Genomic DNA, 86,165 nt, shown 5'->3' on the forward strand with positions numbered 1-86,165 from the left:
AATCTTTGGTGCAGTCTGGTTCAAAACAACAGTGTTACCCGTTGTTGATGTTGTTGCAGGAGCAACTTGTGTTGTTGCTGGTGTTGATACCTTAACATCATCAGCGTGTGCATCAGTTGTACCTTCAGTTGCAACAACTGCAGCAAGTGCAGCTGAGGCAAACAATAATTGCTTTTTAGTCATGATTTTCTCCTAAACCGAATAAATAAATCCATTGCATTAATACTTAAGGTAATTTTAACAAATTGATTGAATAAGTCAATCGTATATGTCAAATTTTACAAACAAAACACAGTCACTTATATAATATTAGTATCCATTAAATCATTAATTTGCATTCATATTCGCAATATAATCAGATTAGCATCGCTTTTGTTACAAAATGTCACAAAATATAGCTATTAAACTTTAATCTATTTTTCATTCATATTCAATGCTTTGCATAAGTCTGACAAGCTTAACTGTCCTGCCGCTGAGGCTTTAGTTAAACTAGCAAACGTTAATTGCGAGCCATATTGGTAACCAATTGTACGAGAGCGTTGACCAGCCGCGCCCATGCCCATAGTAATTAACGGTTTGTCAGTTCCCAATGAAATCGCTCGCGTTGCAGTTAATAAAGCGTCTGTTTCAGTGCTAGTCTGCACATCTTCCGCAAACTTAACTACATCCACTGGTAGCTTTACAAGCTCTGCCAAAATATTTTGAACATCAGCTTGAGCCGGGCCTAAACAATGTTTTGACCCAATCACGGTCACCTGATTTTGATACGCCAATGTGCGAAGGTCATGCATCACACCCAAATGCGCCACCTCAATATCAATCGCACTAGCACCGTTGGTGATCGCTAATTGGTTCAATTGGCGATACAGGTTTTGATCAAACGCCGTTAAACCACCTTCATCTTGTGTGCGATAGGTTACTAGAACCGGCTTATTAAATTGTCCTAAAAGTTGAGGCATTAATTTAATTAAGTCTGCAAAAAAATGCCAAGCATCGATACGCCATTCTATAACGTCGGCTTGGCATTGGTTAAATTGTGTAATTTGCGCCTGAAACATAGTGGCATCTTCCACTAGTAATGGCACCACAATCAAAGGTCGACGTGCTTTTGCCTGAGCAGAACCAATTTGTAACGATTTAGACATGGGTCAACTCCTGTTGAATTGCTGTGACAATCGCTTTTGGTGTGCGATTATCAACCGGCTGCACGAGGCTTGCCACCTCTTGATACTTGGCCAACCGTGCTTGATAAAGTTCCACCACATCACGGAAAGATTTCTCGGCTAGAATAGGCCGGGTAACATCCCCCATCAACCGTTCTGCCACAGTACCAAAGTGGGCATCTAAATAAATGACCGGAACTTGCGTTGCTTTTAACAGCTTTAAATTTTCTGGTTGCTCAACGATGCCACCTCCAGTCGCTAAAATGCCCTGCGGTTCAGCTAGCGCTTGTTCTAACACGGCGTGTTCTTGCAAACGAAACGCCATCTCGCCTGCTTGTGCAAAAATTGCACCAGGTGTTTGTTGTGTCTGTTGCTGGATGAGGACATCTGTATCATAAAATGGTATATCCAAAGTTTCTGCTAGTGCTTGACCCACCGTCGTTTTACCAGCACCCATGAATCCGATTAATATTGCTGTTAACATCACATGCCCTCTCAATCATAATTGTGCCAAGTCGTTGAAGAAAGTTGGATAAGAAATCGCAACTGACTCTGCCCCATCAAGCGTTAATGCGCCATCTGTCAACAATGCGGCAATTGCTAACATCATCCCAATCCGATGATCGCCGTGACTCCGAACGACTGTTGGTTCCGCAACGTGTAATGGTGTTGGCCCAGTAATACTGAAACCATCTGGCAAGGCCGTCACTTGCGCCCCAAGTCGATTCAATTCTGTCGTCACCGCATCAATGCGGTCCGTCTCTTTAACGCGCAACTCTTCTGCCCCTGTAATTGTGGTGACCCCTTCTGCTTGCGTTGCTGCTAGAACTAGCAAGGGGAGTTCATCAATCACCGCCGGAATATCGTTTTTCGTCACGTCGATACCTCGCAATGATTGCGTCTGCACTAATACATCTCCGATTGGTTCGCCACTTGTTTGGTGCATTTGGACTGGTATATCAGCCCCCATGCGCTTTAGTAACTGAATCAGACCTGTGCGGGTTGGATTTAGACCTATTTCTGATAATGCTAATTGACTGTCAGGAACCAACACCCCAGCAACTAGCCAGAAAGCTGCTGAAGAAAAGTCACCTGGGACCGTCACATCAGCTGGAGATAGGCTTTGCGCCGCTGGCACAAGCAATGTGCTGTCCTGTCGTTTTAAAGTCACCCCAAAAGTGGTTAACATGCGTTCAGTGTGGTCTCTGGTCGCAATCGGTTCGGTAATCCGCGTCATTTGATCGGCTTGTAGGCCTGCCAAAATTAACGCACTTTTTACTTGAGCCGATGCGACCGGCAAGGTGTATGTAATGCCGTGTAGTGTCTGATTTGGTGCTAACTGAATCGGTAAGCCTGTGGCAGGTGTCACAGGACGTAAGCCCATTTTTTCGAGTGGTTTTAAAACCCGTCCCATAGGCCGTTTTTGCAGACTCACATCGCCAATCATATCAATGTGAAATGGCTGTTTTGCAAGAACGCCTAAACTCAATCTTAGCGTGGTACCAGAATTACCAAAGTCAAGTGGTTGGTCAGGGGCTCTTAAATGCGCAACGCCTGGACTCACAATGACCGTGTCTTCACCGCTTGTTTCAATCGTCACGCCTAGTTGTCGGTACACTTGCATTGTCGATTGCACATCGTCAGCCATCAACAAATGGCGAACCTTTGATGTCCCTCTAGCCATGCTTCCCAACATAATCGCACGATGTGAAATACTCTTATCACCAGGAACTTGGATCATTCCTTTTAAATGGCTACGCTTACTTGGTAATTGTTGTTGTGTCATTCTAAAATTCTTTCAATTCGGTACGATACTGGTCTACCTGCGCTTTAAAACGCACCAATTGATCAGCATCAAATTTATCTAGCATTGCTTGTGCTAACGTAATTGCCACCATTGCTTCAGCAATAACAGCTGCTGTAGGTACTGCCGTTGTGTCAGACCGTTCAATTGAAGCACGATCCGTTTCGTGTGTGGCAATGTTAACACTTTCCATTGGCCGATAAAGCGTTGGAATTGGTTTAACAACCCCTTTCACGACAATTGGCTCCCCAGTCGTCATCCCCCCTTCAAAACCACCTAAATGATTTGAAGTTCGGAAAAAGCCTCGATCAGCTTGCCAGCCAATTTCATCCATCACCTCACTACCAAATGCCTCAGCATTCGCAAAACCACCACCAAATTCAACCCCTTTGAAAGCATTGATGCTGACAATGGCTTGCGCAATGCGACTGTCTAGTTTGGTGTTAGCTGCTACATACGACCCCAATCCAGCTGGTACGCCAGTTGCAATCACTTCGACCGTACCACCCACAGTATTGCGATCACGTTTCGTTTGATCAATCAACTCGCGCATAGCTTGATCAGTTTCAGCATCCAGTGTACGTGTTTCAAATTGTTCGCTTTGTGCTCGCAAAGCAGTTAGGTCCGCGAAATCAGTGAGTTGTTCAAGCGGTGTCCGCACCGGGCCAATATTAACAACAAAGCCATGTACATCAATCCCAACTTCCGCTAATAATGTCTTTGCAACAGCACCCACGGCGACACGCATGACCGTTTCACGTGCGGAGGAACGTTCCAACACATTACGTAAATCATTCGCATGCCCATACTTCATACCACCCACTAAATCGGCATGACCAGGACGTGGTCGCAATACTTTACGTGTACTGTTTTCCGGTGTCTCTGCAATATTAGGGTCCATAATATCTGCCCAATTATTGTGATCTCGATTATGCACGTTTAGCGTAATTGGTGAACCTAATGTTTGTTGATGCCGCACCCCACCTAAAATAGCCACAGTATCGTGCTCAATTTGCTGGCGAGCACCACGTCCATATCCCTTTTGGCGTCGTTGCAACTGTTGATTAATCATGTCCGCTGTCAAAGTTAGTCCAGCTGGGATGCCTTCAATTATTGCCATTTCTTCTGGACCATGGCTTTCACCAGCCGTCATATAGCGCATGTATTAATATCCTTTCACAAATGCTTCTAATTTTCGAACATCTTTTTTCACGATAATCGGTTCACCCACTTGGGCTAACCCAATGAAATTAATCCGATCATCTGTTCTTTTTTTATCACGTTTCACTAAATCAAAGAATTCGTCTTGTCCAATGTATTCGGAAAAAACGGGTAGGCCAACGGCCAAAAGGCGGCTAGTAATTTGATCACTCACCCCAGCCTTGGTATACCCATCACGTTCCAAACGATCGGTAATTGCAACCATTCCAATTGAAATCGCTTCCCCATGTCGCAAATCACCATGCGCCATCAACTCAATCGCATGACCAAATGTATGCCCAAAATTAAGGATTTGACGCTGATTGTGATCAAATTCATCTTGGACGACAATATCACGCTTATAGTTTAGTGACGCTTCAATCACCGGTACTAATTTACTCTTCAAATCAGCCACCGATTGAATTGAACCAGTTAATTCAGCAAAGTCGCCCCCCGCTAATAAACTCATCTTAACAGATTCAGCGTAGCCTTCAACAAGATCACGATCAGATAAGGTCGTTAAAAATGCAGGGTCAACTAAGACAAAGTCAGGTTGATAGAACGTCCCCATTACATTCTTCACTTCACCTAAATTAACAGCCGTCTTGCCACCAATACTAGCGTCAACTTGCGCTGTCATTGAGGTTGGTACTTGAATGAGCCCTATTCCCCGCATATAAAGTGAAGCAACCATACCAGCTAGGTCCGTAATAACACCACCACCCAGCGCAATAACGCCATCTGAGCGAGTGAAATGGTCATGACTCATTTGCTTCACAATAGTCTGGACGAGTTCAATACTCTTTGATGCTTCACCTGGTGCCACAACGGCAGTACTAACTGTAAAACCAGCATCGCGTAATTTTTTGACAACGGCTTTCAAATAGATATCCGCCACGTTCATATCGGAAATAACAATCACTTTACGTGGTGACCAAAGCTGACTCACCTTTGTCCCAATCGCATTACTTCCACCATTTTCTAAATCAATTTGATAAGGGTGCTCTTTTACATTCACATCAATCATCTGCATGTGTCTCCTTTACTATCGTTTTAATGGCCTTGGCTTTTTGCATGATGTCTTTTAATTCGTTTGGCGTTAAAGCTTGAGCACCATCTACGAGCGCCTTTCCCGGCTGATCATGAATTTCAATCATTAATCCTTGCGCTCCTGCTGCGACACCTGCCAAAGCTAGCGGCTGAACGAGGCTTCGTTTACCAGCAGCGTGTGATGGATCAACTAATACAGGTAAATGTGTGAGTTGTTGCAGAACCGGTACCGCCGCAACATCAAACGTATTACGCGTATATTTATTATCAAAAGTTCGAATCCCACGTTCAATCAGGAAAACATTAGGATTGCCAGCGGCTAAAATATACTCAGCTGCGTTGAGTAAGTCATCAATGGTTGCTGACATCCCACGCTTTAAACCTACTGGCTTTACCTGCTGTCCCAATTGCTTCAATAAGCTGAAGTTTTGCATGTTACGCGCGCCAACTTGAAAAATATCTGTATAGTGATCAATTAAATCAAAATCACGCGTATCCATAATTTCAGTCATCATATCTAAGCCAAATTGATCTGCTGCCTGACGGTGTTCTTTCAGACCACTTTCACCATATCCTTGAAAACTATATGGATTTGTTCGAGGCTTAAATGACCCCCCACGTAAAATGGTTGCTCCAGTTGCTTTGACCGCTTGAGCCATGGCATCAATATGTGTTTGGCTTTCGACTGAATCAGGGCCAGCAATTAGCGTGAAATTTTCTCCACCAATTTGACTATGCGCTGTTTGAATTACCGTATCCTCTGGATGCCATTGACGCGAAGCACGTAAGGCCGTTGGCGCATCTGTCATCACTTGTGCTGTTTTGGGTAAAGTGAGTGTTTGTAATACCGCTGAACTCGTTAAACCAAGTTGCGTTTGGTGGTCATAAATAATGTATTCATTTGGAGATTGCGTCTTAAGTTGTGTATAGAGCGCTTCCGCGCTATCGTTATCAGGCATTTTTATGATTATCATTTTGCGCTACTCCCATTTCTTTCATCAGTGTTAACAAATCCGGCTGATATCCGGTCCAACTTTTCTGGCTTAGGCAGCCTTGTCCAACCAACATGGCTAATCCATTGAAATTTTCGCGATGACACTCCTGTGCCAAGCGCATTAACGGTGTCACCATATGATTATATTTTAAATCGATAATATTAACTTGAGTTTGCGTTGCTCGCATTTGTTTCTCCGACAAAATTGTTTGATCATCGTGCATACCAACCGTTGTTGCATCAACAATAACACTCATTTGATTTAATAGCGCATCAATTTGCGTTAAATCGTCGAGTGGTTGTTCTAATAATGTTTGCGTAACTTTAGCATACTCATCAAAATGATCACTAGGTCGATTTGCCACCGTTAACGTAACATCACTGGGTTTAGCAGCCATAATCGCTCTTGCAGCACCACCACAACCAATTAATAAAACATGCTGTCCGGTCAACACCCCAATTTGATATTGGAGGGCTAACCAAAAACCCTTTCCATCGGTGGTATCGCCGATTAAACGCCCGTGCTTATCCCGGTAAACAGTATTCACCGCCTGGGTCTTTTGCGCTAATGGCGTTACTTCGTCTAGTTTTGCCATAATGGCTTGTTTATATGGCGTTGTGACATTCGCACCATTTAAATCAGCTAATATGGGCTGAATCGCAACGTCAAAATCAGTCGGATTAATATCATATAAGGCATAGTTAGCCGCCACATGCGCCTTTGCAAATGCTAAATTTTGCAATCTTGGTGATAAAGAATGCGCAATTTGCGACCCAATTAAACCGTATTGTTGCATGACGCTCTATGCCTACTCTCTTCTTTAGTGTAAGTACTATTATAACAAATTCACCGACAATAATAAAAAAGCATTCAACGGTTTACCGCTGAATGCTTTTTTAAAAGAACGTCCCAATCCCAAAATGAATCGCAATAGTGATTAACCCCAACACGATATTGCGAATAATTGCTCGCCCAGGTAAACCGTGTCCTAAACGTGCACTTAACCAACCCGTCAATCCAACTGCAACAACAGTTGCCAAAATAGTCATCGGATATTTTAGAGGTAACGGACTCAACCACATCGCCACAAGTGGAAAAACGCCACCTGCGGCTGCACTAAATAGTGACGAAAACGCCGCTTCTACAGGGCTAACGTAGTGTCCCAACTTAATATTGTATTTACATTGGAGAATAGTTTCTAATGGTGCTTTCTGCATTAAATCGGTAGCGATGGCGGCCGCAGTCTGCTTCGTGACACCACGATTAACAAAAAATTGGCTAATATCGTTGGCGACTGCGTCAGGATTTTGCGCCAAACGGTCTTTTTCGCGAGCCACAACCACTTTTTCTGAATCAGACTGCGCACTCACTGATGCGTATTCACCTGAAGCCATAGATAGCGCACAGGCAAACAAGTCAGCCACCGCCGCAACCATAATTGTAAATTGATTAGTCGTCGCAGCACCCACAGAAAAAATGACACCAACCACGGTTAAAATACCATCATTTGACCCCAAAACACCTGCGCGAACTGCATTCAATTTCTCTTCCATTGTCATCTGCGTATTCTTTTTCATTGTTGTTCACCCCTATCGTCCCATCAAACGACCAATTAAAAACGTTACTAGCATTGTAAACATCCCCGCAACAACATTGCGTAACGTCCCTTTCCAACGGTCCACGCCAGAAAACTGTGCCGCTGTATATCCCGTGATTGCCAGTGCCATCACAACAGCGATCGCCGTGCCCTGAATACGCCATTTAGGAAGTAGCAACCAGATTGAAAGCATTGGTAAAACAGACCCCAATGGAAATGAAAGCATTGATGCCACAGCCGCTCCCATTGCCGAAACTTCATGGTGCAACGTAAAGCCGTGTCGTTCACGAACGGTGGTCCCCAACGCATCTTGATCCATCATTTCTTGTGTTGCTTGGTTTGCTAACGCTGGTTCAATACCTAATTTTTCATACCTATCAGCGACAAAATCAAATTCCTGCTGATACCGCGTTGCTAGGGCGTGTGCTTGTTCTTGTTCAGCTCGAATTTGTGCATCATTTTGTGAATGTACCGAGACATACTCACCCATCGCCATTGACACAGTTCCAGCTAGAGCTCCGCCAAAACCAGCAATTAAAATGGCAAAAGTATTTGCAGTTGCCCCCGCAACCCCAATCACAATCCCGGAAATCGATAAAATGCCGTCGTTTGCCCCCATTACAGCAGCCCGCATGATATTGTTACGTTGTGCTAAATCTAGTTTTCCCATCACAATTCCCTCCCGTCTAACTTAGAATCATTATAATTTAGAATGATTCTAAAGTCAAATGCGTACAAAAAAAGAACCAGCAAAACTGATTCTTTTTAACTACATTAAATTATTTTTTGCGGCAATTTTAAGGACCGGAATACCAATCAACGGCACAATAATCGCGCCAGCAATAATTTCAAAAATACCATTCGTTCCAGCAATTGTGGTTATCAACCAATTAGCCAATCCCGTGTGTGGAATCCCTGTAAATGAGGTGTTCATCACTTTAAAACTAATCCAAGTAATTGTAAGCACCAACGCTGTATTGACGAAAGAAGACATGGCACCTAACCCCACCAAATACCAACGTTGTTGGTGCCATTTTTTATTTTTAACATAGTGCCAATACAGAAATCCGATAATTAATCCAACTGTCATCCGTGGAATAAAAGCCGTGAATGGATTTCGAAACATTAATGCTCCGATACTTGGGACAGAAGTCCAAGCGTGCCAGCAAGAATAAGCGGCCCATACCGCACCCAATAGTGCACCCGTTTTCGGCCCTAATACCATAGCCCCAATCGCAACAGTAAAGGTAATAATGGTGACTGAAGCTCCTAGAAAGAACGCACCAATAGGTAGCGTTCCCAACCAAGGAACTAAAGATTGCACCAAAATAATCGCGATGAATAATGCCGTCAGTACTAACCGGCGACTTTTTTGTGAATGTGCATTCATAGTCGTCTAACGCTCCATTGTTTCATTTCTTCTAGTTGTTAAGTAAGCTTGCATACGCTCAATTGCAGTATGCAAGGTTTCATCAGAAGCCGCATACGAAATGCGGATATAGTCTTTAGTAGCTGATGAGAAGGATTCACCTGGAATAACTGCGACCTTACCATTGAAAGCAAGATTCTTGGCAAATGCATAGCCATCATCCCCCATATCCAAAGGAATCTTGGCAAAGATATAAAATGCGCCAGTTGGCTTATCAAGGATGAATCCCATCTTCTCCAATTCTGGAACTAACCAATCACGGCGACGCTTATAGATGGCTTTCATTTCATTTGGCGCATCCTTGGCATCAGTCAAGGCAGTGGCAGCCCCATCCTGAATAACCTTTGGCAAGGCAAAAGTAAGGGTCTCGTGTACTTTCTGCGCTTCTTCAATCAACGTCTTTTCACCAAAAATAAAGCCAATTCGGTATCCTGTCATGGCATGTGATTTAGACAAACCATTTAGTACAATTGTTTGTTCCGGAATTAAGGTTGCCAATGAAATATGTGCTTGATCATAAGTTAATTCTGAATAAATTTCGTCGGAAATCACCCACAACTTATGCTTTTTAAAGACAGCCGCCAATGCCTCCAATTCTTCGAGGGAATAGGTGACCCCCGTTGGATTGTTCGGGTAATTTAACAAAATTGCCTTAACTGGCACGTCAGCATTAGCAATAGCTGTCTCCACACTCTCAGGTGTCACCTTGAAATCATCTGGACGTGTGTTAATTGAGACCAATTTACCATGCGCCAAATCTAGTGCAGGATAATAAGCTGAATATACTGGCTCTGGCATAATTAAACCATCCCCTGGATTTAGCAACGTCATGAAGACGGCATTAATCCCTTCAGAAACCCCTTGCGTAACAATGACATTATCGATATCAGTATAAGGTAAGTCGTATTTTTCTTTGAAATAGTCAAGCGCAGCTTGCCGTAGTTCTGGTTCACCCTGTGAAATCGCATAGTGTGAGTTATTTTCATTAATAGATTGGATCATGCGATCCTTAATCCGTTGATCGACATTAAATCCTGGCTCTCCAAAAGTCAGGCGAATTAAATCTGGAATCCCGCTAACTAATTTCTGAAAATCAGTTAACTTATCTTCTGTCATATTCATGACCGTATCACTTAATGGTTGTACAAATTCTGCATTACTCATTTCAAGCCCCTTAATGTTAAAATTTCATGTGATTATTATTTCACGTCCGGTGCTGCCCTCGGTCTGTTTCCATGATTATTACTCGAATTTAAAGCATTTTTAAATTGCGCATATTTTCACATGCTATTGTCTAAAAAAACCCAGCACAGCTGGGCTTCTCGATTATGCTTGTAATTTTTTAGCCATGTAAGCTTGAATGCGACGCATTGACTCTTCTAAGTCTTCTGTTGAAGCAGCGTATGATAAACGAATGTTACCTTCACCACCCTCACCAAAGATTAAACCAGGTGCAACGCCAACCAAAGCCTCCTTCGCCAAATCTCGAACAAAGGCCATATCATCCATACCAATTGCTTCAGGAATCTTGGCAAAAATGTAGAACGCTCCACTTGGGCGAGCAACTGTAAAGCCAGCTGCCTCGAGCCCACTTTGAACGATGTCCCGACGTGCTTGGTAAGCATCACGCATTTCTTCAGCATCCTGCAAACCATTGTTCAAGGCCTCATCTGCCGCCGCCATCATTGGTCCTGGTGCAGTAGTTACCAAGAATTGGTGCATCTTAGTAACGTGTTGCATCAAGGCCTGTGGTCCAGCCACGTACCCAACACGATAACCTGTCATCGCGTGTGACTTTGAAAGGCCACTGACCAAAATTGTTTGTTCAGGTAGGAGCTTTGACATTGTTGTGTGCGGTCCATCAAAGCAAAGCTCTGCATAAATTTCATCCGAAATCACAACCATATCACGTTGACCCAAAAGTTCTGCCAAGGCAGAAACTTCTGCTTCATCGTAAGTTACACCAGTTGGATTAGAAGGATAGTTGATTAAGATTCCCTTAGCATCCGGGTTAGCCTCTAAAACAGGCGCCAACTTTTCAGGGGTTAAGCGATAGTCTGGAGCTGTACTCAAACCAACAATTTCAAGTCCCAAAATTTTAGCAATCGCATCATACATTGGGAATGATGGTGTTGGAATAATAATTTTTTCACCAGGATTGAACAATCCACTCATTGTGGCAAACAAAGCTTCAGAAGCGCCAACCGTTACGGCAATTTCATTGTTTGGATCATAGCGTGGTGCTTGAAAGCGATTGACCAAGTAATTGCTAATTGCTTCACGTAATTCAAGATGACCAGCAGGTTGTGCATAGTGTGAATCATCATTATCGATATCACGCTTAGCTGCTTGTTTGATATGTTCAGGAACGGCAAAATCAGGTTCCCCTAAAGTTAACTTAATCAACCCAGCAATTTCTGAAAATTCTGCATCAATCACACGAATGGGTGAAGGCAGTACATTTGCAAGTTGTTGGTTATGTTGATTGGCTAAACTTGGTTTTACTTCTGGCATGTTTTAACTCCTTTTGACTCACAGGTCATATGGCATATCTCACCGGATATTGGACAACAACACATAGGAAAATCCCTATCTATTTTTTTCTGATTAACTAATAGTATACACATTTTCAGGTAATTTGGCGCAATTTTTATTAAAATCAATTACACTTTATACCATTTTATTAAAATAAGGTTTTGGCATAGTCACGAATTGCTGGTTCATAGCCAGCTCCTCGGACGGATGGGTCTCCATCCAGTAAGTCATGGATCTTACCACCATGATTGGCGTAATTCAATGATTCTGTGTTTGCAATCTGCTGAAGCTCATCAATCGTATACGATCCCCGCTGCATATTAAAACGGACTGATCCGTCATCTTGCAAAACTTGATGCGCTTCAAGTGCATTCCACATTGAAACGAGTTGATCATGCTTATCTAAAATAAATTCCGCATGATAATCATGGGTAACAATTTTCAAATTTGAAGCATCCTCAACCCCACGGTTATGGTAACGTGCATCTGGATAACGAACTTGTCGATGCAAGAACTTTTGCGACGACAGCTTCAATCCTACACGCGTTACATTTTGTGTCCGAACGAAATCAATCATTGGCTTACCTAAATAATAACGTAATTGGTGATCAACAATATCGTTGAGCATCGTCATTGATGGTTGGCCAAAGAAACGCTTAGTCCGTGTTTGGTATTTAGCATACATTAGACGTGACACCCGATTAGTAAATTCAATGTAAGTCCGTAACTGCTGCATCTCACCAATATACAAATAGTATAAAGTTGGCGTGGCACCGTGTTCTGACCAAAAACCAAGTCGTTTCATTTGGACAAAATTTTCTGCACTTGGTTCGAGTCCCATCACTTTTTCAAGCATCGCGATACGCGCTTGGGCATTTTCTTGACTTGGTCGGAAATCAGCCATTAGCATTTCAGTGAATAATTCAGAACCAACGCGATGCGCATCAAACCAAAGTCGCATTTGCGTGGCATTTTGATCGAATGAGTGCGTTGCAAGGAGGCGCTCAACATGTGCTTGGTACTGCTTTATCGCCGCAGCTGACCAACCATCTCGTGCTAACTGATTGACTTGTTCTTCCAGTGTCAAAAGCGGAAACCGTTGGTCTGCTTGGCGAAAAGTTGATCCAGTTTTCATTAATCCTAACCTCCTTGATATTTTTATACCTGCAAGGGCCGCGTTGAGTCACGCTCAACGAGTGACACATCAACCGCTATTTTTTGACGATCCAAACGATGATCTGCAATTCGAGCCATTAACACATCCAACGCTGTTTTGGCAACGATATCAACCGGTTGGTGAATCGTTGTTAAACTTGGCTGGTAAAAAGCCGCATAATCAGTATCATCATAGCCAATGACTGACATATCATCTGGTACATGCCACCCTAATTTTGACAAACCTGAAATCACACCAATGGCTAATTCATCATTTAGCGCAAAAGTAGCCGTAGCATGTGAAATTGACACAGCCATGGCTGCCGCTTGCCCTGATTGTTTTGACATATTATGGGTCGTTATCTCGCTCACCTTTACGCCTGCTTCCTCCATGGTTGCTTTAAATGACCCGGCGCGATAGAACAAATTGTCTGTAAAGACTTGATTACCTAATAAGGCAACCCGCTTGTGGCCCTCTGCAATCAAGTGTTCCGCTGCTAAGCGCCCTCCCGCTTGGTCTTTGGTATAAACAACGTCAGCTAATTCCAAATCATCATGATTTTCGGTCACAACCATAGCAATCCCACACTGCTTTAATAAATCAGCAATTCGATTGGGATCAGCCAATTGACTTACGACAATAACGCCACTCACACCAGCTTCAATCATGCGTTCAACAGCAGCATCAGCTTGCTTTTGTTCCCCTGACATAATTGATAACGACATGTTCTCTGGTAATAAGTTTTGCAAATGTTGAACAAAGGCTCCGAAATACGGTAAAGCCAACGTCGGCACAACCACGCCAATCAACATGTAGTGACTCTTTTTTAAACTACGTGCGCTAATATTTGGCACATACCCGACTTCATCACGGGCTGCAAAAACCTTTTCACGTGTCGCCTCTGAAAAGCGGTCCCCTTTATTGTTTAGAATTTGTGATACCGTCGCAATCGAAACATCTGCAAGTCGTGCGACATCTTTAATGGATGCTTTTTTCATTCTGTTCTCCTAGTCTACAACTGTAATACCCGTCGCTCCAATCGGCAATTGTATAAATTGACCGGGTAAGTCCACATAATCTAATACATCGATAAGATCTTGCACTTTTTCGGGCGCAACCAATGTTGCAATTGCTGGTCCTTGCTCAAGCAAAACGGTGCCATAGATATCTAAGGCGTGTGAAGCCTGTCGAATTGCAGTTAGCGCCGCATTATCTGTAGCAGCTGGCTGTTGCAAAAGGTCGGTTTCCATAAGTTGTCCGGCCAATTCACGTTGTTGATTTTGCCATGCGGCCATTAACATATTTCCACTTGCATTCACTGCAACTGCATCTGCATAAGCAACTGCCGCATCGTTTTGTGGTGCCATTGTGGCTTCTGGTAAATAAAGCAAAACGGTGTATGACGGACAAATAAAGCCACTCGCATACACATCCCCATGCTGTAAATAACTGACAGTTGGTTGTCCTAACAAAGCAGCTGCCACATGTGCTGGTTGTTGAGCAGTTCGAGCTGCTAACGTTAACTTTGTGAAATCATCTAGACCTAATTGGCCAAGTTGATTGGCTAATTCAATACCGGCTAAAATTAAGGCATCTTGAACCCCAAGATATTGCTTAGTAGGAATCGTACTCGTAATTGTCACAGCATGTGGTGTTAGCTGGGGGGCTAAGTTGGTCGCAATTTGCACAACATAGTTCCGTTCGTCAGTAGCTACCGTAGCCGCAAAGGGATGCTGCACCTGCCATTGCTCAGTTGGTGCACCAACTTCAATCGTTAGGCCTACTTCAAGTGGAAATCCGATGGATTGCATCCCTGGGCCAAAGTTGGCTAAGGTTGCTGGAATAAAAATTTTCATCACGTACCCCAATCTTTTGCTTAACCCCATTTTCATGCGGTTAGTTCGCGTAATATTTAAATTTTACCACGTTTTACTAAAATGTTTTACTAATTCACGTAAAAAATTTAAACATTAACTTCTTTTTAAGGTGTGCTATACTTTAAGAGTTGTTTAGTCGTACAGGGTAGGTTTTAATGCGTCAAGTGTTGGGGAAACGGAATGTGATCCCCAAACGAAGGTTTAACCGCGATATTATTACCACATTCACTGTTACCAGTGAAACCCTCCATCATAAAGGAGGTGTTTTCAAAATGAAAACATTAAAGAACTATTTTCCCCGCTTGGATACCAAGCAAGTCGCTTTGTTGGGTCTTTTAGCAGCATTATTGCTGATTCTAAGCCGCTTTACTTTTGGACCAGATTGGCTTAAGTTTGGCTTCTCTTTCATTGCGTCAGGTCTTATCGCTAAATGGTACGGTCCGATTTGGGGCGCTTTTGTCGCTTTCATTTGCGACTTCATTGGGGCGACGATTTTGACCAGTGGCCAGCCATATTTTCCTGGTTTCGCCTTATCAGCGATTGTTGGTGCCTTAATTTATGGATTCTCATTCTATAATCGGGACCACTTAAGTTGGACCCGCGTGATTGTGACAACTGCGATTGTCCTTGTCGTTGTCAACTTATGCTTAAACACGATTTGGGTCATTACCTTGCAAAATGCTTGGCATAACTCTGGCATGCTTAAGACAATGGTTTCTACACGAGCATTGAAGCAACTTGTTTTCTGGCCAATTCAATCAATTTTGCTATACGTCATCTTAAATAATAAGCAATTAGATCGTTTACGCGCCGATATCTTCGCCCGTTAATAAAAATTAAAAAATCCCGTTCCTGGTTTTAATCAGGTGCGGGATTTTTTTCGTTTAAAACTTAACTTTTGTTTTTAGACCGCAGGCCAAGACTGCGCATCAATCAGTTGTAGATGGTTATCCAACAGGCCGCTTTGCCCTGATAAGACGAGATTATAGTTTACATCACGCGTTAATGTCATCGCAGGATCAAGTTGCTCTATGGCGTAGCCTTTAATCGCAACAGTTCCAAGATTACTCGTCAGTGATGCATCGAATTCATTCGTAATTTGATCTGGCCGTGCCAATACCAATTGAAAAGCTGTGTTCAATGAACAAATACTCTGCTTAGAAAAAGGACCAACTCCATCATCAAAATCAAGAACAAGTCTTGTGTCCTCGCGCATTTTTTCATGAATCATTTCAACAACCGTTTCACTAATCGTCAACTGCATGTTATCCCCTCCACTGTTCACTTACCACAAGTAAGTATACCGTATTTTTGAATACAAAAAAAGACATTCTCGTACAACAAGAATGCCCTCCATTTAATTACTTATCTTGAACATCGACCAAAACAACGTGATCATCCAAAGTACCACCGTCACCCTTAAGTGAAAGGTTCAAGTACTTATCAACATCAAGCGTCATATTTGGATCCATTTGATCTTCTGAGTAACCCTTAACATAGACATCGCCTAAGTTACTCTCAATTGTATCGTTGAAATCTTTTGTAATTTGGTCAGGACGTGCCAGAACAAGGTGGAAAGCCAAATCTAATGTACATGTGGCTTCATCTGAAAAAGGACCAACCCCATCATCAAAATCTAGTACAATCTTTGTATCATCCTTCAAGTGCTTTTGCACCATTGTCTTTGCTGCATCTGTAAATGTTAACTTCATTATTCCTACCTCCTATTACCTTAACGTTTCTTCATGTACTTACTATATACAAGAAACCATAAAATTGTATTAAACAAATTTTTTCACGTACCAGTTTCCACAAAAGTTACTTTTCTTCCTGATAACGCTTCAGGTTTGATTGGGCTTTGGATTCAATTTCTGGACTATATTTCATCCCTCCCTGCGGATTCAAGACACCAGCTTCGACATATGCTCGCGTTTGGTCGTCTACTTCGCGTGGCGTTTCATTTGGTCCCCCAATAACAGCCACGGCTGTGCCAGAACCACCACTTTGTCGGCGTTCCTTTGATGTTGCTGAAAGACTTGCGGGCTGCGCGTCGGTTGTGGCAGAAACTTCAGGCTCAACAACACTTGTTGCCACAGCGTTCGCGGGCTCAACATTCACTTGATTACTCTGTGCTGATTCAGCTTGCTCGGATTCCTTGCGTTTCAGGACAGATTCCTTACGCTTTAGGTCAGCCTCTTTCTTTCGGGCACTAGCTGCCACTTGACGACTACTTGCACGCGTCGCTTCTTCCATTTTCTGGTTAAGCGCGTGCTGGTGTGCCAGAAGAAAAATCGCAATTCCAATCGTAATAGCGGTCAATACACCAACGCCAACCAGTATGTAATTTTTCATCTTTCTTCCCATTCTCCATCTTAACTTATTCCCATTTAATGTACGCTAACGCACATCCTGACTGATTATACCATGCCACCCCACTTAAAATGCTCAATAACTTAGAAGTCATCATAAAAAACACCTTGTTGCGCCAGTGAAGAAAATCGACTTTAGCCAATGAAGAAAATCGACATTAGCCAATGAAAAAAGCCCTTCAAAACTGAAGGGCCTTCTTTTTAACACTAGTGTTGCGAATCCTTAAAAAATATACCAACAATAGATTGTTATGCATTTTAAGAATTGTCACTGCGGTGTTTAAAATGATTTGATGACATTGCGACCAGCGCTTTCACAAGCTCGTTCAAATGCCATCATGAATCGATCACGTTCCGTTGGGGTTCGAAAACGCAAGATGAACTGTTCTGCAACATCACCGACAGCAATTCGATTAATACAACTACCCGTCACCCGACCGACGTAGATGTCAGCATGTTCGCGATCATGGATCGCCGTAAGCAAAGCGTTGAATACCTGGGGGGGAATACTTGCTTGAATTTGTATCAAGTCGTCTAACGTGGTGTTCTGATTCGGTGTTGTGACTATATTCATAGCGGTCCTCCTCATTCATAAATCATATCGTGGGCTGATTTAAATTTAACATATCATCATTTTAGTTTCAACACTTAATTATTTTTTATAAAGTGTAAAATTTTAACGGTCAAAACATGTTATAATATAAAAACAGAATTTAAATTTATTTAAGGAAGAACATTTTATGAGTGATTCAGTTTCGAAAACCCAATATCTACAAACAATTTTAGAATTAAGTGGCGGCGATGAGTCAACCAAAATTTCCAACAACCAGATTGCCGATCACTTACACGTGACGCCATCTTCTGTTTCAAATATGCTAACTAAATTGCAAGAGACAGGTGAAGTGAATGTTGTCCCTTATTATGGGGTTACCCTAACAAAAACTGGACGAGAAACAGCCATTCGCTTGATTCGTTCGCACCGCCTTTTTGAAACCTTTATCGCTGAGGACTTGGACCTTCCTGTCTCAGTTGCCCACGACAATGCGGATCATCTCGATCACGATGCAACAGGTCAATTAATGGACGCCCTTGATAGTTTCCTTAAGCATCCTAAATACAGCCCACAGGGGCTTCCTATCCCCGATGCAGAATATCACTACTCCCCTGAAAAGTTAACCAGTCTTTATGATGCTAAAGATGGTGAAACCATTACCATCCATGCCTTCACTGAAGATTTAGAGCTATTGCGTTATGTTGAAACAATTGGCTTGCCCCTTAATTCAACATGGACCATTAAAGAACGTCTCCCCTTTGATGGCCCATTGATTCTAAACAATGATGAGCGTGAATTACAAATTACGCGACATGCAGCTGAATTCATTTATATTGAACAATAAAAAAACGAAGGTCCAATTACCTGGACCTTCGTTTTTTGTTTACTTTTTACGATAATCTTTTAAAGCTTGCAATAGATTAAATGCAGCCATACCTAGTCCAACAAGGGCAAAAAAGCGACCTGCACCTGATTGTCCATTTTTGTTTTTGTTCTTAGCCATATTTATACACTCCTTTACTTAATCCAGCGGTTATCCTTTTCAAACGAATCCAAGACTGACTGAGGCGCCTGATTAAATGGCATTTCCTTAGTTAAGTCCCCTTGCATGATAACACGTCCACGCTCAGCTGTATAATCACATGTAATTAACGTGACCATTTTACGACCAGGGATTGGGTCAGCAACCTGCACATCAGTCGGCTTCACCACGCGATAACTGGTTGTCTTATACTCGTACACTTTCTTCATATCCGTTAAGTAGATTTTTTGTCCAACTTTTCCGTGATAGTAGATTGGTGAGAAAAGAACTTTTTTACCAGAATCGCCCTGGATAAAGTGACTAGCTAACGCGTAATTTCCTTGTCCCATTTGTTGGTTTTCATTTAAGGTCCCGGCACCCAATGACAAAATTGTATCGCTAACACCATTAGCAATCGGTACTGACAAACCAATTTCTGGTACAGAAACAAAACCAATAAAATCAACTTTTCCAGCATTGACGCGTGCTTTTAGAATCTGCTGTGCTGATAAGGTATTCACCTTACTCCAGTCGTAGTTTGCATCTTTTTTCGTTTGATCTGCTTTATTAATGGTTTTTTGGGTCACTTTTGGTTCAAACGTATTGATGGCAAAAGTTGCAATTTGATTATGAAAAATCAATCCCAGTGCGATAATAATCAGCACAACATATATTAAGGTCGACCACCAGTGATGCTTCCGACTTGTTGTCTTTTTCTTATCTGCCATTTTTAGTTAGTCCTGCTCTGCATCAAAATTGTTGATAAAGTACAACAAAATTTGTAATTCGTTCGTTAGGTCAACGTTTTGAACCCGCACATCCTTGGGTACATCCAAACGCAATGGTGTAAAGTTTAAAATGCCTCGCACCCCTGCATCGGCTAAACGTTTAGCCGTCTTTTGTGCTTCTTCAGCGGGCACTGTTAGAATAGCCACTTCAATCCGTTGATCTTGAATTTGCTTTTCCAAATCATCAATACTATAAATTGGCACACCAGCTTGAATGGTGTTTACAATCTTTGGATTGACATCAAATGCCGCAGAAATGCGCGCATTTGAACTTTGGTGGAAATTGAAGTTCAACAAGGCTTGACCCAAGTTACCAACCCCAACTAAGGCAACTGAAGCCAAATTGTCTTGGTTCAAAATATCACCAAAGAATTCCATCAATTCTTTAACATCATATCCATACCCACGCTTACCAAGCGCCCCAAAGTATGAAAAATCACGTCGGATCGTTGCTGCATCAAATTTAACAGCTTTAGAAAGTTCATTTGATGAGATTCGTGTTACGCCAGAATCTAGTAAAATTTTCAAATAACGGTAATAGATGGGTAATCTACGTGCGGTTGCACGTGGAATATCCTTTTCAGTTGTATGGACGTGTTCTTTGTCTTCAGTCATGCTTTCACCCCTCACCATTTCAACAAAAATATAATACACTAACTATAACATAGTTAGTGTATTATGTGAATATATTAACAACTATTTTTCACAAGCAAAAATCTTGCCTGAAGCGCATCGATTAAGCTTTCTTAGGCTTTCCCTTATCTTTTCGATGCTTACGCTTAGCCTTTTTTTCTTTAGCAAAACGATCTTCTCGTGACTGTACTTCCTGTTCTTTACGTACCGGTTTCACGAACTTTGTGCTTTTTTTAGCAGATGTACTTGGCTTATCTGAATCATCTGTTTTAACAGTTACATTCTTTTTAGGTTGAGCTACCTTAGTTGCCGCCTTACCCTTACCAGACGAAGGTCGACTACTTGGCTTATTATTCCCACCGGCCCGACTATTTCGCAGGATGGCTGAATCATTTTCCAATAAGCGTGGACGCCCCTTCACAACTTCAATATCAACGGCAACCATACGCTTTAAATCACGCGCATCATGATCATTACCAAAAGTAATCACCAAGCCATTTTTGCCCATTCGACCAGTTCGACCAGAACGATGTGTATAAGTTTCCCCATCTCGTGGCAAATCAAAGTTAATGACAACCGGTAAATCAGGAATATCTAATCCACGCGCCCCAACATCAGTCGTCAACAAGAATTTAGCATCCCCATTCTTAAACGAACGCATCGCACGTTCACGTGTTGAACTTGAGTCACCACGGACCAAAGTCGCCATTCCAATATGTTCATGCGCTAAGAAGTTCGCAGTCATTTTCAATTGTTTTGTTGTATTGAAAAAAACCATGGCCTGCATTTTCTTTTGGGCCGCTAGCTGACGTAATCGTTTGTTTCGTTGATCAGTTGCCGTTAACCAAAACTCATGTTCGATCTTCGTTGGCATTGGCACGTCGCGTTGATCAATGCGCTCAAACTCACGATCAAACACGCCGGCTGCAATCTTTTCATCTACTTCAGTGGCACCAAATAGAGCGACTTGAACATCTGAATTGTCGATGGCATCCCAGATTTCATCAACCTGTTTTGCTGTATCATCACGCAAGAGTTCATCAGCCTCATCAAGAACCAATGTCCGTAGGCGTCCCAACTTTAATTTATTATTATTAATCAGTTCAACAACACGACCAGGTGTTCCGACTAAAACCTCAGGATGCTTTTTTAAGCGATCCAATTGATTTTTAATGTTAGCACCACCAGTTAGCGACAATACTTTTAGTCCGAGCGTGCTTGCCCATTCACGCATCACATGTGTTGTTTGCATAGCAAGTTCTTGAGATGGCGCGAGAACTAGCAATTGCTCCCCATCATCTGGGGTAACATTTTCAAGTAATGGCCAAGTAAAAGCCAATGTTTTTCCAGTTCCAGTTGGGGCTAAAGCGTCGATTGAACGTCCATCTTTAAGTGGCTCATACACCGCTTTTTGAATCGGTGTTAATTCGCTGAATCCACTTGATTGGATTTTTTCTTCAAATTGTTGATGCATTATTTCTCCTTGGGTCAGTTAAGTCACTTAGTCTGCTGGAAATACAATCCCAGCTGATTGACGCAAATCTGTCAAAACCAGATTTACGCGCTGACTTGTTAGTAATAATTCTTTATATTCGTTAGCATGTGTTTCAGGCTCTTCCATAATTGCTGCAAAATCATTAGCTTCAGCAATCATTGGGTTTTCAGGAGCAGGATCACTGATAACAAGTTCATCGCCAACACCATCGTTATAACTTACGTTTTCTAGCTCAGCAATATTATCAATGATAATCGTGTCTTTACGCCCCATAATTTCTGAATGTTGGTAACTATTTGACATCTTACCGAATTGTGCAGTCATATCAAATTCTGGATAACGTAAAATGGCTGTCCCACGTCCATCGGCGCCATTTGCAAGTTTGGTTGCAAAATAGTGCACTGAATCTGGCAATCCAAACAAAGCTACGATGGCATAAATAGGATAAACACCTAAATCAGTGAGGGCACCCGCACTGAATTCACGTGTCAAAACATTGGGCTCTTCGCCAGCTAGATAGGCGTCAAAGCGGGATGAATACTTTTCATAGACAAACGTTCCCCCAGAGATCACTGGCATCTCAGCAACTTTGGCCGCAATTGCCTTAAAGTTTGGCTGATGAATATGGCGAGCTGCCTCAAACAGGTGTACGTTTGGGTGCAAGCGTAACAAAGAGTAAATTTTTTCATACTCTTTTGGATTGGAAAAGGCTGATTTTTCAACAATAACCTGTAGATCGTTTTCAATGGCCTGCTTCACTTGTTGATAATGTAGGCTATTCGGTGAGGCGATATAAACAACATCGATATCACTAGCATAAAAAGCAGCTAAATCAGTGAATACAGCTGCGTCATCTGAAAATTCACGTCCTGTCGATTCACGACGTGAATAGACACTTGTCAGCTGATAACGGCCAGTTGTTTCCGCAGCCTCAACAAACATTTTACTAATCCAATTTGTTCCAATAACCCCTAATTTTAGCATATTATCATCCCCCTCACGCTATTGTATTGCATGTTTTTAGTTATCATTACATCAGTTAAAACTACGACCTTGTTGTCATATAACTTGCTTATCTGTAACAACCAATTGATCATCTAAATCATAAATAATTGGCTCACCATTGGCAATTTCAAGGTGCATAATATCAGCATCAGAAATATGCTCAATATGTTTCGTTAAAGCTCGTACGGTACTTCCATGGGCAACAATTAGGACATTTTCTCCAGCTTGTAAATGCGGTACAATTACCGATTCATAAAATGGTAGAATTCGCGCCAAAGCAACCTTCAAACTTTCGCCATGTGGCAACTCAGTTTCAGGAATATCATCATATCGTCGATCAAAGGCTGGATATGTTTTACCGTCAACGGTAATCGATGTTGGATGTCCTTGCGTTTGTGGTGGTAACACATCATAAGCTCGTCGCCATTCATGAACTTGTGCCTCGCCCCACTTTGCTCGTGCATCATCGCGATTCACCCCTTGTAAAGCTCCATAATGACGCTCATTAAGACGCCATGTTTTTTGCTCAGGGACATATAGTTGGTTCGTTTCCTCCAACATAATATGCAATGTTTTAATCGCGCGTTTCAGCAAAGACGTTGCTGCAAAATCAAATTGGATCTGCGTCTCTGCAAGCAAACTACCAGCTTGATGTGCTTGAGTGACACCTGCATCGCTTAAATCCGTATCAATCCAACCATTAAACAAATTCTTAGCATTCCATTCACTTTGACCGTGACGCATTATTACTAATTTTGCCATGTTTACATCGACTCCTTTAACGCAATTTACCTTAATTATACACCACTGTGCGGCGGATTTCACTGCTCAACGGGGCTGGACAGGTTCCATTAAAAAACTCCCCCTCAGATAACTAAGCGGGAGTTCTTAATCATTAAGCTTTACGTTCCAAAACTGTCACTGATTCCACGTGAGTTGTTTGTGGGAATTGGTCGATTGGTTGTACATCACCCTTGATTTGGTAACCTTGTTCAAGGAACAAAGCGACATCTCGAGCCAACGTAGCTGGGTTACAACTAATGTAAACAACACGATCAGGTCCCATTTCAACCGCTGCGTCAATCAATTCTTGCGTTAGACCCTTACGAGGTGGATCCAAGAAGATAACATCCGGCTTTAGACCATCTGCAGCCCATTCAGCCATTTTATCTTCAGCCTTACCAAGTTCAAACTTGGCATTTTGAATACCGTTAATATCGGCGTTACGCTTGGCATCATCAACCGCTTCGGGAACAACTTCGACCCCAAGTACTGACTTAACACGGTCGGCAATGGTCAATGAAATAGTTCCAATACCTGAGTACGCGTCAATCACAACGTCTGTTGGCTTCAACTCTGCCTTATCAGCAGCATTTTGATACACAACTTCAGTCATTTCAGGGTTAACTTGGTAGAATGAGTTTGGTCCGATGGCAAACGTCTTCCCTAGCAAAGTATCCTTGATGGCTTTTTCACCCCAAAGGACCTTGTTTGTGTCACCCATAATAACGTTCGTCTTTTCTTGATTCACGTTTTGAATAATTGATACGACTTCTGGCAAGGCCTCACGAATATCATTAATGATAAATTCAGCTGTAGGCAAGCGCTTAGCACGCGTTACCAAAACGATCATCATTTGATGTGAGTAGTGTCCACGACGAATCATAATTGTACGGACAACACCCTTATGGTTCTCTTCATCATAGGCAGCAACGTGGTACTTACGTAAAATATCACGTACAACGACAATTGCCTTATCGATTTCTGGATCTTGAATGTAGAAATCTTCCATAGGTTGTAAACGGTGTGAGCCACGACGGTAGAAACCAGTCGTCACTTCGCCATTAATTTCGCGAACAGGGATTTGGGCCTTGTTTCGGTAACCCCATGGGTTTTCCATACCAATAGTTGGTAGTACTTCAACGTCAACGTGTTGCTTATTGAACACATCAGCGACTTGCTTTTGTTTATGTTTTAGTTGCGCGTCATATGTTAGGTGAGCCAACGGTGCAACACCTGAAGTTAAGACCTTAGTATCAATTTCAGTATTACGATCTGGTGACTCTTCCAAACGGCGAATGACACGTCCAAATCCAAAGTTAGACGTAACCTTAGTTACCCCCACAAGGATTTTTTCGCCTGGCACAGCATTAACAACGAAAATTGGGAAGTCTTCATACTTCACCACTCCGTTACCTTCATAGGTAATATCAATCACTGTGGCTTCAAATTCTTGGTTTTTTACAACCGGTGCTTTTCTCTTCATCTTTTCTCCTTTTTGGTCTTTTCGACAACCAGTAAGCTAACAGTATACCACACTTTATCGTAAATAAAAAAAGTTCGGACAATTTGTCCAAACTTCTTTGTGGATTACATCTGACGTAAAGCGGCAATGCGTTCTTCCATTGGTGGATGTGTATCAAATAAATGACTCATCCGGCTCTCTTTTTTGAGCGGATCACCAATATATAATCCTGCACTACTTGGCGCAACATTTTCTTCGGCCATTGGTTCGCTGCCTGAAATTTTAGTCAACGCATCAATCAGCCCCTGTGGGTTACGTGTTAATTCAACCGCGCCTGCATCAGCTAGAAACTCTCGATTACGTGAAATCGCAAGCTGAATAATTGTGGCCGCTAACGGTGCCAACATCATGACAATCACAGCCATAACGATACCAAAGATGTTACTTGATTGATTATCACGATCCCGTGAACTCCAACCCCAAAAACTTGTTCCGAAATTAGCTAACATGGTAATAACCGACGTTAGGGCCACTGCTAAGGTTTGAATTCGAATATCGTAATTGCGCACGTGCGTCATCTCGTGAGCCATCACACCCTCAAGTTCTTCACGATTTAATTTTTGTAAAATACCAACCGTTGCTGCCACAGCTGCATTTTCCGGCTTATTTCCTGTTGCAAAGGCATTGGGACTTGAATCATCAATAATGAATACCCGTGGCATTGGCACATTTGCCACTAGTGCCATATCTTCAACGATATGCCACAGTTCCGGCGCTTGCTCTGCCGTTGTAATTTCATAGCCATGATTCATGGACATCACGACATCCGTTGATTGACTCATCATGTAGAAGGCATAAACACCACCTGCAACTAAGGCAATCAACACCCCTGCTGACCAACTTGCCATCAAGAAATAACCTAAAGCTGCACCAACAATTGCTGTAAATAAGAAAAAGCCAAAAATTAAGATGACTGTTTTTCGTTTATTCTGGGCAATTTGTTCAAAAAGCATGTGATTTCCTCGTTTATCTTATAACCCTTGGTCGTCAAATGAGACCTTAGTTTGTACCTTTTCTTCCTCAGGTGTTTCCAAGAACTTTGCAGGCTTGAATTTATGAACTGAGGCAACGATATTCGTTGGGAAAGTTTGTAACTTTGTGTTGTAGCTAGCTACAGAAGAATTAAATAATTGTCGTGAATAAGCAATTTTGTTTTCTGTATTGGTAAGCTCTTCCATCAACTTTTCATATTGTTGTGAAGCTTTCAAATCAGGATATGATTCAGCCACCGCAAAAATTGACTTCAAGTTAGCAGACAACTTATCTGACAAATCCATCTTTTGTTGGTGATCTGCATCAGGCACCTGTGCAATTTGATTACGCAAAGCAACGACGTTCTCCAAAGTGCTCTTCTCGAAACGTGCGTATCCTTTAACTGTTTCCAATAAGTTTGGAATCAAATCATTACGACGCTTCAATTGGACATCAATTTGGCTCCATGATTCTTGCGTGTACATGCGTGCTTTAACTAATCCGTTATAAGCATTGATCCAAATAATGACAATAATAGCGATAACTGCCAAAGCAATCCAAATTCCCATTTTAATACCTGCTTTCTCTACCTAAAGTTGTGTTTGTAGTTATTATAACAAACAATACCCTTACCTAAACTTAAGTTTTTATTGCGCAAAAAAAGCTTGTGGAAATTGGTACCGGTCAACCCGCCAGCGGTCATAGACCGTTCGTTCTGGGTAAACCCGATTCGTTAGCACCGTTAATGCCTCATTTGTTTTCAAGTTCAAGGCCATAATCGTCCCAGTAAATCCGGTTTGATACAGCCAATCTTGTTCAATTGATGGTTCATCTTCGCCTCCAAACCGCCAATAATGCCAGCCTAACGTACGAAAATCACAACGATTTGCTTGCAATAAGGCCACGACATCGGGTTCCAACCAAAACTGATTAAATGTAAGTGCATCAGTTAAAGTACTAAAAATACCGGCGTGGCCTGCTGCCCCACCCAATAAATTCGCTTTAAAATCATTGACCGTACCTTGTAATAACCCACCTCGCTCGGGAACATCTTCAGTTGGGGCAAAGCGTTCTTTTGGTAAATCATAAAAACCTGGCATTGCAGGCGTCCGATACCCAGTTTCATGCAACCCCAGTGGTTCAAAAACCAACTGATGCATCGTCTGTTCTAAAGTTTGGCCTGTGATGACTTTCAGCGCTTCCCCTAAAAGCATGTAGCCAACGTCAGAGTAATGAATTTCAGTTCCTGGCGCACTGATCAGCTCCCGATTGTATAAATCGGTCAGCAGCATTTCTCGTGTTAATTGCGTCGTCTTCCGGACACTACTTGGCAATCCAGAAGTATGTTGTAACACTTGTTGAAAGGTAATTTCCGTGTAATTGAACTGTGGCAAAACACTTTGGATGGTGCGTGCTAAGTCAAAGTCGGATTGACGTACCAGTTGAATATATGCAGCAGCAGTATACAGTTTGGTTAACGATGCCAAATCATAAATTGTATCCGTCTGAACCGGATGCGCAGCATTTCCGTCACGGGAGCCTAGCGCAACTTGCTCCTGTTGTCCAGCTGCTGTCAGCATGCCGACATTCATCCCGACTAACGGCGTTTGATTGATTAATCGCTGCCCAATTTGCGAAAGGTTTTCCATCACTGTTTGCATTATTTCACCTGTCTTTCATACAAAAAAAGCAGCCAAATGGCCACTTATATCAATAACATTATTCTGCAATTTTGTCCGCAATACTTTTTTGAATTGCTTCTAATTCAGCTTCAGCAGCTGCTTGCGTATTAGCCTTAGTCCCAACATAAAACTTAATCTTAGGTTCAGTTCCAGAAGGTCGTACAGCAACCCAGCTACCGTCTTCCAACCAATACTTCAAAACATTGGCCTTTGGCAAAGATAGTGGTTCTGCTACACCAGTCGCCAATGTGGTAACTGTTTGTTGATCAAAGTCTTCCGTTTTAACTACGGGAACACCACCAAACTCAGTTGGTGTTTGTGTTCTAAAGTCTTGCATAATGGCTGCCATCTTGTCCGCACCATCAATACCCGCGAAGGTCATTGATTTTGTCTCTTCATCAAAATAACCGTATTGTGCAAACAATTCTTGTAGACCATCATATAAAGTCATGTCTTGGCTCTTGTAGAAAGCCGCAACTTCTGCAAGCATAACAGTGGCTTGAATTGAATCTTTGTCACGTGTAAATGACTTCATCAAATATCCGTACGACTCTTCAAATCCAAACAAGAATGAATGTTCATCTGTATCTTCAAAGTGTTGAATTTGTTCAGCAATGTACTTGAAGCCTGTCAACACACTAATTGTTGCCATATCATAATGGTCCGCAATTGCCGTAGCAAATTCAGATGATACAATCGACTTAACCACAGCCCCGTTTTCAGGCAAAGTACCTGCATCCGCTTTAGCCGTCAAAATGTAATTTAGTAATACTGCGGCAATTTGGTTTCCTGACAACAATGTATAAGTGCCATCTGGTTGACGAACGGCTACACCCATTCGATCAGCATCTGGGTCCACAGCAATGGCAACATCAGCCCCATTTTCAGAAGCTGTTTCAATTGCCATCGCAAGGGCAGCATGATCTTCTGGATTTGGCAACGCAACCGTTGGGAAATCACCATCTGGTTCTTTTTGTGCAGCTACCATTGTGACATTTTTAAATCCTGCATTTTCAAGAGCTGGACCAGCAATTTTTGCTCCAGTTCCATGCAATGGCGTGTACACCAACTTCATATCTTGACCAATCTCATGGGTCAACGTTGGATTGATTGTTACAGTCTTAATGGCATCAAGGTAGACATCATCAATATCTTGACCAATTGTCACTAGTAGTCCCTTTTCACGCAAGGCTGACTCATCTGCAACAGGTACGGCAAACATGTCTGCTTGACGACTTGACTCTGTAATGATGTCTGATTCCTTAGGTGGCATTTGACCACCATCTTCACCATAAATCTTGTATCCATTATAGTCTTTTGGATTGTGTGAAGCTGTAATCATAATTCCAGCATAGGCTTTTAAATGGCGTACTGTGAACGAAAGCTCTGGGGTTGGACGCAATGCATCAAATAAATAAACTTTGATTTCGTGCGCACCAAGTACCTTCGCGGCTTCCAAAGCAAATTCAGCTGAGTGATGTCGCGAATCGTACGAAATAGCGACACCGCGCTCTTTAACCGTTACATCAAGGCTATCCATCAAGCGTGCTAACCCTTCAGTGGCTTGACGCACCGTGTAGATGTTCATGCGATTAATTCCAGCACCCATGATGCCACGCATTCCGGCAGTTCCAAAGGACAACGGTTGGTAAAAGGCATCTTCTGCCTGTGCATCGTCTTGTGCTAAGTTCTGCATGTCTGCTTGTAAGTCACTTGGCAAATCCGTTTGTTGTTGCCAAATTTCAAAATTATTTTTCCAGCTCATTATTTTGCTCCTAATTATCACCGATTACTTTACTAACGTTAAGTATAACACATCTGAGAATGCGCTTACATCATTCGTATTATCCCTTTTTTTCAGTGAAGACATAATCTGTAGGTAAATTAAATTCTTGTCGAACTAATGTTAACGCGGCATGGAATACTTGGTCCATATCATAATAACGATATTGTCCTAGACGCCCACCGAACACGACTTGATTTTGATGTTGACGCGCCAAAGCAGCATACTGCTTATAAATCGCCATATTGGTTTCATCATTGATAGGATAGTACGCTTCTTTATCGCGATCCCATGTTTGTGGATACTCACGTGTTACCACCGAGACACCTTCGTCTGAAGCACCGTCAAAGTGTTTCCACTCCATGACTCGTGTATACGGGGTCTTTGCATCAGTATAGTTAATCACCGCATTTCCTTGGTAATTATCTGTGTTTAGCACCTCTTTTTCAAACTTCAGTGACCGATAACCTAATTCACCGTATTGATAGTCAAAGAACTTATCAATCATCCCCGTATAAATAATGCGTGGGAATTCTGAGAGATAGGCATCACGATCATTAAAGAAATCAACGCCCGTTTGGACATCAATCAGCGGATTATCCAATAATTGATCAAAAATTTGTGTATAGCCACCAATTGGAATACCTTGGTAACGATGATTGAAGTAGTTATTATTATAAATAAAACGAACTGGTAGACGCTTAATAATAAAGGCGGGCAAATCAGTTGCTTTACGACCCCATTGTTTTTCCGTATACCCCTTTACCAGTTTCTGATAGATATCAGTTCCAATCAATGAAATGGCTTGTTCTTCAAGATTGCGTGGTGCCCGATTGCCCAACTGTCCCAAAGCTGCTTCGCGTTGCTCAGCAATCTTAGCTTGCGCCTCCGCCGGGGTTTTAGTGCCCCACATTTCATAAAACGTATTCATATTAAACGGCAAGTTGTACATTTCACCTTCGTAATTTGCCATGACCTGATTTTGGAAACCATTAAATGTTGCAAATTGTTGCACATAGTCCCAAATTTCTTGATTATCCGTATGGAAAATGTGAGCACCATAATCATGTACTGTAACTCCATGTTCCACATGCGTGTACATATTACCACCGACATGTTCACGTTTCTCAATCACTAACACCCGCTTACCTAACTTTGCGGCTTCATGAGCAAAAATGGCACCGTATGGACCTGCACCCACTACCAAATAATCATATTTCTTTGTATTTAACACGGGGCTCTACCACCATTCTCTAGAATTTATTAAAAGATGTTTTTTCTCTAACTCCTATTTTACCATATTTCAATTTATCGCTTATGTGGAACCCGCTTTTTTTGCCACAACATAACATTTAAATCGGACTAATAAAAAAGCACTAGTCGACGACTAGTGCTTTTTCTTTATTTATCGTTTAACCCTAAGCGGTCAAAGATATCATCAACGTGCTTCAAGTGCCAGTGATAATCAAAGGCATCATCAATCTCTTGCTTTGAGAGTTGCGCATTAATGGTTGGATCCGCATCAACTAAATCACGGAATTGAATTTGTTCATCCCATGAGCGTGCCGTCAATGGTTGAACAGTATCGTAGGCTTCTTCACGTGACAAACCACTGTCAACCAACTTCAACAACAAGCGTTGTGAATAAATCAAACCATACGTACGTGTCATGTTTTGTTTCATCGTTTCAGGGAAGACTTGCAAGTTTTCCAAAATCCCCGTCAACCGATGGATCATATAATCAAGTGTTGCAGTTGCATCAGGTAGAATAACCCGTTCTGCACTTGAATGTGAGATATCACGTTCATGCCATAAAGCAACATCTTCCATCGCTGTTACTGAATAGCCACGTAATACGCGTGACAGCCCAACGACGTTTTCTGAACCGATAGGGTTACGCTTGTGTGGCATCGCAGATGATCCCTTTTGACCACCCTTAAAGCCTTCTTCTACTTCATGAATTTCTGAACGTTGTAATCCACGAATTTCAGTCGCCAACTCTTCCAAAGTTGTTCCAATCACAGCGATGGTTGAAATATAGTCAGCATGCAAGTCACGCGGTAGTACTTGTGAGCCAATTGGTTGTGGGGTTAACCCAAGTTCCTTCATGGCATACTCTTCAACCCGCGGTGGCACATTCGCAAAAGTTCCGACGGCTCCTGATAGCTTTCCAGTAGCCATTTCCTTTGACACACGTTCAAAACGCGCAATGTCACGAACAGCCGCTTGATAGAAACGTGCCAAAACCAAACCGAAAGTCGTTGGCTCAGCGTGAACGCCATGCGTACGTCCCATCATCACGGTATTCTTATATTTACGGGCCAACTTAGCCAATTCGTCACGATATTCAATCAAATCCTGCATAATGATTTCATTTGCTTCGCGAATTCGTAATGCTTGAGCGGTATCAACCACGTCGGTTGAAGTGAGACCATAGTGAATCCACTTACGTTCGTCACCCAAAGATTCAGAAACATTACGCGTGAAGGCAACGACATCATGCTTCGTTTCCTTTTCAATTTCCGCAATACGTTCAGGATCAAAAGTCGCATTTTTACGAATTGCATCTAAATCAGCCTGGGGCACATGTCCTTCAGCGACCCAACCAGCAGTTACCGCAATTTCAACATCCAACCAAGTTTGGTATTGGTTTTCGGTTGACCAGACTTTTGCCATCTCAGGGCGTGTATAACGATCAAGCATAGATAAGTTAGCTCCTTTTTTAAAACACGAATTAAAAACTCTTCACTTAGTATTATACCGTATTTTCACGAACATAAGCAATACATAGTCTGCTTACGTTTGAAAAAAGCGAACAAAAAAAGCCGCAAGGTGCGACTTTTCAGTAAATGTTTACTTTTTGTTTTCTTTTGCAGCTTGTGCAGCAGCTGCCTCAGTATACTTTGAAAGCACATTCTTCATGTCAGGGTCCTTGATATCGACATTTGCCTTACCAAGTTCCTTACCAACAATTGCATTAACTTCATCTTGGTCAGACATTACTTCATTAACCTTGATATTCTTTAGATCACCCTTCATCTTATCAAATGAAGGCTTCTTTTCTTGCGTATTGCGCTTAACAATGTAATAACCTGAGTTCGTTGAAGCTTGAACTGGCGTCTTAGTGTACTCACCATCCTTAAGCTTGAACGCTGCCTTTTTGACATTAGGATCGACCTTTGTACTTGTTGAATCAAAATCATCCAACTTTCCACCGTTCTTCTTGCTTGCAGAATCTCCTGAATACTTCTTGGCTAGTTCAGTAAAGTCTTGCCCATCATTCAATTCTTTAACAATCTTTTCGGCATCACTCTTGCTACCCATCAAGATAACAGAAGCACTGGTCTTTGGTTGGTATTCCTTATAAATCTTCTTCAAACCAGCGTTTGAAAAGTTTGTGTGGGCCTTTACTGCTTGGCGTTCCAAGAGTTCCAACTTTACAGAATCACGATAAGTTTGAGGCGTCATTCCAGAAGCAGTCAATTGTTGTTCGAATTGACTTCCCATTTGATCACGGGTTTCATTGTACTTCTTGGTAACATCCTTATTAGAAACTTCTTTACCGTACTTCTTGTCCAATACTTGGTTCACAATCATATTGGCTAATGTTTGTTGACCAGTTGGTGTTTGCTTCAACTCTTTATAGTATTTAGATTGGGTGACGTTTCCATCATCACTTGTCGCAACACTCTTAGGTCCGGCTCCCCAGACAGCTAATCCGATTCCGGCAATAAGGACAACGCCTACGCCTAATACTTTTTTCCACATATGCATGGGCCTCTTTCTATTTTTTAAATATTATCTAGTGTAACATAAATTCCTAACTCAAGCTTAGCTTATTCAACCTCATACGTCACACCCATTGCAAATTGCCCATTATCCAATGGCACTTGAATGTTCATATGTTCTTTAAATTCAGCATCTTGATAATGGAGTACAGCGCGTTCGTACGGCCAATCAAATTCGGGTAACCGATCAAGTAAGGCTTCATCATCTGGCGTAGAGGTGTTTAGAATAAACCGGACGAGTATGCGTAGCCAATCCACATGCGAAATTTTATCCAAAAATGCCACATGTGTGAACGGCATTGGACGCATTTCTCCTTGCAACTTCATCCCCGGCGCTGGCATCTTTGGTACCACAAATTGATAAAGTCCGGGTTCAGCAAACGGCATCTCAGGTACGTCTAAATCACGTAGCACAACCTGCTCTGCTGTTTCAATATTGACTTGGCGATTCGTCTGATGACTAAGCACAATCGGATGTAATTCCGCCCCGTCAAAGAAATAATTAATTAAAATCTCTTCCTTTGGATCAGTCAACGTTGATTCTAAATACTTTTCACGCGCAATCACATCAACCTTTAACCCAGCTGCCTTAAGACTATTAATTAACTTAATCCGATTTCCTGGCACGACGATACGCGTTGGCTGTTCAACCTCCACTACGTTCATGATGTCCGAAATTTCAAGAGGTTCAAAGTATTGCTTGTCGCTTAGTTGCGGAATAAATGTCAAATCATGTGGGTTATTGTTCATCAACACAGTCTCATAGCCTTGGCGCTTATACTCATCGCTGACCATGGCCATCACGTATGAAGCAGCTGCTCCATCACCAAGGCGGAAAGCCCCTGTACCAATAATCAACACGGTATTTTGCCCTAAGCGTTCACTTTCATTCTCAGTTTCAAACGTTGAATAGAATTGTGAAACTGATTCTTGGAACTCACCTGCAGAGGGTTCAAACGCTTTATACGTTGGCAACACATTGTTATCCCAACGATAACGCCGCACACTATCGTAAACAGAAGACCATAATTTAGCAATCAACCCATCTGAAAGGCCATAGTACTTCGCCTTTTTCATAAGTTCGATATCCCAAGGATGTTCTTGCACGTCAATTTCCAACTGCATAATCTTTTGTAATTTATAGAAGAAAAAAGCATCAATGTGCGTTAATTCAGCTAATTCATCAACTGTATAGCCACGGCGAATGGCTTCTAATAGCAATAAAATACGGTTATCTTGTGGGTGAATCAGTTGCGCAATCACTTGACTATCCGTTAATTCACCCATCAAATCTGGTGAAAAAATCCGATTACTGAAGTGCGCCGCTCGCAAAGCCTTTTCCAAAGCTTCCTCTAAACTACGGCCCACTCCAATCGTGGCCCCAACAGACTTTTGAATCGTATCCAGACGGCGATTCGTTTCGATACCACCCAGTTCGAGTTCACCAAATGTAAACACCGGAAAACGCATAACAACATGGTCCATCGTCGGTTCCAACATTGCAGTATGCTCGGCATAACTACTTGGAATATGTACCTTTTCCAACCGATCACCCAGCATTAACCCCGTCATTACCGGAACCATTGGGTAACCGGTCGCTCCTTCAATCAATGAAACTTTTCGATCATAGTATGGCACTAATCGCGTCACAACATAAGAATCATCCTCCGGATTGACCGCAAAGCGGACTTGTAATAACCCTTTAATGTCAAAACCACGGGCAATCTTAAATGCTGTATGCCGCAAGGTCTGAACAACTGGATCTGCCAATGTCTGAATTGGCGTAATCGCAATCGAATCAGCGGAGTGAATCCCAACTGGATCCATATCTTCAATGCCACCTATTAACACATTCGTATCTCGGAAATCACGCATGACAATCAAGGCAATTTCCTTATATCCTCGGATACTTTTATCTACATTAACTTGATGCGTCAAAGACCGTGCTAATGCATCTTCAGCGATTTGGTCTAATTCCTCAGCATCTTCAGCCTGCATACGTAACGCTTGACCCTGTGGCGCAATCGAACGCACAACCACAGGAAATTCTAGCTCACGTGCTGCATCAAAAACTTCGCCCGGTGTACTAGCTAATCGCGTCTGCACCGCAGGCAAGTGCCATTGTTGAAGACGCTCTTGCAGATATTTGGTGTTTTGCGTGGCCTTTAGGACTGGCGTTGATAAACCATACACTTTTGGCCCCTGATCCCCTAGAATTTGTTGTACCTCAAAAGCTAACCGAATGGCAGTTGTTCCACCAACCGTTGGTACAATACCTGTAATGCCGTTGGCAATAATGACTTTAACCAAGTTTTCAGCATTTAAATCCAAAACCTCGACATGCACGTCCGTCCGACTTGCAGTGAAACTATCTGGATTATCATCAATTAAAAAGACTTCACAGCCTCGTTTCAATAACGCTGAGACCATTTGGTAACTTGCTGAATCAGATTCTGTCTCACGTCCGAACCCATTAGCAGAACCACCTATTAACAAAATCTTTTCTGCCATATCTATCCTCCTCGACGTACAGTCACCATGTCCATGAAATCATCAAATGGCTGCGTAGCTTCTACTGGTCCCGGTGCTGTATCCGGAAAGAATTGCACACTAAATGCAGGATAATTTCGATGACGAAGTCCTTGAATTGAACCGTCCGTTAAATCAACATGGGTCACGAATACATCAGTACCTTTAATCGTACTCTTCACAATTTGATACCCTTGGGCTTGTGTTGCATACATGATTTGATTGGTAATTTGTTCTCGAATCGGATGATTCATGCCATGGTGTTCAATGCGCATTGGTTCTACCTGAACCCCATTTGCTAAGGCGAACAATTCATGACCCAACCCAATCCCCAGCAACGGAACTTTTTGTTGCAAAGTTTGAATCAGCGTCAACATTTCGTCTGGGATATCGTGGGGATTTCCTGGACCGGATGACAATACAATCCCATCGGGGTCCAAATTGAGCACTTCTTCTAAAGTCGCGGTATATGGCAATACCGTCACATTGGCATCATAGTCATTTAACATACGCAAAATACCATTTTTTAAACCAAAATCAATCACAACAATATTTGCACCACGACCTGGATTTACATAAGCTCGCGGTGTGGATGTTTGCTGTACCTCTTGATTTGTTAACACAAGCGCCCTTAATTGATCAAACGCGTGATCATCGGGATAGTCCACAATTGATGCTTTTTGACTCCCTGTTTCACGTAAATGTCGCGTTAAGGCTCGGGTATCCACTTGTGAAATGCCAGGGACATTGTGTCGTAGCAAAAATTCGTGCAAACTCATTGATTGCAGCCGGTTCGTCGACACTTCCGCTACTTCACGTACAACAACCCCCTTAACCATTGGGCCAATTGCCTCATCTGCACGATGATTAATTCCCGCCGCCCCAATCGTTGGCATCGTGAACACGACAATTTGATTGTGATAAATTGGATTGGTCATAATCTCTTGGTATCCGGTCATTGCAGTGTGAAAAAAAATTTCACCAAATGTCGTTGCAGGGGCCCCAAAAGCTACCCCTTCATAAACGGAACCATCTTCTAATATTAAATATCGTTTTGCCATCACTTTACCTCGGACCTCCTCAGCTAAATGCTGTGAGTTTCCTTGTCAAATTCAACTCATTTATTATTCAATTTCAACAGAGTCACGCCCGTCGACTTCTTCAACGTTTACTTGAATTCGTTCCATTGCTGACGTTGGAATGTTCTTTCCGACAAAATCAGCTCGAATAGGGAGTTCACGATGTCCACGATCAACTAACACAGCTAAATTAACAACGGCAGGACGCCCATTATCCATCAAGGCATCTAAAGCTGCACGAATTGTCCGTCCTGTATAAAGAACATCATCCACTAAAATCACGCGTTTCCCATCAATATTAACGTCCAACGGTTGTTTAGCAATTGTTTCAGCTTGATCATCACGATATGACGAAATATCAAGTTCTCCAACTGGTATTTCAGCACTTTCTAGCTGCTGCAAACGCTCAGCAATATGCTTTCCAATAAAGACGCCACGCGTTTTGATACCAACAATCACAAGGTTATTGATTCCTTTATTCTTTTCAATAATTTCGTACGTAATTCGTGTCAATGCCCGTTGCATGGCCATTGCATCTACAATTTCTTTCGTCATAACGTTCATACTCCTAGTTGTATTAAAAAAGCGCTATCCACTTATAAATGTGAATAACGCTAGTTCATCAGGCTCTTTTGACATGTGCGTTACCCTCTTGCACCTCACTGGATGCTTTTAAGACGATACGCCCCTATCTTAACACAGATACGTCAATTTTTCATTATTTATCGTCTTCATGGTACGGGTCTAGCGTTGCTAACATATCAGTGAAGTAAGTAGGCAAAGGCGCTTCAAAAGTCATTTCTTCACCCGTTGTTGGTTGTGTAAGACCTAAAGTTGCTGCATGTAAGTATTGTCCATTACCTGGTAATGTTTTTGCTGGTCCATAAAGAGGGTCTCCGGCTACGGGGTGATTAATATAATCCATGTGCACACGAATTTGATGTGTTCGTCCAGTTTCCAAGGTAACTCGCAACAATGTGTAGCCAACGTAACGTTTAACAACTTCAAAATGGGTCACTGCGTCTCGTCCACCAGCAACGACACCCTGCTTCTTTCGATCCGTTTTCGATCGTCCCAGCGGCGCATTAATCGTCCCTTGATTTTCTTTAAATTCCCCGTGAACCAAGGCATAGTATTGACGCAAATTTTTCTTTTCTTTGAGTTGTTCCGTCAAAGCTTCATGCGCATGATCATTCTTGGCAACCATCAAAAGTCCAGAAGTATCTTTATCAATACGGTGAACAATTCCAGGTCGGATGACACCATTAATTGATGATAATTGTGTGTGATACATTAATGCGTTCACTAAAGTACCATTTGCATGACCCAACGCAGGATGTACCACCATGCCCTGGGGCTTGTTTACAACTAATAGGTCATCATCTTCATAAACGATATCTAGTGGGATATTTTCAGCTTCAGCCTTAAGTTCCACGGGTTCAAGTACATCAAACGTTATGACATCGCCTGGTTTAACTTTATAATTGGCCTTTTTGACAACATCATTCACTTTTAACGCACCATCATTGATAAAACCACCAATTTGGGTCCGGGTATATGCGTCAAAGGCATCCGCAACGACCTTATCGAGGCGCCCAGTTTCTTCATTAATTGTTAATTGCTCTTGTGTCATAATCTTCCTTTTGTGTGTTTGCTATCTTAGCTAATTTTGATTGTAGCGCGGCATGAATACTTGGCGATAACCAATAGGCATACGATTCACCATCATAAACAAATAAAACTGTTCTTTTTGTAAATTGCACATATTGTAGTTTTTCTAACGGAATCCGATCTGAGTGAATGCCAAAAGCAGGCTTAAAACGGATACTGTCATCAGTTAATTCCACGCGTTGACGGCCGAAAATAAGCGCTACCAAGCCAAAGAATATCAGATAACTTACTGCTGAAATTGTATTAAAAGTCGTAACTTCCAACCACATAATCGTTCCAAAGACTGGAATCATTAATAACCAGGTCCATAGCACGTATCCTGCCACTCCTGAAACTTGATAATAACCACGCATAATCTTCTCCTCAATCTCTATCTCGATAATAAGTATAACATGTAATCACTTGATTACTTGTTATAGCTGTTAGATTCGTTAATTCTCCTGCATTCAAGACTAATTGAAACATTCTTGTAATCATTCATCTCTATTTCTGCCATACTCATTCATTATACTGGTATAATAAATATACAATTAACGGGATGGGAAATGTTATGAAACTTGAAATAATTGGGATGGGAGTCACAATCTTGGGATGGATTGCGCTCCTAGTATGGCTTATCAACATTCTCTTTACACACCATGATCATATGAAACAATCCATTATCATGAAAGCTTTGGGCTGGCTTGGTGTTATTTTAATTTTAGTTGGTGGTGGCATTAACTACGCATACAATCAAACACAAGATATCACACCTGCAGCTACTCCAAAATCGAAAGTCACGACCAACGATACCAGCCATTAAAAATGATTTATCATATTTATTTTGACGCGGCCACTCGCGGACAAAACGGTCCCAGTGCCGCTGGCACCATCATTATTGCCAACCATTCACAAACCCCGTTTAAAACCACTTTATCAACGATGTCGAATCACGCTGCTGAATTCGCCGCAGCTCGCTTCGCGATCGCTTGTGTCGCTCCTTTAGCTAATCAAAACGATACCTTAATGCTCCATTCGGATTCAAAAATTGTCATCGATAGCTTAACCAAAGGCTATGCAAAACATTTTATGGCGGAGGTCACTGACATCAATCAGCAATTGGACCACTATCGTAATGTCATTTTAGAATGGATTCCTGAAAAACAAAATCAAGGGGCCCATCAGCTTGCCAACCAAGCCCTTGCTACTATATTAAACAAAAACCGCTTAAATTCTACTTGAATTTAAGCGGTTTTCTTTAGAATCAGATGCTCCTCCGTACCCCCATGACGTTTTGGCGCTAATCCTTGACTAATCATCACAAAGACAAAAATAGAGATTAATCGTTCACTCCCAGAGTGTTTTTTGTTTATTCATTCAACATTTCCGCTGTTTTTAGCTTTTTCTTTGGATTAGCCCCAACAATATATCCATTACTACCAACGACAATAGCTACTTTCTGCTTCTTACCTTTATCTTCATAAATCGGTCAAACTGGATTCCTGCCTTATTAACGTATAATCCCCCCTGTTGTCAGTGCTAAATAAATATAAGAAAGGCTACCCAAGTTTAAGGTGGCTTTCATCCTAATCAACTAAATAGAGGTCAAATTTTCGCTTAATCTTGTTAGAAGGACGTTGAGCAACTTTTTTTCTGATTTCTTGATCCGTGTCATAATATGGAAAAATCGAACTAATAAACATGTTCCATACAATTCCCGAATCGTTATAATCCGCAGCGTACAAAAACTTCATTTGATCATGAATCACCATCATTATAGGTTGTTGTGGGTAATCACTAATATTCGATAAATCCATCATAGCATAACTTAATCCGTGCAAAGGATCTGGTATATTATAATCCGGAAATTGTTCATCTTCATCTTCTTCAGGAGTAATTACTGGTAATTTAAATTTCTGAATACACTGCTTTAAGAAAGTATCTAAATCAGGGATATCTTTGCCGTAAAATTCAATTACTTTTACACCATTCCATAGTTCATCTAATCTTTGATTCAATTCAAATTCACTAACTCTATATATTTGATTTCGTTTCATGATTCTCACTTTTCAACCTTTTTAAATGTTATATAATGGTCATTTGTATAAAAAAACTTACGATTAGCTCGATCAGTATAATCAAACATTTCTGTCCAGTATTCTAATAATGCATGCATACATATAAATACCTCACAAAATAAATTTAATTTCTTTCAAAACGATTGATTATACCCCATACCAAAACATTAAAACAAGGTTAACTACTGAATCCAGCCAAATAAAATACATAATTGTAAACAGCAAATTCAAATAACAATCACAAAATCCCAACAGGCAAGTGCTCTCTTGACACTAAGCCCTCCTCCTGGACGCGTATAAGCTTTACCGTTGGTTTTAGGTGCAACCCGTTAATCGCCTGTTTATATACGCTAAAATCGCTTTATACCATCATTGGCACAATCTTCCTTCATTCTATATGTCTACTACCAAGCGTAACCAAGGTAGGTGCTAATGTAGTGTTCGCTCTTTGTCTGCTTCCATTAACAACTTCATCGCTTCTCTTCTTTGCTCCCTCTAGTTCTGTGAGAAAGGTCCTTCACGTGACATCCCAGCTTCCACCGAGGTTTATTATTCCCACATTGACCGTGTTCTGCCATTGCAGAATCTTCGGTAGTTGCCTTTTTCAAGGATTCAATCACTTTTTCAATTTACGGAAATATATTTTTACGCCTAAGTTCCAAATATAATACCTCCTAATTGAGAGAACCATCGTAATTAATATCAATGGAATCAGTAATCAAAAAAATGCATACACTTGTACTTGTATCAAACTCCCCCCATTAGATAGCACCAATACTGGAATCACATTAACTAAAACCATTCTTATAAATTTTGGATATATCTTAGCTGGTCGATTATATGACAGCATTAAATATTTTCGAAAACCATTTAATGCTGTCATATTGTCTTTCCAAAATTAAACTTCAAAAAATAGTTGATTCAACGCAAAAACAAATAAAACGTCAACCGTTTAAAAAACATTACAATGATATTTCATTTAATCATAATTACAACAAGATTATTTGATTCAAATTAATTCGTTCATACTCGACTACTTTCATATCCAATCAGTCATTTAATTAATGGCTGATACTCTGAGTAAAATATTTTTTTCAGCTATGACCTCATCATTTAACTTGTATTCACGCGGTTTTCTTTAGAATTAGATTGGACTATAATGATAAAAAATTAACATTTAAGAAGGTTAATGACTATGGAGAACCCCACTCACCCTAAACCGTTACATCACACCCTCATTACGAATGGTGATCAAGGCCAAATGGTACAGGCTGTACGACAAAAAATTCAGGATTGGCAGTCGACCTACGCCAATGACATCTCTGGTAACATTTGGATTTATGAAGAAAATGATGCAACTCCCTATCTACAGGTCACTGATTTCAATAATCAAACAACGCTATTCAAAGACCTACAACCCATTCAAGCAAGCACTTTTTTAAATGACTTAGACCAAACCATGCAACAAAACTTTACGCAAAACCACTCTGACGTCAATCTTATTGTCATTGATGATTTTGAAAGCACCTCTTGGTCAGCTGATAAAGAAAATGTGTTACGTAAATTATTCACCCAAGGCGCTACACATAATGTATTCACCATCTTCATTAACAGTCCATATGCGGAGCTAACAAGAAACTACCGCGATAATTTTTTTGAAATTATTGATTTTTCAGATTAATAATTACCATCAAAAGGAGCATTTATGTCAAATAATTTAATTGAAGTTAACGTTAAAACACCTGATACAGCAACGCATATCGCCATCTCAACTCTGGGTACCGTTGGTGTTGTGGTGGCTGCACTAGCGGGTACCGCTTTGTTAGCACACATACAAAAAACACATTAGTATTTTATCATAAATCACTTTCTTTTTATTAGTAAAAGCGTTAAACTATATACTAATAACCGAGGGAGGTTAACCTAATGACTGAAAATAACAAAGAGACACAAGCAGAACTTAAAGAACGTCTAACAGATGAAGAATACGCCGTCACACAAAACGCCGCCACCGAACGCCCATTTAGTGGTAAATATGACGACTGGTGGGATGATGGTATTTTCGTTGACGTCGTCGATGGAACACCACTATTCAGTTCAACTGATAAGTATGATGCTGGATGTGGCTGGCCTTCATTCACACGACCAATTGATGATCATAATTTAGTAGAAGAAGCTGACTATAAGCTACTACGCGAACGCACTGAAGTCCGTTCAAAAAATGCTGATTCCCATCTTGGACATGTTTTCGATGATGGTCCAACCGATCAAGGTGGCTTACGTTACTGTATTAATTCAGCTGCACTTCGTTTCGTGCCTAAGGCAGATATGGAAGCAGAAGGTTACGGTAAGTACCTCCAACTTTTTGATAACTAATTAAAACAAAAGAGGCGTTACCCCATTACGGGGTAACGCCTCTTTTTAGATCAATCTATGTTTATTTTCCATTCTTCTTACGACGGAACGGCATAAACAATCCTAATGAAAGCATCAGCATACCAAAGGCTTCCAATAGGTGTGACGATGCAACACCCGTATTCGGTAGCGCTTTGCGAGCTTGATTCAAAATCGCATAAATTTCTTCATTTGAGTTTGCAGCATCAATTTGCTTCATTAACGCATCCTTGGTTTGGTTATCAAGACCAACCAATTGCTCAAGTTGATTCTTAACTTTACGCTTAGTTTCAGCCAAATCATCCTTTGGTGTCGTCGGATTAGCTGTCTCCTTTGAATCCGCTGGGTTCTTTGGTGCCACCGGTTTCTTTGGATTCAAGTCATCGTTTGAGCCATCTGGATTGACCGGCTTCTTTGGATCAGTAGGATCAGTAGGTTCGACTGGCTCCTTTGGATCTGTTGGGTCAGTCGGATCAACCGGTTCCTTTGGATCTGTTGGGTCAGTTGGATCAATAGGCTTAATTTCTTCAACCTTCTTGTCTACCTCATCCGTTGTCTTTGCGTCATCGATTTCCTTCTTGATTTCGTCCTTTTCTTTATCGCTTAAGTTAGGATTCTTATCAATTTCTTGCTTAGCTTCGTCCTTAGCGTCTTCTAAGTTCTTGTCGCCTTGCTTGTTGGCATCGTCAACTTCCTTTTCAACGTCATCCGTTGAAGTCTTGTCATCGATTTCCTTCTTGATTTCTTCCTTTTCTTCCTTAGACAAGTTCTCGTTAGCATCAACTTCCTTCTTGGCTTCTTCCTTAGCGTCTTCTAAGTTCTGATCGCCTTGCTTGTTTGCGTCATCAACCTTTGAATCGACTTCATCAAGCGTCTTTGATTCGTCAATGCCAGTATTAATCGCATCCTTTTCTTCATCGCTCAAGTTTGGATTTTGCTTAACTTCTTCCTTGGCAGCTTCCTTAGCATCTTCTAAGTTCTTGTCAGCTTGCTTGTTCGCTGCATCAACAATGCGATCAAGTTCATCCCCTGAAACAGCATCATCGATTTGCTTATCAAAGCCAGCTTTTTCTTCAGGCGTCAAGTTAGGTAGCTTATCAACCGCTTCCTTAGCCTTATCTTGAAGTTCCTTTAACTTATTCGCGTTAGAAATTTTTGCGTCATCAACAAGCTTGTCAACATCAACTAGGTTATCTGCGTCCTTAATCTTATCAAGAATCTCTTGTTTGGTTACATCATCAAGATTCTTCAAGCCATCAATAATATCCTTAGATGTTTCTTTACGGGCATCTAAGACAGCTTGATCATTCTTTTTTGCATCAGCAATGATTTGATCAATCGTTTCCTTGTCAGTCGCGGCATCAATGGCATCGCTAATATCTTGCTTGGTCTTATCATCAAGATTCTTCAAATCATCGATTTGAGGCTTAGCTGCATCTTTTTGACCTTGTAAGATATCTTGGGCCTTCGCATCGTCAAGAATGTCTTTAACTTCTTGGACCGTTTCAGCTGCATCAAGCTTGTCTTTCAGTTGTTGCTTGACGTCATCCTTAAGGCTTGGCAACTTATCAACTGTTCCCTTACCCGCATTAATGGCATCTTCCAAATTACCTGAGTCTTCAGCTTTCGCATCTGCCACAATTTGGTCGATTTCAGCAATATTATCAGATGCATCAATAGCATCCTTGATTTCTTGCTTACGAGCATCATCCAAATTAGGGAAGTTTTCAACACGATCCTTAGCAATTTCTTGGTGTTTCTTCAACTCAGTTTGATCTTCAAGCTTAGCATCTTCTACTAACTTGTCGATTTGTTCCTTCGTCAAAGCATCATCAATTCCTTGCAAAGCAGAATCGCGCGTTTCCTCACGCAAGTTTGGCAGCTTCTCGACAATTTCTTTAGCAGCATCCTTTTGACGTTGCAAAACATTAGCCGCAATCGCTTCTTTGACAATCGCATCAACTTCATCAATCGTTGCTGCTGCATCGATACGATCTTGGAAGCCCTTCTTACGAGAATCATCCAACTTATCCAAATCACCAACCGTTTGCTTACCGTTTGTTTGAGCACGCTTCAAGTTTTCTGCATCTTCAGTTTGCGCATCCGAAACCAACTTATCGACGTCAACAATCTTCGTTGCGTTTTTAATCGCCTCTTTGATGTTTTGCTTACGTGATTCGGAAATATTTGGCAAGGCATCAACAATAGCTGATCCGTTATCTTGACGAGCAACCAAGTTGGCTTGGTCTTCTGCCTTAGCATCTTCAACTAACTTATTGATAGTTACTTCATCTTGCGCCTTATCAATTGCTTCCTTAATGATTTGCTTACGTTCATCAGAGATATTTGCTAAGGCATCAACTACTTCCTTAGCAGCCTGCTTTTGTCCAAGCAACTTATCAAGTGCTTCCGCTTCTTCACGAATCTTCTTCACATCTTCAATCGTCGTAGCACCATTCACACGGTTTTGGAACTCTTGCTTCTGTGCATCACTCAAATTCGGCAATTGGCCGATAACATCGTTAGCTCGGTCTTGATTTTGCTTCAAAGTTTTAGCATCTTGGTCCTTGGCATTTTCCACCAAGGCATTAACATCAACAATCTTTTTCGCTTGATCAATTTGATCCTTAATCGCTTGCTTGGTTACTTCATCCAAATTTTGCAAAGCATCAACTGCTTCCTTACCCGCTTTTTGACTATCTGCGAGATTTCTTGCATCTTCAGCTTGTGCATCAGTTACAAGTTGATCGATTGCCGCCTTATCCTTAGCCCCATCGATGGTTGCATTGATTTCAGCCTTGCGTTCTGGTGTGATATTTTCTAACGCATCAACTGTTTCTTTCGCTACCTCTTTTTGTCCCTTCAAGGTATCCAAAGCCTTAGCATCAGCCACAATTTGGTCAACATCGACAATCTTCGTTGCATCAGCAATTTGATCGGTAAAGCGCTTCTTTTCATCAAGCGTCAAATGTTGCAATGCATTTACTGCTGCTTCAGCATCAGTCTGACTCTTCTTCAAGTTAGCTGCATCTTGAGCCTTAGCAGCGTCGGCAATTTCCTGAACATTTAATTCGGTCGTTGCATTTATGATATCTTGCTTCGCTTTATTCTTTGTTGCTTGATCAATATTTTGAAGTCCTTCGACAACACTAAGTGCTGCATCTTGAGCCTTAGCCAAATCAGCAATTTCAAGAATGCTTGATCCTAATGTACCATCAGCAATTTGTTGCTTGATTTTTTGCTTTGTCGCGTCGTCAAGGTTTGTCAAACTATCAACCGTAGCATTCGCTGAGTCCTTAGCATTTTGCAACAATTCAGCTTCTTTAGCATCAATGACATCATAAATTGCGTCCATCTGGGTAGCATTGATGGCATCATTCATCATATCCATGATTTTTTGGTAAATATCCAAATGCTCACCAATATTCTTAGCCTCATTTAACGCTTCAAGCACTGAACTTTGTTGACTATAATGTTCGGCATTATCAGCATCACGTGCAGCCTTTAGAGCATCTTCAATTTCCTTGGTCGTTTTCGCATTGTTAACATTGTTTGCGAAATAATCTTTACCATTCTTAACGTTTGGACGACCCGGACGGCCTGGGATTGAATTTTCATCAAGGAATCCCATATTCTTTATTTCTTCAAGTGCTGCTTCCTTTTTAAGTTGCAGCTCATTGTCATCAGATTTTGTCTTAGCTTCTGTCAAAATATCATCGATTTCTTGCAAAGAGGTTGCGCCATTAACTCGATCTTGGAACTCAATAACATCTGCATCACGCAAACCATTAAAGTCTTTCAATGTCTTGTTTGCTTCAATTTTCTTGTTACCAATTTGTGTGTCGAGATCCTTAAGCGCAATCACTTGATCGTTAATTGTCTTGGCATCTAGTGAGTCTTGTACAATCTGCTTAGCAGCATCTTTAGCGTCTTGGCTCACGTTCGTTAATGCATCGATTTGCTTAATTGATTCTTCTTTCAATTTCTTCAGATCGTTTTCTTGACGCAAACGTTCATTTTCAATGACCGCGTTCGACCAAATTTCAGAAACCTCATCTCCATTAACAGCAGCATCAATTTGACGGTTTAGTTCATCCTTATTCGTCAAATAGTTCATATCTGCAATCTTCTTTTTGGCTTCTTCCTTAGCTGCATCAAGTTGCTTTTGCACACGATTCATTTCGTCTTGCATTTGTGCATCTTTTAGAATTTTTTTCAATTCTGCCAAGTTCTCATCAGTCGGTTCAAGCAACTGATTGATCATTTCTTTAAAGTCCTTGTTCTCTAAATCAGTCAAGTCCTTCAAGTCATCGATTTGTTGGTTAGCCTTATCCTTCAACTCTTGGAATTCTTTTTCACGTTCAGCTTTGTGCGTAGCATCTAGTTGCTTAGCTTTATTAACAACCGTATTAACTTCTTCAATTGTCTTTCCGGCTTCGATTTGTGCAATGAAATCCTGCTTTTCTTCATCAGAAAGGTATTCCAGTTCGTTAACACTATTCTTACCAGCTTCTTTAGCTGCCTCTAATTGCTTTTGGACAATTAATTCAGCGTTACGTTTTGAAGCTTCAGTCGCAATAGCCTTAACTTCATCAATCGAAGTCGCTGCATCAACACGCTTTTTGAAATCAGCAGCTTCATCACCTAACTCAGCCATACCATTAATCGCTTCTTTAGCTTTATTTTTTGTTTCATCTAAAAGCTTTTGTTGACGGTTTGCTTCATCTTTTTCCCTAGCTTCAGTCAAGATACCTGTAATTTCTTTAACACTATTTGATTTGTTAACGCGATCAAGGAAATCGTTCTTTTCTTGAGCTGTTAAATCTTCTAATGCGTTGATTGCATCAGTGGCATCTTTTTTAGCAGCCTTGGTATCAGAATCACGCGCATCCGCTAAAATTTGTTCCAAGTCATCGGCTGTTGTCGCATTTTTAACACGGTCGTTGTATGCGTTACGATCAGTTTCTTTTGGTACAATTTCAATCAATAATTGGCCAACACCCTCTTGGGCTGCCGACAATGCTTGCTTATCATTTAGCTTCTTAACTTGTTCGAAATATGCATCCAACATTTCGTGCGTTAAATCGGCGCCATCAAGTGCATCTTCATAATTTTGCTTTTGCAAATCAGAAATACCTGGATAAGTTACCCCATCAACAGTCATTCCTGCCATATCAGCAATCTTTTGCTTAATTTCTTGTTTATGCTTGTTCAAAGCTTCTTTAGCTGCTTGTGATGCTTTCGCTTCGTCTAAGATGCCATTAACTTCATCAATCGTATCCGCAGCATCAATTCGCTCTTGATAACCATTGTGTTGCTTAGGCGTCAACAACTCTAGCGCTGGTAATTCCTTTTTAGCCGCATCTTTGGCCGCTTTTAAGTTAGCCGCGTCTTTTTGCTTTGCTTCATTTAAAGTATTACGAACGTCATCAATCTTCGTCGCTTGGTCTAAAGTTGATTTAAAATCATCTTTTTCCTGAATTTGTAAGTTAGGCAACTTATCAATTTGGGCTTTCGCATCTTCAATCGCATCTGCCAACGGCATCACTGTGATCTTACTTGCCCCAGTGACGAATGATACTGAATCAAGCTGAGCTTGATTAGCAGTCTCATTTGGATAGAAGGTATCGGCCGTCCCTCCACGGGTAATCAATTGTGCAAAGTAATTCTTATTGTTATTTTCCATCGTACCATCAACAACAAGCGACTTACTTGCCAAATCACCATCCTTTAAGAGTCCACCAACCTTCTTCCAAGTTGACTTATCATTTGGATCACCTTCATACCATTGTACCCAGTATCCATCAGTACCCTTCTTACCCCAGAGACCTCCAGTTCCGGCAATCGGTTCTTTAGTCATCGATTCATCAAATCCAACTAATGGAATGGTGATTTTATCACCTTCGTAACCCTTTTGGTCTTCAACACCAATGGTCACATTAACCGTTTCGCTGGTCACAACCTTGTTGTATCCTGCACCCAAATCCATTGTTGCTGTGATTTTAATTGAACCAACCTTGGCACGGTCATTGGTAACCGTAAATTCACCAGTAGTCGGATTAAAGTTTGTAACTAAGCCTTTTCCGCCATCATCATAAGACCAAGTCACCTTACCCTTGAAACCATTACTTGGCACACTGTCCAACTTAGGCTTTACAACAATTCCAGTCGCTTTAATTTCTTGAGCGTTTTGCCCTGCCTGTTTACCAATATCAGTCCCCGTCAATTGACCGTTGATGTAATCCTTACGAATGTTTGTAATCTTACCCTTGGTCACTGGGTTTTCAGTATACGCTTGAATTGCGACAACATTAGACCACACTTCATTGTAGGCTGATCCAATAATTGGCTTCCAATCAGCTTGTAATTGATAGTATTCGGTACCAACTGCACCTGGCTTAACCTCCAGGGTTTCTGAATTTGCACCCTTGATTGCAACCCAAGTACCATTTTGATACTTATACCATTGATAACGCTTTGACCCTGTTAAACCAATCACTTCACCAACCCAGGCTTTACCCATGATAGTTGTTGATGATTTTTGATCCAAGTTAATTCGTTGGTCAACTGGCTCACTATCAAAACCATAATGATCTTTACCAAAGATTCCACCTCGGACAGCGGGTCCAGACGGAGTTCCTTTACCAGCAGGCTTATTTGAAGTCGCCGCCTTCTGAACAACCTTCTTTTGTGGCGTGGTTGTCTTAGGTGCTTCAGTCTTCGTTTCAGGCGCAACTGGTTGTGGTGTTTCTACTTGTTGTTCTGGTTCAGCAGGCTTTGAGGTCTCAGTAACATCAGTTGACTGATCACCCTTATCGTCTGTTGTTGGTTGTTGCGGCTCTTCCGCTGGCTTCTCAGCTGGCACTTGTGGTTGCTCAGAATCGGTGGTTGCATCTGTTTGCTTTTCTTCAGTAGCTGAAGTATCCAAACTTGGCGCTGACTCATCCACTGGCGCTACTGGCGCGGTTTGATTTAAGACGCTTGGATCGACTGCTTCCCCATTCAGGGTCACGACATTACTCGTTGGTCCAACCTTACTGTCATCCTTCTTCTCTGATCCCGTTTCGTTCAAGTCATCTGCCGACGCATCAGATGTCGTTGCCGACATTCCCATTGCTGACGCAAACGCGAAAACTCCCGCAAAAACCCAATGCTTTCCAGCCTTATACATTGTAAAATGTTGTTTTGAATGTTCCATTTTGTTTCCCATTCTGCTCATATTATGCTATTTATTTTATTTTTATAAAAAAATGCCACTTGATTTAACTTCCCAATCCGTGGCCAATTTATATTATACCATTTAGCACAACTTCTGCCACTATAAATTGTATTTAATATTTATTTTTCTGATTGTTTTTTAAATTTATACAAATTGATAAATATAATTCACAAAATATAAAACAAGGACTGCTATAATCGTATTGTGAGAAAAAGATGTGATAAAAAATGTATTTTGTCATTAAAAAGAATTGATATACATGATATTAGAAAAGAAAATATAGAATTCTATTTAAATACATTATATATATCATCTCAAGGAAAGCCTTTATTCACCGCTATTTTAAGGGGAAAAATACGAAAAAAAAGCGAAACACAAGCCTGTGTTTCACTTCGTTATACATATTTTAAAATCGGTCTAGTTGACATCTTCAGGTAGTCGCTTCAAGCCAATTCCAGTCCAAGCTGAAATTAATGAGAAGATTGGTGATACCCATGCAAAAATCGCAAATAATGCAAAACTGGTGACAGGGACATTCAAAGTTTGTGCGGCAAAACTTCCCGCGACCCCCCACGGCACTAAGTAATTCATTACAGTCCCTGAATCTTCAAGGGTTCGACCAAGTGCTAATGGCGATAGCTTCACTCGCTTAAAGACTGGCTTCCAAAGTTGGCCCGGTAAAATCGTTGCCAAGTATTGTTCACCAATCATAAAGTTAGCCAAAATTCCGGTGATGATGGTTCCTGTTACAGCTGACGCCTGCGTCTTAACACGCTTAATGACTGGAGCCATAAAGTCTTGCAAGATATTCTCCTGCGAGAGCATCCCACCGAGCGCCAATGCTAACATAATAATGATGACCGTTGGCATCATTGACAACATACCTCCACGGTTAAGCAACGCTTGGATGGTTGGGTTGTCCGCAGAAGTTTTAAACCCATTCAGAATGGTATCACTCAAAGCCGTTAGCGAATGATTCATCAAGAAAATAAATGAAGAAAGTACGACATTGATCATTAATGTTGGGATGGCAGGAATTTTTGCCCATGCCATCACAAACAATAATACCAACAAAAGCAATGACCAAAAATTAGGTTGTAATTGATTTTGCAATGAAGTGATGGACGCCAAACTTGCCGTCGCATGGTTTTGTAAACCTAAAACCGTAAAAGCAACTAATGATACAACAAAGGCTGGAATCGTTGTCCACATTAAGTTCTTGATATGATCAAATAAATCAGTACCAGCAATCGAAGCAGCTAAGTTAGTTGAATCTGACAATGGTGAACTCTTATCGCCAAAAATTGCCCCAGAAATGATTGCTCCAGCCAGTACTGGCGCTGGAAATCCTAACGTCAAACCAACTCCCATCAAAGCAACTCCGACTGTGGCTATTGTCGTAAAGGCCGACCCAATTGCCGTTCCAATCAAAGCCGGAATCAAAAAGGCAGCTGGCAAAAACCATGTTGGATTAGCTAAGTTTAATCCGGTCCACAGTAACGTTGGAATCACGCCTACTGCCATCCACAGCCCAATCAACATCCCTATTAATAGGAATAAAAAGATTGGCGCCAGTCCTGTTTGGATCCCTGACAAGAGTTGGTTCTGCAAGTCATTCCATGAAAAATGGTTCAGCCGTCCAAAAATCATTGTCACCATAATTGCTGTAACCAATGGCACAAATGGTGGTAAGTGGAATTGAATAATACTTACGCCAAAAATAGCAAATAATAAAACCATCAAAAGTGTAACTGATATAAATCTGTGTTTGTTTTCCATAAGGATATCTCCATCTCATTTTTTAGTAACGTGTGTCTATGTGCTCCAATTAAATGTGATATCGAATCAAACCACCTGATGTTTCCTTTAGTTCAAATACCCCAATGTCCTTACCTCCTTAAAATAAAAAAAAGCCCCAACTATGCCTTAGCATAGTTGGGACGATATTAGTATCTACTAATCCGCGGTACCACCCAAAATTATATTCGACAAATAGACTTGCCAAATACCTCTTTGATACTACTATTCGCATGTAAATAATTCAGTAACTAAACCTGCGCCGCTCACAGCAATACACGACTTCTCTGACATACAATTTAGCTACCTACTGACTTAATGTAACCAATACTACTCAGCATTCTCTCATTTGTCAAACATTTTATGAAACTTTTTGAATCAAAGTGGTAAAAATGTCTGCCTTTTCGACATTTTTAGTTGGATATAACTTAACACTCGGCGTTTTCCCATCAATAAAGTCAGCATCAGTTTTTTGATCAAAAGCAACTTTCCCTGAGGCAATTACTTTATGCACTTGAAGGGGCGCAGCCACGTTTTTCTTAGGCATGATTGCCTTCACCGTTATTTCACCATCAGTTCGTTTTGTGAAATATTGTTGACCATCTTTCGTATCAAGGGCAACCTGTCCGTGATTACCAGCAGCATTGTCTATTTTAATTGTATGGTCAGTTTGCGGCGTTTGTGTTTTAGTCTGATTCTGCACCTGATCTAACACCGATAAAGTCTGATTGAAAATTTCTTGGCGCGGATGATCATTTGTATTCAAAACAACCGTAATTACTGGTTGTTGATTGAGCTTTCCATGTGTGACCAAATTCGACCCATTATTCGGTGTAAGCCCCGTTTTCAAACCATCGATTTGATACTTTTGATTACCCAACAATAAATTCGTATTTTTCAGAGTCATATTTGTCCCGTCGGGCAACGGAAAGTCAGCTTCCTTCTTCTGGGTATAGGTTAAAATTTGAGGATAGTCATCAACCAGATGCTTGGCAATCAACGCAATTTCACGTGCCGAAAATTTGTTCTCAGCACTTGGTGCAACAGAATTGTCTTCAAACGTTCCTAAATCACCATTCCGTAACCCTGAAGCTGAATACATTTTAGGATTTTTAATCCCCCAACTTGATAACAAGGTTTCAGCTTGACGGTAATAATCTTCTTGCGAACCAGCCACTAAATGAGCTAACTCCATGGCTGCTGCATTAGATGACTCGATCAAAGTTGCATCCAAAATTTGCGAGACTGTATACGTCCGGTTTGTCGTCATCGGCACATTTGCTACGCTGGCATCTTGACTAAACGCTGCAATGTCGGTCGGCACCTTCACTTTTTGGTCTAGTGCTAATTCGTGATTTTGAATTTTTTGTTCTAGCATGTATACCACGATTAATTTAGACACTGAAGCAACCGGTAAGCGCTCTCGCCCATTTTGATCGGCCAGTACTTGACCGGTGTTGGCTTGTATAACAACCGCAGAGCCCATATTAGTGTTGGGTGTCACCACCGCCGCCTGTACAACTTGTGCTGGCACCACTGCTAACCCAGCAACTAAGGCACTAATTTTTAAATACTTAAATAATTTCATTTGTGTCACTTCCTCTTCATGAGGATAGTATACAAAACTCCTGTCTAGTTTGTCTCAGATTCACCAAAATTTATGACTATGTTAATCATCATTTTGTGCTAAACCAACCTTCGTCATGGCTGAAATCATTGAACAGATGGGCGATGCCCATGCAAAGATCGCAAAGACAGTGAAATGCGTAACAGGAACGCCTAATGTCTGGGCGCAAAAGCTTCCCGCAACACCCCAAGGAACAAGATAATTGACAACAGTTCCAGAATCTTCAAGCGTCCGACTCAAGGCTACCGGCGCAAGGCCCAGACGTTTGAACGTTGGTTTCCATAGCTCACCTGGTAAAATCGTCGCCAAACATTTTTCACCAATCATAAAATTCGCTAAAATCCCCGTTAATAGCGTCCCAATAACCGCTTCAGCCTGCGTCCGAACTTGTTTAATAAGCGGCGCCATAAAATCTGCTAGAATCGCTTCTTCAGTTAGAATACCACCGAGTGCCAAAGCTAAGATAATGATTAAAACAGTCCCCATCATCGATAGCATGCCACCACGATTTAATAGATCCTGAACCATTGGATCACTTGAAGTGGTCTTAAACCCATCCATAATAACGTGATTTAACGTCATGACACTATTACTTTGCAGAAAAACGACTGCAGACGCTGTTACATTAATAAGTAAAGTTGGAATCGCCGGTATTTTAAGCCAAGCCGTTACAAACAACAGACCAATTAAAGTTAAACTCCACCATTGTGGTGTTAAATGCGATTGTAAACTCATCAAACTTTCAGCACTTGCTCCCGTGTGATGCATTAATCCCAAGCCGGTAAACCCAATCAACGATAATCCAAACGCGGGAATGGTTGTCCACATCATATTCTTAATGTGTTCAAACAACTCACTCCCTGCAATTGAAGCAGCTAAATTAGTCGACCCTGATAAGGGTGAACTTTTATCTCCAAAGATGGCCCCTGAAATAATAGCTCCTGCCAACATCGGCATCGGAATACCAAAGGTTGTCCCAATCCCCATTAACGCAACGCCAATCGTCGCAATCGTCGTAAATGATGATCCAATCGCGGTACCAATAACAGCACTAATCACGAAGGCGGCCGGTAAGAACCAGTCAGGTCGCGCCAACTGTAAACCACTCCACAATAGGGTCGAGATAACACCATCCCTCATCCATAAAGCAATAATCATGCCAATCAATAAAAATAGAAAAATAGGTGATAAACCAATCCGCACACCGGCTAAAAGTTGATTTTGAACAGATTGCCATGAGTACCCATTTAATCGCCCAAAAATCATCGTTATCATTAACCCTAATGTCAACGGCACATATGGTGCTAGTTTGAAGTAAATCATACCAACGCCAAATATCAACATTAATCCAACAATTAAAACTGTTACCGAAACAAATCTTCTCCGTTTTTGTTGCGTCATTTTTAATCCCCCACTAAATTTACCCAAATAAAAAATCCCAACTAGATTTAAGCCTAGTCGGGACGATGTTAACCGCGGTACCACCCAAAATTATATTGAATACGTTCAATATCACTTCATTCGATTTATTTATGAGTTTTATGGTTATATTTCGTATCCTAGACCTGCGCCGCTCCCAGCTATCCACGGCTTCTCTGACATACAATCAAGGATCTTACTGTCATTTATGAGGTTAACTCTAATCTTATTTTAATGTATTGTCAAGAAAAAAAGCAGTCCCAATTTAAGGACTGCTCATTCATTAATCATTTACTGAGATAAAACGCACTTCATCTGCTACATAATCTTTGTCTTGGGCGGGCGCTTCAATTGAACCAAACACGAATTGCGCACGCAAACGCCAATTTTCTGGAACATTGAAGGCAACTCGAACATCTTCATCAATCAATGGGTTGTAGTGTTGCAAATTACCACCCAAACCGTGCTCACGCGCTGTCAACCAGAGTGAGTATGAAACGATACCAATCGCTTGTTCTGACCAATCATAGAAATTAGCTGCATAAGTTGGTACATCTGTTTCCAGTTGCTTCACAACATCTGTATCTGTAAACAACAAGACTGTTCCATAAGCATTTTTAAAGCCATTTAATTTGGCCAAGGTTCCCTCAAAAGCTTCCGGATCGGAAACGACCTGACGCATGCGTTCAATGACCATATCCCACAAAGCCTCATGTTGGTCACCAAAGGCAAATACAGCGCGAACAGTTTGGCTATTAAAAGCACTTGGCGTTTCTCGAATTGTATCTTTGAACATTTGTTCTAATTCAGCATAGGTGTACGGCACATCATGCCCCAATGCATAAAATGAACGACGAGCTGTTTGCAATTCTAATAATGAGTTAAATTCTTCCATGATAAATACTCCCTTTTCAAATAACGTGACTAACACCTTACAAAAAGTAAGTATACATCACCACAAAAAGTAAGTAAAGGATTTATCGCTTTTTATGCCTCAAAATCATACACGTCTGCATACCGAGCTCGTTGCAAATCCAACCAGTATTGCGGATTCAACGCTTCACCCGTTGCAGCTTCCAACACTTCTGCTGGTGTCTTAGAAGCACCATATTGCCAAACATGTTCACGACGCCATTCAAAAATCGGTTTGATATCACCTTCAGCCAATAGCGCTTCAACGTTAAAGTCATTGTGCATGGCATGATAGAACTGAGCAGCATACAAGTGCCCCAATGCATATGATGGGAAATAACCAAAGTCACCACTAGCCCAGTGAATATCTTGCAAAATACCATTGACCGCTGTGTCTGGTCGAATTCCCAAATATTCTTCATACTTACTATTCCACAACGACTCAAGATCATCAACATTATAGTCGTCATTAAAAATAGCCTTTTCAATTTCATAACGAATAATAATATGTAGTGGATATGTGATTGGATCAGCTTCTGTTCGAATTAAGGTTGGCTTCGTAATCATCCACCCCTTAAAGAAACGGGCAAAATCAACGTCATCTAAGCGACCATCAACTGCTTTTTGCAAAATTGGATATTCATGTGACCAGAAATCTTTTGATCGTCCAATCATCACTTCATTGAAAAGCGATTGCGACTCATGAATACTCATTGCAATCCCCTTATTGAACGGTGTATAGTCCCACTTAGCCGCAACATTCTGTGCGAAAAGTCCATGCCCTGCCTCATGATAAATGCCAAGCACCGCCATTTGGAAGTCCGTGGCTGACCAACGTGTTGTAATTCGGGCATCATCACGATTTAAATCTTGCATAAAGGGATGAATCGTATCATCAAGACGACCTTTTTTAGCGTCATACGTTGCGCTGCATCCCAAACATATGCGCGCTGTAATTCAATCGGAATTTCGCGTGACAAGAAATCACTTTCAGGTTCAGTCCCTTGCGTTTGAATATCATGTTGCAGGTCCATAATCCCATTTTTTAGAGCCTCAAAGACATCATCTAGTTTAGCAACAGTTAAACCAGGTTCAAATTGATTTAACAAAACATCGTACGGCGTTGCTTCATCTTTTCGCCAGTATGAAATAAAACGTTTCTTAGTTGCAATTAGTTCCTTTAATGCCGGTGCAAATAGTTGATAATCATCAGCTTCACGTGCTTTTGTCCAAGCATCTTGACCAGCCGAACTCAATTTTCCAAAGGCGGTATACTCATCTTCAGGAATTGCAGCCACTTCCTCGTAATCAGTGACATAACGATCAAATAATTTTTGTTCATCATCTGTTAACAAATCACGATGCTGCTTAAAATAGGCAACTAATTCAGCTGCTTCAGTTCCGGTAGCAACTTGGAAATACTTCGAACTTAAATAACTCACCAACTCTGCTCAAAAATCACCTGCTGCGACAGGCATTCCAGTTAATTGATCCCATTCTGCCAATGCCAAACTTTCCTCAATTAAAGCCTGTTCTTTCATGTTGGCCCGTAAATCAGCCCCAGTAAATTCAGTCATACCGTCACTCCTTTTCTAATCTCATTGTTTTTTAATATTTTACACCAATCTACAAAAAAAAGCACAAAATGTGCTTTTATTACTTATTTATTAACGTAATAGCGACTGAATAATCCAAAAATGATTGTCCAAGCCAGCCCGGCATAAGCCGCAATACGGTCCGTTGGCGTTATGAATAGTAACGCAAAAATAAAGATGAAGAACAGGATTGTTGCTGGACTTGTCACCCGATAAAACGGCATTTTAAATCCGTCGGGTAAAAAGTCAGAACTTTTCCGATAATGACGGTGCGCAATCATAATTAATGTATAGATCACCAATGTAATTGCTGCAGTAGCAGAAGCAAAAAAGTTAAAGGCAGATGATAAGGCTGGTATAAAATTAACCACTGGCGTAGCACAAATTAATCCTGCCGAGAACAAAATTGCCCGAGCTGGAATAGCTGTCTTTGAAAGCTTGGCAAAATAGCGCTCTAGTGGTCCGTCATTTTCTTTTGAAAGTGCGAAAATATCACGTCCCGCTGAATAGATAAGCGTATTTAACGCAGACAAAGCTGCCGTCAAAACAACGAAGTTCATCAGTGCTGCGGCACCATGTAAGCCAATTAACTGAAATACCATCACAAACGGACTTTCATTTGCTGGAAGGTAACGCCAATTACAAATAGCCATAATAATCGCCAAGGCACCCACGTAAAAAATCATAATACGAACTAACACTGTATTAATTACTTTGGGAATAACTACCTTTGGATCAACTGTTTCTGCTGACATCAAGCCAACGAATTCGATTCCAACGAAAGAGAAAAAGACCATTGGGAATGCTTTTAGAAAGTCAACTGAACCATTTGGGAAGAATTGAAAGCCATCCGTAATATTTTTAAAACTTACCGTTCCACCATGAATTCCCGGCATTTTAAATCCTGTTACAATCATGAATAATCCAATCGCAATCACCATTAATATGGCAATTATTTTGATTGAGGCAAACCAAAATTCAGCTTCACCAAAGAAGCGCACGGCTGTTAAATTCAGAATAATTAAAATAGCCATTATGGCTAACTCCATCTTCCAAGCTGCAATATGGGGTAACCAATACTGTAAGTATTGACCAATCGCTGTCAATTCAGCCATGGCTGGTAAAATTAGCGTAATCCAATATGACCATCCCACAAAGTAACCCGTCTCACGATTGATGTACTTTGAGACAACGCTAACAAATGAACTGGATTTTGGATCGACGTATAACATTTCACCAATTGCCCGCATCATGAAAAATAAAAAAGCACCAGTAATCATATAGATTAACAAGACTGATGGTCCCGTTAAATTGATTGTGTCACCCGCCCCTAAAAAGAGACCGGTTCCAATCGTCCCACCAATCGCCATCATTTGGACATGTCGTTGTGTTAAGCCACGAGATAGTTCGGTTGGCTTTGTTGTTGTTTCTGTCATTTCGTCCACCTCATCTTCATTTCAATACAGATAACTTTAACACAACTATGTATATTTTTACAATAAAAACATTTTTTATGCACTAAAAATGAATACACCAATGACTGAAGACAAAAAAAGAGACATGCCTAAGCATGTCTCTCCACAAATAAATATCTAAATAATTAGATTAGTTGTTTCCAAACTTAGCTACTAACCATGAAACAACAACCACAACTACAACCGCACCAATAATTGATGGGAAGATAGCCATACCTGCCATGTGAGGTCCCCATGAACCCAACAACTTTTCACCAAGCCATGATCCAACTAAACCAGCTGCAATGTTGGCAATCCAACCCATTGAAGCACCCTTACTTGTAAGCGCACCACCAATAGCACCAATAACTGCACCAATAATAAGTTCCCAAATTAAACTAAACATATCTAACTCCTACCTTTTCTAATTACTTGTCAAACTTTTCTTTAACGTCATCAACAACATCAGTTGCCTTATCAGCTACGTTTCCAGCAACTTCGCTTGCCTTTTCCTTAGCATCGCCAAACAATCCCTTGGCCTTACCTGCAAGACCTTGGGCCTTACCTTCAGCTTCAGTTTGCTTGTCGCCAGTAACGTTTCCAGCAACTTCCTTTGCCTTACCTGCTACTTCGTCGGTCTTACCCTTAACTTGATCTTCTAAACTCATAATACTACCCTCTCTTTCATTTATTGATTATTATTATATCGGGTACATTTAAAAAAAGAAAGCCTTTTTTCATTTTTTAAATGCAAATATTCATAATTGACATAATATTTATATTAATTCATCCAATGCATAAGTAACAAATTAGCGTTATGCATAGTAGGTATCTTGGTACGTGCGCACAATGTTTATCGTACAGAAAACGCCCACACACTAGCGCTTTAACGTAACAACATCAGAAAATTCCTTTGCCATCCGCATTGACTCGACGTATTTATATTCAGGTCATACTAGCATTACCAATGCCTAAACTTTAGTGTGCAATTTGTGTATTAATCTTTTGAACATTTATTCCTGCCCGCTTCAACGTCAATGCCATTAACCTTTAGAACCTCTTTCATTTTGATTAATTCATCATTCAAAGCTTGAACTTGAACGGTTAATCGATTGTTTTCTCGATGTAATTTTGCATTTTCTTCGATAATTTTTTCGATATAGTAGTCTTCCACACTCTGTTGTTGTTGTTTACATCCTAAATACCATGCACTTAATGGTGCGACAATAACTGCAATTCCCGAAAAAAAACTTTTCCAATCTATTGAATCCATTAACAATTACCTCCTTTTCCAAGTCCTCCATTCCTATCCTTGAACTAAAAAACTACATCGCCTTGTCAAACACACCGACAAACTAGGTCTCAAACTGTATTAGACAAAAAATACCAACTAATGTACGGCTTCACCTAACATTGCATATATAAATGAAACACCATCACTTTAACATTGTCCTCAAACATAAAACGGGCATCATAAATCCACTTGTTGGCATTTTACTTTTAAGGCATCACGCCAACGCCGTGGTGTTCGTTCATCCACATAATGGAGTTGGGCAATCATCTCCCACCCCATTCGGTTACGGTAACGTTGATTAAACACTTCTTTATGTTCACGATCAAACGTATCAACACACGCTTTAATTTTAGCCCGCTGTTCTTGTAACGCATTTAACTTCTCGTCTTGTTCAATCCGAACCAGCGTATTTTCAAAGACATTTGAATACTTATTTTACGCCCGACCCCCGCCAATATTTTCATCTTTTTTTGAATTATTTTGGCGTAACTCATGTTCACGCATTTTTATTTCCAAATCTAATCCACCTGTAAAATATCGCTCTAATAATTTATCAATCCGATCTGCCATTAAAAACGCCTCCTACTTTTTCTCTTCATTAGCCAAATCATTTTGTGTAATTTATCTATAATATTTGACTAAAATTACACTACAGTGTACCATTGAGGTACAGTAAAAATCACAGTTCTTTGCGTCATCACGACTATTCTGTCGAACAGACTAACTGCGTTGCCTTAACGATATATCTATCTTATTACACAACGGTGTAATAAGTCAATATTATAGTACACTTTTGTGTACTTTACATCCAAATAAAGAAAGGACACTACCATGAGTACCTTTGAAAACATTAAGCGTGTCGCGAATGAACGCGGGCTTTCACTCAAACAAACTGCTCTGAAAGCCGGACTATCTGAAAACGCGCTATATCGATATAACCAAGGGGTTGAGCCAAAATACGACACCATTAAAAAGGTTGCGGATGCACTGGGCGTATCCGTCGATTATCTTGCCGGAGATACCTCAACACCAACTCCAGTTAAATCACATAACGCTCAACCTGTAGAGCTCGATCAAGTTTTATCGGAAGAAGGCATGGCTATGTTTGATGGGCAGCCACTGTCAGACGACTATAAAAAGGCGCTTCTTACAATGCTAAACGGATTGAAAGATAGCGGGCAATAGCCTATGCACGAAGAATTATTCGCTGCGCTGTTAAAAGTTGCGGATGCCTCAGACATTTCCATCAAAGAGGTTAGCGGCACCAGCAACGACCCTGACGTCGCTTTTTGTCGTCAAAAGGTGATCAACTTAAATCATAATTATCAATCATCGATTAGTGTTGCATTTCGTCTTGCTCATGAAATTTGTCATATTCAATTTTCACAGCCCTCCTTCTTGTACACTTTTTCACCGTACATTAAGAATAAGGTTGAACGTGAAACTAATGCACATGCTATCCGTATGATTGCACACCTAGTTTATGGCGATACGCCAAATGAATACCGCAATTGGTCCGACTTCATGAATGAGTTTGGTTTACCAAGCTGGTTTGAACCACTCGTCAAAGAGATTATTTATGACTGAGTTCCTAGACCAAAACAAATCCCCTCAACACCCTTACTGAAACGGAGTTACACACATGCATAAATACTGGGCAACATGGCTTATCGCTGGCTGCATTTTAATTGGAGCAGCAGGTTTCGGATCATATGAATACATTTACTCACAGGATACCAAAAAAGCCGAAATCGCTTCGTCAAAGTCAAAAAAATCTTCACAAGAGAAACAAAAATCAGTCTCCCATGCGAAAGCAAAATCTAAGCAGTCAGCAAAAAAGAAATCTGAAACAAGCACTTCGACTGAAGGAAGCTCCCATCAAGTCACAGCGACAAGCACTTCAACTAGTTCCGTTCAATCTGACGCAGCTTCAATGGATGTTGCAACATTTATTGGAAAGTACGGCATGACTTATGCCCGTTATCTTAGAGAACATGATGGGATGAGTGTCGCTCAATCATTGCAAACTGCCAGTTCAATTGGCGCAGGTATGACAAGTGGTGAGATGCAAAATATGTATGGTTTGGAACAAGGTCGTTTAACTGAGACCGCAGATGGTAAATTAGTTGAAACAGACGCGACTAACGAAACAGATGACTCCACCTATGCGGAAAAGGCTCGCACACCAAATGCCGATTTCACTTTAGAAGATGGTACCCACATTCATAATGATGCGAATGGTGATTCATTTGATGAAAAAGGACAAAAAATCGGAAAAGGCGACTAAAATTAATTTCATCGTACTATATTTACACAGACTTGAGCATGTCTTAAAAAGGCTCTTTTTTTATATAAAATTAACTCAAATCGGCTTGAAGTATGCTAGATTTCTTTTATACTTCAGAACATTTTTGACCCCTTACATTCGAATTGCCCACTTTCTAGGTGATAATCATGAACAAAATTATTACACTAGGGTCTTAAAATTAATTCTTCAAGTGATCCATGCGAAAAGAATCACCTTTCACGGATTTAGTCACACACACGCTAGTTATCTAATCAAAAACGGTGTCGACATTGCCTATGTAAGTGAGCGACTAAGACACAATAATGTATCTATCACAGAAAAAACCTACTTTCACCTTCTAAAAGACAAACGTGAATCAGAGGACGAAAAAACGCTGAATTTATTCATTTCATAGTGTAGGTTTTGCGCAGAATTTGCGCAAAATAAAAATAAAAAAATTCAATTGAGCAGAATTTTCACAAAATTTTATATACTTTTACTTACTCAAGTTTACCTTTTTAAACAAAACAAAAACGCTGATACAACGGCGTTTATACCGTCATACCAGCGTTTATGAGAAAGTATGATTACTTCAAACCATACTTCTTGTTGAACTTGTTCACAGCTCCATCGGCAGTAGTAAACTTTTGCTTACCAGTGTAGAAAGGATGTGAATCTGAAGTGATTTCAACACGAATCATTGGGTAAGTGTTACCCTCGTATTCAACTGTTTCGTCTGATGTACGAGTTGAACCAGTCAAAAGCTTGTAACCAGTAGTTGAGTCAACGAATACCACTTGGTGGTATTCTGGATGAATATTAGGCTTCATTATCAATTTCTCCTTATCGCCCTAGCACCTAAATGCTAGAGTCAGTTTTCTATTTAAGTTAACTGAATTATAATACCATATTTTTAAAACTTTTGGTAGTCCAGAATTGTTTTTCTGGATAAATTTCAGCTATTTTTCGTCAGATTCTTCGGCACTCATAACGGCCATAAAGGCTTCCTGCGGAACATCAACCGAACCGACTGACTTCATACGCTTCTTACCCTTCTTTTGCTTATCAAGCAACTTGGCCCGTCGATCTGGATCTCCAGTGTGAATCTTTGAGGTAACATCCTTACGGTAGGCTTTAACCGTTGAACGCGCAATAATCTTTGAACCAATTGCTGCCTGAATCGGCACTTCGAAGTTACGACGTGGGATAATATCCTTTAGCTTTGAGGTAATTAGACGACCACGTGATTGTGCGAAGTCACGATGCACGATAAAACTTAGCGCATCGACCTTATCACCATTCAACAAAATATCGACCTTGACCAAATCAGATGGACGGTATCCCGCCAAATCATAGTCTAATGATGCGTAACCACGTGTTGATGACTTCAATTTATCGAAGAAATCAAAGATAATTTCAGAGAGCGGCATAAAGTATTTGACGTTGACACGTTGCTTGTCCAAATACTCCATTGTATCGAACTCGCCTCGCTTACTTTGTGCCAATTCCATAACCGTTCCCACGTAATCATTTGGTACCATAATTTGCGCAGCAACGTATGGTTCTTCAATGCTCTTAATTTCGGCAGCATCAGGCATTTCTGCCGGATTAGAAACTTCAACCATTTCACCGTCAGTCTTATACGCATGGTACGTTACAGATGGTGCGGTAGTAATCAAATCAAGATCGAATTCTCGTTCCAAACGTTCTTGAATAACATCCATGTGCAATAAGCCTAAGAATCCGGTACGGAATCCAAATCCAAGCGCTTGCGACGTCTCAGGCTTAAATTCAAGCGACGCATCGTTTAATTGTAGCTTTTCCAAAGCTTCCCGCAAATCGTTATAACGTGCGTTATCTGTTGGATAAAGACCAGAATAAACCATTGGTGTCATTGGCTGGTATCCAGGTAGTGGTTCAGCCGCGGGATTATCAATCGTTGTAATCGTATCACCAGGACGTGCATCACGAATACTCTTGATTGAGGCAGCAACATAACCAATATCACCCGCCATTAAATATTCACGTTTAATTGGCTTAGGAGAATTGATACCAACTTCGGTAACTTCATACTCAGCACCGGAGTTCATAAAGCGAATCTTATCTCCAGGCTTCATAACGCCTTCACGAACACGAACTGTTAAGATAACACCCTTGTATGAATCATAGGCTGAATCAAAGATAAGCGCTTGTAACGGTGCCTCAAGGTCACCTTCAGGCGCTGGCAGCTTCGAAACAATTTGGTCCAACAATTCTGGAATGCCAATTCCCTCTTTTGCAGAAGCCATAACAGCATCGGAAGCATCAATTCCAATATCTTCTTCAATTTCCTCACGAACACGTTCAGGATCTGCAGCGGGTAAATCGATCTTGTTGATAACTGGAATGATTTCAAGATCATTTTCAATGGCCAAATAAACATTAGCCAAAGTTTGTGCTTCAACACCCTGCGCAGCATCAACAACTAAAATTGCACCGTCAACAGCCGCCAACGAACGTGAAACCTCATATGAGAAATCGACGTGACCTGGTGTATCAACTAAATGAAAGATGTATGTTTCACCATCCGGGGCCTCATAGTGAGCCTCGACTGAGTTCATTTTAATTGTAATGCCACGTTCACGTTCAAGATCCATTGTATCTAATAATTGATTTTGCATATCACGTTCTGCAACTGTATGCGTTGATTCCAAGATACGATCGGAAATTGTCGATTTTCCATGATCAATATGGGCAACGATACTAAAATTACGGATACGTGATTGGCGCGCTTTCATTTCTTCTAAATCCATTTTTTATGCGCTCCTTCAGTTTAAATTTTATTTTTGCTAGTACCTTTCATTATACCGTTGATAACCTAGGTTTGCCATTGTTTACTGCAAATAAAAAAGCGAACAACTAAAATAGTTGTTCGCTTTTTATTTAAAATGAATTACTTATCTGAAATTGAAGCAATTCCAGGCAATTCCTTACCTTCAAGGTATTCAAGTGAAGCACCACCACCAGTTGAGATGTGTGTCAATTGGTCAGCAATTCCAAGTTGTTGAACAGCTGCAGTTGAGTCACCACCACCAACGATAGTCGTTGCATCATTCTTCTTAGTAACTTCAGCAAGCTTTTCACCAATTGCCAAAGTTCCCTTAGCAAAGTTAGGCATTTCGAACACACCCATAGGTCCGTTCCAAACAACTGTCTTTGCATCATCCAAAACAGAATCAAACAATTCGATTGACTTAGGTCCAATATCAAGACCCATGTAACCATCCTTGATACCATCATCAGCGATGTAAGTATCAGCATCGTTAGCAAACTTATCGGCTGCAACAGCATCAACAGGCAAAACTAGCTTATCACCAGCTTCATCAATTAACTTCTTAGCCAAGTCAACCTTATCTGCTTCAAACAATGAGTTACCGATTGACTTACCATTGGCAACGTCGAATGTATACGCCATTCCACCACCAACGATAACCTTATCCGCCTTCTTCAAAAGGTTTTGGATAATTTCAATCTTATCAGAAACCTTGGCACCACCGATGATAGCAACGAATGGACGCTTTGGATCTGTAACGGCACCACCTAAGAACTTGATTTCCTTTTCCATCAAGAATCCAGCAGCAGTTTGATCAATGTTAGATGCAATTCCTACGTTTGACGCGTGTGAACGGTGTGCAGTACCGAAGGCATCGTTGACGAATACATCACCCAATGAAGCCCAGTACTTACCAAGTGCAGGATCATTCTTTGATTCGCGCTTTGTTTCAACACCATCTTGAACGTCGGCAAAACGTGTGTTCTCAAACACAAGAACTTGTCCATCATCAAGACCATTAACAGCCTCTTCCAATTCTGGACCTTCAATTGCAGGAACAAATGTAACAGGTTGTCCCAACAAGTCAGCTAAACGTTGTGCAACAGGCTTCATTGACAACTTCTTCTTATCATCTTCAGTCTTTACACGACCCAAGTGTGAGAATACAACGGCACGTCCACCGTTATCCAAAACATATTTAATTGATGGCAATGCAGCCTTAATACGGTTGTCGTTTGCAACTTCAACTTCGCCTTTTTCTTCCTTCAATGGCACGTTGAAATCAACACGCATTAGAACCTTCTTACCTTTAACATCCAAGTCTTCAAGAGTTAACTTAGCCATAATAAGAACTTCCTTCTTTCTATACTTTTATATCTGTAATTATAACATTTTTTGAAAAAAACAGGCGATTCAGTTTACACTAAACCCCCTGTTTTTTTAACGAACTGAATCGCTTATTAAAGCTCTGCCAAGTGCTTCAAAGTACGGATCATGTTTGAAGTGAAACCGTATTCATTGTCATACCAAGCAGCAGTCTTAACCAATTGGTGATCACCAGCTGTTACGACTTCAGTCAAAGTTGGGTCAAAGACAGAACCGTGTGTGTCTCCGATGATATCTGAAGAAACAATTTCATCACCGTTGTAACCGAATGATGGAGTTTCGTACTTCTTCATTGCATCGTTAACTTCTTCTGCAGTAACCTTCTTGTCCAAGATAGTTGTCAATTCAGTAATTGAACCGTCAACAACTTGTACACGTTGTGCATGTCCGTTCAACTTACCCTTCAATTCTGGAACAACCAAACCGATGGCCTTAGCAGCACCAGTTGAGTGAGGAATTGTGTTGGCAGCAGCTGTACGGTTGTTACGTGGCTTGCTTCCACGAGGTCCGTCCAAGATCATTTGTGTTGAAGTGTAAGCGTGAATAGTTGTCATCGTTCCAACTTCAATTCCAAATTCCTTGTTCAATGCATCAGCCAATGGAGCCAATGATTGAGTAGTACATGAACCAGCAGAAACAATGTTATCTTCTGGAGTCAAGATATCTTGGTTAACACCGTAAACAACAGTATTGATATCACCAGCAGGTGCTGAGATCAATACCTTCTTGGCACCAGCGTCCAAGTGAGCTTGTGCCTTTTCCTTTGAAGTGTAGAAACCAGTTGATTCCAAAACAACGTCAACGCCGTCGTTTTCAACCCACTTCAAATCAGCAGCATTCTTTTCAGCATAAACACGGTACTTCTTACCGTCAACGATGATACCATCTTCGTCAGCCGAAACTTCAGCGTCCAATGTACCATGAGTTGAGTCATACTTTAGCAAATATGCCAACATTGCAGGGTTAGTCAAGTCGTTGATAGCAACAACTTCGATGTCATCTGCAGCATCCTTTAATTCAAGAATACGGCGGAATGCCAAACGACCAATACGTCCAAATCCATTAATACCAATCTTTACAGTCATGATAAATGATTCCTCCCAGAACTTCATTTCGTAAACTTTTTTACAAGTATTATTATACGACTTTGTTTAACAATTCGCAAACTTTCAGACCGTTTTTTTGCGGACACATCATGTGACTGCTAATCACGATACGCAAGGCGTTTGTCTGCTTACTTTATTTTCCAATCCAAGACGTCTTGCAAGGCATCTTCATGGTTTCTTAGCGTGACACGCAATTCTTGTGACATATTTTTCATAATGAGGTTTCCGACACCCTTGAAAACTGGTGTAAGGCCGATAACTGCCATGCGAACGATAATAAGCACTGTGATAAACACAACAACCACTGTTAGAATTCCGATCATATTTTGAATTGGCATAATAAATACTCCTCTTTTTAATTAACTTTAACTTAACTTTAGGTTTAAATAAAAGCTCAGCAATTAAGCTAAGCTACTCTTTAAGTATATATTAGGTTTAAACTAATTGCAATAGGTTTAATTTAATTCGCCACTCCTACGGTAGAAATCTAAAGTTGCCTGAGCAAAATCTATTGGATACCCAAAAGCTTCTTCCAACATCCATGGTGCTAAAGGCATGTCTGGGTGCTGTTTTGCCACGCGTTTTAAGTCTTCTGCACTGGTCATATAAGTTAAAACCGACTCACGTGCAGACACTTCATTATTTTGTGCACGTGTCGACTGATAATCTAACAAGTCCCCTAAATCTGAAATCGCATGAAAATATTCTTCGACAAGTGTTTCAGCTTTCTCAAAGGTCGACAATGCTTTATCAATGAAGATATATACTTTGCCATCTTTTATTGACGTGACTCCTGCTAGTCCTGAATTTTCTTGCAGTGGAATCGTGTCCAAGATTGTTGCTGGCATCCCGCGTTCTGCTAAATCATTTTCCACCCGTATGAGTAAATCCTCATACCGATTATTTTGCATTGCGATCCTCGTAATCTGCGATGAGACCTTCTACATATGCTTTAGCACGGTCAACAACACGTTGGCGCTCATCATCAGGTAATCCTGAAATATCTAAGCCCCAATGTGCTGCCATGAGTGCTGGTTCCTCTGAGACAGTTGCATTGGCCATTTGGTCTGGATCTTCAACGAGTTCAGACTTTGATACATTAAAGTACTCTGCCATCTGTTCAATTTTGTTGATACGCGGATACGTCTTTCCATTACACCAATCTGAAATTGTTGCCGTTGATACACCTACGACTTCTGACAACTTCGCTGCTGTCATACCGTGTTGTTTCAAAAGGCGCTTAATATTACGCCCCATGATGTCTTTTCCTTCTGAGCTTGCCATAGTGTCACCTTTTCGTATTTTGTCATTTATATTCTATATTAGCTATGATAAAGGGAAACTTAATAAAATGCAAGGTTTAACCTAATTGTAATATTATGAATTGCTTTTGCTTAATTGCTCGGCTATAATATGACGAGTAGTTATTGGACCCGTAGTGTAATGGATATCACGTTAGATTCCGGTTCTGGAGATGTGGGTTCGATTCCCGCCGGGTTCATTCTTAAGTCGTTACAAATATTGATTTATAGCTATTTGTGTTACGTATATACACAATAAAAAGTCCTGATAGATTTCTCGTAATTGAGTATCTATCAGGGCTTTTTTATTTTAAGTTATTTGGCACTTTAAATGGTGACCAAACACATTCAGTTACCGATTGCCTGCCTCAAGACGTGCGCATTTTCAAAATCATCGGTGAACACGCCTTCATAACCACGCTCGAAAATTTGCTTTAACGTTGGTGTATCATCAATGGTCCAGATACGCTGTCGATTGGTCACCTCATTTAGCATTACCGAACGCTTTAAGTGCAAAGCATCTAATTGATTTCGTACCATAAAATCTAGCGGACGGGATATCGGCGTCTCACTAATTAAGGCAATTTGCTGTCGTTCATCTAATCTACCGATGCGCTTAACGCTACCTAAATTAGCAGATGAAAAAACAGTTTGTTCTGCAAGATCAAATCTATGCACTGCTTCTAAGACCAACGTCTCAATCCCTGGATACTGGATATTTTCCGTCTTTTGAAAAATCTGTAACACTCGTTCTAAGGTTTGTATCGCGCTTTGCTTCCCCTGCCTTTGTTGTGGGCGTTGCAAATCAGGCATGAGGTGAAACTGGGCTAACTCTGCCACAGTATAATCTCTAATGTATCCGTGTCCATTTGTTGTACGATCAATTTTTTCATCATGCATAACTATCGGCTGAAAATCTTTCGTTAGATGCACGTCAAATTCAACTGCCTCACCTTTTTGGGCAATATACTCAAACCCGTCAATTGAATTTTCAATATATTTTCTGGGGACACCACGGTGCCCAAAAATGGTTGTCTTTCCCATAACTATTCTCCAGCTTGCTCATTGGCCGACTTAATATCGGCGTCTGTTTTTTCAGCAGCCTTCGCAAGTTCCTTATTAACATTTTTACCATTGATAACATTTTCCATGGCATTTTGTGTATTCACACGTTCTTTTGGCATTGCCGTAATCAAGGCACCAGCTGACGCAGTATTCTTCTTGGTGTCCTTGAGTTGATCAACTGGAGCTGCCAAGATAGGCGTTTTTTTGAACGCATCCTTAAGTAACCTGGTGTCATAAGACTTCTTATTTATCGCAAAGTAGCCCGTATCAATTGACCATTGGGCTTGTTCTTTTGGAGAAGTTGCAAACTTTAAGAATTCTGCTGCGCCCTTTTCTTGCTTATTAGACTTACCCTTTGAAAGCCAGATGCTGGCCCCACCAATTGCCACACCATTAGCTGGCTTATTTTCTGGATGCGGCATGTAAGTCACACCAACATCAAACTTAGCATTCTTTTTAATATCACCAAGTGATGCAGATGAATTCATGAACATATCAATTTGCTTTGACGTAAAGCCAGATAGCTCGTTATCGGCCGCATTTGCCCCAGTGCCATAATCAACCAATGTTTTGGCATCTGCATTTGTCTTGATCCAATTTAAAATATTCTTACCAGCAGCATTGTTGAACGTTGACTTAGTCGCTGTCTTTTTTCGACCGTTCCCATTATTCACTAACTCTTGATTTTGATTGGCTAGCAATTCTTCAAAGTTCCATCCATACGGTAAAATAGAAAGTTTTGCTTTACCTGTTTTTTCTTTTAACCGTTTAGCTGCATCCGTCACTTGTTCATAAGTCGGACTTTTGGGTAGTTCATCAATTCCGGCTGCTTTAAAGGCATCCTTGTTGTAATACAAGACAGGGGCACTTGAATTAAAGGGCATTGAGTACAATTTTCCATCAACGCGATAATAATCAAGAATGTTTTCACGGATGTCTGAAGTATCATACTTATACTTTTTAGTAATCGTTTCCATCGGTTCAATCATACCTGAGGTTGCCAATTGTTTTGTTGAAATTTCATTCGATTGGAAAAGGACTGGGGCTTTCTTGGTGCCACCTACTGATAGAAATTTGGGCAAAGCTTCAACATATTGCCCTTGGAATTCAGGAACAACTTTATAGTCATTTTGCGATTGATTAAAATCGTTGACCACCCGTTCGATTGACTTTTGCGTCTCGCCGGTCATTGAGTGCCAAAAAGTAATTTTTTCAGGCTTGCTGGCTGCATTTCCATGAACCGTTGCCAAAGGCATCGCTGCTCCCACGCCAACTGTTAGTAAAATAGAATACTTCGCGATATGTTTAAACATGATTTGATTCTCCTATTAATCGTTTTGATGTTATATCGTAGCTCATAAACTGTTGGGTGCGTGTTGCTATTTAATCACACCACTCGTTAAACCATTTTTAAAATATTTTTGACCAAAGAAAATAATCAGCATTGTTGGAATAACAACGATAATGGTTGCTGCCATAATCAAACCCCAATTACTGGCCGTATCCTGAGCGCGCATTTGACGTAACCCAATTTGCGCCGTACGTACTTTATCATTATCCGTCGAAATTAAGGGCCATAGATACATGTTCCAATTTGTTAGAAAGCTGTATAACGCAAAAGTAATCAAACTTATCTTACAATATGGCATCACCACCTTTGTTATAAACTGGAAATGGGATAGACCTTCAATCTGACTCAATTGTTTCAATTCAGGAGGCAACTGCTCGAAACTTGTTTTGATCATAAACGTACCAAAAGCGGATGCTAAAAATGGCAAGGCCATTGCTGAATAAGTGTTGAGCAGATTTAAATCACGCATCAAATTAAAGTTTGGAATAATTTGCGACTCGAACGGTAACATCATCGTACTCAAAAAAATAACAAACGCAGTCTTTTTAAATTTGAAATCTAAAAAGACGAACGCATAGGCAGCTAAAATTGATAGAACTAATTGTCCAATCATCACCACCCCTGACACGATTAAACTATGCAGCAAGAATTGTGCCATGTGTGTGTCAGTAAAGACACGGACATAATTACTAAACACTAATTTTTGAGGAAACAAGTTACCTTGTGAAATGGAACTGCTTGATGACAAACTCAAAGAAATTCCCAGTAAAAGCGGAACCATCAAAATGATGGCAATCACACTCAATAATAGATAGTTTCCAATTTGTTTTGTTCGATTAACCTGCATATTTAGCCGCCTTCCGCTTATTTAAGTAGAATTGGATAAACGTAAAGATCATAATAATAACCGTCAACACGACTGATTCGGCACTTGCACGACCGATTGTATGATTTACAAACGCATCCTGATAAATTGAGTAAACTAAAAGATTCGTATGATAGTCTGGTCCACCAGCTGTTAAAATATCGACTTGTCCAAAAGTTTGGAAAGCATTAATCAACGTTACAACCATCACAAAAAATAGCGTTGGTTCAGTCGCTGGTAAAGTAATTTTACGTAAACGTAACCACTTTGAAGCACCATTCAAATCTGCCACTTGGTATAGATCCGTTGGTATCGCTTGAACTGCGCCTAATAAGATTAGGAAAGCAAACCCAATATTCATCCAAACGGTTGTGCCGATAATAGCCACCAAAGCCCAGACTGGGTCCGACAGCCAATTCACATCTGGCAAATGCAATGCGGCAAGGACCTTACTAAATAGACCAATTTGGGGATTAAACATAAATAACCACAAAATTGAAGCTACAGTTACCGAAATCCCCATTGTTGCTGAAAAAATTGTTCGGAAAAGCCCCATACCTCGCATTTTTTTACTCGCTAGGATTGCCAAAAAATAGGCGCATAGTACTGTAAAGATTGAAGTTGCAATGACAAAAATCATCGTAACCGTAATTGATGTCATAAAGCTATCTGAATGAAATAGATTTATAAAGTTTTTGAAACCGACAAATTTAATTGGGTTCCCCATCAAATCAGTTAATTGGGTGATCAACCAAAATGTTTTAATCATGGGATAGAAAACAAACATCCCCAAAACGACTATTGAAGGCAGTAATAAGACCAACGCTAATAAATTCTGTTTCTTTTGCATTATTTTCCCTTAATACCCTTTACTTAAACGGCCAATTCGTTGATTGGACCAAGCCCAACTAAACGATCATCTGCATCAAACAACATCATTTGATCTGGTAAGATATCAAAGGCAATCTCATTACCTGTTCGCAGATTTAATTGGTCACTCACCTTCAATCTAAATGGCTCTGCTGCGCCAATTTCAACCGAAATGTTTGTCCCATCACCTAGTGGTTCAATATGTGTAATCCGTCCCCTAAAAGCGCCTTGAGGTGTTAACCGGACACTTTCAGGACGAACACCAATTCGGACAGGACCAGCCAATTCATGGTTAAAGGTTATTTCAACACCATTAACAAATTGGAGACGATTTCCCATTAATTGCCCATCAAGCAAATTTATGGCAGGTGAACCAAAGAAATCGGCTACATAAGTATTCGCTGGTGCATTATACAGATCTAACGGTGCACCAATCTGTTCGATGCGCCCCTGGTTCAATAGCATCACTTGATCACCCATAGTCATAGCTTCTGTTTGGTCATGGGTCACATAAACAACAGTTAACCCCAAGTGCTGTTGTAACGCTCGAATCTCACGACGCATCTCGGCGCGTAGTTTCGCATCTAAATTTGATAACGGTTCGTCCATCAAAATGACTTTTGCGTCTGAGACCAATGCACGTGCTAAGGAAACGCGTTGACGTTGCCCACCCGATAAATTTGTAGGTCGCTTATCCTTGTACTCAGTCAAATGAACTGTTTGTAAAACTTCATTTAAACGTTCCTGTTGCACTTCCTTATCCACATGGCGAGCCTTTAACCCAAAAATAATATTTTCGGATACGGTTAAATTTGGCATTAGCGCATAATTTTGAAACACCATTGCTAAATGCCGATCCTTAGGTGGTAGATTAGTGACATCCCGTCCATCAATTTCAATGGTCCCATCATTAATTGGAATAAAACCAGCAATTGCGTTTAAAATGGTACTTTTCCCAGATCCTGACGCACCCACTAGTACATAAAATTGGCCATCCTCAATTTCAGTATTAATATCTTTTAAAACTTCTTCTCCATTGTCATATGTTTTCTTTATGTGCTTTAACTTAATTGACATGCGCCTTAAATCCCTTCTCCTGTAACCAATTGGTTAATTAATGTTTATTACAAGATTAACTTTAGCAAGTCTTTGTAAATCTACTTTAGTAAACAGGTAAAGACTTTTCCCGCGGTGTAAGCAAATAAGGGTCAAAACTCATGAAAACGCTTTATTGTAAATATTTCACCTTCATTTGAAATATATCTGTTATACAAATCAATTTATCAAATTTAAGCTTCATTAAAACGCAATCGTGTTATAATGAATTTGTAACATAGTTGCAACACAAAATAGATGGAGGATTTTACACATGGCTGATTATACTGAAAAAGAACAAAAGGTTGTTTCAAATATTGCTGACACAATTGAAAAGTTAGATGATTCAATTGCCAAGCTTGACACATTGGAATCTGATTCAAAGTCACATTCAATTAAAGAATGGTACGACGAGCACAAAGCTATTCACGAAATTAAGCACATCTTGAGTGAAATCGGTAAGTACGGTAAGTACGATGAAAAAGAAGCTCTTGCTGATGAAAAGGAACTCGAAAAGTTTATCGGAAGCCTTGATTCAGACGCTTCATCAAAATAATTAACAGTAAATAAAAAGTAGATCGCAAATGCGGTCTACTTTTTTTGTGGTTTCGATTTTGATGCTTTGATGACCCCGGTGAGAATGAAACGTGTGAAAAAAAGCGCCTTAAATTATAGACCTATTTTTTAGCGGGTTTAGTCTAATTAAAACGCTCCTGTATTTAGTGCACAAAAAAAGCAACCACCGTAGTGATTGCTTTTTTAAGCGTCTTAGAACGCCTTAACGATTTCCATAACACCAAAGACAAGCAAGTATGCTGCCAACAAAGCAACAACAAATGACAAGCCAAAGGCTGGGCTGAACATCATTACAATTCCAAGGATAAGACCAATGATTGCCATGATAACAACAAACCAGTAGTATCCCTTACCAACTTGCTTAATGTACTTAGCTGCCCATAGTTCGAACAATGAATCCATTACCATACCAATGGCAACGGAGATCCAAACGTAGATAGCACCAAAGCTAGCAGGCCAGATAATGATGGCAAGACCAACGATAATATCCAAAATAGCAAGGAATGTTAACATTCCTGTACTCTTCATTCCAATACTACGTAGGTGTCCACGTTGTGAGAAATGCAAAATTCCATCAATAATCATGAAAATTCCGATTACGATTACGATTGCTGCCAAAGATCCACCAGGGAACTTCAAAACAACAAACGCAAGAACGAGTGACAAAATTCCAAGCACTAGGCTGAAAATGTCAAAACCTTTACTCTGGTTCATAATAACCCTCCAATAGTTAATATTACTTTTTTATAACAGGCTTTATGATACCATATCGTCAGTTTTTAATCAAAACTCCATTAAAAACCATTAAAATTTAACTGGCAGTTGCAGTACCATTCGCATAGTTAATCGTTACCCCTGGTTGCACATTTGGAATAAACACATTGTATTGAATGCTACCATCCGTCGACTTAGCTTCTAGTTTGGAACCTGATGGTACTAGATTAGCCCCATCATAAATTGGCGTCACGCGATAACGAATTGTTTTATGTTGATCTAACCCTTTACGGACAATCGATTCGTAATAATTTTGACCTGTGTTACTAGGATCCCCATTCGAAGCTTGGTTAGCCCAAGTTGTTTGGGTCGTGATGTTTCGTGGATTGGCTTCAGAAGCGTCAAATCCCTTAACACCACCAGCTAACGCATAGGCAATCGAATGACCGCGGTTGTATAATACTTGGTCACCATTTAACCGCATTTGATGCCAACCAATTGGATTGATCTTTTTATCATTCCCCGTATGTTCACGCTTTCGGTATTCCCGACTTGTATTGTTTAAATATGCGTTTGCCACCCCTGGTCGTCCCTTTTGATCTAATTGCGCTAACTGCACGTACGGCGCAACAGTAACATTGGCATTTAAATCATTTTGATTATTATTAATCACGTAGGCACCAGAACCATTAAATTGTAGATTATTGGCCCCTAATTGCTGTTTAACATTTGGCGTAACAACACTAGCAGCTTGTGTCTGTGTTGGGTGCACACTTGCGCCGCCAGATTGACTCATTTTAAGTGATCCTGTTTTACTACGAGTGGATGTGTTTTTTGGTAAGTAGGTACTCTGACTAAACTGCTTAACTTGGTCTTCTGAAATCAAGCCAAAGTGTTGACCAACCAATAATGCACCAGCAACAGCCAATCCAGCAATAGTGATTTTCTTGCCGTTCATACCTTGTTTTTTACGTCGTCTTGCCATGTGTGTTCCTCATATCCTTTTGTTAAGTTTAACCTAAAACTCTATTAAACCACAAAAAAAGCCAATTAACATCATTGGCTTTTAAAATATCATGATTTTTTTGCTTTGCGCCGGGCAAAAACTCCTAAGCGATGGCGGATTTGATCAGGCGCTAGATGTTCTTGAAGGATTGGTAAAGCACGCTTGGGCTTACCACCTACAAATTCTAACGTGCGGCCTGACATATCAGGTTGACCCGCTGAAACCTTTTGATTTGGTTTAATTTTAATGATAATACCACGATAGTAGACATTTAAAATGATTTCTAAACTAACGTACTCAACTTGCTCCCAAGGGACAATAATGTAGCCACCTTTATTAGAACGAAATTCAATTCCTTTTGTTCCATAAAATAGGTATCCCGGTTGAATATTAACTGGTGATAACAACGCATTGGCTGGTGCTTTTAATTCGGGTTGTTTGGTTTCTTGTGCCATAGCGCACAGCCTCCCTTTTCATTTAACGATTATGTATAAAAACTGGTAGAAGCTACCAGTTTTTTTAGATTAAGCCATAATACCTAAGGCATAGGCTAAGATTCCAACAGCGAACAATCCGAAGATGATTACAATTGGTGAAACATGCTTACGAAGTAGCCATAGAACGACAAACATCAAAAGCAATGGTGCCAATCCTGGGATCAATTGATTCAATGTATCTTGAACCGTCGTAATTTTAACGGCCCCCAAATTCTGACCACCTTTAATTTTACCAGCGATATCAGTGATTGTTTGTGGACTTAGGTGTCCTGTATTAATTTGCTTGGCAAGTGCATCTGTATCGACATAACTACCCTTTTGCAAATTAACCTTAGAAAGTACCATTGGGAAATTCATCGTGGTCCAACGCGGAACCAACACTCCCATAATAAACATTCCTAGAATCGATGCACCAGTGGTTAACTTTTGCATCATCCCCCCACCCAAGTTCTGGGTGATATTTGTTCCTTCACGATAACCCAATTCTTGGGTGTACCACAAGAAGGCCATACGCATGATATTCCAAACAACGAAGAAGATGATTGGTCCAAGAATTTGACCACTTTGTGCTAACCCCGCTGCAAAGGCTCCCAAAACTGGACGAACTGTTCCCCACCAGATTGGATCACCTACACCAGCTAAAGGTCCCATCATTCCAACTTTAACACTGTTAATGGCTTCATCATCAATATCAGCGCCATTAGCTTTTTGCTCTTCCATCGCCATTTCGACACCAAGAATAGGTGAGGCCACATATGGATGTGTGTTGAAAAACTCTAAGTGCCGCTTAAGTGCCGCAGCACGATCTTCTTTTGTTTTATAAAGACGCTTGATTGTTGGTACCATGGCATAAGCCCAACCAACGTTTTGCATACGCTCATAGTTCCAAGCCGCCTGGAGGAAAGTTGAACGCCACCAGGTTGCATAACGATCACCCTTTGTTAGGTGAACCTCGTTCATTTGTACTTGCTTTTCTTGTACTGAATTACTCATTGTACTCTTCCCCCAAGCCTAGTAATTATTTAAAATTGCATCAATTTGGTCACCAGATGATCCTGAACTTGAACCACCTTCGCTTCCACCACCATCATTTCCACCATTAAATCGTGGTGAAAGTTGTAGGTAAATAAGTGCCAAAACCAAACCGATAATTCCCATTGCAATCAAATTCAATTCGGTTACTGCAGAAAGGGCAAATCCCAAGAAGAAGAAAGGCCATAGTTCCGGCGTGGCCATCATGTTGATAACCATGGCATATCCAACTACCACAATGAAACCACCGGCAACGGCTAATCCCTTTGTAATGACATCTGGAATTGCATTCAAAGCTGCATTAACTGGGCCTGCGCCAACTGCGATAACGATAATCGTTGGAATCGCAATTCGCAAACCTTGTAAGGTCAGTGCCGCCATATTCACCGCATCGAGACCACGTAAGCTTCCCTTTTCGGCTTGTCGGTCAGCGACATGGGCCAAAACAACTGTTAAGGTACGTACACCAATCGTTAAGACTTGTCCAGCAATGGCTAGCGGAACCGCAATCGCCATTCCTTCATAGACACTAACTTGGGCTGGTCCGGTAACTAGATAGGCTGAGACAACCGACGCCAAAGCTGCATCGGGGGCCACGGCAGCTCCAATGTTCATCCATCCTAGGGCGAGCATTTGAAGAGTTCCCCCCAAAATAATTCCTTCAGTTACATGCCCATTGGCTAGACCAATCAGTGTTGCTGCAACAATTGGCTGTTGGAATTGAAACTCATCTAAGATGCCATCCATCCCCGCCAAAAATGAAATTAATACTACAAAAAACGCTGAAATCATGCGTTTATCCTCCTCTAATAGCGTTTAGGTTCCATGATTAATCTTTCAATAAAGCGAAAATGTCTTTACTTGGATCACTTGGTACCTTACGAACGTCAAATTTAACTCCTTGTGCTCGCAACTCTTCTAAGCACTGCACATCTGCGCTATCAACGGCAATGGCATTCGTAACCATCCGCTTTCCTTCAGAATGTGACATTGAACCAATGTTAACTTCTGTTAATTTAACACCAGCTGCGACTGCTCTTTCAACATCTTGTGGTGTTTCAAAAAGCAACATGGTCTTGAGTCCCTTAAATCGTGGATCATCCCATACATCCACTAATTTTTGAATTGGTACAACATTTACCTTTACACCAACTGGTGCTGCTTGTACAAGTAATGTCTTTCGCAAATCATCATGTGCGACTGTATCAGAAACAACAATGATGCGATCTGGTTGAACGGCTTTCGTCCAAGCTGTGGCAACTTGACCATGCAATAACCGTGAATCAATTCGAGCCAACCGAATATCCATCGTTGCTTCACCCGTATGCTCAACTTTATTGATGTCGGTCGCTGGCGCGCTTGGTGTTGTTTCCATGGCTGCATCTGCTTCTGTAGGTGCTTCTTCAGTTGTTTGTGTTCGTTCTGGAATTGTATTAATTCCATTTTGTGCGACATCTATTAAAGCATGCGCAATCTCACTCGCTTTTTCCATTGTAAAACGGGCCCCATATGCTTCGATGAGCATCGGCAAATTCAATCCGGTAATAATCGCCATCCGTTCTGGATGTTCCGCTTGAATTCGTGATGCTGCATTAAATGGTGATCCTCCCCATAAATCAACCAAAAACAATACTTCGCCAGTCTCTGTTGCTTCCCCAAGTGCTTGCGTGAAGTGTTGCATCAAATCTTCTGGTCCTTCATTTGGCATGAAAGTAACCACTTCAACATCTTCTTGCTGTCCAAAAATCATTTCACCTGATTGTTGGATTCCCTTGGCAAATTCCCCATGACTTGCAATTATGAATTTAACCATAGCGCCCTCTCCTTTAAAAAGTTCTGGATCCATTGATCCTTATTACAAACTTTATTCTACATGACTATTCTTGTTTTGTAAACGTTTTCATAAAATAGATTTTCATAAAAAAAAGACCAGTTTCCTGGTCTCTTTGCGCCATATTCCTAACTGTTCTTGAAAACAAGGCCATGTTCAGGTGTTCGTGCGTTCTTAACAATTTTATCAACTGCGAAAACTTCATCTAATTGTTCCTCAGTAAACTCACCTGTTTCCTCGGCTAACTCACGTAGAGGTCGATTTGTTTTCAAAGCTTGCTTAGCTAAGTTGGACGCCTTTTGATATCCAATAATAGCTGCCATTGCCGTTGTATATGAAATCGATAAATCAATGTCTTGTTCTAAGCGTTCTTCATTTGGTGTAATACCCGTAATCGCGTTTTCACGGAATGTTTTCAATACCTGTGTCAAATGATCAACTGAAGCAAATAAACGATATAACATCACTGGTTCAAAAGCATTTAATTCAAGTTGTCCCGCTTCAACGGCATTCGTGACAGTGATATCATTTCCCATCACTTCAAAGGCAACTTGGTTAACAACCTCAGGAATCACTGGGTTAACTTTCCCAGGCATGATTGAACTACCTGCTTGACGAGCTGGTAAATTAATTTCATTAAGGCCCGAACGTGGTCCCGAACTTAACAAACGTAAATCATTTGCAATTTTTGAAAGATCGACCGCTAATGATTTTAACGCCGCTGAAAGTTGTAAGAAGCTGTCCAAGTTTTGTGTTGCATCAAATAGGTCTGAGGCTTGCTCTAGTTCTAGTCCCGTCACTGCGTTCAATTCAGGAATGATATGTTCTTGATAATATCGTGAGACGTTAATTCCTGAACCAATCGCAGAACCGCCAAGGTTTAATACATGTAAATCAGCTTGTGCCTTATCAATTCGATTCAAATCACGCTTAAGTGGCTTCAAATAGGCATGAAATGAATTTCCCAAGGTCATTGGCACAGCATCTTGGAGCTGTGTGCGTCCCATTTTATAAACATCTTCAAATTCTTCCGCCTTAGATCCTAAAGCAGCCATGAGCTTTTCAATTTCCAACATTAGTGGTTTCACAATATGAATAAGCGCTAATTTTCCCGCAGACGGAAAGACATCATTGGTACTTTGGCTCTTATTCACATGATCATTAGGGTTAATGTATTGATATTCCCCTTTTTCATGCCCTGATTTTGTTAAAGCAACATTGGCAATAACTTCATTGGCATTCATGTTCATACTTGTTCCCGCACCACCTTGAATTGGATCAAGTGGAAACATATTTTCATAGTCAACAGGTTGACTCAACAATTCATCAGTTGCCGTCAAAATGGCATCCGCAACATCAGTATCTAACGTCCCTGCCCCTTTATTAGCTTTTGCGGCAGCTGCTTTAATTTGAATCAAGGCTTTAACCAAGTTCGCATTTACATGATCTTTGGTAATTGCAAAGTTTTCTAAAGCTCGCATCGTATGGATACCATAGTAAGCTTGATCTGGTACTTCCATTTGTCCTAATGAATCTGATTCAATTCGCATTTTTATTGTTTCCCCTGTTATCGTTTTTCTTATTTTAAACAATTCGACCAACGCCTTCAAGTCATTTTAAAGAATATGTAAACTAATGCGACACGAATTCTGGTTCAATTAATTAAACTATCGGAAAATGCTATAATAGAAACACTATCTATCGAGGAGTTCTTATGATTAACCGAAAAAATTGGTGGAAAAGTAATCTACCTACCTATTTAATCATGTTTCTAATTGTCGTCGGCACCATTCTTTTACCATATTGGTTTACTGACACGAGTTTAATATGGCAAGCCGATGGGCTCTCGCAACATTTACCTGCCTTAATTCATTGGCAGAAAGACTTACACCATCTCTTGGCAACTGGGGATTGGCCAAGTCAATGGAATTTTCAAATTGGTTTAGGGTCCGATTATTATCAAACGTTTGCTTACTATACACTCGGTGACATTTTTAGTTACGGTGCTGCGTTCATCAGTAGCAAGCATGTCGTGAGTTATTACTCAATCATGATTGTCGTTCGCCTTTTTTGTGCAGGCTTGGCCTTTTTAGTGGCTGTACGACATTTTACAAAATACTGGCACCCCGTTATCAATACTATTGGTAGTTTAGTCTACTTGTTTAGTGGGTATCTTGCGTTAAGTATGTTTTCACACCCATACTTTATTAATCCACTAATTATCTTTCCGCTATTAATTGTCGCCATTGATAATTTAATTGATGTCCAAAAACCAAAATGGCTTCCAGCCGTTTTAATGATTAGTTGGACTCTGTGGAATAATTATTATTTCGCCTTTATGATGGCTATTGGAGCGACGATTTTCTTTGTCCTTCGCATCAGTTTGAACCACTCATGGCGTAATGGAAAGATGTGGCTGCGTGCCCTTTCAAGTACTGTTGTTGGCTTTCTTTTGCCCATGCTCATCTTCTTACCAAGCATAATTGGGACGTTGGACTCTGCACGAAGTCAGTACCGTTTTGCGAATGGGCTGACCTTATATCCTTTGAACTATTATCTATCCCTGCCCGGTAATCTGATTAGTAACGCACAAAGTCCCAATTTTTGGTTAACTGGTGGTTTTTCAGATATTGGCATTATCGCAATTCTATATATTTTGCGCCGCTATAAAACGTATCCACTGCTTAGTTGGGTCTTTGGTATGGCTGGCCTCTTCTTACTATTTCCAGCGGGCGCTGCCCTCATGAATGGTGGCTCATCGCCATCAAATCGTTGGATTTTTATGTTAGGTCTTCCCCTCGCACTTAGCGTCGTCCTTTTGTTAAATCACCTAACTGAATTACGGAAACAGGACTTCTATTGGATGACCGGCGTGGGCGTTATTATCTTTATTTCAATGCTATTCACCAATAATTTTGACTTACATGCCAATTTTGCGAATATGCTTTTCATTGGGGTACTCACTATCTTTTGTCTTTACTGGGCAATTTCTCACAAAGTGGGTCTATACGCTCTCTTAGGTGTTGTGGCCTTGAATGCAATATTGATCATGCAACAAAACCATATGACTGATTTAAACCCTGAAAAAAGCGCGCTGCTATCAAATAAAAATGTTCAAAAACTGGTTGACCAACAAGCAAATTATTTTGATGAAAACATTGATGCTGATTTAGCCAAAGCACGTGGTGAAGCAAACACACCCGTTCCATCAACGCTATACCGTTCATATATTGATACGCAACTTGGATCTGATTCAGAGATTGACCCTGCACCAGCAACGAATTTAGCTCTCAATAGTCACGCACACAATGCGGAGTCATATTGGTCCTATCAAAATGGTGCAGTAAATCAGCTAATGAAACGTTTAGCATTACCACAAACTAATAATAATGATATTACTAGCAATCTTGACCGAAGAAATGTGCTATCGAATGTACTTGGCATTAAATATTGGTATGCCAATCCACAGTCTGGTTCACCCGCCAGTTATCAAAAACTGACGCCACCGATTACGATTAATCGACAAACCGTCACACAAAGTGACTCAGTTTATCCGCTAGCTTATCTACCAAAATATGTCGTCAGTGAAAAGACATTTAACCACGCAGATACGACAAATCGTGAAGCCTACTTAGCAGATAGTGTGGTAACAAATGCCGTAACTGAACACACTTCAAAACAACAATTTGAACGTACTGTAACCACTACCTCAATTCGTTCCAACTTACAGGAGCGTTACACAGACAAAGTTCATTTCAATTACACACCTAGTCGTGAATCCGATGAACAAGGTATCTACCTCAAGCCGAATGCAACGTTAGATAACCATGAGTTGCATTTAGAAATCACCAACCTACATTTTAAACCAGCTAATTTTAACCAACGCGCAAAGTATGCCACGAACAGTTACCGAGATGCGAAAATTGAACAGAATAACAATCCAAGAAATCCACTGGATTATCGTTCCAATGACCGCGCCTTTAATTGGAATTGGCGTCGAAAGCATCTTGATACAATTGGTAAGAACGTGAGTGGTTATACATTTACCACTAGTTATGCTGGAAACAACCAGACATTTGTTCAAACAGGACAGAAAAATCTATCCTTCTATAATCCTAAGCAGAATATCACCTTAAATTTAGGGACTGCGACAGATGTTAAAAACACAGCATATTTACCATTTACCTTTAGTCAACCTGGTCAATATACCTTTGATGTTAAGGTTAAAGCCATTCCAACCGGACAGCCGTTTAAAAAAGTATCACAGCAAGCACAAAAACAAGCTGTTCCGTTAAATATACAAAAAGATCAAATTCCTGGTCAGGTAACTGGATCTAAAAATCAGATTTTAGCCACAACAATTCCTTATTCTAAGGGTTGGCATTCTGCCAATAATCAAGTGATTAAAATTAATGAAGGTTTTGTCGGTATAAAATTACACACCGGTAAAAACGACATCTTGTTAAACTATCAAACACCTGGTTTGAAACTAGGACAGTATCTCTCACTACTTGGTCTTGTTTTATTACTTATATTCGGGGTAGTTACATTAATCAACAAAAAAGCCATTAGTCATGCCGACTAATGGCTTTTTTCAAACATCTAATCAAACTTAACTGCTTCATCTGCAATTATAAGGACGCTCTCAATTTTATTTTTTGCACGTAATCTCGACAACCAGTTGTCAGGGAAGTCATTGTCAATATAACTAAAAGCCAGACCAACAAGTGCAGCATTTGTGTCTGTATCGCCACCTATTTGAACGGCAGCATGAACGGCTTCAGCATAATCTTGAAAGTTTAGGCTCGCCCACAGGACGACATTGAGTGTATCCAAAACGTAACCACTCGTCGCTAACTTTGCCTGGTCTTGAAGCTTAATTTTATTCACAATATCAGTCGGTGTGACAGTTGCATCAGTCACCAACCAACCCATTTCTTCTTGTTTTAATAATTCTTGGACGGCTGGTTGACGATTAATCGCACGAATAGCCTGTAAGATAGCTTTCTCACTATCACCACGACGGGCCAGTACACGGATAAAGTAAACAAAAAAACGTGAGGCCAATTTTGATCGCATCTGACCATGTGTTAATCCAGTTACTGCATCAACTATTTGTTCCAAAGTCATCTGGGCTGGATATGCATAAAAAGCTAGTGGCCAAATGCGCATTAGGGCTCCGTTTCCACTTCCCAATGGATTATTAAGCCCAAAATTACCATATTTGCCTGTCTCATGAAAATGTTTGATTGCCGCGGCTGTTTCATCGCCATAACCAAAAGCAACCCCATCTGGCGTATATTGGCCTTCATAAAGGTAATCATCAAAGTTCTGCATAATTGCCTTTAAATCGTATTCACCAGTCAACGCTGTGATGGTAGCTAAAGTCAAACTCGTATCATCACTCCATGTCCCCGGTAATTGGTTATTTACACCACCACCTTGCATTTCAGTGGAAACTTCTGTATTGGACGCATTAAACTCATATGGAACGCCGAAAGCATCACCCATTGCAAATCCGTACATACCACGTCTTAATAATTCGTTTGCCATCTCAACCCCTATATCTCTTCCGTATCAAACCAATCTTTGATTGTTACCCATTTTTCTGACTTATTGATGAAAATTTCATAATCAGTAATATTGGTTATCGTGTGGCGATCAGTTTCCAAAGGCATCCAGAATGTCTCATCAGCCCGCCTCAAAATATCGATGTGTGAAAATTCTGTGGTTTGCCCCTCCGGATCTTTTAGTTGGAAGAAATTATCAATATCAAACTTCTTTTCTCCAACAACTGGGCCATCTACTGTTAAATCATCTATTAAGTCTTGAAAAGATTCATTTGTAATCGTTTCACTCATTTGTCTGTCCTTACTTTTTTCATTTTCTCTAGGCTTATTATAACTGTTTTTATTATTGATAACAAAAAAGAGACCATCTTGTGAGATAGTCTCTTTTTAATTATCGGGACGACAGGATTCGAACCTGCGACCCCCTGGTCCCAAACCAGGTGCTCTACCAAGCTGAGCTACGTCCCGAAATGTAAATAAAAAATCCCAAATGGGATTATGCCGTCGGTGGGAATCGAACCCACACTCCCAAGAAGGGAACTGGATTTTGAGTC

Annotated in this window: 85 protein-coding genes, 2 tRNA genes, 1 pseudogene and 1 riboswitch; of the genes and pseudogenes, 14 read left to right on the forward strand and 74 right to left on the reverse strand. The window is 40.7% G+C overall.

Translation table 11 applies throughout. The features are described 5' to 3' along the window. The 16 genes from IV50_RS07890 to IV50_RS02200 all read right to left on the reverse strand — a co-directional run. On the reverse strand, positions 1 to 183 hold a 183-nt coding region (locus tag IV50_RS07890), incomplete at its 3' end, for a hypothetical protein (protein ID WP_162259496.1). 230 nt (positions 184 to 413) lie between these two features. Next, positions 414 to 1,145 carry a type I 3-dehydroquinate dehydratase gene (locus tag IV50_RS02130; RefSeq protein WP_057744371.1) on the reverse strand — a complete coding sequence of 244 codons (732 nt, stop codon included), beginning with the start codon at positions 1,143 to 1,145 and terminating at the stop codon, positions 414 to 416. Further along, a complete protein-coding gene (locus IV50_RS02135; protein WP_057744374.1) occupies positions 1,138 to 1,647 on the reverse strand; it encodes a shikimate kinase in 510 nt (169 codons plus the stop codon). Before IV50_RS02135 ends, IV50_RS02130 begins: the two co-directional genes overlap by 8 nt. Before the next feature lie 15 nt (positions 1,648 to 1,662). Further along, entirely contained in the window at positions 1,663 to 2,949 is a 1,287-nt protein-coding gene (gene aroA / locus IV50_RS02140) for a 3-phosphoshikimate 1-carboxyvinyltransferase (protein ID WP_057744377.1), read from the reverse strand. Position 2,950: 1 nt separating this feature from the next. Then, on the reverse strand, positions 2,951 to 4,129 hold the full coding sequence (aroC, locus tag IV50_RS02145) for a chorismate synthase (RefSeq protein ID WP_057744380.1): 1,179 nt from the start codon (positions 4,127 to 4,129) through the stop codon (positions 2,951 to 2,953). 3 nt (positions 4,130 to 4,132) lie between these two features. Continuing rightward, complete coding sequence (gene aroB, locus IV50_RS02150) at positions 4,133 to 5,194, reverse strand: 3-dehydroquinate synthase (protein WP_236697688.1); 1,062 nt, start codon at positions 5,192 to 5,194, stop codon at positions 4,133 to 4,135. Beyond that, on the reverse strand, positions 5,187 to 6,188 hold the full coding sequence (gene aroF, locus IV50_RS02155) for a 3-deoxy-7-phosphoheptulonate synthase (protein ID WP_371851806.1): 1,002 nt from the start codon (positions 6,186 to 6,188) through the stop codon (positions 5,187 to 5,189). Before aroF ends, aroB begins: the two co-directional genes overlap by 8 nt. Further along, positions 6,169 to 7,008, reverse strand: coding sequence for a shikimate dehydrogenase family protein (locus tag IV50_RS02160; protein ID WP_057744389.1), 840 nt, complete (start codon positions 7,006 to 7,008; stop codon positions 6,169 to 6,171). Before IV50_RS02160 ends, aroF begins: the two co-directional genes overlap by 20 nt. A gap of 100 nt (positions 7,009 to 7,108) precedes the next feature. Continuing rightward, on the reverse strand, positions 7,109 to 7,789 hold the full coding sequence (locus IV50_RS02165; RefSeq protein ID WP_057744392.1) for a VIT1/CCC1 transporter family protein: 681 nt from the start codon (positions 7,787 to 7,789) through the stop codon (positions 7,109 to 7,111). A 12-nt stretch (positions 7,790 to 7,801) separates the two neighbouring features. After that, positions 7,802 to 8,479: a VIT1/CCC1 transporter family protein gene (locus IV50_RS02170; protein ID WP_057744395.1), complete on the reverse strand. Its 678-nt coding sequence runs from the start codon at positions 8,477 to 8,479 to the stop codon at positions 7,802 to 7,804. A gap of 99 nt (positions 8,480 to 8,578) precedes the next feature. Further along, a complete protein-coding gene (locus tag IV50_RS02175) occupies positions 8,579 to 9,199 on the reverse strand; it encodes an ECF transporter S component (RefSeq protein ID WP_057744398.1) in 621 nt (206 codons plus the stop codon). Between the two features lie 6 nt (positions 9,200 to 9,205). Next, complete coding sequence (locus IV50_RS02180) at positions 9,206 to 10,402, reverse strand: aminotransferase class I/II-fold pyridoxal phosphate-dependent enzyme (protein ID WP_057744401.1); 1,197 nt, start codon at positions 10,400 to 10,402, stop codon at positions 9,206 to 9,208. A gap of 162 nt (positions 10,403 to 10,564) precedes the next feature. Continuing rightward, the gene (locus IV50_RS02185) at positions 10,565 to 11,752 is read right to left on the reverse strand and encodes an aminotransferase class I/II-fold pyridoxal phosphate-dependent enzyme (protein ID WP_057744403.1); all 1,188 of its coding nucleotides are present in this window, start codon (positions 11,750 to 11,752) and stop codon (positions 10,565 to 10,567) included. A gap of 169 nt (positions 11,753 to 11,921) precedes the next feature. Further along, on the reverse strand, positions 11,922 to 12,908 hold the full coding sequence (locus tag IV50_RS02190) for a DUF3114 domain-containing protein (RefSeq protein ID WP_057744406.1): 987 nt from the start codon (positions 12,906 to 12,908) through the stop codon (positions 11,922 to 11,924). A gap of 23 nt (positions 12,909 to 12,931) precedes the next feature. Beyond that, complete coding sequence (gene rbsR, locus IV50_RS02195; protein WP_057744408.1) at positions 12,932 to 13,927, reverse strand: ribose utilization transcriptional repressor RbsR; 996 nt, start codon at positions 13,925 to 13,927, stop codon at positions 12,932 to 12,934. 9 nt (positions 13,928 to 13,936) lie between these two features. Continuing rightward, positions 13,937 to 14,785: a homoserine kinase gene (locus IV50_RS02200; RefSeq protein ID WP_236697689.1), complete on the reverse strand. Its 849-nt coding sequence runs from the start codon at positions 14,783 to 14,785 to the stop codon at positions 13,937 to 13,939. 160 nt (positions 14,786 to 14,945) lie between these two features. After that, positions 14,946 to 15,039: riboswitch (THF riboswitch) on the forward strand. Positions 15,040 to 15,078: 39 nt separating this feature from the next. Here IV50_RS02200 and IV50_RS02205 point away from each other — a divergent pair. After that, the gene (locus tag IV50_RS02205) at positions 15,079 to 15,636 is read left to right on the forward strand and encodes a folate family ECF transporter S component (protein ID WP_057744411.1); all 558 of its coding nucleotides are present in this window, start codon (positions 15,079 to 15,081) and stop codon (positions 15,634 to 15,636) included. A 74-nt stretch (positions 15,637 to 15,710) separates the two neighbouring features. Here IV50_RS02205 and IV50_RS02210 read toward each other — a convergent pair whose 3' ends face one another. The 4 genes from IV50_RS02210 to IV50_RS02225 all read right to left on the reverse strand — a co-directional run bounded on the left by IV50_RS02210 (position 15,711) and on the right by IV50_RS02225 (position 17,749). Beyond that, positions 15,711 to 16,070 carry an iron-sulfur cluster biosynthesis family protein gene (locus tag IV50_RS02210; protein WP_057744414.1) on the reverse strand — a complete coding sequence of 120 codons (360 nt, stop codon included), beginning with the start codon at positions 16,068 to 16,070 and terminating at the stop codon, positions 15,711 to 15,713. 97 nt (positions 16,071 to 16,167) lie between these two features. After that, positions 16,168 to 16,518, reverse strand: coding sequence for an iron-sulfur cluster biosynthesis family protein (locus IV50_RS02215; protein ID WP_057744417.1), 351 nt, complete (start codon positions 16,516 to 16,518; stop codon positions 16,168 to 16,170). Between the two features lie 106 nt (positions 16,519 to 16,624). After that, positions 16,625 to 17,158, reverse strand: a complete 534-nt coding sequence (locus IV50_RS02220) for a hypothetical protein (protein ID WP_057744420.1) — start codon at positions 17,156 to 17,158, stop codon at positions 16,625 to 16,627. A 297-nt stretch (positions 17,159 to 17,455) separates the two neighbouring features. Next, positions 17,456 to 17,749: a hypothetical protein gene (locus tag IV50_RS02225; RefSeq protein ID WP_057744423.1), complete on the reverse strand. Its 294-nt coding sequence runs from the start codon at positions 17,747 to 17,749 to the stop codon at positions 17,456 to 17,458. Positions 17,750 to 17,915: 166 nt separating this feature from the next. On the opposite strand from IV50_RS02225, the gene IV50_RS02230 reads away from it, so the two are divergent. Next, positions 17,916 to 18,572 carry a metal-dependent transcriptional regulator gene (locus tag IV50_RS02230; RefSeq protein ID WP_057744428.1) on the forward strand — a complete coding sequence of 219 codons (657 nt, stop codon included), beginning with the start codon at positions 17,916 to 17,918 and terminating at the stop codon, positions 18,570 to 18,572. Between the two features lie 173 nt (positions 18,573 to 18,745). Here IV50_RS02230 and IV50_RS02235 read toward each other — a convergent pair whose 3' ends face one another. The 18 genes from IV50_RS02235 to IV50_RS02320 form a co-directional block, all read right to left on the reverse strand. Then, the gene (locus IV50_RS02235) at positions 18,746 to 19,477 is read right to left on the reverse strand and encodes a class A sortase (protein WP_057744431.1); all 732 of its coding nucleotides are present in this window, start codon (positions 19,475 to 19,477) and stop codon (positions 18,746 to 18,748) included. Between the two features lie 6 nt (positions 19,478 to 19,483). Continuing rightward, a complete protein-coding gene (locus IV50_RS02240) occupies positions 19,484 to 20,152 on the reverse strand; it encodes a redox-sensing transcriptional repressor Rex (RefSeq protein ID WP_057744434.1) in 669 nt (222 codons plus the stop codon). A 121-nt stretch (positions 20,153 to 20,273) separates the two neighbouring features. Next, positions 20,274 to 21,644 (reverse strand): DEAD/DEAH box helicase, encoded by a 1,371-nt coding sequence (locus IV50_RS02245; RefSeq protein ID WP_057744437.1) that lies wholly within the window; start codon positions 21,642 to 21,644, stop codon positions 20,274 to 20,276. Positions 21,645 to 21,671: 27 nt separating this feature from the next. Next, on the reverse strand, positions 21,672 to 22,649 hold the full coding sequence (locus IV50_RS02250) for a Gfo/Idh/MocA family protein (protein WP_057744440.1): 978 nt from the start codon (positions 22,647 to 22,649) through the stop codon (positions 21,672 to 21,674). 75 nt (positions 22,650 to 22,724) lie between these two features. Then, positions 22,725 to 23,432, reverse strand: coding sequence for a 2,3-bisphosphoglycerate-dependent phosphoglycerate mutase (locus IV50_RS02255; protein ID WP_057744443.1), 708 nt, complete (start codon positions 23,430 to 23,432; stop codon positions 22,725 to 22,727). A 133-nt stretch (positions 23,433 to 23,565) separates the two neighbouring features. Then, positions 23,566 to 24,936 (reverse strand): 23S rRNA (uracil(1939)-C(5))-methyltransferase RlmD, encoded by a 1,371-nt coding sequence (gene rlmD, locus IV50_RS02260; RefSeq protein ID WP_057744445.1) that lies wholly within the window; start codon positions 24,934 to 24,936, stop codon positions 23,566 to 23,568. Positions 24,937 to 25,040: 104 nt separating this feature from the next. Beyond that, entirely contained in the window at positions 25,041 to 25,928 is an 888-nt protein-coding gene (gene htpX, locus IV50_RS02265; RefSeq protein WP_057744448.1) for a zinc metalloprotease HtpX, read from the reverse strand. 18 nt (positions 25,929 to 25,946) lie between these two features. Continuing rightward, positions 25,947 to 26,516, reverse strand: coding sequence for a LemA family protein (locus IV50_RS02270; protein ID WP_057744451.1), 570 nt, complete (start codon positions 26,514 to 26,516; stop codon positions 25,947 to 25,949). 78 nt (positions 26,517 to 26,594) lie between these two features. Then, positions 26,595 to 27,608, reverse strand: coding sequence for a serine hydrolase domain-containing protein (locus tag IV50_RS02275; RefSeq protein WP_057744454.1), 1,014 nt, complete (start codon positions 27,606 to 27,608; stop codon positions 26,595 to 26,597). A 58-nt stretch (positions 27,609 to 27,666) separates the two neighbouring features. Beyond that, positions 27,667 to 29,394 (reverse strand): phospho-sugar mutase, encoded by a 1,728-nt coding sequence (locus IV50_RS02280; protein WP_057744457.1) that lies wholly within the window; start codon positions 29,392 to 29,394, stop codon positions 27,667 to 27,669. 79 nt (positions 29,395 to 29,473) lie between these two features. Continuing rightward, the gene (glf, locus tag IV50_RS02285; protein ID WP_057744460.1) at positions 29,474 to 30,646 is read right to left on the reverse strand and encodes a UDP-galactopyranose mutase; all 1,173 of its coding nucleotides are present in this window, start codon (positions 30,644 to 30,646) and stop codon (positions 29,474 to 29,476) included. 167 nt (positions 30,647 to 30,813) lie between these two features. Then, on the reverse strand, positions 30,814 to 32,115 hold the full coding sequence (gene purB, locus IV50_RS02290) for an adenylosuccinate lyase (RefSeq protein WP_057744463.1): 1,302 nt from the start codon (positions 32,113 to 32,115) through the stop codon (positions 30,814 to 30,816). Between the two features lie 150 nt (positions 32,116 to 32,265). Further along, positions 32,266 to 33,180, reverse strand: coding sequence for a peptidylprolyl isomerase (locus tag IV50_RS02295; RefSeq protein WP_057744465.1), 915 nt, complete (start codon positions 33,178 to 33,180; stop codon positions 32,266 to 32,268). A gap of 68 nt (positions 33,181 to 33,248) precedes the next feature. Beyond that, the gene (locus IV50_RS02300) at positions 33,249 to 35,711 is read right to left on the reverse strand and encodes a carbamoyl phosphate synthase preATP-grasp domain-containing protein (protein ID WP_057744468.1); all 2,463 of its coding nucleotides are present in this window, start codon (positions 35,709 to 35,711) and stop codon (positions 33,249 to 33,251) included. Positions 35,712 to 35,713: 2 nt separating this feature from the next. Beyond that, positions 35,714 to 36,790, reverse strand: a complete 1,077-nt coding sequence (locus tag IV50_RS02305; protein WP_057744471.1) for a carbamoyl phosphate synthase small subunit — start codon at positions 36,788 to 36,790, stop codon at positions 35,714 to 35,716. Between the two features lie 63 nt (positions 36,791 to 36,853). Next, complete coding sequence (gene pyrR, locus IV50_RS02310) at positions 36,854 to 37,363, reverse strand: bifunctional pyr operon transcriptional regulator/uracil phosphoribosyltransferase PyrR (protein ID WP_057744473.1); 510 nt, start codon at positions 37,361 to 37,363, stop codon at positions 36,854 to 36,856. A gap of 163 nt (positions 37,364 to 37,526) precedes the next feature. Further along, positions 37,527 to 38,441: an RluA family pseudouridine synthase gene (locus IV50_RS02315; RefSeq protein WP_057744476.1), complete on the reverse strand. Its 915-nt coding sequence runs from the start codon at positions 38,439 to 38,441 to the stop codon at positions 37,527 to 37,529. Beyond that, positions 38,416 to 38,832, reverse strand: coding sequence for an EbsA family protein (locus IV50_RS02320; protein WP_057744478.1), 417 nt, complete (start codon positions 38,830 to 38,832; stop codon positions 38,416 to 38,418). Before IV50_RS02320 ends, IV50_RS02315 begins: the two co-directional genes overlap by 26 nt. Positions 38,833 to 39,029: 197 nt before the next feature. On the opposite strand from IV50_RS02320, the gene IV50_RS02325 reads away from it, so the two are divergent. Then, complete coding sequence (locus IV50_RS02325) at positions 39,030 to 39,281, forward strand: hypothetical protein (RefSeq protein ID WP_057744481.1); 252 nt, start codon at positions 39,030 to 39,032, stop codon at positions 39,279 to 39,281. Between the two features lie 2 nt (positions 39,282 to 39,283). Then, positions 39,284 to 39,700, forward strand: coding sequence for a reverse transcriptase-like protein (locus IV50_RS02330; RefSeq protein WP_057744484.1), 417 nt, complete (start codon positions 39,284 to 39,286; stop codon positions 39,698 to 39,700). A 344-nt stretch (positions 39,701 to 40,044) separates the two neighbouring features. On the opposite strand, the gene IV50_RS02335 is transcribed toward IV50_RS02330, so the two are convergent. Next, positions 40,045 to 40,515, reverse strand: a complete 471-nt coding sequence (locus tag IV50_RS02335; RefSeq protein ID WP_156405007.1) for a hypothetical protein — start codon at positions 40,513 to 40,515, stop codon at positions 40,045 to 40,047. Positions 40,516 to 41,731: 1,216 nt separating this feature from the next. Between IV50_RS02335 and IV50_RS02340 the strand changes: the two genes are divergently transcribed. From IV50_RS02340 to msrB, 3 genes are all read left to right on the forward strand, one after another. Next, positions 41,732 to 42,217, forward strand: a complete 486-nt coding sequence (locus IV50_RS02340; protein ID WP_057744490.1) for a hypothetical protein — start codon at positions 41,732 to 41,734, stop codon at positions 42,215 to 42,217. Positions 42,218 to 42,241: 24 nt separating this feature from the next. After that, positions 42,242 to 42,385 (forward strand): hypothetical protein, encoded by a 144-nt coding sequence (locus IV50_RS07810; RefSeq protein ID WP_156405008.1) that lies wholly within the window; start codon positions 42,242 to 42,244, stop codon positions 42,383 to 42,385. A gap of 77 nt (positions 42,386 to 42,462) precedes the next feature. Beyond that, positions 42,463 to 42,912, forward strand: a complete 450-nt coding sequence (msrB, locus tag IV50_RS02345; protein ID WP_057744493.1) for a peptide-methionine (R)-S-oxide reductase MsrB — start codon at positions 42,463 to 42,465, stop codon at positions 42,910 to 42,912. Positions 42,913 to 42,973: 61 nt separating this feature from the next. Here the strand turns inward: msrB and IV50_RS02350 are convergent, their stop codons facing one another. The 13 genes and pseudogenes from IV50_RS02350 to IV50_RS07815 form a co-directional block, all read right to left on the reverse strand. Further along, positions 42,974 to 50,128: a KxYKxGKxW signal peptide domain-containing protein gene (locus IV50_RS02350; protein ID WP_162259497.1), complete on the reverse strand. Its 7,155-nt coding sequence runs from the start codon at positions 50,126 to 50,128 to the stop codon at positions 42,974 to 42,976. A 438-nt stretch (positions 50,129 to 50,566) separates the two neighbouring features. Beyond that, the gene (gene nhaC / locus IV50_RS02355; RefSeq protein WP_057744497.1) at positions 50,567 to 51,928 is read right to left on the reverse strand and encodes a Na+/H+ antiporter NhaC; all 1,362 of its coding nucleotides are present in this window, start codon (positions 51,926 to 51,928) and stop codon (positions 50,567 to 50,569) included. Between the two features lie 379 nt (positions 51,929 to 52,307). Continuing rightward, positions 52,308 to 53,534 carry a D-alanyl-D-alanine carboxypeptidase family protein gene (locus tag IV50_RS02360; RefSeq protein ID WP_057744499.1) on the reverse strand — a complete coding sequence of 409 codons (1,227 nt, stop codon included), beginning with the start codon at positions 53,532 to 53,534 and terminating at the stop codon, positions 52,308 to 52,310. A gap of 81 nt (positions 53,535 to 53,615) precedes the next feature. Next, positions 53,616 to 54,974, reverse strand: a complete 1,359-nt coding sequence (locus IV50_RS02365; protein WP_057744502.1) for a Na+/H+ antiporter NhaC family protein — start codon at positions 54,972 to 54,974, stop codon at positions 53,616 to 53,618. Between the two features lie 301 nt (positions 54,975 to 55,275). Further along, positions 55,276 to 55,887, reverse strand: a complete 612-nt coding sequence (locus tag IV50_RS02370; protein ID WP_057744505.1) for a nitroreductase family protein — start codon at positions 55,885 to 55,887, stop codon at positions 55,276 to 55,278. 92 nt (positions 55,888 to 55,979) lie between these two features. After that, positions 55,980 to 57,346, reverse strand: a pseudogene (locus IV50_RS08050) (carboxypeptidase M32). A gap of 9 nt (positions 57,347 to 57,355) precedes the next feature. After that, positions 57,356 to 57,481, reverse strand: a complete 126-nt coding sequence (locus IV50_RS08010; RefSeq protein WP_258311511.1) for a hypothetical protein — start codon at positions 57,479 to 57,481, stop codon at positions 57,356 to 57,358. Between the two features lie 83 nt (positions 57,482 to 57,564). After that, entirely contained in the window at positions 57,565 to 58,935 is a 1,371-nt protein-coding gene (locus IV50_RS02380; RefSeq protein ID WP_057744508.1) for an amino acid permease, read from the reverse strand. Positions 58,936 to 59,104: 169 nt separating this feature from the next. Next, positions 59,105 to 59,359, reverse strand: a complete 255-nt coding sequence (locus tag IV50_RS02385; RefSeq protein WP_057744511.1) for a GlsB/YeaQ/YmgE family stress response membrane protein — start codon at positions 59,357 to 59,359, stop codon at positions 59,105 to 59,107. A 22-nt stretch (positions 59,360 to 59,381) separates the two neighbouring features. Then, complete coding sequence (locus IV50_RS02390; RefSeq protein WP_057744514.1) at positions 59,382 to 59,621, reverse strand: CsbD family protein; 240 nt, start codon at positions 59,619 to 59,621, stop codon at positions 59,382 to 59,384. Positions 59,622 to 59,950: 329 nt separating this feature from the next. Further along, positions 59,951 to 60,226 (reverse strand): hypothetical protein, encoded by a 276-nt coding sequence (locus tag IV50_RS02395; protein WP_057744519.1) that lies wholly within the window; start codon positions 60,224 to 60,226, stop codon positions 59,951 to 59,953. Between the two features lie 198 nt (positions 60,227 to 60,424). Further along, a complete protein-coding gene (locus IV50_RS08015) occupies positions 60,425 to 60,553 on the reverse strand; it encodes a hypothetical protein (RefSeq protein ID WP_258311510.1) in 129 nt (42 codons plus the stop codon). A gap of 129 nt (positions 60,554 to 60,682) precedes the next feature. After that, the gene (locus tag IV50_RS07815) at positions 60,683 to 60,817 is read right to left on the reverse strand and encodes a DUF722 domain-containing protein (protein ID WP_141324978.1); all 135 of its coding nucleotides are present in this window, start codon (positions 60,815 to 60,817) and stop codon (positions 60,683 to 60,685) included. A gap of 261 nt (positions 60,818 to 61,078) precedes the next feature. Here IV50_RS07815 and IV50_RS02400 point away from each other — a divergent pair, with 261 nt between their 5' ends. From IV50_RS02400 to IV50_RS08055, 4 genes are read left to right on the forward strand one after another with little or no spacing between them, the layout of a single operon-like run. Continuing rightward, a complete protein-coding gene (locus IV50_RS02400) occupies positions 61,079 to 61,432 on the forward strand; it encodes a helix-turn-helix domain-containing protein (protein ID WP_057744522.1) in 354 nt (117 codons plus the stop codon). A gap of 3 nt (positions 61,433 to 61,435) precedes the next feature. Continuing rightward, a complete protein-coding gene (locus IV50_RS02405) occupies positions 61,436 to 61,834 on the forward strand; it encodes an ImmA/IrrE family metallo-endopeptidase (RefSeq protein ID WP_057744526.1) in 399 nt (132 codons plus the stop codon). Positions 61,835 to 61,889: 55 nt separating this feature from the next. Continuing rightward, positions 61,890 to 62,534, forward strand: a complete 645-nt coding sequence (locus IV50_RS02410) for a hypothetical protein (protein WP_057744529.1) — start codon at positions 61,890 to 61,892, stop codon at positions 62,532 to 62,534. Then, positions 62,500 to 62,949 (forward strand): tyrosine-type recombinase/integrase, encoded by a 450-nt coding sequence (locus IV50_RS08055; protein WP_057744533.1) that lies wholly within the window; start codon positions 62,500 to 62,502, stop codon positions 62,947 to 62,949. Before IV50_RS02410 ends, IV50_RS08055 begins: the two co-directional genes overlap by 35 nt. Before the next feature lie 172 nt (positions 62,950 to 63,121). On the opposite strand, the gene IV50_RS02420 is transcribed toward IV50_RS08055, so the two are convergent. From IV50_RS02420 to IV50_RS02450, 7 genes are all read right to left on the reverse strand, one after another. Beyond that, positions 63,122 to 63,364 (reverse strand): type B 50S ribosomal protein L31, encoded by a 243-nt coding sequence (locus tag IV50_RS02420; RefSeq protein ID WP_057744535.1) that lies wholly within the window; start codon positions 63,362 to 63,364, stop codon positions 63,122 to 63,124. Between the two features lie 129 nt (positions 63,365 to 63,493). Then, positions 63,494 to 65,326 carry a translation elongation factor 4 gene (gene lepA / locus IV50_RS02425; RefSeq protein ID WP_057744538.1) on the reverse strand — a complete coding sequence of 611 codons (1,833 nt, stop codon included), beginning with the start codon at positions 65,324 to 65,326 and terminating at the stop codon, positions 63,494 to 63,496. Positions 65,327 to 65,466: 140 nt separating this feature from the next. After that, entirely contained in the window at positions 65,467 to 66,690 is a 1,224-nt protein-coding gene (locus IV50_RS02430; protein WP_057744540.1) for a phosphoglycerate kinase, read from the reverse strand. Positions 66,691 to 66,806: 116 nt separating this feature from the next. Then, complete coding sequence (gap, locus tag IV50_RS02435; RefSeq protein ID WP_057744544.1) at positions 66,807 to 67,817, reverse strand: type I glyceraldehyde-3-phosphate dehydrogenase; 1,011 nt, start codon at positions 67,815 to 67,817, stop codon at positions 66,807 to 66,809. Between the two features lie 149 nt (positions 67,818 to 67,966). Beyond that, entirely contained in the window at positions 67,967 to 68,176 is a 210-nt protein-coding gene (locus IV50_RS02440) for a hypothetical protein (protein WP_057744547.1), read from the reverse strand. A gap of 117 nt (positions 68,177 to 68,293) precedes the next feature. After that, on the reverse strand, positions 68,294 to 68,749 hold the full coding sequence (locus IV50_RS02445) for a hypothetical protein (RefSeq protein WP_057744550.1): 456 nt from the start codon (positions 68,747 to 68,749) through the stop codon (positions 68,294 to 68,296). Further along, positions 68,739 to 69,122, reverse strand: coding sequence for a helix-turn-helix transcriptional regulator (locus IV50_RS02450; protein WP_057744553.1), 384 nt, complete (start codon positions 69,120 to 69,122; stop codon positions 68,739 to 68,741). The genes IV50_RS02445 and IV50_RS02450 overlap by 11 nt, the downstream gene beginning before the upstream one ends. A gap of 145 nt (positions 69,123 to 69,267) precedes the next feature. On the opposite strand from IV50_RS02450, the gene IV50_RS02455 reads away from it, so the two are divergent. After that, positions 69,268 to 69,339: transfer RNA gene (locus IV50_RS02455), tRNA-Arg, on the forward strand. A gap of 148 nt (positions 69,340 to 69,487) precedes the next feature. Here the strand turns inward: IV50_RS02455 and IV50_RS02460 are convergent. From IV50_RS02460 to IV50_RS02480, 5 genes are all read right to left on the reverse strand, one after another. Then, the gene (locus IV50_RS02460; protein ID WP_057744555.1) at positions 69,488 to 70,183 is read right to left on the reverse strand and encodes a glycerophosphodiester phosphodiesterase family protein; all 696 of its coding nucleotides are present in this window, start codon (positions 70,181 to 70,183) and stop codon (positions 69,488 to 69,490) included. Between the two features lie 2 nt (positions 70,184 to 70,185). After that, the gene (locus tag IV50_RS02465) at positions 70,186 to 71,517 is read right to left on the reverse strand and encodes an ABC transporter substrate-binding protein (RefSeq protein ID WP_057744558.1); all 1,332 of its coding nucleotides are present in this window, start codon (positions 71,515 to 71,517) and stop codon (positions 70,186 to 70,188) included. Positions 71,518 to 71,583: 66 nt separating this feature from the next. Further along, the gene (locus IV50_RS02470) at positions 71,584 to 72,402 is read right to left on the reverse strand and encodes a carbohydrate ABC transporter permease (RefSeq protein WP_057744561.1); all 819 of its coding nucleotides are present in this window, start codon (positions 72,400 to 72,402) and stop codon (positions 71,584 to 71,586) included. After that, on the reverse strand, positions 72,392 to 73,270 hold the full coding sequence (locus IV50_RS02475) for a carbohydrate ABC transporter permease (RefSeq protein ID WP_057744565.1): 879 nt from the start codon (positions 73,268 to 73,270) through the stop codon (positions 72,392 to 72,394). Before IV50_RS02475 ends, IV50_RS02470 begins: the two co-directional genes overlap by 11 nt. 23 nt (positions 73,271 to 73,293) lie before the next feature. Then, entirely contained in the window at positions 73,294 to 74,367 is a 1,074-nt protein-coding gene (locus IV50_RS02480) for an ABC transporter ATP-binding protein (protein WP_057744568.1), read from the reverse strand. Positions 74,368 to 74,659: 292 nt separating this feature from the next. On the opposite strand from IV50_RS02480, the gene IV50_RS02485 reads away from it, so the two are divergent. After that, positions 74,660 to 74,941: a hypothetical protein gene (locus IV50_RS02485; protein ID WP_057744571.1), complete on the forward strand. Its 282-nt coding sequence runs from the start codon at positions 74,660 to 74,662 to the stop codon at positions 74,939 to 74,941. A gap of 212 nt (positions 74,942 to 75,153) precedes the next feature. Here IV50_RS02485 and IV50_RS02490 read toward each other — a convergent pair whose 3' ends face one another. From IV50_RS02490 to IV50_RS02520, 7 genes are all read right to left on the reverse strand, one after another. Continuing rightward, positions 75,154 to 75,675: an HdeD family acid-resistance protein gene (locus tag IV50_RS02490; RefSeq protein WP_057744574.1), complete on the reverse strand. Its 522-nt coding sequence runs from the start codon at positions 75,673 to 75,675 to the stop codon at positions 75,154 to 75,156. Positions 75,676 to 75,772: 97 nt separating this feature from the next. After that, positions 75,773 to 76,660, reverse strand: coding sequence for a DNA/RNA non-specific endonuclease (locus IV50_RS02495; protein ID WP_057744577.1), 888 nt, complete (start codon positions 76,658 to 76,660; stop codon positions 75,773 to 75,775). An 89-nt stretch (positions 76,661 to 76,749) separates the two neighbouring features. Beyond that, positions 76,750 to 77,136: a hypothetical protein gene (locus IV50_RS02500; protein ID WP_057744580.1), complete on the reverse strand. Its 387-nt coding sequence runs from the start codon at positions 77,134 to 77,136 to the stop codon at positions 76,750 to 76,752. A 69-nt stretch (positions 77,137 to 77,205) separates the two neighbouring features. After that, complete coding sequence (locus IV50_RS02505) at positions 77,206 to 78,171, reverse strand: PTS system mannose/fructose/sorbose family transporter subunit IID (RefSeq protein ID WP_233119727.1); 966 nt, start codon at positions 78,169 to 78,171, stop codon at positions 77,206 to 77,208. A gap of 18 nt (positions 78,172 to 78,189) precedes the next feature. Further along, a complete protein-coding gene (locus IV50_RS02510) occupies positions 78,190 to 79,002 on the reverse strand; it encodes a PTS mannose/fructose/sorbose transporter subunit IIC (RefSeq protein WP_057744584.1) in 813 nt (270 codons plus the stop codon). 37 nt (positions 79,003 to 79,039) lie between these two features. Then, positions 79,040 to 80,023, reverse strand: a complete 984-nt coding sequence (locus IV50_RS02515; RefSeq protein WP_057744587.1) for a mannose/fructose/sorbose PTS transporter subunit IIB — start codon at positions 80,021 to 80,023, stop codon at positions 79,040 to 79,042. Positions 80,024 to 80,169: 146 nt separating this feature from the next. Then, positions 80,170 to 81,591 carry an aspartate ammonia-lyase gene (locus tag IV50_RS02520; protein WP_057744590.1) on the reverse strand — a complete coding sequence of 474 codons (1,422 nt, stop codon included), beginning with the start codon at positions 81,589 to 81,591 and terminating at the stop codon, positions 80,170 to 80,172. 164 nt (positions 81,592 to 81,755) lie between these two features. Between IV50_RS02520 and IV50_RS02525 the strand changes: the two genes are divergently transcribed. Then, positions 81,756 to 84,626 carry a YfhO family protein gene (locus IV50_RS02525; protein WP_057744593.1) on the forward strand — a complete coding sequence of 957 codons (2,871 nt, stop codon included), beginning with the start codon at positions 81,756 to 81,758 and terminating at the stop codon, positions 84,624 to 84,626. A 17-nt stretch (positions 84,627 to 84,643) separates the two neighbouring features. Here the strand turns inward: IV50_RS02525 and IV50_RS02530 are convergent, their stop codons facing one another. The 3 genes from IV50_RS02530 to IV50_RS02540 all read right to left on the reverse strand — a co-directional run bounded on the left by IV50_RS02530 (position 84,644) and on the right by IV50_RS02540 (position 86,079). Beyond that, positions 84,644 to 85,594 (reverse strand): ADP-ribosylglycohydrolase family protein, encoded by a 951-nt coding sequence (locus tag IV50_RS02530; protein ID WP_057744596.1) that lies wholly within the window; start codon positions 85,592 to 85,594, stop codon positions 84,644 to 84,646. Positions 85,595 to 85,602: 8 nt separating this feature from the next. Then, on the reverse strand, positions 85,603 to 85,902 hold the full coding sequence (locus tag IV50_RS02535) for a hypothetical protein (RefSeq protein WP_057744598.1): 300 nt from the start codon (positions 85,900 to 85,902) through the stop codon (positions 85,603 to 85,605). A gap of 103 nt (positions 85,903 to 86,005) precedes the next feature. After that, positions 86,006 to 86,079 (reverse strand) — tRNA-Pro (locus IV50_RS02540). Positions 86,080 to 86,165: the final 86 nt, after the last annotated feature.

The organism is Weissella viridescens, from assembly GCF_001437355.1.
GTDB lineage: Bacteria > Bacillota > Bacilli > Lactobacillales > Lactobacillaceae > Weissella > Weissella viridescens.

What these genes read in the sequence shown, in the direction of transcription:
- IV50_RS02130 (WP_057744371.1), bottom strand. Translation starts at nt 1,145, where the DNA reads ATGTCTAAATCGTTACAAATTGGTTCTGCTCAGGCAAAAGCACGTCGA.
- IV50_RS02135 (WP_057744374.1), bottom strand. Translation starts at nt 1,647, where the DNA reads ATGTTAACAGCAATATTAATCGGATTCATGGGTGCTGGTAAAACGACG.
- aroA (WP_057744377.1), bottom strand. Translation starts at nt 2,949, where the DNA reads ATGACACAACAACAATTACCAAGTAAGCGTAGCCATTTAAAAGGAATG.
- aroC (WP_057744380.1), bottom strand. Translation starts at nt 4,129, where the DNA reads ATGCGCTATATGACGGCTGGTGAAAGCCATGGTCCAGAAGAAATGGCA.
- aroB (WP_236697688.1), bottom strand. Translation starts at nt 5,194, where the DNA reads ATGATTGATGTGAATGTAAAAGAGCACCCTTATCAAATTGATTTAGAA.
- IV50_RS02160 (WP_057744389.1), bottom strand. Translation starts at nt 7,008, where the DNA reads ATGCAACAATACGGTTTAATTGGGTCGCAAATTGCGCATTCTTTATCA.
- IV50_RS02165 (WP_057744392.1), bottom strand. Translation starts at nt 7,789, where the DNA reads ATGAAAAAGAATACGCAGATGACAATGGAAGAGAAATTGAATGCAGTT.
- IV50_RS02170 (WP_057744395.1), bottom strand. Translation starts at nt 8,479, where the DNA reads ATGGGAAAACTAGATTTAGCACAACGTAACAATATCATGCGGGCTGCT.
- IV50_RS02175 (WP_057744398.1), bottom strand. Translation starts at nt 9,199, where the DNA reads ATGAATGCACATTCACAAAAAAGTCGCCGGTTAGTACTGACGGCATTA.
- IV50_RS02180 (WP_057744401.1), bottom strand. Translation starts at nt 10,402, where the DNA reads ATGAGTAATGCAGAATTTGTACAACCATTAAGTGATACGGTCATGAAT.
- IV50_RS02185 (WP_057744403.1), bottom strand. Translation starts at nt 11,752, where the DNA reads ATGCCAGAAGTAAAACCAAGTTTAGCCAATCAACATAACCAACAACTT.
- IV50_RS02190 (WP_057744406.1), bottom strand. Translation starts at nt 12,908, where the DNA reads ATGAAAACTGGATCAACTTTTCGCCAAGCAGACCAACGGTTTCCGCTT.
- rbsR (WP_057744408.1), bottom strand. Translation starts at nt 13,927, where the DNA reads ATGAAAAAAGCATCCATTAAAGATGTCGCACGACTTGCAGATGTTTCG.
- IV50_RS02200 (WP_236697689.1), bottom strand. Translation starts at nt 14,785, where the DNA reads ATGAAAATTTTTATTCCAGCAACCTTAGCCAACTTTGGCCCAGGGATG.
- IV50_RS02205 (WP_057744411.1), top strand. Translation starts at nt 15,079, where the DNA reads ATGAAAACATTAAAGAACTATTTTCCCCGCTTGGATACCAAGCAAGTC.
- IV50_RS02210 (WP_057744414.1), bottom strand. Translation starts at nt 16,070, where the DNA reads ATGCAGTTGACGATTAGTGAAACGGTTGTTGAAATGATTCATGAAAAA.
- IV50_RS02215 (WP_057744417.1), bottom strand. Translation starts at nt 16,518, where the DNA reads ATGAAGTTAACATTTACAGATGCAGCAAAGACAATGGTGCAAAAGCAC.
- IV50_RS02220 (WP_057744420.1), bottom strand. Translation starts at nt 17,158, where the DNA reads ATGAAAAATTACATACTGGTTGGCGTTGGTGTATTGACCGCTATTACG.
- IV50_RS02225 (WP_057744423.1), bottom strand. Translation starts at nt 17,749, where the DNA reads ATGAATATAGTCACAACACCGAATCAGAACACCACGTTAGACGACTTG.
- IV50_RS02230 (WP_057744428.1), top strand. Translation starts at nt 17,916, where the DNA reads ATGAGTGATTCAGTTTCGAAAACCCAATATCTACAAACAATTTTAGAA.
- IV50_RS02235 (WP_057744431.1), bottom strand. Translation starts at nt 19,477, where the DNA reads ATGGCAGATAAGAAAAAGACAACAAGTCGGAAGCATCACTGGTGGTCG.
- IV50_RS02240 (WP_057744434.1), bottom strand. Translation starts at nt 20,152, where the DNA reads ATGACTGAAGACAAAGAACACGTCCATACAACTGAAAAGGATATTCCA.
- IV50_RS02245 (WP_057744437.1), bottom strand. Translation starts at nt 21,644, where the DNA reads ATGCATCAACAATTTGAAGAAAAAATCCAATCAAGTGGATTCAGCGAA.
- IV50_RS02250 (WP_057744440.1), bottom strand. Translation starts at nt 22,649, where the DNA reads ATGCTAAAATTAGGGGTTATTGGAACAAATTGGATTAGTAAAATGTTT.
- IV50_RS02255 (WP_057744443.1), bottom strand. Translation starts at nt 23,432, where the DNA reads ATGGCAAAATTAGTAATAATGCGTCACGGTCAAAGTGAATGGAATGCT.
- rlmD (WP_057744445.1), bottom strand. Translation starts at nt 24,936, where the DNA reads ATGAAGAGAAAAGCACCGGTTGTAAAAAACCAAGAATTTGAAGCCACA.
- htpX (WP_057744448.1), bottom strand. Translation starts at nt 25,928, where the DNA reads ATGCTTTTTGAACAAATTGCCCAGAATAAACGAAAAACAGTCATCTTA.
- IV50_RS02270 (WP_057744451.1), bottom strand. Translation starts at nt 26,516, where the DNA reads ATGGGAATTTGGATTGCTTTGGCAGTTATCGCTATTATTGTCATTATT.
- IV50_RS02275 (WP_057744454.1), bottom strand. Translation starts at nt 27,608, where the DNA reads ATGCAAACAGTGATGGAAAACCTTTCGCAAATTGGGCAGCGATTAATC.
- IV50_RS02280 (WP_057744457.1), bottom strand. Translation starts at nt 29,394, where the DNA reads ATGAGCTGGAAAAATAATTTTGAAATTTGGCAACAACAAACGGATTTG.
- purB (WP_057744463.1), bottom strand. Translation starts at nt 32,115, where the DNA reads ATGCTTGATCGTTATACACGCCCTGAGATGGCAAAAGTCTGGTCAACC.
- IV50_RS02295 (WP_057744465.1), bottom strand. Translation starts at nt 33,180, where the DNA reads ATGTGGAAAAAAGTATTAGGCGTAGGCGTTGTCCTTATTGCCGGAATC.
- IV50_RS02300 (WP_057744468.1), bottom strand. Translation starts at nt 35,711, where the DNA reads ATGGCAGAAAAGATTTTGTTAATAGGTGGTTCTGCTAATGGGTTCGGA.
- IV50_RS02305 (WP_057744471.1), bottom strand. Translation starts at nt 36,790, where the DNA reads ATGGCAAAACGATATTTAATATTAGAAGATGGTTCCGTTTATGAAGGG.
- pyrR (WP_057744473.1), bottom strand. Translation starts at nt 37,363, where the DNA reads ATGACGAAAGAAATTGTAGATGCAATGGCCATGCAACGGGCATTGACA.
- IV50_RS02315 (WP_057744476.1), bottom strand. Translation starts at nt 38,441, where the DNA reads ATGACACAAGAGCAATTAACAATTAATGAAGAAACTGGGCGCCTCGAT.
- IV50_RS02320 (WP_057744478.1), bottom strand. Translation starts at nt 38,832, where the DNA reads ATGCGTGGTTATTATCAAGTTTCAGGAGTGGCAGGATACGTGCTATGG.
- IV50_RS02325 (WP_057744481.1), top strand. Translation starts at nt 39,030, where the DNA reads ATGAAACTTGAAATAATTGGGATGGGAGTCACAATCTTGGGATGGATT.
- IV50_RS02330 (WP_057744484.1), top strand. Translation starts at nt 39,284, where the DNA reads ATGATTTATCATATTTATTTTGACGCGGCCACTCGCGGACAAAACGGT.
- IV50_RS02335 (WP_156405007.1), bottom strand. Translation starts at nt 40,515, where the DNA reads ATGAAACGAAATCAAATATATAGAGTTAGTGAATTTGAATTGAATCAA.
- IV50_RS02340 (WP_057744490.1), top strand. Translation starts at nt 41,732, where the DNA reads ATGGAGAACCCCACTCACCCTAAACCGTTACATCACACCCTCATTACG.
- IV50_RS07810 (WP_156405008.1), top strand. Translation starts at nt 42,242, where the DNA reads ATGTCAAATAATTTAATTGAAGTTAACGTTAAAACACCTGATACAGCA.
- msrB (WP_057744493.1), top strand. Translation starts at nt 42,463, where the DNA reads ATGACTGAAAATAACAAAGAGACACAAGCAGAACTTAAAGAACGTCTA.
- IV50_RS02350 (WP_162259497.1), bottom strand. Translation starts at nt 50,128, where the DNA reads ATGGAACATTCAAAACAACATTTTACAATGTATAAGGCTGGAAAGCAT.
- nhaC (WP_057744497.1), bottom strand. Translation starts at nt 51,928, where the DNA reads ATGGAAAACAAACACAGATTTATATCAGTTACACTTTTGATGGTTTTA.
- IV50_RS02360 (WP_057744499.1), bottom strand. Translation starts at nt 53,534, where the DNA reads ATGAAATTATTTAAGTATTTAAAAATTAGTGCCTTAGTTGCTGGGTTA.
- IV50_RS02365 (WP_057744502.1), bottom strand. Translation starts at nt 54,974, where the DNA reads ATGACGCAACAAAAACGGAGAAGATTTGTTTCGGTAACAGTTTTAATT.
- IV50_RS02370 (WP_057744505.1), bottom strand. Translation starts at nt 55,887, where the DNA reads ATGGAAGAATTTAACTCATTATTAGAATTGCAAACAGCTCGTCGTTCA.
- IV50_RS08010 (WP_258311511.1), bottom strand. Translation starts at nt 57,481, where the DNA reads ATGACTGAATTTACTGGGGCTGATTTACGGGCCAACATGAAAGAACAG.
- IV50_RS02380 (WP_057744508.1), bottom strand. Translation starts at nt 58,935, where the DNA reads ATGACAGAAACAACAACAAAGCCAACCGAACTATCTCGTGGCTTAACA.
- IV50_RS02385 (WP_057744511.1), bottom strand. Translation starts at nt 59,359, where the DNA reads ATGTTTAGTTTAATTTGGGAACTTATTATTGGTGCAGTTATTGGTGCT.
- IV50_RS02390 (WP_057744514.1), bottom strand. Translation starts at nt 59,621, where the DNA reads ATGAGTTTAGAAGATCAAGTTAAGGGTAAGACCGACGAAGTAGCAGGT.
- IV50_RS02395 (WP_057744519.1), bottom strand. Translation starts at nt 60,226, where the DNA reads ATGGATTCAATAGATTGGAAAAGTTTTTTTTCGGGAATTGCAGTTATT.
- IV50_RS07815 (WP_141324978.1), bottom strand. Translation starts at nt 60,817, where the DNA reads ATGGCAGATCGGATTGATAAATTATTAGAGCGATATTTTACAGGTGGA.
- IV50_RS02400 (WP_057744522.1), top strand. Translation starts at nt 61,079, where the DNA reads ATGAGTACCTTTGAAAACATTAAGCGTGTCGCGAATGAACGCGGGCTT.
- IV50_RS02405 (WP_057744526.1), top strand. Translation starts at nt 61,436, where the DNA reads ATGCACGAAGAATTATTCGCTGCGCTGTTAAAAGTTGCGGATGCCTCA.
- IV50_RS02410 (WP_057744529.1), top strand. Translation starts at nt 61,890, where the DNA reads ATGCATAAATACTGGGCAACATGGCTTATCGCTGGCTGCATTTTAATT.
- IV50_RS08055 (WP_057744533.1), top strand. Translation starts at nt 62,500, where the DNA reads ATGAAAAAGGACAAAAAATCGGAAAAGGCGACTAAAATTAATTTCATC.
- IV50_RS02420 (WP_057744535.1), bottom strand. Translation starts at nt 63,364, where the DNA reads ATGAAGCCTAATATTCATCCAGAATACCACCAAGTGGTATTCGTTGAC.
- lepA (WP_057744538.1), bottom strand. Translation starts at nt 65,326, where the DNA reads ATGGATTTAGAAGAAATGAAAGCGCGCCAATCACGTATCCGTAATTTT.
- IV50_RS02430 (WP_057744540.1), bottom strand. Translation starts at nt 66,690, where the DNA reads ATGGCTAAGTTAACTCTTGAAGACTTGGATGTTAAAGGTAAGAAGGTT.
- gap (WP_057744544.1), bottom strand. Translation starts at nt 67,817, where the DNA reads ATGACTGTAAAGATTGGTATTAATGGATTTGGACGTATTGGTCGTTTG.
- IV50_RS02440 (WP_057744547.1), bottom strand. Translation starts at nt 68,176, where the DNA reads ATGCCAATTCAAAATATGATCGGAATTCTAACAGTGGTTGTTGTGTTT.
- IV50_RS02445 (WP_057744550.1), bottom strand. Translation starts at nt 68,749, where the DNA reads ATGCAAAATAATCGGTATGAGGATTTACTCATACGGGTGGAAAATGAT.
- IV50_RS02450 (WP_057744553.1), bottom strand. Translation starts at nt 69,122, where the DNA reads ATGGCAAGCTCAGAAGGAAAAGACATCATGGGGCGTAATATTAAGCGC.
- IV50_RS02460 (WP_057744555.1), bottom strand. Translation starts at nt 70,183, where the DNA reads ATGGGAAAGACAACCATTTTTGGGCACCGTGGTGTCCCCAGAAAATAT.
- IV50_RS02465 (WP_057744558.1), bottom strand. Translation starts at nt 71,517, where the DNA reads ATGTTTAAACATATCGCGAAGTATTCTATTTTACTAACAGTTGGCGTG.
- IV50_RS02470 (WP_057744561.1), bottom strand. Translation starts at nt 72,402, where the DNA reads ATGCAGGTTAATCGAACAAAACAAATTGGAAACTATCTATTATTGAGT.
- IV50_RS02475 (WP_057744565.1), bottom strand. Translation starts at nt 73,270, where the DNA reads ATGCAAAAGAAACAGAATTTATTAGCGTTGGTCTTATTACTGCCTTCA.
- IV50_RS02480 (WP_057744568.1), bottom strand. Translation starts at nt 74,367, where the DNA reads ATGTCAATTAAGTTAAAGCACATAAAGAAAACATATGACAATGGAGAA.
- IV50_RS02485 (WP_057744571.1), top strand. Translation starts at nt 74,660, where the DNA reads ATGGCTGATTATACTGAAAAAGAACAAAAGGTTGTTTCAAATATTGCT.
- IV50_RS02490 (WP_057744574.1), bottom strand. Translation starts at nt 75,675, where the DNA reads ATGAACCAGAGTAAAGGTTTTGACATTTTCAGCCTAGTGCTTGGAATT.
- IV50_RS02495 (WP_057744577.1), bottom strand. Translation starts at nt 76,660, where the DNA reads ATGGCAAGACGACGTAAAAAACAAGGTATGAACGGCAAGAAAATCACT.
- IV50_RS02500 (WP_057744580.1), bottom strand. Translation starts at nt 77,136, where the DNA reads ATGGCACAAGAAACCAAACAACCCGAATTAAAAGCACCAGCCAATGCG.
- IV50_RS02505 (WP_233119727.1), bottom strand. Translation starts at nt 78,171, where the DNA reads ATGAGTAATTCAGTACAAGAAAAGCAAGTACAAATGAACGAGGTTCAC.
- IV50_RS02510 (WP_057744584.1), bottom strand. Translation starts at nt 79,002, where the DNA reads ATGATTTCAGCGTTTTTTGTAGTATTAATTTCATTTTTGGCGGGGATG.
- IV50_RS02515 (WP_057744587.1), bottom strand. Translation starts at nt 80,023, where the DNA reads ATGGTTAAATTCATAATTGCAAGTCATGGGGAATTTGCCAAGGGAATC.
- IV50_RS02520 (WP_057744590.1), bottom strand. Translation starts at nt 81,591, where the DNA reads ATGCGAATTGAATCAGATTCATTAGGACAAATGGAAGTACCAGATCAA.
- IV50_RS02525 (WP_057744593.1), top strand. Translation starts at nt 81,756, where the DNA reads ATGATTAACCGAAAAAATTGGTGGAAAAGTAATCTACCTACCTATTTA.
- IV50_RS02530 (WP_057744596.1), bottom strand. Translation starts at nt 85,594, where the DNA reads ATGGCAAACGAATTATTAAGACGTGGTATGTACGGATTTGCAATGGGT.
- IV50_RS02535 (WP_057744598.1), bottom strand. Translation starts at nt 85,902, where the DNA reads ATGAGTGAAACGATTACAAATGAATCTTTTCAAGACTTAATAGATGAT.